The sequence below is a fragment of the Nonomuraea sp. NPDC050153 genome, from assembly GCF_044460125.1.
Lineage (GTDB): Bacteria > Actinomycetota > Actinomycetes > Streptosporangiales > Streptosporangiaceae > Nonomuraea.
On record NZ_JBITJQ010000015.1, the window covers coordinates 170,408 to 280,236 of the forward strand.

General features: G+C 70.4%; 96 protein-coding genes and 1 pseudogene. 47 read left to right on the forward strand and 50 right to left on the reverse strand.

What is annotated here, in order from left to right:
• The first annotated feature begins 455 nt into the window (after nt 1-455).
• From ACIBQ1_RS32705 to ACIBQ1_RS32720, 4 genes are all read left to right on the forward strand, one after another.
• Nucleotides 456-761 carry a hypothetical protein gene (locus ACIBQ1_RS32705; protein ID WP_397283146.1) on the forward strand — a complete coding sequence of 102 codons (306 nt, stop codon included), beginning with the start codon at nt 456-458 and terminating at the stop codon, nt 759-761.
• Nucleotides 762-868: 107 nt separating this feature from the next.
• A complete protein-coding gene (locus ACIBQ1_RS32710) occupies nt 869-1,240 on the forward strand; it encodes a LysM peptidoglycan-binding domain-containing protein (protein WP_397283147.1) in 372 nt (123 codons plus the stop codon).
• A 656-nt stretch (nt 1,241-1,896) separates the two neighbouring features.
• Complete coding sequence (nrdR, locus tag ACIBQ1_RS32715) at nt 1,897-2,352, forward strand: transcriptional regulator NrdR (protein ID WP_111183346.1); 456 nt, start codon at nt 1,897-1,899, stop codon at nt 2,350-2,352.
• Nucleotides 2,349-6,260 (forward strand): vitamin B12-dependent ribonucleotide reductase, encoded by a 3,912-nt coding sequence (locus tag ACIBQ1_RS32720; RefSeq protein WP_397283148.1) that lies wholly within the window; start codon nt 2,349-2,351, stop codon nt 6,258-6,260. Before nrdR ends, ACIBQ1_RS32720 begins: the two co-directional genes overlap by 4 nt.
• 154 nt (nt 6,261-6,414) lie before the next feature.
• Here ACIBQ1_RS32720 and ACIBQ1_RS32725 read toward each other — a convergent pair whose 3' ends face one another.
• Nucleotides 6,415-7,233 (reverse strand): glycerophosphodiester phosphodiesterase, encoded by an 819-nt coding sequence (locus ACIBQ1_RS32725; RefSeq protein WP_397283149.1) that lies wholly within the window; start codon nt 7,231-7,233, stop codon nt 6,415-6,417.
• 155 nt (nt 7,234-7,388) lie between these two features.
• Between ACIBQ1_RS32725 and ACIBQ1_RS32730 the strand changes: the two genes are divergently transcribed.
• Nucleotides 7,389-8,798: an MFS transporter gene (locus ACIBQ1_RS32730; RefSeq protein WP_397283150.1), complete on the forward strand. Its 1,410-nt coding sequence runs from the start codon at nt 7,389-7,391 to the stop codon at nt 8,796-8,798.
• On the opposite strand, the gene ACIBQ1_RS32735 is transcribed toward ACIBQ1_RS32730, so the two are convergent.
• Nucleotides 8,746-9,213 (reverse strand): TIGR03618 family F420-dependent PPOX class oxidoreductase, encoded by a 468-nt coding sequence (locus ACIBQ1_RS32735; RefSeq protein WP_397283151.1) that lies wholly within the window; start codon nt 9,211-9,213, stop codon nt 8,746-8,748. The two genes, ACIBQ1_RS32730 and ACIBQ1_RS32735, sit on opposite strands and share 53 nt — an antisense overlap.
• Nucleotides 9,214-9,318: 105 nt before the next feature.
• On the opposite strand from ACIBQ1_RS32735, the gene ACIBQ1_RS32740 reads away from it, so the two are divergent.
• Genes ACIBQ1_RS32740 through ACIBQ1_RS32750 form a run of 3 tightly spaced genes read left to right on the forward strand, consistent with a single transcriptional unit; the run spans nt 9,319 to nt 12,330 of the window.
• Nucleotides 9,319-10,530 carry an amidohydrolase gene (locus tag ACIBQ1_RS32740; RefSeq protein WP_397283152.1) on the forward strand — a complete coding sequence of 404 codons (1,212 nt, stop codon included), beginning with the start codon at nt 9,319-9,321 and terminating at the stop codon, nt 10,528-10,530.
• 57 nt (nt 10,531-10,587) lie between these two features.
• On the forward strand, nt 10,588-11,661 hold the full coding sequence (locus ACIBQ1_RS32745) for a PrsW family intramembrane metalloprotease (protein WP_397283153.1): 1,074 nt from the start codon (nt 10,588-10,590) through the stop codon (nt 11,659-11,661).
• Between the two features lie 48 nt (nt 11,662-11,709).
• Nucleotides 11,710-12,330: a pyridoxamine 5'-phosphate oxidase family protein gene (locus ACIBQ1_RS32750; RefSeq protein ID WP_397283154.1), complete on the forward strand. Its 621-nt coding sequence runs from the start codon at nt 11,710-11,712 to the stop codon at nt 12,328-12,330.
• Nucleotides 12,331-12,384: 54 nt separating this feature from the next.
• Here the strand turns inward: ACIBQ1_RS32750 and ACIBQ1_RS32755 are convergent, their stop codons facing one another.
• The 3 genes from ACIBQ1_RS32755 to ACIBQ1_RS32765 all read right to left on the reverse strand — a co-directional run bounded on the left by ACIBQ1_RS32755 (nt 12,385) and on the right by ACIBQ1_RS32765 (nt 13,368).
• Nucleotides 12,385-12,552 (reverse strand): hypothetical protein, encoded by a 168-nt coding sequence (locus tag ACIBQ1_RS32755; protein WP_397283155.1) that lies wholly within the window; start codon nt 12,550-12,552, stop codon nt 12,385-12,387.
• A 76-nt stretch (nt 12,553-12,628) separates the two neighbouring features.
• On the reverse strand, nt 12,629-12,778 hold the full coding sequence (locus ACIBQ1_RS32760) for a hypothetical protein (RefSeq protein ID WP_397283156.1): 150 nt from the start codon (nt 12,776-12,778) through the stop codon (nt 12,629-12,631).
• Between the two features lie 146 nt (nt 12,779-12,924).
• Entirely contained in the window at nt 12,925-13,368 is a 444-nt protein-coding gene (locus ACIBQ1_RS32765; protein ID WP_397283157.1) for a carboxymuconolactone decarboxylase family protein, read from the reverse strand.
• Between the two features lie 103 nt (nt 13,369-13,471).
• Here ACIBQ1_RS32765 and ACIBQ1_RS32770 point away from each other — a divergent pair, with 103 nt between their 5' ends.
• On the forward strand, nt 13,472-13,627 hold the full coding sequence (locus ACIBQ1_RS32770; RefSeq protein WP_397283158.1) for a hypothetical protein: 156 nt from the start codon (nt 13,472-13,474) through the stop codon (nt 13,625-13,627).
• On the forward strand, nt 13,624-13,890 hold the full coding sequence (locus ACIBQ1_RS32775; RefSeq protein WP_397283159.1) for a hypothetical protein: 267 nt from the start codon (nt 13,624-13,626) through the stop codon (nt 13,888-13,890). The genes ACIBQ1_RS32770 and ACIBQ1_RS32775 overlap by 4 nt, the downstream gene beginning before the upstream one ends.
• Before the next feature lie 21 nt (nt 13,891-13,911).
• On the opposite strand, the gene ACIBQ1_RS32780 is transcribed toward ACIBQ1_RS32775, so the two are convergent.
• On the reverse strand, nt 13,912-14,361 hold the full coding sequence (locus ACIBQ1_RS32780; protein ID WP_397283160.1) for a hypothetical protein: 450 nt from the start codon (nt 14,359-14,361) through the stop codon (nt 13,912-13,914).
• Nucleotides 14,362-14,478: 117 nt separating this feature from the next.
• On the opposite strand from ACIBQ1_RS32780, the gene ACIBQ1_RS32785 reads away from it, so the two are divergent.
• Both ACIBQ1_RS32785 and ACIBQ1_RS32790 read left to right on the forward strand, forming a co-directional pair.
• Nucleotides 14,479-14,751, forward strand: coding sequence for a hypothetical protein (locus tag ACIBQ1_RS32785; protein WP_397283161.1), 273 nt, complete (start codon nt 14,479-14,481; stop codon nt 14,749-14,751).
• A gap of 83 nt (nt 14,752-14,834) precedes the next feature.
• Nucleotides 14,835-15,083: a hypothetical protein gene (locus ACIBQ1_RS32790; RefSeq protein ID WP_397283162.1), complete on the forward strand. Its 249-nt coding sequence runs from the start codon at nt 14,835-14,837 to the stop codon at nt 15,081-15,083.
• On the opposite strand, the gene ACIBQ1_RS32795 is transcribed toward ACIBQ1_RS32790, so the two are convergent.
• From ACIBQ1_RS32795 to ACIBQ1_RS32830, 8 genes are all read right to left on the reverse strand, one after another.
• A complete protein-coding gene (locus tag ACIBQ1_RS32795) occupies nt 15,064-16,347 on the reverse strand; it encodes a DNA glycosylase AlkZ-like family protein (protein ID WP_397283163.1) in 1,284 nt (427 codons plus the stop codon). The two genes, ACIBQ1_RS32790 and ACIBQ1_RS32795, sit on opposite strands and share 20 nt — an antisense overlap.
• Before the next feature lie 118 nt (nt 16,348-16,465).
• Nucleotides 16,466-18,157 (reverse strand): ABC transporter family substrate-binding protein, encoded by a 1,692-nt coding sequence (locus ACIBQ1_RS32800; protein WP_397283164.1) that lies wholly within the window; start codon nt 18,155-18,157, stop codon nt 16,466-16,468.
• 28 nt (nt 18,158-18,185) lie between these two features.
• Nucleotides 18,186-20,198 carry a dipeptide ABC transporter ATP-binding protein gene (locus tag ACIBQ1_RS32805; RefSeq protein WP_397283165.1) on the reverse strand — a complete coding sequence of 671 codons (2,013 nt, stop codon included), beginning with the start codon at nt 20,196-20,198 and terminating at the stop codon, nt 18,186-18,188.
• Nucleotides 20,195-21,109, reverse strand: coding sequence for an ABC transporter permease (locus ACIBQ1_RS32810; protein ID WP_397283237.1), 915 nt, complete (start codon nt 21,107-21,109; stop codon nt 20,195-20,197). The genes ACIBQ1_RS32805 and ACIBQ1_RS32810 overlap by 4 nt, the downstream gene beginning before the upstream one ends.
• Nucleotides 21,109-22,092, reverse strand: a complete 984-nt coding sequence (locus ACIBQ1_RS32815) for an ABC transporter permease (RefSeq protein WP_397283166.1) — start codon at nt 22,090-22,092, stop codon at nt 21,109-21,111. Before ACIBQ1_RS32815 ends, ACIBQ1_RS32810 begins: the two co-directional genes overlap by 1 nt.
• Before the next feature lie 84 nt (nt 22,093-22,176).
• A complete protein-coding gene (locus ACIBQ1_RS32820; protein WP_397283167.1) occupies nt 22,177-24,534 on the reverse strand; it encodes an AAA family ATPase in 2,358 nt (785 codons plus the stop codon).
• Between the two features lie 64 nt (nt 24,535-24,598).
• Nucleotides 24,599-25,495: a haloalkane dehalogenase gene (locus ACIBQ1_RS32825; protein ID WP_397283168.1), complete on the reverse strand. Its 897-nt coding sequence runs from the start codon at nt 25,493-25,495 to the stop codon at nt 24,599-24,601.
• A gap of 15 nt (nt 25,496-25,510) precedes the next feature.
• A complete protein-coding gene (locus ACIBQ1_RS32830; RefSeq protein WP_397283169.1) occupies nt 25,511-27,319 on the reverse strand; it encodes a hypothetical protein in 1,809 nt (602 codons plus the stop codon).
• Nucleotides 27,320-27,552: 233 nt separating this feature from the next.
• On the opposite strand from ACIBQ1_RS32830, the gene ACIBQ1_RS32835 reads away from it, so the two are divergent.
• The 4 genes from ACIBQ1_RS32835 to ACIBQ1_RS32850 all read left to right on the forward strand — a co-directional run bounded on the left by ACIBQ1_RS32835 (nt 27,553) and on the right by ACIBQ1_RS32850 (nt 32,850).
• Complete coding sequence (locus ACIBQ1_RS32835; protein ID WP_397283170.1) at nt 27,553-29,082, forward strand: MFS transporter; 1,530 nt, start codon at nt 27,553-27,555, stop codon at nt 29,080-29,082.
• Nucleotides 29,083-29,090: 8 nt separating this feature from the next.
• Nucleotides 29,091-29,783 carry a DoxX family protein gene (locus ACIBQ1_RS32840; protein WP_397283171.1) on the forward strand — a complete coding sequence of 231 codons (693 nt, stop codon included), beginning with the start codon at nt 29,091-29,093 and terminating at the stop codon, nt 29,781-29,783.
• 76 nt (nt 29,784-29,859) lie between these two features.
• Nucleotides 29,860-30,882, forward strand: a complete 1,023-nt coding sequence (locus tag ACIBQ1_RS32845) for a LacI family DNA-binding transcriptional regulator (RefSeq protein ID WP_397283172.1) — start codon at nt 29,860-29,862, stop codon at nt 30,880-30,882.
• A 123-nt stretch (nt 30,883-31,005) separates the two neighbouring features.
• Nucleotides 31,006-32,850: a ricin-type beta-trefoil lectin domain protein gene (locus tag ACIBQ1_RS32850; protein ID WP_397283173.1), complete on the forward strand. Its 1,845-nt coding sequence runs from the start codon at nt 31,006-31,008 to the stop codon at nt 32,848-32,850.
• Here ACIBQ1_RS32850 and sthA read toward each other — a convergent pair whose 3' ends face one another.
• Complete coding sequence (gene sthA, locus ACIBQ1_RS32855) at nt 32,851-34,266, reverse strand: Si-specific NAD(P)(+) transhydrogenase (RefSeq protein ID WP_397283174.1); 1,416 nt, start codon at nt 34,264-34,266, stop codon at nt 32,851-32,853.
• Between the two features lie 60 nt (nt 34,267-34,326).
• On the opposite strand from sthA, the gene ACIBQ1_RS32860 reads away from it, so the two are divergent.
• Complete coding sequence (locus ACIBQ1_RS32860) at nt 34,327-35,157, forward strand: PhzF family phenazine biosynthesis protein (RefSeq protein WP_397283175.1); 831 nt, start codon at nt 34,327-34,329, stop codon at nt 35,155-35,157.
• Here ACIBQ1_RS32860 and ACIBQ1_RS32865 read toward each other — a convergent pair.
• The 6 genes from ACIBQ1_RS32865 to ACIBQ1_RS32890 all read right to left on the reverse strand — a co-directional run bounded on the left by ACIBQ1_RS32865 (nt 35,135) and on the right by ACIBQ1_RS32890 (nt 40,077).
• Nucleotides 35,135-35,971 carry a biotin-dependent carboxyltransferase family protein gene (locus ACIBQ1_RS32865; RefSeq protein ID WP_397283176.1) on the reverse strand — a complete coding sequence of 279 codons (837 nt, stop codon included), beginning with the start codon at nt 35,969-35,971 and terminating at the stop codon, nt 35,135-35,137. The two genes, ACIBQ1_RS32860 and ACIBQ1_RS32865, sit on opposite strands and share 23 nt — an antisense overlap.
• On the reverse strand, nt 35,968-36,582 hold the full coding sequence (locus ACIBQ1_RS32870) for an allophanate hydrolase subunit 1 (RefSeq protein ID WP_397283177.1): 615 nt from the start codon (nt 36,580-36,582) through the stop codon (nt 35,968-35,970). The genes ACIBQ1_RS32865 and ACIBQ1_RS32870 overlap by 4 nt, the downstream gene beginning before the upstream one ends.
• On the reverse strand, nt 36,579-37,334 hold the full coding sequence (locus ACIBQ1_RS32875; RefSeq protein WP_397283178.1) for a LamB/YcsF family protein: 756 nt from the start codon (nt 37,332-37,334) through the stop codon (nt 36,579-36,581). Before ACIBQ1_RS32875 ends, ACIBQ1_RS32870 begins: the two co-directional genes overlap by 4 nt.
• 23 nt (nt 37,335-37,357) lie before the next feature.
• Entirely contained in the window at nt 37,358-38,128 is a 771-nt protein-coding gene (locus tag ACIBQ1_RS32880; RefSeq protein ID WP_397283179.1) for a thioesterase family protein, read from the reverse strand.
• 58 nt (nt 38,129-38,186) lie between these two features.
• The gene (locus tag ACIBQ1_RS32885; RefSeq protein WP_397283238.1) at nt 38,187-39,677 is read right to left on the reverse strand and encodes a hypothetical protein; all 1,491 of its coding nucleotides are present in this window, start codon (nt 39,675-39,677) and stop codon (nt 38,187-38,189) included.
• Nucleotides 39,678-39,852: 175 nt separating this feature from the next.
• Nucleotides 39,853-40,077, reverse strand: coding sequence for a hypothetical protein (locus tag ACIBQ1_RS32890; RefSeq protein WP_185078019.1), 225 nt, complete (start codon nt 40,075-40,077; stop codon nt 39,853-39,855).
• Nucleotides 40,078-40,231: 154 nt separating this feature from the next.
• Here ACIBQ1_RS32890 and ACIBQ1_RS32895 point away from each other — a divergent pair, with 154 nt between their 5' ends.
• From ACIBQ1_RS32895 to ACIBQ1_RS32905, 3 genes are all read left to right on the forward strand, one after another.
• Nucleotides 40,232-40,795 carry an HhH-GPD-type base excision DNA repair protein gene (locus tag ACIBQ1_RS32895; protein WP_397283180.1) on the forward strand — a complete coding sequence of 188 codons (564 nt, stop codon included), beginning with the start codon at nt 40,232-40,234 and terminating at the stop codon, nt 40,793-40,795.
• Between the two features lie 246 nt (nt 40,796-41,041).
• On the forward strand, nt 41,042-43,138 hold the full coding sequence (locus ACIBQ1_RS32900) for a SpoIIE family protein phosphatase (RefSeq protein ID WP_397283181.1): 2,097 nt from the start codon (nt 41,042-41,044) through the stop codon (nt 43,136-43,138).
• A 242-nt stretch (nt 43,139-43,380) separates the two neighbouring features.
• On the forward strand, nt 43,381-45,039 hold the full coding sequence (locus ACIBQ1_RS32905; protein ID WP_397283182.1) for an RNA polymerase sigma factor: 1,659 nt from the start codon (nt 43,381-43,383) through the stop codon (nt 45,037-45,039).
• Nucleotides 45,040-45,567: 528 nt separating this feature from the next.
• Here ACIBQ1_RS32905 and ACIBQ1_RS32910 read toward each other — a convergent pair.
• Nucleotides 45,568-46,314, reverse strand: coding sequence for a YaaA family protein (locus ACIBQ1_RS32910; RefSeq protein ID WP_397283183.1), 747 nt, complete (start codon nt 46,312-46,314; stop codon nt 45,568-45,570).
• Nucleotides 46,315-46,606: 292 nt separating this feature from the next.
• Between ACIBQ1_RS32910 and ACIBQ1_RS32915 the strand changes: the two genes are divergently transcribed.
• The gene (locus tag ACIBQ1_RS32915; protein ID WP_397283184.1) at nt 46,607-47,332 is read left to right on the forward strand and encodes a GNAT family N-acetyltransferase; all 726 of its coding nucleotides are present in this window, start codon (nt 46,607-46,609) and stop codon (nt 47,330-47,332) included.
• 341 nt (nt 47,333-47,673) lie between these two features.
• Here ACIBQ1_RS32915 and ACIBQ1_RS32920 read toward each other — a convergent pair whose 3' ends face one another.
• Nucleotides 47,674-47,904: a hypothetical protein gene (locus ACIBQ1_RS32920; protein WP_397283185.1), complete on the reverse strand. Its 231-nt coding sequence runs from the start codon at nt 47,902-47,904 to the stop codon at nt 47,674-47,676.
• Nucleotides 47,905-48,151: 247 nt separating this feature from the next.
• On the opposite strand from ACIBQ1_RS32920, the gene ACIBQ1_RS32925 reads away from it, so the two are divergent.
• Nucleotides 48,152-50,218, forward strand: a complete 2,067-nt coding sequence (locus ACIBQ1_RS32925; RefSeq protein WP_397283186.1) for a type IIA DNA topoisomerase subunit B — start codon at nt 48,152-48,154, stop codon at nt 50,216-50,218.
• A gap of 581 nt (nt 50,219-50,799) precedes the next feature.
• On the opposite strand, the gene ACIBQ1_RS32930 is transcribed toward ACIBQ1_RS32925, so the two are convergent.
• Nucleotides 50,800-51,294 (reverse strand): carbonic anhydrase, encoded by a 495-nt coding sequence (locus ACIBQ1_RS32930; RefSeq protein WP_355374369.1) that lies wholly within the window; start codon nt 51,292-51,294, stop codon nt 50,800-50,802.
• Between the two features lie 139 nt (nt 51,295-51,433).
• On the opposite strand from ACIBQ1_RS32930, the gene ACIBQ1_RS32935 reads away from it, so the two are divergent.
• Together ACIBQ1_RS32935 and ACIBQ1_RS32940 are read left to right on the forward strand one after the other, a co-directional pair.
• The gene (locus tag ACIBQ1_RS32935; protein WP_397283187.1) at nt 51,434-51,751 is read left to right on the forward strand and encodes a hypothetical protein; all 318 of its coding nucleotides are present in this window, start codon (nt 51,434-51,436) and stop codon (nt 51,749-51,751) included.
• A 30-nt stretch (nt 51,752-51,781) separates the two neighbouring features.
• On the forward strand, nt 51,782-52,060 hold the full coding sequence (locus ACIBQ1_RS32940; RefSeq protein ID WP_397283188.1) for a hypothetical protein: 279 nt from the start codon (nt 51,782-51,784) through the stop codon (nt 52,058-52,060).
• 243 nt (nt 52,061-52,303) lie between these two features.
• On the opposite strand, the gene ACIBQ1_RS32945 is transcribed toward ACIBQ1_RS32940, so the two are convergent.
• A complete protein-coding gene (locus tag ACIBQ1_RS32945; RefSeq protein ID WP_397283189.1) occupies nt 52,304-52,867 on the reverse strand; it encodes a thioredoxin family protein in 564 nt (187 codons plus the stop codon).
• Between the two features lie 54 nt (nt 52,868-52,921).
• Between ACIBQ1_RS32945 and ACIBQ1_RS32950 the strand changes: the two genes are divergently transcribed.
• Nucleotides 52,922-53,293 carry a VOC family protein gene (locus tag ACIBQ1_RS32950; protein WP_397283190.1) on the forward strand — a complete coding sequence of 124 codons (372 nt, stop codon included), beginning with the start codon at nt 52,922-52,924 and terminating at the stop codon, nt 53,291-53,293.
• 41 nt (nt 53,294-53,334) lie between these two features.
• On the opposite strand, the gene ACIBQ1_RS32955 is transcribed toward ACIBQ1_RS32950, so the two are convergent.
• Together ACIBQ1_RS32955 and ACIBQ1_RS32960 are read right to left on the reverse strand one after the other, a co-directional pair.
• A complete protein-coding gene (locus ACIBQ1_RS32955; protein ID WP_397283191.1) occupies nt 53,335-56,379 on the reverse strand; it encodes a glycoside hydrolase family 3 N-terminal domain-containing protein in 3,045 nt (1,014 codons plus the stop codon).
• A gap of 100 nt (nt 56,380-56,479) precedes the next feature.
• Complete coding sequence (locus ACIBQ1_RS32960) at nt 56,480-58,990, reverse strand: DNA topoisomerase (ATP-hydrolyzing) subunit A (RefSeq protein ID WP_397283192.1); 2,511 nt, start codon at nt 58,988-58,990, stop codon at nt 56,480-56,482.
• Between the two features lie 169 nt (nt 58,991-59,159).
• Here ACIBQ1_RS32960 and ACIBQ1_RS32965 point away from each other — a divergent pair, with 169 nt between their 5' ends.
• Complete coding sequence (locus ACIBQ1_RS32965) at nt 59,160-59,981, forward strand: TauD/TfdA dioxygenase family protein (protein ID WP_397283193.1); 822 nt, start codon at nt 59,160-59,162, stop codon at nt 59,979-59,981.
• A gap of 56 nt (nt 59,982-60,037) precedes the next feature.
• Nucleotides 60,038-62,143, forward strand: coding sequence for a RecQ family ATP-dependent DNA helicase (locus ACIBQ1_RS32970; protein ID WP_397283194.1), 2,106 nt, complete (start codon nt 60,038-60,040; stop codon nt 62,141-62,143).
• Between the two features lie 33 nt (nt 62,144-62,176).
• Here the strand turns inward: ACIBQ1_RS32970 and ACIBQ1_RS32975 are convergent, their stop codons facing one another.
• Both ACIBQ1_RS32975 and ACIBQ1_RS32980 read right to left on the reverse strand, forming a co-directional pair.
• Nucleotides 62,177-64,948 carry an ABC transporter substrate-binding protein gene (locus ACIBQ1_RS32975; RefSeq protein WP_397283195.1) on the reverse strand — a complete coding sequence of 924 codons (2,772 nt, stop codon included), beginning with the start codon at nt 64,946-64,948 and terminating at the stop codon, nt 62,177-62,179.
• Between the two features lie 80 nt (nt 64,949-65,028).
• Nucleotides 65,029-65,922, reverse strand: coding sequence for a carbohydrate kinase family protein (locus ACIBQ1_RS32980; RefSeq protein ID WP_397283196.1), 894 nt, complete (start codon nt 65,920-65,922; stop codon nt 65,029-65,031).
• A 141-nt stretch (nt 65,923-66,063) separates the two neighbouring features.
• On the opposite strand from ACIBQ1_RS32980, the gene ACIBQ1_RS32985 reads away from it, so the two are divergent.
• From ACIBQ1_RS32985 to ACIBQ1_RS33000, 4 genes are all read left to right on the forward strand, one after another.
• Nucleotides 66,064-68,799: a GNAT family N-acetyltransferase gene (locus ACIBQ1_RS32985; RefSeq protein ID WP_397283197.1), complete on the forward strand. Its 2,736-nt coding sequence runs from the start codon at nt 66,064-66,066 to the stop codon at nt 68,797-68,799.
• A 135-nt stretch (nt 68,800-68,934) separates the two neighbouring features.
• Nucleotides 68,935-69,525: a DUF5998 family protein gene (locus ACIBQ1_RS32990; RefSeq protein ID WP_355374341.1), complete on the forward strand. Its 591-nt coding sequence runs from the start codon at nt 68,935-68,937 to the stop codon at nt 69,523-69,525.
• A gap of 61 nt (nt 69,526-69,586) precedes the next feature.
• Nucleotides 69,587-71,200 (forward strand): alkaline phosphatase family protein, encoded by a 1,614-nt coding sequence (locus ACIBQ1_RS32995; RefSeq protein WP_397283198.1) that lies wholly within the window; start codon nt 69,587-69,589, stop codon nt 71,198-71,200.
• A gap of 54 nt (nt 71,201-71,254) precedes the next feature.
• On the forward strand, nt 71,255-72,079 hold the full coding sequence (locus ACIBQ1_RS33000) for a sulfurtransferase (protein WP_397283199.1): 825 nt from the start codon (nt 71,255-71,257) through the stop codon (nt 72,077-72,079).
• Nucleotides 72,080-72,355: 276 nt separating this feature from the next.
• Here ACIBQ1_RS33000 and ACIBQ1_RS33005 read toward each other — a convergent pair whose 3' ends face one another.
• The 4 genes from ACIBQ1_RS33005 to ACIBQ1_RS33020 all read right to left on the reverse strand — a co-directional run bounded on the left by ACIBQ1_RS33005 (nt 72,356) and on the right by ACIBQ1_RS33020 (nt 77,068).
• The gene (locus ACIBQ1_RS33005; protein WP_397283200.1) at nt 72,356-74,902 is read right to left on the reverse strand and encodes a CHAT domain-containing protein; all 2,547 of its coding nucleotides are present in this window, start codon (nt 74,900-74,902) and stop codon (nt 72,356-72,358) included.
• Nucleotides 74,903-75,010: 108 nt separating this feature from the next.
• Nucleotides 75,011-75,457: a hypothetical protein gene (locus ACIBQ1_RS33010; protein ID WP_397283201.1), complete on the reverse strand. Its 447-nt coding sequence runs from the start codon at nt 75,455-75,457 to the stop codon at nt 75,011-75,013.
• Nucleotides 75,454-75,981 (reverse strand): RNA polymerase sigma factor, encoded by a 528-nt coding sequence (locus ACIBQ1_RS33015; RefSeq protein WP_397283202.1) that lies wholly within the window; start codon nt 75,979-75,981, stop codon nt 75,454-75,456. Before ACIBQ1_RS33015 ends, ACIBQ1_RS33010 begins: the two co-directional genes overlap by 4 nt.
• A 73-nt stretch (nt 75,982-76,054) precedes the next feature.
• Nucleotides 76,055-77,068, reverse strand: coding sequence for a S8 family peptidase (locus ACIBQ1_RS33020; protein ID WP_397283203.1), 1,014 nt, complete (start codon nt 77,066-77,068; stop codon nt 76,055-76,057).
• Nucleotides 77,069-77,243: 175 nt separating this feature from the next.
• Here ACIBQ1_RS33020 and ACIBQ1_RS33025 point away from each other — a divergent pair, with 175 nt between their 5' ends.
• Nucleotides 77,244-77,738: a DUF3145 domain-containing protein gene (locus tag ACIBQ1_RS33025; RefSeq protein WP_397283204.1), complete on the forward strand. Its 495-nt coding sequence runs from the start codon at nt 77,244-77,246 to the stop codon at nt 77,736-77,738.
• Nucleotides 77,739-77,997: 259 nt separating this feature from the next.
• Here the strand turns inward: ACIBQ1_RS33025 and ACIBQ1_RS33030 are convergent, their stop codons facing one another.
• The 9 genes from ACIBQ1_RS33030 to ACIBQ1_RS33070 all read right to left on the reverse strand — a co-directional run bounded on the left by ACIBQ1_RS33030 (nt 77,998) and on the right by ACIBQ1_RS33070 (nt 86,234).
• Nucleotides 77,998-79,422: an acyl-CoA carboxylase subunit beta gene (locus ACIBQ1_RS33030; RefSeq protein WP_397283205.1), complete on the reverse strand. Its 1,425-nt coding sequence runs from the start codon at nt 79,420-79,422 to the stop codon at nt 77,998-78,000.
• Nucleotides 79,423-80,655, reverse strand: a complete 1,233-nt coding sequence (fabF, locus tag ACIBQ1_RS33035) for a beta-ketoacyl-ACP synthase II (protein WP_397283206.1) — start codon at nt 80,653-80,655, stop codon at nt 79,423-79,425. It lies immediately after the preceding gene.
• Nucleotides 80,656-80,693: 38 nt separating this feature from the next.
• Nucleotides 80,694-80,930, reverse strand: coding sequence for an acyl carrier protein (locus ACIBQ1_RS33040; RefSeq protein ID WP_397283207.1), 237 nt, complete (start codon nt 80,928-80,930; stop codon nt 80,694-80,696).
• A 79-nt stretch (nt 80,931-81,009) separates the two neighbouring features.
• Nucleotides 81,010-81,966: a beta-ketoacyl-ACP synthase III gene (locus tag ACIBQ1_RS33045; RefSeq protein ID WP_397283208.1), complete on the reverse strand. Its 957-nt coding sequence runs from the start codon at nt 81,964-81,966 to the stop codon at nt 81,010-81,012.
• Nucleotides 81,963-82,859 (reverse strand): ACP S-malonyltransferase, encoded by an 897-nt coding sequence (locus tag ACIBQ1_RS33050; RefSeq protein WP_397283209.1) that lies wholly within the window; start codon nt 82,857-82,859, stop codon nt 81,963-81,965. The genes ACIBQ1_RS33045 and ACIBQ1_RS33050 overlap by 4 nt, the downstream gene beginning before the upstream one ends.
• A 103-nt stretch (nt 82,860-82,962) precedes the next feature.
• Nucleotides 82,963-84,087 carry a PucR family transcriptional regulator gene (locus ACIBQ1_RS33055; protein ID WP_397283239.1) on the reverse strand — a complete coding sequence of 375 codons (1,125 nt, stop codon included), beginning with the start codon at nt 84,085-84,087 and terminating at the stop codon, nt 82,963-82,965.
• 135 nt (nt 84,088-84,222) lie between these two features.
• Nucleotides 84,223-84,654 (reverse strand): DUF350 domain-containing protein, encoded by a 432-nt coding sequence (locus ACIBQ1_RS33060; protein ID WP_397283210.1) that lies wholly within the window; start codon nt 84,652-84,654, stop codon nt 84,223-84,225.
• Between the two features lie 32 nt (nt 84,655-84,686).
• Nucleotides 84,687-85,829, reverse strand: a complete 1,143-nt coding sequence (locus tag ACIBQ1_RS33065; RefSeq protein ID WP_397283211.1) for a glutathionylspermidine synthase family protein — start codon at nt 85,827-85,829, stop codon at nt 84,687-84,689.
• A gap of 3 nt (nt 85,830-85,832) precedes the next feature.
• Nucleotides 85,833-86,234: a hypothetical protein gene (locus ACIBQ1_RS33070; protein ID WP_397283212.1), complete on the reverse strand. Its 402-nt coding sequence runs from the start codon at nt 86,232-86,234 to the stop codon at nt 85,833-85,835.
• Nucleotides 86,235-86,325: 91 nt separating this feature from the next.
• On the opposite strand from ACIBQ1_RS33070, the gene ACIBQ1_RS33075 reads away from it, so the two are divergent.
• From ACIBQ1_RS33075 to ACIBQ1_RS33090, 4 genes and pseudogenes are all read left to right on the forward strand, one after another.
• Nucleotides 86,326-87,348 (forward strand): PHP domain-containing protein, encoded by a 1,023-nt coding sequence (locus tag ACIBQ1_RS33075; protein ID WP_397283213.1) that lies wholly within the window; start codon nt 86,326-86,328, stop codon nt 87,346-87,348.
• 18 nt (nt 87,349-87,366) lie between these two features.
• Nucleotides 87,367-87,477 (forward strand): annotated as a pseudogene (locus tag ACIBQ1_RS33080) (NAD(P)-dependent oxidoreductase); the annotation flags it as partial.
• A gap of 18 nt (nt 87,478-87,495) precedes the next feature.
• The gene (locus ACIBQ1_RS33085) at nt 87,496-87,627 is read left to right on the forward strand and encodes a hypothetical protein (protein WP_397283214.1); all 132 of its coding nucleotides are present in this window, start codon (nt 87,496-87,498) and stop codon (nt 87,625-87,627) included.
• Between the two features lie 75 nt (nt 87,628-87,702).
• Nucleotides 87,703-90,765 carry a hypothetical protein gene (locus ACIBQ1_RS33090; RefSeq protein ID WP_397283215.1) on the forward strand — a complete coding sequence of 1,021 codons (3,063 nt, stop codon included), beginning with the start codon at nt 87,703-87,705 and terminating at the stop codon, nt 90,763-90,765.
• A 71-nt stretch (nt 90,766-90,836) separates the two neighbouring features.
• Here ACIBQ1_RS33090 and ACIBQ1_RS33095 read toward each other — a convergent pair whose 3' ends face one another.
• Together ACIBQ1_RS33095 and ACIBQ1_RS33100 are read right to left on the reverse strand one after the other, a co-directional pair.
• A complete protein-coding gene (locus ACIBQ1_RS33095; protein ID WP_397283216.1) occupies nt 90,837-93,695 on the reverse strand; it encodes an AfsR/SARP family transcriptional regulator in 2,859 nt (952 codons plus the stop codon).
• A gap of 646 nt (nt 93,696-94,341) precedes the next feature.
• The gene (locus ACIBQ1_RS33100) at nt 94,342-94,713 is read right to left on the reverse strand and encodes a DUF5997 family protein (RefSeq protein WP_397283217.1); all 372 of its coding nucleotides are present in this window, start codon (nt 94,711-94,713) and stop codon (nt 94,342-94,344) included.
• A gap of 55 nt (nt 94,714-94,768) precedes the next feature.
• Here ACIBQ1_RS33100 and ACIBQ1_RS33105 point away from each other — a divergent pair, with 55 nt between their 5' ends.
• The gene (locus ACIBQ1_RS33105; RefSeq protein ID WP_397283218.1) at nt 94,769-95,497 is read left to right on the forward strand and encodes a LysR family substrate-binding domain-containing protein; all 729 of its coding nucleotides are present in this window, start codon (nt 94,769-94,771) and stop codon (nt 95,495-95,497) included.
• Between the two features lie 140 nt (nt 95,498-95,637).
• On the opposite strand, the gene ACIBQ1_RS33110 is transcribed toward ACIBQ1_RS33105, so the two are convergent.
• Together ACIBQ1_RS33110 and ACIBQ1_RS33115 are read right to left on the reverse strand one after the other, a co-directional pair.
• Entirely contained in the window at nt 95,638-96,213 is a 576-nt protein-coding gene (locus ACIBQ1_RS33110) for a hypothetical protein (RefSeq protein WP_397283219.1), read from the reverse strand.
• Nucleotides 96,168-96,617 carry a sigma factor-like helix-turn-helix DNA-binding protein gene (locus ACIBQ1_RS33115; protein WP_397283220.1) on the reverse strand — a complete coding sequence of 150 codons (450 nt, stop codon included), beginning with the start codon at nt 96,615-96,617 and terminating at the stop codon, nt 96,168-96,170. The genes ACIBQ1_RS33110 and ACIBQ1_RS33115 overlap by 46 nt, the downstream gene beginning before the upstream one ends.
• A 1,503-nt stretch (nt 96,618-98,120) precedes the next feature.
• On the opposite strand from ACIBQ1_RS33115, the gene ACIBQ1_RS33120 reads away from it, so the two are divergent.
• On the forward strand, nt 98,121-98,936 hold the full coding sequence (locus ACIBQ1_RS33120) for a hypothetical protein (protein WP_397283221.1): 816 nt from the start codon (nt 98,121-98,123) through the stop codon (nt 98,934-98,936).
• Between the two features lie 217 nt (nt 98,937-99,153).
• Nucleotides 99,154-99,405, forward strand: coding sequence for a hypothetical protein (locus ACIBQ1_RS33125; RefSeq protein WP_397283222.1), 252 nt, complete (start codon nt 99,154-99,156; stop codon nt 99,403-99,405).
• Between the two features lie 380 nt (nt 99,406-99,785).
• Here ACIBQ1_RS33125 and ACIBQ1_RS33130 read toward each other — a convergent pair whose 3' ends face one another.
• From ACIBQ1_RS33130 to ACIBQ1_RS33140, 3 genes are read right to left on the reverse strand one after another with little or no spacing between them, the layout of a single operon-like run.
• A complete protein-coding gene (locus ACIBQ1_RS33130; protein WP_397283223.1) occupies nt 99,786-99,944 on the reverse strand; it encodes a hypothetical protein in 159 nt (52 codons plus the stop codon).
• A 37-nt stretch (nt 99,945-99,981) separates the two neighbouring features.
• Nucleotides 99,982-100,542, reverse strand: coding sequence for a hypothetical protein (locus ACIBQ1_RS33135; RefSeq protein WP_397283224.1), 561 nt, complete (start codon nt 100,540-100,542; stop codon nt 99,982-99,984).
• A 25-nt stretch (nt 100,543-100,567) separates the two neighbouring features.
• Nucleotides 100,568-101,674, reverse strand: a complete 1,107-nt coding sequence (locus ACIBQ1_RS33140; RefSeq protein ID WP_397283225.1) for a M48 family metallopeptidase — start codon at nt 101,672-101,674, stop codon at nt 100,568-100,570.
• A 210-nt stretch (nt 101,675-101,884) separates the two neighbouring features.
• Between ACIBQ1_RS33140 and ACIBQ1_RS33145 the strand changes: the two genes are divergently transcribed.
• The 5 genes from ACIBQ1_RS33145 to ACIBQ1_RS33165 all read left to right on the forward strand — a co-directional run bounded on the left by ACIBQ1_RS33145 (nt 101,885) and on the right by ACIBQ1_RS33165 (nt 104,788).
• On the forward strand, nt 101,885-102,448 hold the full coding sequence (locus tag ACIBQ1_RS33145; RefSeq protein ID WP_397283226.1) for a DinB family protein: 564 nt from the start codon (nt 101,885-101,887) through the stop codon (nt 102,446-102,448).
• A gap of 496 nt (nt 102,449-102,944) precedes the next feature.
• Nucleotides 102,945-103,190, forward strand: a complete 246-nt coding sequence (locus ACIBQ1_RS33150) for a hypothetical protein (RefSeq protein WP_397283227.1) — start codon at nt 102,945-102,947, stop codon at nt 103,188-103,190.
• A 62-nt stretch (nt 103,191-103,252) separates the two neighbouring features.
• Complete coding sequence (locus tag ACIBQ1_RS33155; RefSeq protein ID WP_397283228.1) at nt 103,253-103,582, forward strand: hypothetical protein; 330 nt, start codon at nt 103,253-103,255, stop codon at nt 103,580-103,582.
• A gap of 72 nt (nt 103,583-103,654) precedes the next feature.
• Entirely contained in the window at nt 103,655-104,065 is a 411-nt protein-coding gene (locus ACIBQ1_RS33160) for a transposase family protein (protein ID WP_397283240.1), read from the forward strand.
• 156 nt (nt 104,066-104,221) lie between these two features.
• Entirely contained in the window at nt 104,222-104,788 is a 567-nt protein-coding gene (locus tag ACIBQ1_RS33165) for a dihydrofolate reductase family protein (RefSeq protein ID WP_397283229.1), read from the forward strand.
• A gap of 326 nt (nt 104,789-105,114) precedes the next feature.
• Here ACIBQ1_RS33165 and ACIBQ1_RS33170 read toward each other — a convergent pair whose 3' ends face one another.
• Entirely contained in the window at nt 105,115-106,122 is a 1,008-nt protein-coding gene (locus ACIBQ1_RS33170; protein WP_397283230.1) for an RNA polymerase subunit sigma-70, read from the reverse strand.
• Between the two features lie 363 nt (nt 106,123-106,485).
• Here ACIBQ1_RS33170 and ACIBQ1_RS33175 point away from each other — a divergent pair, with 363 nt between their 5' ends.
• From ACIBQ1_RS33175 to ACIBQ1_RS33185, 3 genes are all read left to right on the forward strand, one after another.
• Complete coding sequence (locus ACIBQ1_RS33175) at nt 106,486-107,091, forward strand: hypothetical protein (RefSeq protein ID WP_397283231.1); 606 nt, start codon at nt 106,486-106,488, stop codon at nt 107,089-107,091.
• Nucleotides 107,092-107,503: 412 nt separating this feature from the next.
• Nucleotides 107,504-108,574, forward strand: coding sequence for a protein kinase family protein (locus ACIBQ1_RS33180; RefSeq protein ID WP_397283232.1), 1,071 nt, complete (start codon nt 107,504-107,506; stop codon nt 108,572-108,574).
• Nucleotides 108,575-108,722: 148 nt separating this feature from the next.
• On the forward strand, nt 108,723-109,523 hold the full coding sequence (locus ACIBQ1_RS33185) for a tyrosine-type recombinase/integrase (protein WP_397283233.1): 801 nt from the start codon (nt 108,723-108,725) through the stop codon (nt 109,521-109,523).
• Nucleotides 109,524-109,829: the final 306 nt, after the last annotated feature.

Genomic DNA, 109,829 nt, shown 5'->3' on the forward strand with positions numbered 1-109,829 from the left:
TGAGGCCGGTTCCCGCGGGAATTCGGCGAAGAGGTTGGGGCCCCGCACGAGTCATGGGGGAAGGCCCCATTTGCGATTGGTGCCGCCGCCGCGTCCGGGCGGCGACGCGGACGCCACCGTACCGCCGGGCAGGGGAGGAGCCCGCGCGGACGAGGGCGACGACACGGTGGCCGGCCGGAGATCCGGCGCGGACGGTGGTCAACGGCGCTCGGGCGGGGGTGCCGACGCTGGGCGGGGGATGAGGATGAACGATCGGGGTGCCCGCGCCCCTGCCGGCGACGCGCGGTCGCGGGTGCGCGGACCAGGAGGTTCCGGGACGAAAGGGGGCACAGGCACCGGCCCTCGAAACGGCGGCGCGGAAGACGCGCGTGACGCTCGGAGCCCCATACAGGTTGCCGGGGAGGACGTCCGCGGCGCTCGGCGGGCTGGGGAGGCGGTGCTCGGTCCCGGGGGTGGTGTCCGGGGCTCCGGGGAAGGCGTTCGCGGCGTCCGGGGCCTGGCCCGAGGCGCTGGGGAAGGCGTTCGCGGTCCCCGGGGTCCCGCCCGGAGTGCCGGAGCAAAGGTCCTTGGCCCCCGGGCCGGTGAGGGAAGGGCCTCCGGTCGCGGGAGTGGTGCTCGGGGCGGTAGGGAAGGCGTTCGCGGTGCTCAAGGGGGTGCCCGGAACGCCGGGGGAGACGTTCGAGGCGCTGGGGGACGTGCCCGCGGTGCTCGGAACAGTGGTGTCCAGGGGATCGGGAGAGGTCTTCGGGGCGCTGCCGTAGGTGCGCGAGGGGGTGACCGGGCTGCGCGGGGAGGCGTCGTCCGGGCCGGCCGCTCTCGGCGTGGCGCAGGTGTCGGACGCTGGGCGAGTCGGCGGTGGAGCCGCCGGGTGGCGAGGTGGCGTGAGCGGCGGGCGGCGGCGCGCCTGCGTCGGCGGTCCGCTCCGCCGTTGCGGCTGACCCGGCGCGGACGGGTCGTGCTGGTGGCCGCGGTGGCGTTGCTGTCGCTCGGCGGGTTCTGGCTGGGCACGCGCGCGGTGGGGCAGGCGGCGGTGCAGGTCGTCGTTACCAGCCACGCGGGGTTGCCGTGGGTGGAGGTGCGCGAGGGCGACACGCTGTGGGCCATCGCCACTGCGCTCTCCCAGGGGGACGATCCCGGCCCTGTGGTGGAGGAGATCAAGCGTCTGAACGGGCTGCCCGACTCCCTCATCCGCCCCGGCACCCGCCTGTACGTCCCGAACGACATCGCAGCCTTACGCTGACCACCCGGCCCGCGAGGCTCCCCGAGACCTGAGGCCGCACGGTTCGCGAGCCTGTCCGGGCTGCAGCCCGCTTGGGTCGCGAAGTTGGCCGGGTGTGGGTCCCGTGGCGTTGTGGTGTTGCCCGGCGCTGGTCGAGTGGTGTTGTGTCGCTCGGCGGCGAGGGTGTCCGGGCGTGCGGTTGGGGGCGGGTCATCGAGTGGCGGGAAGTGGGCGCCTTGTATCGGGGTTCCGCGGCTTGGGGAGGTGCTGTGGGGAGTGTGCGTGAGGGGTGGTCGGCCGGTCGTGGGGGCGCGGTGATGGGGCTGGTGGGGGGAGGTTTGGGGTTCGGTATCGTTGTGAGGTTTGTTCACGAATGAGCGCGCGAGCAACTCACGTGACGCCTCCAGCAGCACAAAGATCACCTCGACGGGCGACACGCCCGAGCCTTGGCGGTGGCGGCGGGCTGATCAGCGACTTCGGTTCGATGGGGTTGCTCAACTTGCGTTCATGGTCGCGCGCTTCTACGGTTGGACCACAACATCTAGTAGTTACACCGATGTAGTTCACCACACCTTGTGTTTTATGTACCGCTCCATGGCTAGCTGTGGAGCGTGCGCGAGCGTCCCGCGACGGCGGTTCCGCGGCGTGTGGTGGCCGCAGGTCTAGGAGGCGAAAGCGTGCACTGTCCGTTCTGTCGCCACCCTGACACGAGGGTCATCGACAGCCGTTCCACGGATGACGGCGCGGCCATCAGACGCCGCCGCACGTGTCCCGAGTGCGGGCGCAGGTTCACCACGCAGGAGACCGTACTGCTGATGGTGAGCAAGCGCAGTGGAGTGACAGAGCCGTTCTCGAGGGACAAGGTCGTCGCGGGCGTGCGGCGGGCGTGTCAGGGCAGACCGGTGAGCGAGGATTCACTGGCGCAGCTCGGGCAGCGGGTGGAGGAGGCCATCAGGGCCAAGGGCGCGGCCGAGATCCCCTCCAACGAGGTGGGCCTGGCCATCCTGGGCCCGTTGCGGGACCTCGACGAGGTGGCCTACCTGCGGTTCGCATCGGTGTATCGCGGTTTCGAGAGCCTGGCGGACTTCGAGGCCGAGATCTCACAGTTGAAGGCGGAGAAGGGGGAGTCATGACGGAGACGGCCAGCGGTTCAGTCACGCGCGGGGGGAAGCGTCCGCGTAAGGGGCTGAAGATGAAGCGGATCTTCACCAAGCCGGGCGTGCACCCGTATGACGAGATCCAGTGGGAGCGCCGTGACGTCGTCATGACGAACTGGCGCGACGGCTCGGTCAATTTTGAGCAGCGGGGCGTCGAGTTTCCCGAGTTCTGGTCGGTCAACGCGGCCAACATCGTGACGACCAAGTACTTCCGCGGCGCCGTGGGCACCCCGCAGCGCGAATGGAGCCTGAAGGAGCTGATCGACCGGGTCGTCGGCGTCTACACCCGCACCGGGATCGAGCACGGCTACTTCGCCAGTGACGAGGACGCCGAGATCTTCGATCACGAGCTCAAGCACGCGCTGGCGCACCAGGTGTTCGCGTTCAACTCGCCGGTCTGGTTCAACGTGGGCACCAAGTCGCCCCAGCAGGTGAGCGCCTGTCAGCCCTATGACGCCTTGGTGAGCACCCCGGACGGGCTCGTCCCCATCGGAAAGCTGGTCGAGGACGACGCGGTGGGTGCAAAGGTCTACGATGCCCACGGTCTCACACGCATCCTCGCCACCAAGGCAAATGGTGTGAAGGACGTCCTGCGCATTCACACCAAGGCGGGCTACACGCTGGATGTCACGGGTGATCATCTCGTATGGAAGGCGACCGGTGACGGCACCGGGTCGTTCGTGGAGGCTGGCTCCCTGGAGCCGGGCGACCAACTCGAGTGGCACCGGCGGGATGCGTTCGGTGGCGGCGAGATCGACTTCGCCGAGTTGTCCGAGGCCGCTCTCGCTGGGTGGTTGCAGTCGGACGGCTTCGTCGGACAGTACAACGGCACGAACAAGTCGCTCACGATCGAGGCGATGACGGTAACCCCGGCCGAGTTGGCCTGGGTTACCAAGGCACTGGACAGCGTCTTCCCCGACGTCCACCGCAAGGAGCGCCGGGTCGAGACGCAGGACCACACGCTGGACTGCCGTCGCACCCGCGTGTACGGCAGCGTTCTCGAAACCTTTGTGGACAAGTGGGACCTGCGGGCACGGGGCACCGAGATGGATGTTCCGGCCCGGCTGTTTGCCGCGCCCCTCCCCGTGGTCGCCGCCTACCTCCGCAGTGTCTTCCAGGCCGAGGGCTTTGTGGGCGAGCGGGAGAAGTCGACGGTCGTCGAGGTCGACATGATCTCGGAGAAGCTGATTCGCGGGATGCAGCGCCTGCTTCTGCGGTTCGGCATCTACGCGCGGGTGGGGTTCAAGAAGGACAAGCGGGAAGATCGTAAGGGCTGCTGGACGCTGCGGATCCAGTCCGCGGGCGACCGACGGGTGTTCGCTGACGAGATCGGTTTCATTGACCCGGTCAAGGCGGGCAAGCTCGAGCGCAGCTTCGACAAGCCGGGCCAGCCGACTCGAGCCACCAAGCGGCTGGAGATCGACCGCATCGAGTCGCTCGGTGCGATGGAGGTCTACGACATCCAGACCGAGAGCGGCGAATACCTCTCCGGAAATCTCCGGGTGCACAACTGTTTCATCCTCTCGGTGGACGACCAGATGGAGTCGATCCTCGAGTGGTACAAGGAAGAGGGCGTGATCTTCAAGGGCGGCTCGGGCTCGGGTGTGAACCTGTCCCGCATCCGTTCCTCGAAGGAGCTGCTGTCGAGCGGCGGCACGGCCAGCGGCCCGGTGAGCTTCATGCGCGGCGCCGACGCGTCCGCGGGGACGATCAAGTCCGGCGGCGCCACTCGCCGGGCGGCGAAGATGGTCGTGCTCGACGTCGACCACCCGGACATCGAGGAGTTCATCGAGACCAAGGCGCGCGAGGAGGACAAGGTCCGCGCGCTGCGTGACGCCGGTTTTGACATGGACCTGGGCGGCAAGGACATCGTCTCCGTCCAGTACCAGAACGCCAACAACTCCGTGCGCGTCTCCGACGAGTTCATGCGCGCGGTGGAGAAGGGCGGGGAGTTCGGCCTGCGCGCCCGCCTGACCGGTGAGGTCATCGAGACGGTGGACGCTCGTGACCTGTTCCGCAAGATGGCCAAGGCCGCCTGGGAGTGCGCCGACCCGGGCGTGCAGTACGACGACACGATCAACGACTGGCACACCACCCCCGAGACGGGGCGGATCACGGCCAGCAACCCGTGCTCGGAGTACGTCCACCTGGACAACTCCTCCTGCAACCTGGCCAGCATCAACCTGCTGAAGTTCCTGAAGGACGACAACACCTTCGACGTCCCGAACTTCGTCAAGCTGACCGAGCTGATCATCACCGCGATGGACATCTCGATCACGTTCGCGGACTTCCCGACCGAGAAGATCGGTGAGACCTCGCGGGCGTACCGTCAGCTCGGCATCGGCTACGCCAACCTCGGCGCGCTGCTCATGGCGACGGGCCACGCCTACGACTCCGACGGCGGTCGCGCCGTGGCGGGGGCGATCACGTCGCTGATGACCGGCGTGTCCTACCGCCGCAGCGCCGAGCTGGCCGGGGTGGTCGGCCCGTACGACGGGTATGCCAGGAACGCCGAGCCGCACAAGCGCGTCATGCGCAAGCACGCGGCGGCCAACGACGACCTGCGCACCATCGGCTCCATGGACGCGAAGATCCACTCCGAGGCGTCGCGCCAGTGGTCGGAGTGCCTCAAGCTCGGCGAGAAGAACGGCTACCGCAACGCCCAGGCCAGCCTGCTGGCCCCCACGGGCACCATCGGCCTGATGATGGACTGCGACACCACCGGCATCGAGCCGGACCTGGCGCTGGTCAAGTTCAAGAAGCTCGTCGGCGGCGGGTCCATGCAGATCGTCAACCAGACGATCCCGCGGGCGCTCAAGCAGCTCGGCTACCAGCAGGAGCAGATCGAGGCCATCGTCGAGTACATCGGCGAGCACAGCCACGTCGTCGACGCGCCCGGCCTGCGCCAGGAGCACTACGAGGTGTTCGACTGCGCGATGGGCGAGCGGGCGATCGCGCCGATGGGCCACGTGCGCATGATGGCGGCCACCCAGCCGTTCCTGTCGGGGGCCATCTCCAAGACGGTCAACCTGCCCGAGTCGGCCACGATCGACGACATCGAGCAGGTCTACCAGGAGGGCTGGAAGCTGGGGCTCAAGGCCCTGGCCGTCTACCGCGACAACTGCAAGGTCGGCCAGCCGCTGTCGGCCGGCAACGGCGCCAAGAAGGACGAGGCCGCCAAGAAGGACGAGGTCGCCAAGGCGGAGCCCGAGGTCAAGGTCATCGAGGTCAACCGGCCGACCCGGCGGCGCATGCCCAACCAGCGGCCGAGCATGACCACCCGCTTCACGGTGGGCGGCGCCAAGGGCTACATGACCGCTTCGTCCTACCCTGACGACGGGCTCGGCGAGGTCTTCCTCAAGATGTCCAAGCAGGGCTCGACGCTGGCGGGCGTCATGGACGCCTTCTCCGTCGCGATCTCCATCGGCCTGCAGTACGGCGTGCCGCTCGAGACGTACATGAGCAAGTTCGTCAACATGCGGTTCGAGCCGGCCGGGATGACGGACGACCCGGACATCCGGATGGCGACGTCGGTGATGGACTACATCTTCCGCCGCCTGGCCCTCGACCACCTCCCCTACGAGGAGCGGGCGGCCCTGGGCATCTTCTCGGCGACCGAGCGCGCCGCGCAGCAGCGCGGCGAGGACCCGGCGGCGCTGCAGGAGACGGTGGACCGCGAGGCGCTGGCCCAGTCGGCGCCCATCGAGGAGAAGCCGAAGGCGGAGGCGGCTGCGCAGCTGCCGGTGGTCGAGGAGCTGACGCTGGAGAGCCACCAGCGCTTCACGGCCGACGCGCCGCTCTGCATGACCTGCGGCACCAAGATGCGGCCGGCCGGGAGCTGCTACGTCTGCGAGGGCTGCGGCTCTACCAGCGGCTGCAGCTGAGCAGTCATGCTGATCGGTCATGAGGGGAGGCGAGCGGATTCGGCTCACCTCCCCTCATGCCGCTCATGCCGCCTCGGCCCCTCATGCGCCTTGGCGTGGGCCCCGGTCCTGGGCGACTCCGGTCCCGGCCGGCCTGGATCTGGCCGTCCGGATCTCAGCTCTTCAGCAGTTCGTCCAGGACGTCCGGTCTGTTGGTGATGATGCCGTCCACGCGGTAGCTCAGCATCCGGCGCATGGTGTCCGGGTTGTCCACCGTCCAGGCGAGCACCTCCATACCGAGGTCGTGCACGCGCCGTACGTACGAGGCCGACAGCGAGGTGTACGGCGGGTTGATCTGGTCGGCGAACTTGGCCAGCCCCGGCAGGTCGGCGGTGGACGGCGTGCCGAGCAGCCCGATCGGCACGTCGGGCAGCAGTCGGTGGAAGGTGCGCATCGATGCCCAGCTGAACGACTGCACCACCAGCCGCCCCGGCGCGAGCCAGCCGGAGTGGCGGCGCAGCTCGGCGGCCACGCGGGCCTCGATGCCCGGGTAGAGCTCCGGCGCCTTGATCTCCAGCAGCAGGCCCAGGCCTGAGCCGCTCATCTCGCGCAGCGCCTCGCCGAGTGTGGGCACCCGCTCGTCCTCGAACTCTTCGGAGAACCACGAGCCGGCGTCGAGCTTGCGGATCTGGTCGAGCGTGAGATCGCCGACCCTCCACGGGGCCAGGTCGGGGAAGACCCGCTCCACGTCGGTCGTACGGGCCAGCGTGGTGTCGTGCATCAGGACCAGTTCGTGGTCCTTGGTCTCCTGGACGTCGAACTCGAACATGTCGGCCCGCTGGTCGTCCGCCAGTTCGAAGGCGGCGCCGGTGTTCTCGGGCGCGTACGCGGAGGCGCCCCGGTGGGCGACGTTGAGGACGGCGGTGGCCGCCTCGGCGGGAGTCGTCAGGAGGGTGGACGAGATCACGATCATGACGGCGAGTCGCCTGAACATGGGTCTCCTCGGGTGGGAGAGACAGTCGACTCGACGATGACCAGAGTGCGTGACTGCTAGTTGATGGCAGAGTAACCTGCCGGTGCCAGGCCGGTGAGCATTCGACACGCGACCCTGTCCAGGTGGCCGGATCGTGGGGCTCTAGCCTGAATGTCGTGAGACATGGTGGGATGCTGGCCGTACTGCTGGCGGCCTGGTTCATGGCCCAGTTCGACTTCTTTGTGGTCAACGTGGCCGCTCCCTCCATCGAACGCGACCTGCACGCGGGCCCGGCCGCCCTTGAGCTGATCGTGGGCGGATACGCCTTCACCTACGCGGCGGGCATGATCACCGGAGGCCGGCTCGGCGACCGCTACGGCTACCGGCGGCTGTTCGTCTGGGGTGTGGTCGCGTTCACGATCGCGTCCGTGCTGTGCGGGATCGCCCTGAACCCGATCCAGCTCGTGACCGCCCGCCTGCTCCAGGGCCTGGCGGGCGCGATGATGGTGCCGCAGGTGCTGGCCATGATCTCCGCGGTCTACTCGCCGTCCGAGCGGGCGCACGCCCTCGGCTGGTACGGCGTCGCGGGCGGCCTGGGCTCGATCGCCGGCCAGGTGCTCGGCGGCCTGCTGCTGACCGCCGACGCGCTGGGGCTCGGCTGGCGGGTGATCTTCCTCGTCAACCTGCCCGTCGGCCTGATCGTGGTGCCGCTGGCCGTCTGGCTGCTGCCCGAGGTCGAGACGGCCCGGCGGGCCAGGCTGGACCTGCCGGGCGCGGCGGGCCTGGCCGCCGGGCTCGCCCTGGTGCTGGTGCCGCTCGGCCTGGGCAACAGCCTGGGCTGGCCCACCTGGACCTTCGTCAGCATGGCGGCGGCGGTGCCCGTGTTCGTGCTGACCTGGCGGTGGCAGCTGGTGCTCGGGGCGCGCGGCGGGCAGCCGGTGCTCGACCTGGCGCTGCTCAAGGTCCACTCCTACCTGGCGGGCGTGGGCTCGATCGTCGCGTTCATGGCGTATTTCGCCTCGTTCATGTTCACGCTGACGCTGCTGCTGCAGGGCGGACTGGGGCTGACGGCCTTCCAGGCAGGGCTGGCGTTCGCGCCGATGGGGGTCCTGTTCTCGGTCACGTCACTCCTGGGGACGCGACTGGTCAGAAGGTACGGGCTGATCGTCGTCATGATCGGCGGCATGGTCATCGGGCTCGGGCTGACCCTGTTGGTGTTCGGGGCGGGGCTGGGCCTGCCGTACATCATTGCCGCGCTCATGCTCGTCGGCTCGGGCAACGGGCTGGTCCTGCCGCAGCTCATCGGCGCGGCCCTGGTGGAGGTCGCCCCGTACCAGGCCGGCATCGGGTCGGGCATCCTCAGCACGGCGCAGCAGTTCGCGGGCGCGGGCGGCGTGGCCGTGATCGGCGCGGTGTTCTTCGCGGTGGCGGAAGGGGGGCACCATGTCGATGCCATGCGCTGGTCGGCGGGCATCGACCTGGGGCTCGTCGTCGTCGTGATCGCGTCGGTGGCCTACAACCGGCACCGTGCCATCAGGATGAGACAGGCAGGGCGGTCCCGTACAAACGTGAGACGCGAATCCTGACCACCAGCCGCCGGTCCTCGACCATCTGCCGCAGGAAGGCGTACGGGTCGTCCATGTTCTGCTGCATGGCGAGGAGTTCCATGCCCACCTCGTCGCCCGGCTCGGTGCTCACCGGCGACAGCTCCGCCTGGCCCTCGGCGACCGCGTAGGACCAGAAGTCGTCGCTGGCCACGTAGAGGGCGCAGCGCGGGTCCTTGTGGAGCTGCCGGACCTTGAGCCGGTCGGCGATGGTCGAGATCCGCACCACGCGCTGGTCCGGGTCCCAGGTGTAGAGGACGGTGGACAGGTGGGAGTGACCGTTGCTCTTGTTCGTCGCCAGCGCGCCGAAGCGCTGCCCGGCCAGCAGGAGTGAGAGTTCCTCGTCGCTGAGGGACAGAGGGTCCGGGCCCGCGGCTGGCCCGTACGTTTCCGACATGCGTCCTCTCCATCTGCAAATGCGGATATGTCAGCCTATCCCTGCGCCACTCCGCCCATGAGGCTGCACGGGCTCGGCGGCCCGCCCACCGGTAGGTTACAAATCATGGATTTTGCTATCACCAGCGGATATGTCGTGCCGATCGATGGTGACCCCATCGACGGCGGCACCGTACTCGTCCAGAACGGGAAGATCGCCGCCGTCGGCCGGGACGTGGCCGTGCCCGAGGGGACCCCCGTCGTGGACGCCGCCGGCGGCTGGGTGCTGCCCGGCTTCGTCGAGGCCCACGGGCACCTCGGCGTGTACGAGGAGGCCGAGGGCTGGGCCGGCCAGGACACCAACGAGATGACCGACCCGAACGGCGCCCGCCTGCGCGCCCTCGACGCCATCAACCCCGCCGACCTGGCCTTCGCCGACGCGCTGTCCGGCGGTGTGACGACCGCGGTGATCAAGCCGGGCTCCGGCAACCCCATCGGCGGCCAGACGGTCGCGATCAAGTGCTGGGGCAGGTCCGTGGACGAGATGCTGGTCAAGGAGCCGACCAGCGTCAAGAGCGCGCTCGGTGAGAACCCCAAGCGCGTGTACGGCGACCAGAAGAAGCTGCCGTCCACCCGGCAGGGCGTGGCCGCGGTGATCCGGGACGCGTTCATGAAGGCGCAGGACTACAAGGCCAAGCGGGCGGCCGCCGCCGAGGAGGGCAAGCCGTTCGACCGGGACGGCACACTGGAGATCCTGGTCCGCGTGCTGGACCGCGAGCTGCCCTGGTGCCAGCACACCCACCGGGCCGACGACATTTCCACCGCCCTCAGGCTGGCGGACGAGTTCGGCTACGACCTGATCGTCAACCACGGCACGGAGGGCCACCTGCTGGCCGACACCCTGGCCGCCAGGGACGTTCCCGTCATCATCGGCCCGCTCTTCACCAGCCGGTCCAAGGTCGAGCTGCGTCAGCGCTCGCTGCGCAACCCGGGCATCCTGGCGCGGGCGGGGGTGCGGCTGGCCATCACCACCGACCACCCCGTCGTGCCGATCCACTTCCTCGTCCACCAGGCCACGCTGGCGGTCAAGGAGGGCCTGGACCCGGTCGAGGCGCTGCGCTCGATCACGCTGACCCCGGCCCGGATCATGGGCATCGACGACCGGGTGGGCGCGCTGCGCCCGGGACTCGACGCCGACGTCGTGATCTGGTCGGGGGATCCGCTGGACGTCATGAGCCGCGCGCTGCGGGTGTTCGTGTCCGGCCGGGAGGTGTATACGTACGCCGACGGCGAGGCCGTCGTGGCGGATCCGTACTACCGCGAATCAAGCGACCGTTAAGCATCTGTAGATGCGGGCCGAGCATAGTAGGCGGACCGGCGAAAAGGAGACACCACCATGCCAGTCCAGCGACCCAGCAAGGCACTTTTGATCGGCCTGGTCGTCTCCAGCGCGCTGGCGCTGATCGCGCTGGCCCTCATGCTGCTGTCCGGCGGGCCCGTGGGTTTCGGCCTGTCCGCGCTGCTCGGCGTGGCGCCGCTGCCCGTGCTGCTGGCGGCCGTGCTCTCGCTCGACCGGCTGGAGCCCGAGCCGAAGCTGAGCCTGGCGTTCGCGTTCGCGTGGGGCGGGGGAGTGGCGATCGTGCTGGGCATCGCGCTGTCGGCCCTGGGGGAGGCGCTGTTCACCAGGGCCGGGTTCGGCGAGGCGGTCGTCGACGACGTGGGCACCGTGCTGCTGGCCCCCGTGATCGAGGAGGCGCTCAAGGGCTCGGCGCTGTTGCTGCTCCTGCGCAGGCGGCAGGAGATCGACGGGCTGACCGACGGCATCGTGTACGCCTCCATGGCCGGCCTGGGCTTCGCGGCCGTGGAGAACATCGGCTACTACATGCTCGCCTACAGCGAGGACGGGGCCGGCGGGGCGCTGCAGCTGTTCGTGATCAGGGGCCTCATCGACCCGCTCGGCCACCCCATCTACACCTCCATGATCGGCCTCGGTGTCGCCTACGCCCTGACCAGGCGCAGCCCGCTCAGGTTCGCCGCGATCCCGTTCGGCTACCTGTTCGCGGTCTTCCTGCACGGCCTCTGGAACGGCGCCGCCAGCACGAACTCCCTGGCCTGGGTGGTCGTCGCGTACCTCGTGATCATGGCGGCGCTCGTCCTGCTGATCGTCGTGACCGTCGTCGAACGCCGCCAGCTCGTCGCCAGGATGGGCGTCTACCTGCCCGGCTACCGGCAGACCGGGCTGATCTCGGAGGCCGACGTCACGATGCTCGGCACGCTGTCCGGCCGTAAGGCGGCCCGCAAGTGGGCCAGAGGCGCGGGGCTCGGCCGGGCCATGAGCGACTACCAGCAGGCGGCGACCGAGCTGACCCTGCTGCACCTGCGGGCCGAGCGCCAGGGCATGGATCCGGTCCGCTTCGCCGTGGAACGCGACGCGCAGCTGGGCCTGATGGCGAACGCCCGCCGCTGGTGACTCACGCTCTCCCTGACAAAATGGTGACAACTTCCGAAGGGAGAGCACATGAGCTGGGCGGAGATCGGGTCCGAGGCGGAGCTACGCGAGTTGCTCGGCGAGGTCATGCCGAGGGCGGCGACCAAGGAGCGCGTACGGCTGCACGAGCGTGACCGGGAGTGGCTGGCGGCTTCCCCGTTCTGCCTGATCGCCACGTCGGACGACGAGGGCACCTGCGACGTCTCGCCCAAGGGCGACCCGGCCGGGTTCGTCCATGTCATCGACGACGCCACGATCGCCATCCCGGACCGTCCGGGCAACCGCAGGGCCGACGGATTCCGCAACATTCTCAAGAACCCGCACGTCGGGCTCATCTTCCTGATCCCCGGCCGCCACGAGACCCTGCGCGTCAACGGCCGGGCCAGGCTCCTCCGCGACGCCCCGTTCTTCGACGAGATGATCGTGAAGGGCCACCGCCCGCACCTCGCGCTCGTGGTGGAGATCGAGCAGATCTTCTTCCACTGCGCCAAGGCGTTCCTGCGCTCCTCGTTGTGGAAGCCGGACAGCTGGGAGCCCGAGGTCCTGCCCTCGCACGCGAGGCTCGTCAAGGACGTGCAGAAAGTGGAGGAGAGCCTCGAACAGCTTGAGAGCTACTACGGCGAGACCTACGCCGAGCGCCTCTACCGCTGACCTCGGAGCCCGCCGCTCGGCCCAGCCGAGCGGCGGCGTTCTCAGGCGGCGTTCTCAAGCTGCGGGGGTCGGACCGCCCGGGAACCGGATGACGTTGCGGCCGGTGTAGGCGCGCAGGTCGATCACCTTGGGGTCGGCGGGCTGCTTGCGGCGGTCGGCCGAACAAATCTCGCGGACCTTGTGCCTGGCGATGTGTGGCGGCACCACCACAAGCCTCTTCATCGTGAGCCCCCCGTGATGACTTTGTTACCTATGTTATCTACAGAAGGACCGATAAATCCGGCGTAAAGAGAGCAGGTCAGTAGGGGAGCATCCGGCCTGCCGGGGTCCGCAGGTCCAGCTCAGTGGCCTGGTCCGTGGCCTGGTCCGTGGCCTGGTCCGTGGTCGGCTCCGTGGCCGGCTTCGTGCGCCGCGTGGTCGTCGACTTCGTGACTCTGACGCGTTTCATGGCCTCCCCCTTCCGAAGCGTGTCCCGCTTGTCCGCTCCGACTGCGCGCCGCGCCTCCTGGCGGCGGCAGGGCGGGCTCCTGTCACCCGCCATGCGCGCCAACCTAACCGGCCACCACCGGCTCTCTCAATGCATTTCTACGAATGTCATGTGCCAGGCGTGAGCCGGGCCGTGACACCGATGCGGTTCCACGCGTTGATCATGGCCAGCGCCACGACGAGCAGTCCCAGCTGCTTCTCGCTGTAGTGCCGCGCGGCCTCCTCCCAGACCTCGTCCGGCACCGCGGCGCGGTCGGCCAGCCTGGTCGCCTCCTCCGCCAGCGCGAGCGCGGCCCGCTCGGCCGGCGTGTAGACGGTCGCCTCCCGCCAGGCGGCCACCGACCAGAGGCGCTCGTCGCTCTCACCGGCCTTCTTCATGTCCCGGCTGTGCATGTCCACGCAGTAGCCGCAGCCGTTGATCTGGCTGGCGCGCAGCTTGACGAGCTCGATGGTGGCGGCCGGCAACTCGCTCTCGTGCAGCAGCTTCTCCACGGCCAGGAAGTGGTGGTACGCCTGCGGGACCTGCTGCGCGACGTTGATCCGCTGGGTCATATGAGCCTCCTCAGTTCTCTTGCCAGAAGGACGGGACGAGCGGTCCAGTTGTGACAACTTCCGCGAAAAGATTGACATCTAACCCGCCATGGAGGCGCTGAGCATGGGGGATCCCCAGGGCCTCGGGGACTGCTGGCTGGCGGGGCGGCTGGGCTCGGGCGGGCAGGGGGTCGTGTACGACGCCTACGATGCCGACGGCAACCGGGTGGCGATCAAGGTACTGCACGCGAACGGCGACCGCGCGATCGGCGGTTGGTGATGAACGTCGTGTTCTCCACGAACCCGGTGACCAAGGAGGTGGTGGTGCTCGACGCCGCCGATGGCCGCCTGCTGAGCTCGATCGACACCAGGTATCAGGGCGGGCCGCTGCTGCCGGGCGTTACGGCGTACGCGTCGCAGCTCGGCGGCAGGTTCGCCGACCTGAAGCCCCGCCTGCGAACGCGATCGACTTCAGCCGGAGCGGGCTCATGGCCGTGGCCGAGTCGGCCACCGGGCGGCGTGCCGTACCAGAACGTCTGCTGAGGCCCACCCCCGGCGGGGGCCTCAGGCCCTGCAGTTGCCCCAGGTCTTGCGGCCGCCCCAGGCCTCGACGCGGTTGTCCGGGTCGCGGGTCCAGCCGGCGTACTTCACGCACTTCCACTTGCCGTCGATGTGGCCGGTCTCGGCGTAGAAGCGGTACTTCTGCACGTCTTCCGCCCTACCGCCGCCCCTGACCTCCAGGTAGGCGCCGGTGACCGTGCGGGTGCCCGTGTACGCGGTCTTGATGGCGGCGACGCAGTTCTTGCCGCTGCGCTTGTTGTACATCAGGTACACATGTCCGAACACCGCGCCGTCGCGGGTCTTCATCGCCCGGTGGCCGTCCTTGACGCGGTGGAAGCCGGGGCCGCAGATGCGCTCGGGGGTGTAGCGGGCCGTGGCGGCGGACGCGGCGGAGGGGATGGCGATGATCCCGGCCGCGACCAAGGCGGTCGCGATGACCGTTCGGGTGAGCACGAGCTTCCCTTCGGCAGGGGTAATAAGGACATCGTCGATCTTTACTGTCACTTGACCGAAATTCAAGGGGTTGTGGTAAATGCCGCTTATCGCGGTGTGTGCGGCTTGGGTGGCAGCATGCCCGCCTCGATGGTGGGCTTCGCGGTGGCCGGGCTGGCGCTGGGCCCGCTGGTGCCCGCCCTCCTCAGCCGCGCCGCTGCCGACGACCCGAGCGGGACGCTGGTGTGGGGGGTCTCGACGATCTCGTACGCGGGCTTCGTGATCAGCCCGCTGCTCGTGGCCGCCCTGAGCGGATGGCTCGGTCTGCCCGCCGCTCTGGCCCTTCTCGGTCTCCTGGGCCTGCCGCTGGTGGCCCGCTTCGCGGTCAGCCGTGGAGGTCTGACCGATTGAGGGGGAAATTGGCGGTTCTTTGAGGAAGAGTGGCCATAGAAGCGGGTATCCCCCCGGCGATTGGACTGAAGAGGGGGATCACCATGGCTGTTTGCGAGACCTGCGGTAACGACTACGACATGGCGTTCGAGGTGCATGCGCAGGGTGCGGTGCACACCTTCGACTGCTTCCAGTGCGCGATCGAGGGGATGGCGCCCATCTGCGAGCACTGCGGCACCAAGGTCATCGGACATGGGGTGCAGTCGGGCGAGCACTGGTACTGCTGCGCGCATTGCGCCCGCGAGGAGGGCACCAAGGGCATCGTCGATCGCATCATGGCCACCACCTCCTGACCCACCACCTGGGCCGCTGCCCCTTGGGAAGGGTTGCTCGCCCGGGGCCGGGGTGGCTCGTCCTCGGGTAGGGCGCCCTTGGCCGGGTGGACTTGCCTCCGGTGAGGGCTTCTCGTCCGTCGGCTCTTCCCCGGCTGGGGCGGGCGGGGTCAGGGAGCAGGGTGTGGATGCGGGTGATGGCCTCTTCGAGGGGACCCGGGGGGACCGGCGTGGCGAGATCGACGGTGATGTGGCCGTTCTTGGCCTCCCAGACGCCCGCGACCCGCCCCTCGTGGACGACCACGGGGGAGATCCACCCCGCCTGGCGGCTCACCTTGGGCTTGAGGGGCGGCGGGATCAGCGGGGCGAGGCCGCGTGGGGCGCCCAGGATGTACTGGTCGAACCCCGGCAGCAGGTGCACCTCGGCCGACGGGCCGGTGGCGGCGAGGTCGTCGAGGTGCTCGGTCAAGGTCAGCAGCGTCCGGCCGTCGTCGGTCTCGACCTCGGTCAGCTCGGGCGCCAGGTCGCGGAACCATCCCTTCAACACCGTCTTCTTCGCCACGCCGCCGAACAGCCACGTGTCGAACATCTCCGGCGTCGCCGGCCCGTGCGCGCCCAGGAACGCCCGGGCCACCCGTACCCCTGCCTCCTCGTACGGCGGCAGCGCGGCGGGCCACCCGGGGAGCCAGGTGCGCGGGGAGGTGAAGGTGACCCTGCCGTCGCGGGGCGGGCCGTAGCAGAGCTCGCCCAGGCGGCTCAGCGGCTTGAGCAGGGCGCCCCAACCGGACGTGAGCGCCTCCCGCAGATGATCGTCCCCGGTCACGGCCACGACGGCATCGACGAGCTCTTCCCTGGTCAGCGCCGCCCGTCCGCCTGGTTGCGTCCCGTCGGGCAGGGCGCGGGGGACGGCGTCGACGATCGCTGCGATCTCGTCGGCGGTGACGCCGTGGCCGCGCTGCCACGAGCCCTTCTCCCAGAAGCGCAACGTGCCCAGGGCCGCGCAGTGGTCGGCCAGCTCGCCGGAGGGGAGGAGGTGGAGGGTGCCGCGCATGATCCAGGTTTTGACCAGCGTGCGGTCGCTCCACAGGGCCCGGTCGATCGCGGCGGGGTCGGGCCTGCCGCTCCTGACCGCCACCGCGAGCTGGGCCGAGGAGGCGACCTGCGCCTGCACGCCGCACAGTCGCCGGGCCACCGCCACGGGATCGGGCGCGTCCGGCTCGCTCACGAACTGCCTGCGCAGGCGCCACGCGAGGATCTGCGGCCAGGTCAGCTTGGCGGTTGTCACGCGTCCCTTCTACACCCTGCCGCCGACACTTCCCACGCCGGCCAGGGCCCGAGCGGCGATCGGCCCGGCCGCCGGTGGGGCCGGCGGCCGGGCCGATCGGTTGAGGTCGCAGGATGGGTCAGCCGGTGAAGCCGATGTCCTCGTAGCGGAGGTCGTAGAAGCCGCGTGCCCCCACGTTCGCCAGCGTCTGGCGGACGGCGACGTTCTGCGGGCGCTGGTAGAGCGGCAGGACGTTGACCTCCTGCCAGATCAGCGCATCCGCCTCGTTGGCCGCCGCGCGGGCCCGGACCGGGTCGAGGCTCTGGGCGGCGCGGTTCATGGCCTGGTCGATGGCGGGCGAGCCGGTACGGCCGAAGTTGGCGTTCCAGGTCTTGCCGTCGGCGGAATTGGCATAAATCCCGAAACTGCTGGAAACCGGGAAAGGCGTCCCAATGTACGCGAACGGCGTGATGTCAAAGTTGCCAGGGATGACGTACTTGGTGAAGAAGTCGTCGCTCGGCACCGCCTGGATGGTCAGTTTCACGCCGATCTGGGCGAGCATCGTCTGTGCCAGCTCCCCCTCCGCCTTGCTGATCTGAACCCCCGACGGCACCACGAACCGCAGGTCGAGCACCTTCCCGTTCTTCTGCCTGAACGAGCCGCTCAGCTTCCACCCGGCCGCGTCCAGCAGCCGCTGCGCCTGACCGGGGTCGTGGGCCCCGAGCTTCCCGGCGTTGTCCTGGTAGCCCTCCTGCGTGTTCATGAAGAAGTGGTTGTTCAGCAGGGCGATCGGCCAGTCCAGGCCCTGGAGGTCCGACTGCGCGATGGCCTGGCGGCTGATGCCCAGCTGGACGGCCTGCCGGACGTTGCGGTCCTTGAGCGGCTCGCTGGACCCGTTAAAGGTGAAATGTCGGAAATCGGGACCTGCGGCCTGCCGCACGTGCGCCCCCGGCGTGCCCTTCGCGCGCGCGTAGTCGGGCGCCGACGGCCCCACGTCGATGAGGTCGAGCTCCCCGTTGCTGAACGCCGAGATCAGCGAATCCTGCTCCGACGACCGATAGATGATCTTGTCGAGCTTGGCCCGGTTCCCCCACCACGAGTCGTCCCGCACGATCGTGATCGTCTTGGCCGTCTGGTCGAACGCCCCGAACTTGAACGGCCCGGCCGTCACCGGGATCTTGTTCAGCCAGGCGTTGTCGAAGGACTCGGGCGTCCGGTTCGTGGCGGCGGGCAGCAGCGGCCCGAACAGCGCCTGCCAGTCCCCGAACGGCTTGTCGAACGTCACTACCACCTCGAAGTCGTCCTTCCCCCGAGCCACCTTCTCGATGTCCTGGTAACCGGTGGGCGAGGCGATGTGGAAGGCGGGGTTACGCCCGTTCAGCGCGTGCCACTGGGCCTCGAAGTCGGCCCAGGTGATCGGCTTCCCGTCGGACCACTTCGCCTTCGGGTTCAGCTTGTACGTGACCACCTGCTTGGGCCGCTGCTCGGTCACCTCGGCGTCGAGCACGTAGTCCTGGTCGACCGAGATGTCCGCCTTCTCGTCGGAATGGAACGGCGCGGGCAGCAGCGCGTTGCTGACCACGGCGGCCATGGCCAGGTTGCCGTCGACGTGGTTCCTGTTCCACTGGGCGGGGAACTCGTTGATGCCCCACCGCAGCGTCCCGCCGTCCTTGACCTTGTCGCGCGGCTGCGGGTTGATGTCGAAGGCCTTGATCGTACGCTCGTCCCCGCCGCTCTCCCGGCCCGGCCTGCTCCCGGTGCCGCTGCCGCAGCCCGCCAGGCACAGCGAGCCCGTCACGGCGACGGCCATGACAAGACGTGATGCTTTCATCGAGCGATTCCTCCTGGTTGAGCGAGGTCTAGACGACTTCGCGCCTCTCGGCGTAATGGCAGGCCGCTCCCTGGTCCTCGCCCAGCGGTCGTACCTCGGGCTCGACGTCCACGCAGAGCCTGCGCTCTTCGTCGGTGAGCTCGCCGCGGAACTTCGGGCACCTGGTGCGGAATCGGCAGCCCGTCGGAGGGTTGGCCGGGCTGGGCAGGTCGCCTTCGAGCAGGATCCGCTCCCGGGCGCGCTCGCGTACCGGATCGGGCAGCGGGATCGCCGACAGCAGAGCCTGCGTGTACGGATGCGCCGGGGCGTCGAACACGGTGTCCACCTGGCCGATCTCGGCGATCCTGCCGAGATACATCACCGCCACCCGGTCGGCGATGTGCCGCACGACCGCCAGGTCGTGCGCCACGAACAGGTAGGACAGACCCAGCCGGGCCTTCAGCGAGCCCAGCAGGTTGATCACCCCGGCCTGGATCGACACGTCCAGCGCGGAGACCGGCTCGTCCAGCACCAGCAGCCGGGGCTCCAGGGCCAGCGCCCTGGCGATGCCGATGCGCTGCCGCTGGCCGCCCGAGAAGTCCTGCGGGTAGCGGGCCGCATGGGAGGCGTCCAGCCCGACCAGGGCGAGCAACTCGGCGATGCGCCGTCCGGGGCGCCGCTGCCCGTGCGTACGCAGCGGCTCGGCCAGGATGTCGTGCACCGTCATGCGCGGGTCGAGCGAGGCCAGCGGATCCTGGAAGACGATCTGCATGTCGCGCCGGATCGCCTTGCGCTCGGGGCCGCTCAGCCGCGCGGTGTCGTGACCGAGCACCACGATGCGCCCGCTCTGGGGCGCCGCCAGCTCCAGGATCTGCGTCAGCGTGGTCGTCTTGCCGCTGCCCGACTCGCCGACCAGCCCCAGCGTCTCGCCCTGCCGGACGTCGAAGCCCACCCCGGCCACCGCGTGCACCGTGCCCACCCTGCGCTTGAAGATCGCGCCCTTGAGCAGCGGATATTCCTTGACCAGGCCGTGCACCTCCAGCACCGTGCGCTCGCCGCGCTCGCGCCGCCCCGGCTCGACGGGGACGAGGACGGGCTCGCGGGGCCGTACCTCCTGCCAGCGGATGCAGGCCGCCCGGTGCCCCGCCCCCACGTCGAGCAGCGGCGGCTCGCCCTCGTCGCAGGCGTCGATCTTCATCGGGCAGCGCGGCGCGAACGGGCACCCCGGCGGGAGCGCCTCGGGGGAGGGCGGGCTGCCCTCGATGGGCACCAGCGGCTGCCGCGCGCCCCGGTCCACGCGCGGGATCGAGCCGAGCAGCCCCACCGTGTACGGCATCCGCATCCCGTAGTAGATGTCGTCCACGTCGCCGATCTCGACGGGCCGCCCGGCGTACATGACCAGCACCCGGTCGGCGAACCCGGCCACGACGCCCAGATCATGCGTGATCATGATGATCGCGGCGCCGGTCTTCCGCTGAGCCGTCTTCAGCACCTCCAGCACCTGCGCCTGGATGGTGACGTCGAGCGCGGTGGTCGGCTCGTCGCAGATGATCACGTCGGGGTCGTTGGCGATGGCCATCGCGATCACCACGCGCTGCCGCATGCCGCCGGAGAACTCGTGCGGGAAGGCCAGCGCCCGCTCGCCCGGCCGCGGGATGCCCACGAGCTCCAGCAGCTCGACGGCCTTGACCAGGGCCGTCTCCTTGCTCACCCGCTGGTGCACGCGCACGGCCTCGGCGATCTGGTCGCCGACGCGGTAGACGGGGGTGAGCGCGGAGAGCGGGTCCTGGAACACCATCGAGATGGTCTTGCCGCGGAAGGCCGTCAGCTCCCGCTCGGGGGCCCCGATCAGCTCCTTGCCGTGCAGCCGCACCGACCCGGTGACGCGCGCCCCCGGCGGCAGCAGGCCCATGACGGCCGCCGAGGTGACCGACTTGCCCGACCCCGACTCGCCGACGATGCCCAGGACCTCGCCGGGCTCCACGTCGTAGCTCACCCCGCGCACGGCCGGCACGCCGCCGAAGGACACGTTGAGGTCGGTGACCTTGAGCACCGGGCTCATCGCCGCCCCCGCCGCGCGGAGGAGGGGTCGAACGCGTCACGCAGCGCGTCGCCGATGAGGTTGACCGCGAGCACGGTGACCACCAGCAGCCCCGCCACGAACCAGAACGTCCACGGCGCGTAGACCGCCGTCCTGGACCCGTCGGCGATGAGCGTCCCGAACGACACGTCGGGCGGCTGGATGCCGAACCCGAAGTACGACAGCGAGGTCTCGGTGAGGATCGCGCTGCTGACGTTGAGCGTGGCGTCGACGATCAGCAGCGACGACAGGTTGGGGATCACGTGCCGGAAGATGATCCGTACGGGGGAGACGCCCATGTAGCGGGCGGCCTGGATGAACTCCCGCTCCTTCAGCGAGATCGTCATCCCCCTGACGACCTTCGAGGTCACCATCCACAGGAACAGCGCCAGCATCACCACGAACAGCGGCCACTGCCCCGACTCGAACAGCGGCGACATGATCGCCAGGATCAGGAAGCCGGGCAGCACGAGCAGCAGGTCGGTCACCCAGCTCAGGGTCCGGTCCGTCCACCCCAGGAAGTAGCCCCCGAACGCGCCCACCACCGCCGACAGCGCCGTGGAGATCAGGGCCGCGAGCAGCCCCACGACCAGCGACTTCTGCATGCCGCGCAGCGTGACCGCGTAGACGTCCGCCCCGGTTTGGAGCGTTCCGAACCAGTGGTTGGCCGACGGCGGCTGCATGAACGCGGTGAAGTCCTTGTCGGTGTACGTCCACGGCGAGAAGATCGGCCCCGCGAACGCCAGCAGGAACATCACGGCCAGCACCGCGAACCCGATCCGCCCCTGCGGGGAGGCGAAGAACCGCCCGGCCACCACCCGCAGCCTGGACGGCGCCGTGGCCGGCGGGCCGTCGGTCAGCTCCTCGGCAAGCTCCTCGTCGGAAAGCGTCATCACGCCCGCACTCTCGGGTCGAGCGCCGCGTGCAGCAGGTCGGAGGCCAGCGAGGCGCACAGCACGGCGACGGCGGCCAAGAGGGAGATGGCGGCGACGGTGTTGACGTCGTTGCTGAAGATGGAGTTGATCAGCTGCTCGCCCAGCCCGTGCCAGCCGAAGATCTTCTCGGTGAACGTCGCCCCCGTCAGCAGCGCCCCGAACGTGAACGCGAAGTAGGTCACCACCGGGATGAGCGCGGTCCGCAGCGCGTGCTTGGTGAGCGCCTGGCGCCTGCTCAGCCCCTTGGCCAGCGCGGTGCGGACGAAGTCGGCGCCCCGCACGTCGAGCATCATGTTGCGCTGGTAGCGGCTGAAGACCGCGACCAGCCCCACCGACAGCGAGACCGTCGGCAGGACCAGGTGCTGCAGCCGGTCGACCACGTGCCCCCAGAACCCGGCCTCGAGCCCGGCGGTGTACTCACCGCTGACCAGGAACACCGAACTGCCGAAGATGCGCTCGTTGGCCCAGGCGGCGGCCAGGATCAACATGTTGGCCAGCACGACCACCGGCACGGCCAGCACCACGAAGGACAGGGCGGTCGAGAGCCGGTCGAACCAGCCGTACTGCCGGACCGCCGCGAAGGCGCCCACCAGCACCCCGAACAGGCTCCCGAACACCATCCCCAGCACGACCAGTCGGAACGTCACACCCATGCGCCGCTTGAGATCCTCGTTGACCGGAGCGCCCCCGACGGACTTGCCGAAGTCACCGCGCAGCACCCCGCCCGCCCAGGTGGCGTAGCGCTCCATGAGCGGCGTCTTGTCGTTGAGGTTGAGCGCCGTCAGCTGCGCGTCCACCACGGCGGGCGGAGGCTTCGGCGTGCGGTCCGCGTAGTTGGAACGAGGATCCAGAGCCGTGGCCGCCAGAAGGTAGGCGAGACTGGCAGCCACTACGACCAGCACGGCGTAGTTGAGCAGCCTGCGGGCCAGAAACCCCGCCATCGCGCTCCCCCTCCGACGCGCACCGCACGTAGTTATATTGCTACACCATGTGATGGCTCGCGCGCAGGGAACCGCCGAAGATGGTCAACGTCCGGAAAGTTCGTCCACGGCCGTGCGGACATCCTCGCTCGTGATCGTCGTCAGGTCGGCCGAACTGGCGGACCCGCCGCGCGAGGCGTGGGCGGCCAGCCGCACGTCACGGCGCATGGCGGCGCGCTCGAACAGCGACCTGGCGAACCGGCCGTTGCCGAGCCCGTCGATCAGCCGCTCCTCGCACACCCAGGCGAACACGTCGTCGAGGTCGCGCAGCGCCTCGTCGTCGAAGGTGTCGCCGGCCTTCTCCGCCAGCAACACCGCGATCTCGGACAGCTCCTGCGGCGCGTAGCTGGGGAAGGCCACGCGCTGGTTGAACCGGCTGGCCAGGCCGGGGTTGGTGGTCAGGAACGCGTCCATCTCGCGCTCGTAGCCGGCCAGCACGATGACGAGCCGGTCGCGGTCGTCCTCGGCCCGCTTGAGCAGCGTCTGCACGGCCTCGGCGCCGAACGCGTCGCCGCCCTGGTAGCCGGGGTTGACCAGGCTGTAGGCCTCGTCGATGAAGAGCACGCCGCCCAGGGCCCGGTCGACCAGCTCGTTGGTCTTGATCGCGGTGGCGCCGAGGTGCTGGCCGACCAGGTCGGCGCGGTGCGCCTCGACCACGTCGGGCCTGGCCAGCAGGCCGAGCGCGGCGAAGACGCGGCCGACGACCCGGGCGACCGTGGTCTTGCCGGTGCCGGGCGGGCCGACGAAGACGAAGTGCCGCATCTGCGGCGGCGTGGGCAGCCCGCGCTCCTGCCGCATGCGCGCCACCTGCAGCTGGGCCGCGATGGCGTGGACCTGCCGCTTGACCGGCGCCAGGCCGGCCATCCCGTCGAGGTCGGCCAGCGCCTCCTCCAGGGTGGGCGTGGCGACGTAGCCGCGGAAGCGGGCGGTCAGCTCGTCGAACGCCTTGGTCACGTCCGGCGTGGTGGTGGTCACCAGGTCCTCGGTGGTCGGGGTGCCGCCCGCGCCCACCACGCGCACGTCGCGGGCCTGCGCGGCGGCCTCGACCAGGCTGCGCGCGAACCTGGCGTTGCCCAGCTCGTCGACCAGACCGCGCCGGTGCACGTCCTCGAACAGGCCGAGCAGCACCGGCCTGCTCTCGGCGGCCATCGTGTCGCCCCGGCGCCGCTGGAGCAGCTCGGTGACCTCGACCAGCTCGGTGGGGGAGTAGCCGGGGAAGCGCACGCGGGTGGCGAACCGGCTGGCCAGCCCGGGATTGCTGGACAGGAACGAGCCCATCTCCTGCTCGTAGCCGGCCAGGATGATGATCAGCCGCTCGCGGTCGTCCTCGGCCCGTTTGAGCAGGGTCTGCACGGCCTCGGCGCCGAACCTGTCGGGCTGGCCGTCGGAGGAGTTGATCAGCCCGTACGCCTCGTCGATGAAGAGCACGCCGCCCAGGGCCCGGTCGACCAGCTCGTTGGTCTTGATCGCGGTCGCGCCCAGGAACTCGCCCACCAGGTCGGCCCGCTGCGCCTCGACCACGTAGGGGGTCTCCAGCAGGCCGAACGCGTAGAAGATCTTGGCGAGCGCGCGGGCCACGCTGGTCTTGCCGGTGCCGGGCGGGCCGACGAAGACGAAGTGCCTGGTGGGCCGCTCGGTGGTGTAGCCGGCCTCGGCGCGCAGCCGGGACGCCTCGATGGAGGCGGCGATCGAGCGCACCTGCTCCTTGACGGGGGCCAGGCCGACCATGCTCTCCAGCTCGCTGAGCGCGTCCTCGACGGAGATCTGCGGTGGGCCGCCCGACTTGTCCTGATGGGACTCGGGCCTGCCCTCCCGGGCCCTGACGCGCACCTGCTGCTCCTCGGCCGCGGCGCTCTCCGCCCTGACCTTGCGGGCCAGCAGGAACCGGTAGACCAGCACGGCGGCGGCCGCCGCGTACGCCACCCAGACCGCCGTGCTGGGCGAGATGAACGAGAGCGGCACGGCGAGCACGCCGGCTGAGGCGAGCGCCAGCATCGTGGTCACCCACGGCGCCACCCAGCGGATGAGGTGGGCGGCGGCGGCGACCGGCAGGGCCAGCGCGACCATCAGGTGCACCGCGCCGGAACCCGGCGGGAACAGAGCGAGCCCGGAGAAGACGGCCAGCGCCAGGGGGATCCAGCCCGCGACCACCAGCACGGTGGCGGCGGCGCGGGGGAAGCGCATGGTCAGCGCGACGAACGCGAGCCCCAGCAGGACGAGGGGGAAGGTCGTGAGCAGATTCCACCCGAGCGCCGCCCCCAGGCCCATGACGGCGACCAGCACCACCACGTAGAGGACCCGGCGCACGGCCGGGGGAATCTGGTAATAACCCAGCCGAACCTTCTCGAACAGATCCCGCGCCGTGGCCCGCCCCGCGGCCTGGGCCCTGCCGGACTCCCGCATCACGCCTCCCCGGTCCGCCCCCGGTTATACCGCACCGGACCGACGATTGGGCGCTCCTGACACGCTAGGTGGAGGTCACGAAAGCGGCGATCTGCCGCCCGAGTTCGGCCCCCGCGTCCTCTTGGAGGAAGTGCCCGGCGCCCTTGATGACGGGATGCCGCAGGCCGGACGTGCCTGAGATCGACTTGAGCAGGATCGGCGCCATGCCGCCGGTGATCGGATCTCCGTCGGAGAAGGCCACCAGGAAAGGCCGGTCGAGCGTCGTGAGAATCTGCCAGGCAGCGCGGTTGGCGGGCGCGGCGGGGTCGTCGGGCGTGATCGGGACGAGGCTCGGCATGATGCGGGGGCCCGCTTTGTACGACTCGTCGGGGAACGGCGCGTCGTAGGCCGCCCGGACCTCCGCCGGCAACTCCGTCCTGCAGCCGGCCTGGACGAGCCGGGCGATGTCCAGCACCGGGGCCTTGAGCACGGCGTTCCTGAACCGGTGCCACACGTCGGGCATGGGAATGTCACCCGTGGGCAAGCCCGTGTTGGCGGCCACGATCCTGGCGACGCTCTCGGGGTGCTCGGCGGCGATCCGCAGCCCGATCAGGCCGCCCCAGTCCTGGCCGACGACGGTGAGGCCGCTCAGCCCGAGGGCGTCGAGCAGCAGGGCGCGGGTCCACTCGACGTGCCTGGCGTAGGTGTGCTCGGCCTGGTCGGCGGGCTTGTCCGAGCGGCCGAACCCGACGAGGTCCACCGCGATCGCGCGCAGCCCGGCCGCGGCCAGCTCGGGCATGACGTGCCGGTAGAGGAACGACCAGCTCGGCTCGCCGTGCAGGAGCACGACGGGCTCGCCGTCGGCGGGACCCGCCTCGACGTAGGCCATCCGCAGGCCGTCGGTCACGTCGGCGTAGCGGGGCTCGTACGGGAAGTCGGGCAGGTCGGCGAAGGGTTCGTCCGGCGTGCGCAGGGTCCGCATAGAACAAGATTCTAGCTAGCTCCGCTGGTGCCGCCCAGGGAATTCGCCAACGAGCACTTGTTTGGGGGTGACGCGCAGGACGTCGGAGTCGGGCAGGGCGATCCCGCGCACCTCCACCCAGAACCGCCGCTGCAGCGGGTCCGCCGCGAACACCGCCACCCTGGGGTCGGTCTCGACGGCGTCCCACGCGTTCAGCTCCGTGATCACGCGGAGCTCGCCCGACGAGGTGACGGACGCCACCGCGCCGGCGACCCGGGGGCCGAGGGAGTCGGCGTAGGACAGGACGATGCTGCGGGCGTACGAGAAGGTCTGGCGCACCTCCGGGTTCAGCGCGATGGACGGCTCGGCGCCCATGGGCAGATCGCACATGATCAGGGAGGTCCGCCACGGGCCCGGCCCGCCCCGCCACCAGGCCCGTGCCGCCCGCGCCCCGAACACGGCCACCACCGCCGCGAGCGCGCCCAGCCCGACCCGCCACGCCCACGTCGCGGCCGGCTCGACCTGCCAGGCCCGCAGCAGCCCGCCCGCCGCGCAGGCGGCCGCGGCCAGGACGACGAGCGCGGTCGCGGCGGGCAGCCAGCGGTCGTCGCGGTGGCGGGCGCGCAGGTAGCCGCGCACCATCGGGTACGGCACCGCGAGGGCGGCGACGGCGGCCCTGGGCTCCACCGCGAGCGCCCCGCCCACCAGCGGGACCAGCACGGACCAGGTCCTGCCGAGCAGGATCCAGAGGATCACGCCGGTGTTCCTGCGGGCGGTGCGGCCGGCCTGCGCCGCGTGGGCGTGCTCGCGGGCCTCCCGGGCGCGCGCGGTCTCGGCCAGCGCGAGGAGCGGCCGGCCGCGCCACGCCTCTGCCGGCGCCCGTACGGCGGCCAGCGCGGGCCAGGCCAGCACCACGATGCCGGCCAGCCCCGCCCAGACAGGGTCGAGCGCGGACGGCGTGGACGGCATCGCCCCCAGCAGCAGCCAGACGGCGAACGACACCACCGACACGACCGCCGACACCACCGCGGCGCCGAGCCAGGGATCCCTGCGGAGCATCGCGGGCACGTACGGCCACAGGCCCACCCGCCGCGCCTGCCTGACCGTGAGCGGCGCCAGCAGCACCAGCACGGCGAGGCCGCCGAACTGGGCCTGGACGCCCCGGTCGAGGAGGAGCGCGGCCCCGGCGATCGCGAGCGTGGCGACCGCGACCAGGAGGCGGGCCTGGCGGGACCAGACCTCCAGCGCCCGCCTGGCCCTGCCCGTCTCGCGCGGGTCGACAGGCCAGGACGGATCGTGGTGCGGACGGGGCCGGTCCCAGCGCAGCAGGGACAGGCCGAGGTTCACGCGGGCCTGGGGGTGCCCGGGGTCGATGGCGAGCGCGGCCCGGTACGACCGCTCGGCGTCGGCGTGGTCGCCGCCCAGCAGGGCCAGGTCGCCCAGCAGGACCCCGGGGTCGGCCTGCTCCGGCGCGAACTTCCCGGCCAGCGTGGCGTGCTCCAGCGCCTCCTGCCGGCGGCCGGGGGAGCGGCGCAGGATCGCGGCCAGGCGCAGGCGGGCCGGCCAGGAGCCGCGGGCCAGCTCCACGGCCCGTTCGGCGGCGGGCAGCGCGTCGGCGTCGCGGCCCAGCCGTTCGTGGGCGAGGCTGATGAGCCGGTACGCCCATTCCGCGCCCGGATCCAGGTCGGCCGCGCGGCGGGCGGCGTCGAGCGCGGACTCGGGGCGGCCGGCGGTCAGCCTGTCGAGGGCCTCGTCACACCATTCACGTGAGGATCGGTCGGAAAAATCGCCTTTTCTATCACTCTGGTCGGCCCCCACGATCTCCATGATCGGGTCGAGGACCAAGATTGGATAGGTGCCGACATATGGCTGTATCTCTCTAGAGAGGTACCGGGGCATCTGTGGATCAGTCGATACTGCTATGACAAGTGCTGGACATGCCCTAAGCTGCGACGCAAGCCGGAGCGCTAGGAGTCAAGGCGGATGAGCTCGGAAGGAGCGAGCGTCGAGCCGGGCTCTCGCCACCGACCAAAGAGCATGTGCGGGCCCTGTCGACGGATCGGCCTGCAAGGAGGCCCATGACCGTCACACAGGCCGCACCCCTCGTACGGACTGCCGATCGGGAGCACGGGGACCGCCGCTGGTCCATTCTCGTGCTGCTCTGCGTGAGCCTGCTGCTGATCACCGTCGACGCGACCGTCCTGCACGTCGCGGTGCCCACGCTCACGGCCGCGCTGGAGCCGTCCGCGGTGCAACTGCTGTGGATCATCGACATCTATTCGCTGGTGGTCGCGCCGCTGCTGATCATGTTCGGCACGCTCGGCGACCGGTTCGGGCGCAAACGGCTGGTCCTGCTCGGCTACGTGCTGTTCGGCCTCGCCTCGACGGCGGCCGCGTTCGCACCGACACCGCTGACCCTGATCCTGGCCAGGGCGCTGCTCGGCATCGGCGGGGCCATGATCATGCCGGCCACGTTGTCCCTGATCCGCCAGATCTTCACCGACAGGCGTGAGCGCGCCATCGCGCTGGGCGTCTGGAGCGCGGTCGCGGCGGCCGGCGCGGCGGTCGGGCCGCTCGTCGGCGGCGTGCTCGTCGGCATCTGGTGGGGCGCCGTCTTCCTCATCAACGTGCCGATCCTGCTGGCCCTGATCCCCGCCGCCGTCCGCCTGCTGCCGGACTCGCGGGGACGCAAGGACCGGGCCTGGGACGGCATGAGCGCGGTGCTGTCGGTGCTCGGCATCCTGGCGCTGGCGTTCGGGCTGAAAGAGGCGGGCGCGGGCAGCCTGATGCCGCTGTGGGCGTCGGTGCTGGTGTTCCTGACCGGTCTGGGGCTCCTGGGCGTGTTCGTACGCCGCCAGACCCGCCTGCGACAGCCGCTGCTGGAGGTCGGGCTGTTCCGGAGCCGCGAGTTCGCGACCGGGGTGGCAGGCGTGCTGCTCGGCGTGTTCGCGCTGGTGGGCCTGCAGCTCATGCTCGCCCAATACCTGCAACTCGTGCTCGGCGACAGCCCGCTGCGCGCGGCGGTCAGGATGTTGCCGCTGGTGATCTCGGCCATCTCCGGCGGGCTCGCCGCCGCTCACATCCTGCCGAGAATCGGCATGCGAACCACTATGAGCGGCGGGCTCGGGCTCGTCGCGCTCTCTCTGACCCCCACGCTGTCCTGGGGCGTCGAGGGTCATCCCGTCATGCTGGCGATCTGTTTCGTGGGCATCGGGTTCGGGGTCCAGGTGGCGCTGCTGGCCGCCTCCGACACGATCATGTCCGCGGCGTCCGAGTCCCAGGCGGGCGGTGCCGCGGCCATCGAGGAGACCGCGTACGAGCTGGGCGCCGGGCTGGGCGTGGCCGTGCTCGGCACGATCACCGCCGTCGTGTACGCCCCCGGCCTGCATTCCGTACCCGGCGTGTCCGCGAGCGGCATGGACAAGGCCAGGCAGTCGCTCGCGGGCGCGGCGCACGTCGCGCACGAGGTGGGCGGCAGCGCAGGCGGCGCCCTGCTCGACGCCGCCCGATGGGCCTTCGTGAACGCCCTGCACACGACCGTGGTCGTCAGCGTCGTCCTGCTCAGCCTGACCGCCGTCGCGGTGGCCACGCTGCTCAGCCGTGATTGAGGTGTGCCATGTCCCGTTCAGGGCAGACAACTACCGTGAAACAGGCCCTCCGTGATCTTGCTGCTTTAGTCGCCCGCGTCGGCGTGGGCGGCATTTTCTTCGCGAACGGCTGGACCAAGCTGGAAGACGGGCTGAAGGCCACCGGAGCGAAGTTCCTCCAACAGGGTGCCCCCGCGCCCGGCGCCTGGGCCACCGTCACCATGCTCACCGAGCTCATCGGCGGCGCGCTGCTGATCGCCGGCCTGGCCGTCTCGGCCACCGGGCTGATCCTCTTCGCCGAGGCGCTGGGGGTCTTCGTGGTGGCCCCGCCGCTCAACCCCATCAGCCTGAACGAGCTCATCCTCCTCGGTGCCGCCTCCCTCCTGCTCGCCGTGGTGGGCGCGGGGCGGGTGTCGGTGGACCACATGGTGGTGATCAGGCGGAGGGAGTCGGAGGCGGCGAACGAGTTCGCGGCCGACACCGAGGCGGACCGCGTCATCGCCTCGCTCCGCGAACCCGACAAATCATCGGCTCCCGATCCTGAGCCGGACGACAAGGCGGCCGACGCCTCGGCCTCGGAGGACACGGCGCCCCATCCTCGGCCGCGCGCCAAGGGCGGGGAAGCGAGCCGCGCGGCGGACCCGGCCCCGGTGCCCGGCGACACGCTCGTGGCCGGCCGCAAGAAACCCCCGGCCCGCACCCGCCGCCCAACCTCCGACTGACCGGTCCCGCCGGGTGACCGCCCCGGCCGCGGCGCGGGCCCGGCTATTCTGGCCGCAGGGCGAGCGAGGGGCGTGGATGGCGGCCAGGTCCGGCAGGATGCGCGCGACGGTTCGTGACGTCGCGGCGGAGACGGGGCTGTCCATCGCCACCGTCTCCCGCGTGCTCAACGGCCAGGCCAACGTCGCCCCGCACACCCGCGAGCTGGTGCTGCGCGCCGTCGGCCGCCTCGGCGACCAGGCGCCGAGGCCGCGCGCGGTCCCCGACCCGTCGGCCGGCGCCGTCTACGTGCGCTGCCCGTACGTGCTGACCGACTATTTCGGGCTCATCGTCTCCTCGGTGGGGGAGACGATCGAGCTGCACGGCAGGCAGATGATCCTCGGCGCGGGCGAGGCCGCCCAGGACGCCCCGGTGCTCGCCGGGCTCCCCGGCAGGCAGGGCGTGGCGGGCGCGATCCTCATCCTGCCGCCGGAGCCGGGCGAGGAGCTGGCACGCCTGCGCGACAGCGGCTTCCCCTTCGTGGTGATCGACCCGAGGACCCCGCCCCCCAAGGACATCGCGGCGGTGTCGGCCGCTCACTTCGCGGGCGGGCGCAAGCTGATGGCGCACGTCGTCGGGCTGGGCCACCGCCGGGTCGGGATCATCGGCGGGCCGGTGGAGTGGCTGCCGAGCGAGGCCAGGCTGGCCGGTTACACGGCCTCGCTGGCGGACGCCGGGGTGCTGCCCGAGCCCGAGCTGCTACGCAGCGTGCCGGAGCCGAGCACCGAGTACGGCTACCTGGCGGCCTGCGAGCTGCTCGACCTGCCGCGGCGGCCGACGGCACTGGTGGCGTTCAACGACAAGATGGCCGTCGGGGCGCTGTGGGCGGCGGCCGAGCGCGGGCTGAGCGTCCCCGGAGACCTGTCGGTGGCCGGTTTCGACGACATCGACGTCAGCAGGGCCACCTCGCCCGCCCTCACCACGGTGCGTCAGCCCCTGCAGGAGATGGGCCGGATGGCGGTCACGTTGCTGATGCGGCTGCTGAGCCGCCACGCCGTGGAGGCGCTGCACGTCTCGCTCGAAACCGAGCTGATCGTCCGTGGTTCCACCGGACAGATCTGATCCTGTTTCATTTGTTTCATCGCTTGACTCTGCTTGTCACTCGTGCTGACGTTAAGAGAAAGTTTCTTTATTGTTTCATTTGTTACATGGCATCACCCCCCAGCCCGGAAGGGAAGCAGAGCCGTGTCCCGAATACTCACGCTCGCCTGCGCGATCGTCTTGGCGCTGGCCGTGCCCGTCCCGGCGTACGCCGCCAACGAGCCGGTGAACGTCTGGCTCACCACCACCTCGGACGCCGCAGGCCGGAACGTCACCCGCGGCCTCGCGCAGCAGACGCCCATCGCCTTCGGCCCCGCCGGCGGCAGCGCCGGCCACACGATCACCGTCAACGAGGGCACCACGTACCAGCAGTTCGAGGGCGCCGGCGCGTCGATCACCGACACGACCGCGTACCTGCTGCGCGGCGGCCCCGTCAGCGCGGCCACGCGGGACGCGGCCATGCGCAAGCTGTTCTCGCCCACGGACGGGATCGGCCTGTCGTTCGTCCGCAACCCGATCGGCGCCTCCGACCTGTCGCGCCCCGGCATGGTCTCGCTCGACGACACCTGCTGCGACCTGAACGACTTCGGCGCCAACGGCTACGACACCAACGTGCGCCTGCTGACCGTCCAGGCCAAGCAACTCAACCCGGAGCTGCGGGTCAAGGCCGTGCCGTGGAGCGCGCCCGGCTGGATGAAGGACAACGGCCGGATGGACCAGATGGGCTGGCTGAAGTCCGCGTACTACGGCATGTACGCCCAGTACTTCGTCAAGTACATCCAGAGCTACCAGGCCGCCGGGGTCCCGGTGAACTACATCTCCGTCCAGAACGAGCCCAACTGCTGCAAGGCGTCCAACCCGACCGAGATGAACTACCCCGGCATGAGCTGGAACGCCTCCGGTCTGACCGAGCTGACCAAGAACTTCGTGTACCCGGCCTTCCGGGCCGCCGGCATCAACACGAAGGTGCTCGTCCACGACTGGAACTACGGCGACTACGGCCAGATCGGCGGCCCCATCCTGGCCGACGCGACGCTGCGGAACGACCCGCTGTTCGGCGGCATCGCCTGGCACGGCTACTTCGGCGACCCGGCGGTCGGCTCGCAGGTGCACGACCAGTACCCGTCGGTGCCCCAGTTCAGCACCGAGCACTCCGGCGGCACCTGGATCGGCAACCAGCACAACGAGGACATGGCCGACATCGTCACTTACACCCGCAACTGGAGCCGCAGCGTGGTCAAGTGGAGCCTGGCGCTCAACCAGTTCATGGGCCCGCACAACGGCGGCTGCGACGTCTGCACCGGCCTGATCACGGTCCAGGAGGGCGGCTCGCGCGCCGGCCAGGTGGACTACACGATCGAGTACTACACGACCGGCCACCTCACCAAGTTCGTCAGACCAGGGGCGTACCGGATCGACTCGACCGCCAACTCCACCGTGCAGAACGTCGCCTGGCGAAACCCCGACGGCTCCAAGGCCCTGATCGCCCACAACGGCGGCACCTCGGCCCAGTCGATCAGGGTCAACTGGGGCAACCAGTCGTTCGTCTACACGCTGCCCGCCCGTACCACCGCGACCTTCACCTGGTCGGGCACGCCGGGCAGCAGCCCGGGCGGCACGATCACCGGCCTGGCCGGCAAGTGCGTCGACGTGGCCGGCGGCAGCGCCGCCGACGGCGCCGCCGTGCAGCTCTACACCTGCAACGGCACCGCCGCCCAGCAGTGGACCCGCCCGGGCGACGGCACGCTGCGCGCGCTCGGCAAGTGCCTCGACGTGGTCGACCACGGCACCGCCGACGGCAGCAAGCTCCAGCTCTGGTCGTGTACCGGCGCCGCCAACCAGCAGTGGACCCACACCTCGGGCCGGGACCTGGTCAACCCCGCCGCGGACAAGTGCGCCGACGCCACCGGCAACACCAGCGCCGACGGCACCCGGCTGCAGATCTGGACCTGCACGGGCGCCGCCAACCAGAAGTGGACGCTGTCGTGATCACATGCCGGCGGTGAGGCGGGCGACCACCCGCATCTTGTTCATCGCGTCCAGCGCGGCCACCTTGTACGACTCGGCCAGCGTCGGATAGTTGAACACGGCGTTGACCAGGTAGTCGATCGTCCCGCCGCACCCCATGACCGTCTGTCCGATGTGCACGAGCTCCGTCGCCCCCGTGCCGAACACGTGGACACCCAGCAGCCGCCGGTCCTCGGGGGAGACGAGGAGCTTGAGCATCCCGTACGAGTCGCCGATGATCTGGCCCCTGGCCAGCTCCCGGTACCGCGAGATGCCCACCTCGAACGGCACCTTGTCCCGGGTCAGCTCGTCCTCCGACCGGCCGACGAAGCTGATCTCGGGAATGGTGTAGATCCCGATGGGCGGCAGCTCGCGGGTGTCCTCGACCGGCTCCCCGCACGCGTGCTGCGCGGCCACCCGCCCCTGTTCCATGGAGGTGGCCGCCAGCGCCGGGAAGCCGATCACGTCTCCCACGGCGTAGATGTGCGGCACCTCGGTGGCGTAGTTGGAGTCCACCGAGATGCGGCCGCGGGCGTCGGCGGCCAGGCCGGCGGCCTCCAGGCACAGCTCGGAGGTCTTGCCCTGCCGCCCGGCCGAGTACATGACGCAGTCGGCCGGGATCTTCTTGCCGCTCTCCAGCAGGGTCAGGGCGCCGCCGGGGCGGCGCTCGACGGCGGCCACGTTCTCCCCGAAGCGGAACGTCACGGCCAGGTCGCGCAGGTGGTACTTCAGCGCTTCCACGATCTCCAGGTCGCAGAACTCCAGCATGCGCTCGCGCCGCTCCACCACCGTCACCTTGGTGCCGAGCGCGGCGAACATGGAGGCGTACTCGATGCCGATGACCCCGGCCCCCACCACGACGAGGGTCTCGGGGATGCGGTCGAGGTGCAGGATCGCGTCGGAGTCGATGATCGTCCTGTCGTCGAACTCGACGCTGTCGGGCCGGGCGGGCGACGTGCCGGTGGCGATCACGATCTTCTCGGCCGTGATCTTCGTCTCCTCGGACTTGCCCTCCTCGTGCGTGATCCCGATCGTGTGCCCGTCCAGGAACCGGCCGGTGCCCTGCAGCACCGTCACGTGGTTGCGGGCGAGCTGGCTGCGGATCACCTGGATCTCGCGGCCGATCACGTGCTGGGTGCGCATCCCCAGGTCGGTGACCGTGATCTCGTCCTTGACGCGGTAGCTCGCGCCGTACAGCTCCCGCTGGTTGAGCCCTGTGAGATAGAGGACGGCCTCCCGCAGGGTCTTGGAGGGGATCGTTCCCGTGTTGATGCACACGCCGCCGAGCATGTGTCGTTTCTCGATCACGGCGACACGCTTGCCGAGCTTCGCCGCCGCGATCGCGGCCTTCTGCCCACCTGGCCCGGAACCCAGGACCACAACATCAAAGTCCGCCACACCGTACAGTCTGCTGGTGGCGTGTTAACGGGAAAAGACCTGTCTGCGAGACTCCGAAGTATGTTGCGCCCTTTCACCGAGGTTGACGTCTTCACCACCACCCCGTACCACGGGAACGCGCTCGCTGTCGTGCTCGACGGCCAGGGGCTGACGACCGAGGAGATGCAGCGGTTCGCCACCTGGACGAACCTGGCCGAGACCACCTTCCTGCTGCCGCCGACCACGCCCGAGGCCGACTACCGGGTGCGGATCTTCACCGCGTCCAAGGAGCTGCCCTTCGCCGGGCACCCGACGCTGGGCACCTGCCACGCCTGGCTGGAGGCCGGGGGAGTGCCGCACCAGGAGGGCGAGATCGTCCAGGAGTGCGCCGCCGGTCTGGTACGGGTGCGCGGGACCGGCGACGGGCTGGCCTTCCACGCGCCGCCCCTCGTGAGGTCGGGCCCCGTGGAGGAGCCGCTGGTCGAGAGGATCGCCGAATCCCTCGGGATCGGGCGCGCCGACATCGTGGCCGTCGAGTGGGCCGACAACGGCCCCGGCTGGGTGGCGGTGCTGCTCGCGGACGCCGAGTCCGTGCTCGCCCTGCGTCCCGGCCTCGTCCCCGGCTTCGTGGGCGTGGCGGGCCCCTATCCCGAAGGGGCGCCGTACGACTTCGAGGTGCGGGCGTTCACGCACGCGCACGGCTCCACCATCGAGGACCCGGTGACGGGCAGCCTCAACGCGTCCATGGCCCAGTGGCTGCTGGGCTCGGGCCGGGCCAAGGCCCCGTACGTGGCCCGCCAGGGCACGGTGCTGGGCTTCTCCGGCCGGGTGCACATCTCCACCGACGCCGAGGGGGACGTGTGGGTGGGCGGCTCCGTGCTGACCTGCGTCACCGGCCAGGTCGAACTGTGAACCGCACCTCGTCGCCCGGCCTCAGCTGGGCGGCGACCGGCAGGTCCGCCTCGCGTACGACGCCGATCACCGGGTAGCCGCCCGTCGGCGGGTGGTCGGCGAGGAAGACGATCGGCTGCCCGCTCGGCGGCACCTGGATCGCCCCGGTGACCATCCCCTCGCTCGGCAGCTCGCCCTCCCTGGCCCTGACCAGCTCGGCACCGCTCAACCGCACGCCGACCCGGTTGCTGTCCTGGCTGACGGTGTACGGCCGCGCGCACAGCCCGGCCAGCGCGTCCGGCACGAACCAGTCGTCGCGCGGCCCCGGCGTCACCCGCAGCACGGCGGGCCGGGGACCGGGCGGCGGCGCCAGATCGACGGAGATCACGCCCTCGGGCCGCCCGACGGGCAGCAGCGTGCCCGCCCGCAGCGGCTTCGGGCCGAGCCCGGACAGCGAGTCGGTGGAGCGGCTGCCGAGCACGGGCTCCACCGCGATCCCGCCGCGCACGGCCACATAGGTGCGCAGCCCCCAGCCGGGCATGCCCAGCCGCAGCTCCGTGCCCTTGGCGACCCAGAACGGCGCCCCCATCCCGGCCGCGCTGTCCAGGGGCGCGCCCGCCAGCGCCACCCACGCCCCGTCGTGGAACAGCAGCCGCGCCATCCCGAACGTCAGCTCGACCCCCGCCAGCCCCTCCGGGTTGCCCACGAGCCTGTTGGCCAGCCGCAGGCTCGGCGCGTCGGCCGCTCCCGAGCGGGGCACCCCCAGGTGGGCGAGGCCGGGCCGCCCCAGATCCTGAACGGTCGCGTACGGCCCCGCCGCGATCACCTCGATCATGCGGGTTCGAACCGCACGCGCACGCCCGGCCTGAACAGCGAGGGCGGGTCGGCCGTCACGTCCCACACCCGCACGGACGTGCGCCCGATCAGGCGCCACCCACCAGGCGAGGCGCTCGGATAGACCGCCGAGTACGGCCCCGCCACCGCCACCGACCCGGCCGGCACCGACGTGCGCGGCGTGTCGAGCCTGGGCGTCTCCAGCACCGGATCCAGCCCCGTGAGGTAGGCGAACCCCGGGGCGAACCCCAGCCAGCCCACCACCAGCTCCCGCCCCGCGTGCCGGGAGACCACCTCGTCCGCCGAGATCCCGGCCAGTGCCGCCACGGAATCGAGATCCGCGCCGTCATAGACGACGGGAATCGTCACGACCTCCCCCTCGGCCGCCGGAGCACCGGTCCTGTCGCGCTCGCGGCCGACGAGGTCCGCCAGAAGCGTACGCAACCGCGCCTGATCCGCCCCAGGAGCCACCACGAGCACCGTCTCGGGCCCCGGCACGATCTCCACCACCCCGGCCGGCCGATCGGCCCGCAGCGCCGCGTCCAGCCGGTGCGACAGCTCCAGCGAGCCGGTCTCCACGAGCAGCCCGTGCTCCCCGGCCGCCCGGATCACGCGAACGCCTGCAGGACCACTCCGGCCGCCAGCAGCGTGTCCCGCACTCCCTGCGCCAGCCGGACGGCGTCGGGCGTGTCTCCGTGGACGCAGATGGAACGGGCGGAAATCGGGATGGAACTGCCGTCGACGGCCGTCACAGAGCCCTCCACGGCCATCTGGCACGCACGGGTGGCCACCGCCACGGGGTCGTGGATGACCGCGCCCGGCTCCCTGCGCGACACCAGCATCCCCTCGGGGGTGTACGCGCGGTCGGCGAACGCCTCGCTCACGGTCGGGACGCCCTCGGCGGCCGCCACCGCGTGCACCACCGAGCCGGGCAGCGTGAGCACCGGCAACGAGCGGTCGTAGTCGGCCACCGCGTCGATCACCGCCGCCGCCTGCGCCTCGTCGCGGCAGATGCGGTTGTAGAGCGCTCCATGCGGCTTGACGTAGGAGACCCGGCCGCCCATGGATCTGGCGATGCCGTCGAGGGCCGCGAGCTGGTAGAGCACCTCGGCGCACAGCTCCTCCGGCTCGGCGTCCATCTCCCTGCGCCCGAAGTGCGCCAGGTCGCGGTAGGACACCTGCGCGCCGATCGTCACCCCGCGGTCGACGGCCGCCGCGCACGTGCGTCTGATCGTCACGGGGTCGCCCGCGTGGAAGCCACAGGCCACGTTGGCGCTCGTGACGATGTCGAGCAGGGCGAGGTCGTCGCCGAGCCGCCACACCCCGAACCCTTCACCCAGGTCGGCGTTGAGGTCGATCACCATGGCAGTAGAGGCTATCTCGGCGCCTATCTCGGTGCGACGAACAACGTCTGGATCGCCGTGCCCACTTCACCCGTCCCGTCGTACAAGGTGGACCGGGTCAGGCCCCTGCCGGACGGGCCGAGGACCGTGGCGGCGTCCATCCGGATCCACTCGCCCTCGGGGGCGCGGAACAACGAGATGGTCAGGTCCACGTTCACGAATACGTGCGTGTCGAAGCCGAGGGCGGCGCTGACGCCGTTGCCGCTGTCGGCGAAGGCCGCCAGGCGCTCCATCGGGGTGATCTCCTCGCCCTCGACCAGCGGGACCGTGAACCGGCCCCAGACCTTGGCGGGGCCGGGCTCCGTGGGGCCGCCCTCGACGAAACGCCAGTCGACGGCCCGGCCGTACCCGAAGCCCGAGCCGAGCCACGAGCGGGTGACCTCCTCCGAGGGCGGCGGGATCGGTCCTGGCGGGGCGGGGACCGGTGAGGCGGGCGTGTCGGCCGTGCGGATGCGCCAGGCGCCGGCCCTGGCGTACTCGCGGCCACCGGACGAGACGCTCGCCGACAGGCACTGCACGCGCTTGCCGTCACGGATGACGTCGGTGGCGATCTCCAGCTCGGCCACGGGCACCGGCGCGAACACGTCCACCACGAGCCTGGACAGTTCCAGGCCGGGACGCGGCGCGGTCGCGGCCAGCTCGTGGACGATCAGGGCGGTGACCGGGCCCATGTGCTGGGCGCGCGGGTCCCACGGGCCCTGCGTGTGCTCGGAGGCCCGATAACGCCCTTCGGCCAAGCGGGTGTACATCGCCATAGAAGGAAATTCTAGTCACGCCGCGATGAGCGACCCTTCGCAGGCCGCCGGACCGTGCCTAGAACTCGTCGGGGATGTCGGCGATGTCGTCCAGCGCCGCGGCCAGCTCGTCCGGGTCGCCGCCGATCCGCTCGGCGATCTCGATCAGCACGTGGAGCACGTCGTGGCGGTCGTGGCCGAGGTCGAGCAGGCGCTGCGCGGCCTCCCACAGCTGCGGCGGGTCGCCGTCCCACATCCGGGTGGCGATCTCCTCGTGCCAGGCCAGGTGCTCCTGGTCGATCGTTCCACCGTGGTCGATCTCGAGCAGCGTGCGCCGGTCCGCCTCGTCGGCGGGGTTGAGCTTGTCGAGCTCGATCCCGTTGTGGACGCCCTGGAGGTAAGGGAACGCGAAGGCCCGCCTGGCCAGCGCCGACAGGTCGCCGTCCGGCAGCAGCCGCTCCAGCAGCGGCCGGTCGAGCCCGAACGACGTCGGGTCCCGGTACGCCTCGGGGAACTTGCCGATCGCCTCCCACACCGCGTCCAGCGTGGCCTTGAGCCCCTGCTCGGGCAGGCCCGTGCGGTGGGCGGCGAAGCGCACCCACGCCGACAGCACGTGCGGCATCGCCTCCTGCTCGGCCACGCTCAGCATCACCTTGCGCGGCAGCCAGTCGAGCAGGAACGTTTCACATTTGGTCGGGCTGACCCGCAGCGGGCGGTTGAAGTCCTGGTCGCAGCCGTAGTCGATGATGTGGTCGGCGCAGCGCGAGGCCGCCGACGGGTCGGACAGGTGCTCGGCCGCGTCGGACGCCAGGAACTCCGCCGCCAGCATGGCCCGCCGCTCCCTGCTGTACGGGGCCTCGGTGTGCCGCGGCGCCGGCCGCTTGCGCCCGGGCGGCAGCGCCTTGAGCCTGGCGCGGGCGAAGGCGTGGTAGGCGCTGTAGCTGTCGCTCACCGGCGGCGGCGTCTTCGGCTCCCTGGTGGCCTTCATGGCCGACTCGAGCAGCGCCCTGGCCTGTTCGGGCTCGATCTCCTCGAACAGCAGCAGCGGATTGCCCGCCGCCTCGGCCCTGGCCTGCTCCAGCAGCTTGTCGACCTGCGAGGACACCCAGGCGTCCCGGGCCATGCCGCTCATGTTGTAATCGACCACCATGACGAGCGCGTGCCGGTCGACGGGCAGCGAGTCCTCGTCCCAGCGGTAGGCGAAGGTGCAGATCACCGTGTCCTGGTCGCCGTACGCGTCGCGGGAGACGTAACAGCCCGCCGGTTTGACCGCGCCCACCCGGTCGGCCCAGCCCGGCCTGGCCACCCCCGACTCCATCATGGCCAGCGCCGCGCCCTCGGCCTTGGCGCCCTGGCGGGCGGTGCCGAGATAGGCCAGGCAGATGAGCAGCGTCAGCGAGGCCGGCGTGCCGGCCTTGGCGGCGTAGTCGACCAGCCCCTCCCCGAGCACCTGCTCCACGTCGCCGCCCCTGACCCGCTTGCCCCACCAGGCTCCGATCATGTCGGAGACCATCAGCTCCGCGTCGAGAGGGGTGCGAACGGCGAGCAGCTCGCGAGCCGCCTGCACCATCTCCTTGAACACGTCGTCTGGCGGGGTGCTCTCCCGGGGATCTCGTCGGTGTCGGCGCACACCCTCACTCTCTCGTATTCCAGGCGCAAACGGTGCGTAGAACTCGGCCTGGTGACCCCGATGTTATCGGGGACTTCTGGATGGGACTTAACTGGACTTCCGGGCTTTTCTTTGTCTACCGGGAACTTCGGGGCGGAGGCGCTGAGTTGACGATCGCGAGCAGGTGCTCGCGAGCGATGCGCTCCACGATCTCCGGCGTCGCCGAGACGCCAAGATGCTGCGCACACGCGCACACGTCGGCCACGCAGCGGTCGATCGTGTCCACGGGCACGGTCAGGAACTCTTCGGCCAGCCTGAGACTGACCGGTTCGCGCAGGAACCGTGTGGCCAGAGCGAGCATAGAAGTGAGATTCCTCTGGAGACCCGGGGGCAAACCCCCAGGAATGTCGGCAGGGCGACTTGCGCTCCCATTCCACCTTTTCTCGGGCAGCTGTCAAGGCTCCGTGGCGGTTGTGTTCACTTCACCCGGTGCCCATTCGTGCGAAGCTGTCTCCATGCGCATCCAGCTCGCCCAGCGGAGCGAGGCGGACGAACTCCTCGGCCGCAGTCCGCTCGCCCTGCTCGTCGGCATGCTGCTCGACCAGCAGATCCCCATGGAATGGGCGTTCACGGGTCCGTATACGATCTCCGAGCGACTGGGCCACGACCTGACCGCCGCGGAGATCGCCTCCTACGACCCGGACGCGTTCACGGCGCTGCTGGCCGAGAAACCGGCCGTGCACCGCTACCCCAAGTCCATGGCGGCCCGGGTCCAGCAGCTCGCCTCCTACCTCGTGGAGCACTACGACGGCCGGCCGGAGAGCCTGTGGGCCGACGCCGCCGACGGCAAAGAGCTGTTGAAACGACTGATGGACCTTCCGGGTTACGGCAAACAGAAGGCCCAGATTTTTCTGGCACTGCTGGGGAAGCAGTTGGAGGTCCAGCCGCCGGGCTGGCGGGAGGCGGCCGGACACTATGGCGAGGACGGGTCGCACCGGTCGGTCGCCGACGTGGTCGACGCCGACAGCCTGGCCCAAGTGCGAGCCTTCAAGCAGGAGGCGAAGCGCGCGGCGAAGTAGTTGGGGCCGGGGTCTCGGCCCCGGCGATCGAGCGCTGTAACCTGATCTTGCTGCGCAATGTGGAGCGACTTTGACAGGATGCGTAGACCCTAAAGGCGACCGGGCCGCGACGGGGGCTTCCGTCCACACATGCCCATCGCCGATGATGTACTGCAGAATCCGGTCGCCCGGAGCTGCGCTACGCCGATACACAGTTATGGAGATGTGCCGCGTGGGAGACCCTGGCACGCGACGGAGGTGCGGACCATGAGTGCCGAGACCTCCGTTCCCCGTCCCCGGGAGTCGGATGTGGACATCTCGGACTCCGCCCTGTTCAAGGGCATGCTGTCGGAGGCCGAGTTCGCGTTCGCGTTCTTCGACGGTGACGGCCGCATCCAGCGGGTCAACGACGTGTTCAGCGACGTCGTCAACGTGCCCGCCGAGCGCATGGCCGGCCGGCAGCCGGTCGAGGTGCTCGCCGCCGACCTCAGCCAGATCATCACCCATGCCGTGCAGGCCGTCATCGAGACCGACGCGCCCGTCACCGAGGGCCGCGTACGCGTGCGGTCGGCGGAGGGCGACACCAGGCACTGGTCGCTGTCGTTCTCGCCGGTCCACGACGAGGCGGCGGGCGAGCTGCGCGCGATCGCGCTCGTCGGGCTCGACGTGACCGAGAGCCGCCAGACCGAGGAGGCGCTGCGCCGCAGCGAGGAGCGCTACCGCTCGCTCGTCGAGGCCCAGTCGCAGCTCGTCTGGATCACCTCCCCCACCGGCGCGGTCGTCGAGGACGCGCCCCAGTGGCGCGCCATCACCGGCCAGGGCCTGGAGGAATACCTCGCCAACGGCTGGCTGGAGGTCGTCCACCCCGAGGAGCGCCAGCAGACCGAGGAGGCCTGGAGGGAGGCGCTGCGCGGGCGCACCATGTTCGAGTGGAACTACCGCGTGCGCACCCGGGCCAGCGGCTACCGCCACTTCGAGGTGCGGGCCGTCCCGATCATCAGGCACGGCCGGGTCGTGGAGTGGGTCGGCGCCAACACCGACGTCACCCCGCAGCGCGAGGCCGAGGAGATGCGCGGCCGGCTGACCGACCAGCTCGGCGCCGCAGCCCTGCGCACCGCCAGGCTCCAGGGCGCCACCGCGATGCTCGCCGAGGCCCTGACGGTCGAGCAGGTGGTGCAGGTCATCATCGACGTGGGCCGCACGGCCCTGGCCGCCGACCGCTCGGCGGTGGCACTGCTCGACCCCGACCGCGCGGCGCTCAAGCTGATCAACGGCGAGGGCATCCTGGAGGCCTCCGGGATCACCGGTGACGAGATCCCGCTGTCCCACTCCAACGTGATGACCATGGCCGTCAACAGCCGCCGGCCGGTGTTCGCCGAGTCGCCCGACTCGCTGAAGGCCCAGCTGCTCGAGGCGGGCGGCGACGAGGAGATCCTGGCCAACATCCTCACCCACGGTGACGAGCGGGCGTGGGTGGGTCTGCCGCTGCTGGCGGCAGGAAGGGCTCTGGGAGCGCTCCGATTCTCCTTCACCAGGCCGGTGAAGATCTCCCAGGAGGACGGCGTCTTCCTGGAGGCGCTGGCCGGCCAGTGCGCGCTGGCGGTCGAGCGGGCCACGCTGTTCGAGCGCGAGCACCGCACGGCCGAGACGCTCCAGCGCAGCCTGCTGCCCGACCGCCTGCCCGTGATCAAGGGCCTGGTGCTGGCCCAGCGCTTCCGCTCCGGCAGCCGTCACGTTCAGGTCGGCGGCGACTGGTACGACGCGTTCGTGCTGCAGGACGGGCGGGTCGCGGCGGTCGTCGGCGACGTCATGGGCAAGGGCGTCAAGGCCGCGGCGGGCATGGGCCGCATCCGCAACGCCATGCGGGCGCTGGCGCTGACCAACCCGCCGCCCGCGGCCGTGCTGACCGGTCTCGACCGGGTCTTCGAGGCCACGGAAGAGGAAGAACAGGTCACGACTTTGGCGTACATGGTCGTGGAGCCGGTCACCGGCGAGGGCACCCTGGCCCTGGCCGGACACCCGCCACCCGTCCTGGTTTCGCCACAGGGCACGGCGATCCTCTGCGACGCCGAGCCCGGCACTCCGCTAGGCTGGCCGACCAGTCGCAGGCAGTTCCGGTTCGTGGTGCCGCCCGGCCATACCGCCGTGCTCTACTCCGACGGCCTCGTCGAGAACAGGAAGCGCGGACTGGATGGCGGTTTGGCAGAGCTTTGCAGTGTTGTGACCGAAGCGCCGCCTGAAGTTGTGAGTAGTCCGCACATGCTGCTGGACTTCCTGGTTGACCGGATGTTGTCTGGATATGAACAGGATGATGACGTTACCGCGCTAGCAATTCACGTCCCGCCAGCCACGAAGAGTGACTGAATGAAACAGTCATAACGGTTGCTTTCGGGTATCAGTGCCCCGCTTACGTACGCACTACTGTCTCGGTCGGCCTAGGGTGGAGGACAACCGCCGGGAGGCGGCCGTATGGAGCGCGGGGTCGTGCCAGAATGCTGTGCAGGTCCGTCGCGGTCCGCACGGCCTCACCGATCTCCGAGAGAGGCAACAGCCCCCCAGCGGGCATCTGGGTCCATTGTCGCCACGCGTTCGTTCGAGAGGTGTTCGTGTCGCCTGCAAGTTCGACTCGCTCGAAGCCACAAGAGCTGAACGAGCCCGTCATTCAGCGACTGCTCGAGCGTGGGCGCTCGCAGGGTTTCCTCGAGTCTGAGGATGTTCGTCAGGCCTTCGAGGAGGCGGACATCCCCATGTCGCACGCCGCCGCGTTCTTGCGGAACCTCAGCAAAGAGGGCGTGACCGTGGTGGTGACCGCCGCGGATTCGGCTGCGCCGAAGAAGTCTCGTGGTCCAGCAAAGCGCCGCACCGCTGCCCCCGTCAAGACCAAGACGGCGGCAGCCGCCAAAGAGCAGCAGCCCGAGACCGTGACCGCGGTCGTGGGCGCCGCAGAAGCCGAGCCGGCCGCCAAGAAGGCGGCCCCTGCAAAGAAGGCCGCTCCGGCGGCGAAGAAGGCCGCGGCTCCCGCCGCCGCCAAGAAGGCCGAGCCGAAGAGTGCTGGGCCTGCCGAGACCAAGCCGAAGCCCGAGTCCCGGGCTGACTCCGACGACGACGAGGACATCGAGCTCGAGGGAGACGTTGAGCTCGAGGACCTCGAGGACATCGACGTCGACGACGACGAGATCGTGGCCGAGGAGTCCGACTCCGAGGGCGACTCCGAGGAGGAGTCGGACGACGACTCCGAGGCCGAGCCCAAGCCCGCCGAGGTCGCCGCGGCCGCGAAGACCGAGGACGAGGTCCTCATCCTCTCCGACGACGACGATGACGCCCCGGTCGCCCAGGTGGCCGCCGCCGGCGCCACCGCCGACCCGGTCAAGGACTACCTCAAGCAGATCGGCAAGGTCCCCCTGCTCAACGCCGAGCAGGAGGTCGAGCTCGCCAAGCGCATCGAGGCGGGCCTGTTCGCCGAGGAGCAGCTCGGCGGCGGGGAGACCGAGGGGCTGCCGGTCGACGTCAAGGCCGAGCTGGAGTGGATCGCCGAGGACGGCCGCCGGGCCAAGAACCACCTGCTGGAGGCCAACCTCCGGCTCGTGGTCTCGCTGGCCAAGCGCTACACCGGCCGCGGCATGCTCTTCCTCGACCTGATCCAGGAAGGCAACCTGGGCCTGATCAGGGCCGTCGAGAAGTTCGACTACACCAAGGGCTACAAGTTCTCCACCTACGCCACGTGGTGGATCCGGCAGGCGATCACGCGTGCCATGGCCGACCAGGCGCGGACCATCCGCATCCCGGTCCACATGGTCGAAGTGATCAACAAGCTGGCCCGCGTCCAGCGGCAGATGCTGCAGGACCTCGGCCGCGAGCCCACGCCGGAAGAGCTGGCCCGCGAGCTGGACATGACGCCCGAGAAGGTCGTCGAGGTCCAGAAGTACGGGCGCGAGCCCATCTCCCTCCACACCCCGCTGGGTGAGGAGGGCGACAGCGAGTTCGGCGACCTCATCGAGGACTCCGAGGCCATCGTCCCAGCCGACGCCGTCAGCTTCACGCTGCTCCAGGAGCAGCTGCACTCCGTTCTCGACACGTTGTCGGAGCGGGAGGCGGGCGTCGTCTCGATGCGCTTCGGTCTCACCGACGGGCAGCCGAAGACGCTGGACGAGATCGGCAAGGTTTACGGGGTCACCCGTGAGCGCATCCGCCAGATCGAGTCCAAGACCATGTCCAAGCTGCGCCACCCCTCGCGCTCCCAGGTCCTCCGGGACTACTTGGACTGACCTCGTTCGAATCCCCCGCCCCGCCCGGTCCTTCCGCGCGGGGCGGCGGCATTCCCACCCCACCCTCCCCTCGCCACCCCTCTGTCACCCGCCCCCGGCCCCATCAGGGTGACCATCGGCCCCCTCGGCCCCACCGTTCTCCCAGCGGCATCTCCGCTGCGTCGCCGCCCTGTACCGGCACCTACGCTGTGCAGTCGGCATGTGCGCTGCTGGTCGTCTGGCACCTGCGCCCCGTCCCATTGCAGGCGCGTCCGCTGCAGCAGTGGAGACCACCGTGCCGCTGAGGGGCGCTCGACATGCAGAAACTGGGCGCTTCCGCCGCGCTGTTGGCGCCCACGCACAGCCGGCGCACGGTCGAACGACACGCCCGGGCGACGCGCGGCGGTCATTTCTGCGACAGTCAGCGTCCCGGCACTCCCGGCGCGCGCCCGTCTCGCCCTGCCCGCCCAACCCCGCCCGCCCCGTCGTTGTGAGCGGCCGCGAGACGGCGGCACCGGCGTCGCCATCCGCAGACGGGCGGCATCACCCTTACGCCGGGTCGGTGACGTGCACGTCGAGGGTCCAGGGGCGTTTCGCGCGGGCGGGTTCGGCCAGGTCGATGGTGTAGCCCAGGGCGTCGAGGGTCTTGGCCAGCTCATCAGGGGTGGCCGGGGCGGTGTCGTGCCGCAGAAGGGCTCGGGCGATCTCGCCCCGGGTCGCCTTGGCCATGTGGCTGACGACCTTGCCGTCCCGGAACACCCGTACCGTCACCGAGCGCTCGCCAGGCTGCCAAGCGCTGGCGTACGTGGCCGAACGGAGATCCACCACCAGCCCGGAGTCGCGGTCCAGTTCCTTGGCGATCAACGGCCGCCAGAACGCGGCCAGCCCGCCGAGAGACGGGAGATTGACGCCCATCGAGAGCCGGTACGGCGGGATGAGATCTGTGATTCTCACCACACCCCACAGGCCGGAGAAGATCAGCACCGACTCCTCCGCCCGCCGCCGCGCCTCGTCGTCGAGGGTGCCCAGCCCGAGGTTGTCGTAGAGGACGCCGGTGTAGAGGTCGGCGGCCGGGAGGGTGGGGGCGGTCTTGAGCGCGGTGTTCTTGGCCAGCTCGCCCGCCAGTCCGGGAGTGAGGCCGAGCACGTCGAGGGCGTCGCGGCGCTTGGAGGCCCGTACGAGCGCGTTCAGCACGCGTTTGCGGGCCTTGTCGAGGGCGGGGAAGGACAGCTCGCCGACGGGCGGCCCGCTGCCTTCGGGCGCCTTCCCTTCGGACGGCGGCAACAGGATCAGCACAACCCCCTACTTTATTGCCCCTGGTCGGGGCCTCTCCCGCCGTCCCCGTCACGATCTTTTACGGTGGCCCGAGCAGGCACCACCCGCCGACCCTGGCCGGGCCCTGTCCAGGGTGACGCTCACCGGGTGGACGTGGCCGGCCACCGCGACGCCGCCCACTGGGCCGTGTTCTTCGCCGAATCGTCGGCCTCGGGCGCGAACTCCCCGTGCAGCGGCGAGCCCGGCCTTGTCGGAGGGCCGAGGATCGCAGCCGGGAGGACGGGCGCATTCGGGGGTTGGCTAGGCTGCGCGGGTGAATTTCGACCTTCTTGTCCATGAGGCCTGGCCCGCCTACGAGCAGCGCATTCATGACGGATGGGTGCTTCGTTACGCCGGAGGCGTGACCAAACGGGCCAACTCGGTGCTCCCGCTGAACGCACCCGCCGACCTGAACGGCGCCATCGAGGCGGCGGAGGCCTTCTACGGGGAACGCGGGCAGCGTTGCGTCTTCTCCCTGGGCCCGGGCTCCACGCCCGGGTTGGACGAGGAACTGGAGCGGAGAGGCTACGAGCTGGTCGACCCGACCGTCATCATGGCCGGCTCGCCCGCCGCCCCTCCACCCGCTCACAAGGTGAGGATCGAGGACCGGCCGTGGCAGGGCTGGCTGGAGACGTGGTGGGCCGTGGACGGTCGCTACGGCACCGGTTTCGAGGACGCGGAGCGCATTTGCACCGGGGTGCCAGCCTGGTACGCGGCGCTGGAAGAGGACGGCGTGGCACTGGCCGTGGGCCGGGCCGTGCCCCAGGCCGACACGTCCGGCGGGTCTTCGCAGAGCGACACACTTGGGATCTACTGCATGGCCACCCTGCCCGAGGCCCGCCGCCGAGGGCTGGCCCGTGCGGTCATTCGGGCGCTCGTGCGGCATGCGGGTGCGAAATCCGCCTATCTGGTCACCACAGCCCCGAACCTGGCCGCGCAGGCGCTCTATCGCGGTGAAGGTTTCGAGATCGCGGGCCGCTACCACTACCGAGTCCGCTGACTCCCCACCCGCTGCACAGCGCACTCGGGTGCCCGAGCTCGTGTCAGGACGGACTGGCCGGCTACGTGCACACCCGCATGAGTGGTCACAAAGCCGCGTGTCCGCACCCACAGTTACGTATCTGCACCCACGGTCACGTGTCTGTGCGCACCATCACGTGTCCGGACGCACGGTCGCGTGTCTGGCCGTGAAGCCGTGTGCGCACCCGCCCTTCGTCGTGCATCCCGGCGTGTTTGTGGGCATGTCCAAGGCTCGGGACGCAGAACGGCGGCCCCGGGCGGTGCCGGGGTCGCCGTTCTGGGTTTGCTATATGTGATTATCTCGGCACGACAGGCGCTGCGTCAGCGCTCGCCGTTAGGGGCAATTGAAGGGGTTTCGCTGAGTCGAGCCGACTCGTCCAGGATGTCGGCACCCTTTTCGCGCAGCACTGCGATGTGCTGACGCCCATGGTGGGCGCAGAACAGCAACTCCCCACCCACAGGCAGGGTCGCGCGAATGTAGGCCTGGGCGCCGCAGCGGTCGCAGCGGTCGAGGGCCGTCAGCGGCTTAACGGGGGCGAGAGCTCCAGTCACGTATCGCCTTTCGGGTCACCCCCGCCGAAGCGAGGATCTGGCGTCAGTCACTTGGAACAACATCTAACCGGACGTGGACGTTCCCAACCGCCCCCTCTCTACGCCCAGAGCGGAATGTGTCCCAAAGTAATGACGATCAGCCGGTTGGTAACGGCAAACGTGTCGGCGTGGCAAGCTTGTACGCGCGCGTGCGGGAAGAACGGTAAGCTGCGCACACGTGTTCGATGCCTAGACCAGGGGAGCTGGAGTGACGCTAGTGGAGGCGGGTTACACGGCTCGTCACCTGTCGGTGCTTGAGGGCCTGGAAGCGGTCAGAAAGCGCCCCGGCATGTACATCGGGTCCACCGACAGCCGCGGGCTCATGCACTGCCTCTGGGAGATCGTGGACAACGGCGTCGATGAGGCGCTGGCGGGTCATTGCGACCGCATCGAGGTCGAGCTCTACGCCGACGGCTCCATCGAGGTGCGCGACAACGGCCGGGGCATCCCGGTCGACATCGAGCCCAAGAGCGGTCTGGCCGGAGTCGAGCTCGTTTACACCAAGCTGCACGCGGGCGGTAAGTTCGGCGGCGGCTCCTACGGCGCGTCCGGCGGTCTGCACGGTGTCGGCGCCTCCGTGGTCAACGCCCTGTCCTCGCGCGTGGACGTCGAGGTCGACCGCGACGGCCAGGTGCACGAGATCAGCTTCCGCCGTGGCGTCCCCGGGATCTTCGACGGCCCCGGGCCCACCGCGAAGTTCAAGAAGAAGTCCGGCCTGCGCATCGGCGACAAGCTCCCCACCGCCGTCACCGGCACCCGCGTGCGCTTCTGGGCCGACAAGCAGATCTTCCTGCCCGACGCCGAGGTCTCGCTCGACGAGATCCACGTGCGCCTGCGGCAGACCGCGTTCCTGGTGCCCGGCCTGACCCTGGCCGTCTTCGACAGCAGGCACGAGGAGCGCACCGAGGAGGAGTTCCGCTTCGACGGCGGCATCTCGGAGTTCACCGAGTTCCTGGCCAGGGACGAGGCCGTGTGCGAGGTGCTGCGGCTGCAGGGCATGGGCCACTTCCACGAGACCGTGCCGGTCCTCGACGACCAGGGCCACATGACGCCCACCGAGGTGCAGCGCGAGCTCACCGTCGACGTGGCGATCCGCTGGGGCAAGGGCTACGAGTCGACCGTCCGCTCGTTCGTCAACGTGATCTCCACCCCCAAGGGCGGCACCCACCTGACCGGGTTCGAGCGCGGTCTGGTGCGCACGGTCAACGAGCTGCTGCGCGAGACGCGCCTGCTGAAGAACGGCGACGACCCCGTCACCAAGGACGACATCTCCGAGGGCCTGACGGGCGTGGTCACGGTCCGGGTGCCGGAGCCGCAGTTCGAGGGCCAGACCAAGGAGGTGCTCGGCACCTCGGCGGCCACCCGCATCGTCTCCCACGTGGTCTCGCGCGAGCTGAGGGAGCTGTTCACCAACCCGCCGCGCGGCTACAAGCAGCCGCTGCGCGCCGTGCTGGAGAAGATCGTCGCCGCCGCCAAGGCCCGCATCGCGGCCCGCGAGCACCGCGACAACCAGCGGCGCAAGAGCGTGCTGGAAAACTCCGCGCTCCCGGCGAAGCTGGTCGACTGTCGCAGCGACGGCATCGACCGCAGCGAGCTGTTCATCGTCGAGGGTGACTCGGCGCTCGGCACGGCCAAGCTGGCCCGCGACTCGGAGTTCCAGGCGCTGCTGCCGATCCGGGGCAAGATCCTCAACGTCCAGAAGGCGTCCGTGAGCGACATGCTCAAGAACGCCGAGTGCGCCGCTATCATCCAGGTCGTCGGCGCCGGGTCGGGGCGCTCGTTCGACATCGAGGCCGCCCGCTACGGCAAGGTCATCCTCATGGCCGACGCCGATGTGGACGGCGCCCACATCCGCTGCCTGCTGCTGACCCTCTTCCACCGCTACATGCGGCCGATGGTCGAGGCGGGGCGCGTGTTCGCCGCAGTGCCGCCGCTGCACCGCATCGAGCTGACCAACCCCGGGCGGGGCAAGGAGAAGTACATCTACTGCTACTCGGACGCCGAGCTGCAGAAGGTGCTGCGGGATCTCGAACGCCGGGGCAAGCGCTGGAAGGACCCCGTGCAGCGATACAAGGGTCTGGGCGAGATGGACGCCGACCAGCTGGCCGAGACGACCATGGACCCGCGGCACCGCATCCTGCGCCGGGTCCGCATCGAGGACGTCGAGGAGGCCGAGGCCATCTTCAACCTGCTCATGGGGAGCGAGGTGGCGCCCCGGCGGGAGTTCATCGTCAACAGCGCGGCCGAGGTCGACCGGGACCACATCGACGCCTGATCCTGAGGTGGTCGGTGAGCTCGCTGTGGCCAAGGACGTTCCCTGAGACATCCAGGCGCGTCTCTGAGGCGCGTGTGGGGCCGTTTGGCGATCGGCTGGGGTCATGGGCCGGTGGGGCCACGTTGTGGCTCAGCGTGGCCTCTCGGGGGCTCTGACGTCCGGAGCAGGGCTTCGGACCCCTGGGCGCGCATCGCTCGCTGCTGGGTAACGGTCCTCAGGCCCCTCGGTGGCCCTCGAAGCGGGACCTGCCCGGTTGCGGCGGTCCTGGGTTCTCGACGTGTGATCTGCTCGGTTGCGGAGTTCTTGGGGTCGAGGTGTGCGGGATGACGGCGGCCTCGGTCCCCGAGACCGCCTTGGTTGCGCCGAGCCCGGACAGACGCCGCATCGACGGTGAGCCTGCCCGCAACCGCGACCGCCGCAGTGCCCCGACGAAGTCGTCCGCGCTCGTGCCGTCGGGAACGGCGGGAGGGCTCAGATCGCCCGGAGCGCGTCCTCCCGTACGTGCCCAGGCGGGGTCCGGGGGCGCCCGGTCATGCTGTAGGTCGGCACGACCGGGCACCACTCAGGTCAGGTGAATTCCTTCAGAACGCGGCAGGCGTCAGGAGGCCCGTGCGGACGTCGTAGATGGCTCCGGCCACCGGCATGCCCTCCGGCAGGAACGGGCTGGTCCTGATGCGGGTGAGGTCGTGGCGAAGAGCCTCGGTCTGGTCGGGCACCGTGTGGAACTCCAGGCTGCGGGTGTCGACACCGCGTTCCTGGGTGAGGGCGTGGACGTCCGGGTCGGAGACCTTGGCCATGCCGCAGTCCGTGTGGGGCATGACGAGGACGCGTTCGACGCCGAGCAGGTAGACGGCCAGCACCAGGGTGCGCAGGACGTCGTCCGTCACTCGTGCGCCCGCGTTACGCAGGATCTTGGCGTCCCCGGGCTTCAGGCCCAGCAGGCCGAGCGGATCGATGCGGGAGTCCATACAGGTCACGACCGCCAGACCGCGGCGAGCGCGGCCGGTCAGGCCGGAGTTTCCGAACTTCTTGGCAAACTTCGCGTTGGCGGCATACAGGTCGTCGAACGCATTCATGCAACAAATCATGCACTGTGCCCCAAAGTCGGTGATGAACGGGGTGGCGACTGGCTGGAGTTGGCAAACGTCCCACGAAAAAGCGTCACCTTGCGTGATGATGTCGTAGCCGTATGTACGTGATCGAAGAAGGTCAGTCGTGAGTAGGTCCGAATCGCTCGCCGCGTATCTCCGTACCCAGGCCCGGCGCCGCCTCGACCGCGTCGAGGTCAAGGACGGTGGTCGCAACGCCAGGCTGGCCCTGGCTCTCCTTGACACCGCCGTCTACGCGGCCAGCCTGCCCGAGGACGACCCGCTGATCCTCATGCTGGACCAGGCGGGCTGCTACGGCCCGCTGGGGTGTGAGAGCTTCGACCCCGGCGAGGCGGGCAACCAGCTGATCCGCCACTGGGACGGCGGCGAGCCCCACGAACTGCTGCTGGCCCTCCCGCCCGCCGTCACCGGCGCCAGCGCCTGAGCGGTCGGGGTCGGCGGCTGCGGTGGCTCAGTGGCGGGCCGGCGTTCTGGCCGCCACCCGCACCTCCGGGCGGGCGTCGTCGGTGAGGTGCGGGGCTTCCAGGTGGCCGGGGCCAGATCTCGGGCATCCCTGGCGATCAGGGGCTCGTGGACGTCGGCCTGCACGCTGGTGGTGTTCGCGTCGGTGCCGGCCAGGAGCTGCGCGTGGACGATCATCACGGCTCCCGCCGCACAGGCCGGCCGACGCCGGCGGAGCGGATCGCCGGACCGCTGCCACGCCGCCGTCGGCCCGTACGACGACGACGGCTGAGGCTGGGACCTGGGCGCAGAAGCCGGAGCCGGCGCCGCCCATAGCCAGGTTGACGCAGGCGCCAGCGAGCTGGGCCGCCCGTTGCCGGGTCGGCATAGGCGGCGGTGAGCGAGGTCGCCCGCTGCCGGGTTGGCGTGGGCGGCGGTCAGCGAGGTCGCCCGTGGTCAGGCTGAACGTAGGCGGTGGGCAGGGCTGCCCGTGGTCGGATTGAGCGCAGGCGGAGACGAGCGGGGCCGCCGGGGATCAGGTGGGAGCGTTGCCCGGCTTCCACTTGATGCCGCAGCCGAGCGACGGGTTCTGCTCCTCGGGCACCGGCTCGCCCTCAAGCAGGGCGTCGATGGCCGCGCGAAGCGACTCGCCCGTCACCGCCACCGAGTTGCCCGGCCTGGCGCCGTCGAACTCGCCCCGGTAGACGAGCTGCAGGTGCGCGTCGTACAGGAAGAAGTCCGGCGTGCACGCCGCCCGGTAGGCCTTGGCGACCTCCTGGGTGTCGTCCAGCAGGTACGGGAACGTGAAGCCGGCCCGCGCGGCCTGCTCCGCCAGGTGTACCGGATCGTCGTCCGGGTAGTTCACGCTGTCGTTGCTGCAGATCGCGACGACCGAAAGCCTGGCGCCGTAGTCGGCGGCCAGGGCGCCGAGCCCCTTCTCGATGTGCCGCACGTACGGGCAATGGTTGGACAGGAAGACCACCAGGGTGGCGGGTGAGCCCTTGAGATCGCCGAGCGATACGCTGCCGCCGTCGATGGCGGTCAGGTCGAAGGCGGGTGCTGGGGTGCCGAGCGGCACCATGAATGAGTTGGCAGCCATGGCATTCATTCTTGTCTTCGTACGTGCGTGCAAAACGACTGAGAGGTGAATCGAGTGAGTGGCATCGCGGAGTTCCGCACCGTCGTGCTCGACTGCCCCGACCCCAGGGGGCTGGCCGAGTTCTACTCCCGGCTGCTGGGGTGGCCTGTCACCTACGCGGACGACGAGTGGGTGGTGGTGAGCGACGGCGGGGCCCCCAAGCGAGTGGCCTTCCAGCTCGCGCCCGACTTCCGGCCGCCCACCTGGCCGGATCCCGAACGGCCCCAGCAGCTCCACCTCGACCTCACGGTCACCGACCTGGACAAGGCGGAGAAGCAGGTGATCGAGATCGGCGCGACCAAGCACGAGCACCAGCCGAGCGAGGACGGCAGCTTCCGGGTCTACCTGGATCCGGCCGGGCACCCGTTCTGCCTCTGCCGCGACTGACATGAGGGACCGCCCCCGGTCGGGGGCGGTCCCTCATGGGCTCAGCGGGCGGCCTGGGCCAGCAGGTCCACCGCCTTCCTCAGGTTGCCCGCCGCCAGCTCGTGGTCGGCCGCCGCCTGCAGGTCGGGCCGCCTGCCCGTGCTCTGCGCGACGTCCCTGGCCACCGACACGACGGTGTCGTCCACGGTGTACGCGTCGCTCTTCGACCGTTCGAGCAGCGTCGCGGCCGTGCCCAGGGCGCCCAGGACGGCCCGCGCGTCACGTACGGACCCGTCGGCGTTCCAGGCGCGCGCGGGCAGCGCGAGGACCAGCGACGCGGCCTTGGAGTAGCCGTCACCGGAGGCGAGCCGGTCGCGCGCGGCCTTGAGCCGGTCGCGGGCGCGGTCGGTACGCAGCCCCCACCCGTACGGCCAGAGCGGGTCATAAGCCGCGTCACCCACGTTGATCGGCACCTGCGCCACCGAGCGGAACCAGGTGAACGGCAGCCGCCCCGTGTACGGGACCGCCCCGAACAGCGGGTCGGCCACCCCCGCGCCCTCGGTGCCCGGCAGCCAGGAGGCCACGACGGCCTCGACGCCCGACAGGTCGCCGAGTTGCAGCGGACGCCCGGAGACGACCAGGACCGCGCACTTCATCGCCCCGCACACCTTGTCGATCGCGGCCCGATCGGCGGCCGACAGGTCCAGCGTGCGCCCGGCGCGGCCCACGTCGCCCTGGCCCTCGGCGTAAGGGGTCTCGCCCACCACCACGACGCCCACGTCGTGCCCGGCCAGGTCGGCGGAGGCGTCGCGCGAGTACGTCACGGAGGAGGCGCGGGAGCGGATGGCCGACAGGATGGTGGTGCCGGTGGTGATCGGCCCGGACGAGCCCTGCCAGGTGATCGTCCAGCCGCCCGTCTGGTTGCCGAGGTCGTCGGCGTTCGAGCCGGCCACGTAGATCCTGGCGTCGCGGCGCAGGGGGAGCAGGCCGCCGTCGTTCTTCAGCAGCACCTGCGACTTGGCCGCCGCCGTCCGCGCGACCGCCCGGTGCGCCGCCGAGCCGACGTCGCCGATCCGCGACCGGTCGGCGTACGGATGGTCGAACAGCCCCAGCCGGAACTTCTGGGTCAGGATCCTGGCGACCGCGTCGTCCACCCGGCTGAGCGGCACGCGCCCGGCCTCGACCTCGGCCTTCAGCGTGCTCTCGAAGGCCGGGAAGGCGTACGGCACCATGATCATGTCGAGCCCGGCGTTGATCGAGGTGCGCACGTCGCTCGGGTAGTCGCCGGGGATCTGGTCGATGGCCTGCCAGTCGCTGATCACGAACCCCTTGAAACCGAGCCGGCCCTTGAGCGTGTCCGTGATCAGTTCCTTGTGGGCGTGCATCTTGAGCGGGCCGTCGCCGAAGTCGACGCTGGAGAACGACGGCATGACGGTGGCCACGCCGCGCCTGACCGCCTCCTCGAACGGCGCCAGGTGGATCGCCTCCATCTCCTGGCGGCCGACCTTGGTGACGCCCTGGTCGATCGTGTAGTCGCCGCTCGTCGACGAGCCGTACGCGGTGCCGCCGTCGCCGACGTAGTGCTTGGCCGTGGCCAGCACCCCGTTGTCCTGCAGGCCGTCGATGATCGTGGCCATCCGCGACACGAGCGCCGGGTCCTCGCCGAACGACTCGTACGCCCGCCCCCACCGGTCGTCGCGCGACACGCACAGGCACGGCGCGAAGTCCCAGGGGATGCCGGTGGCCTTGACCTCACGGGCGGTGATCTCCCCCTCCTGCTCGACGAGGCCGGGGTCGCGGGTGGCGCCCATGCCCACGTTGTGGGGGAAGATCGTCGCGCCGACCACGTTGTTGTGGCCGTGCACGGCGTCCACGCCGTAGATCAGCGGCACCTGGAGGCGGGTCCGCCGCGCCTGGAGCTGGAACCCGTCGATCATGTCGGCCCAGGCCTGCGGCGTGTTGGACGCGGGGGTGGAGCCGCCGCCCGACAGGAGGGAGCCGAGCACGTACGTGGCGATGTCGCTCTGCTTGGCCAGCGCGCCGCGCTCGGCCTGCGTCATCTGCCCGATCTTCTCCTCCAGCGTCATCCGCCTGAGCAGGTCGGCGACGCGTTCCCTGACCGGTTTGCGGGAGTTCACGTACGGCAGGCCGTGCGCGTTGACCACGACCACCGGCGCCTCGGCCGGGGGCCTGGTGCCGGTGCCGGACAGCTCGATCGGGATGGTCTCGGCGACCTCGTCCTGCCCGTCCTTCAGCGTTCTGACCGTGAACGCCTTGGCCGTTCCGGACGCCGTGCCGGCGGGGAACGCCAGCGTGCCTTCGACGGGCGTGTAGTCGCCGCCGGGGGTCGCGGTGCCCGTACCGGTCCTGTAGGCCACGGCCAGGTCGGCGGGCAGGGGCCGGCCGTCGGCGGTGGTGACGGTGACGCCGACCCTGGCCTCGCCCTTCTCGCCCACCGGGTAGACGGGCCGGTCGGTGGAGAGCCTGACCGGGCGCGGGGGAGCGGTCCCGTTGAGCTCGACCTGGTCCCATTCCAGCGTGCCCTGCGCGGCCGGGAGCCGCATCGAGTAGCCCCACATGGCGACCAGGTCCAGCTCGCCGTCGGACGGCGCGCCGCCGGGCTGGTAGTCGGTGCGCCTGGTGAAGCTCCCGAACGGCACCTTCACCTGCCGCCAGCCCGCCGAGTCGTCGACGAACGACGACTCGAACAGCTCGGCGCTGCCCGCTCCTGCGCCGCCGTCCTTGACCTCGAAGAAGATCTTCTGGCCCGAGGCGGCGCCGTTCACCCAGAAGGAGAAGCCCTCGTACGGGGACCAGTCCTGGGTGGCGGCCAGATCGTGCGACCAGCCACCCCACTGGCTGACGTTGTAGACCGATTTGAGCACCCGGTTCGTCGCCGGGGCTCCCGGCCTGCCGGGGTCCGGCTCGATCGTGAGCGCGGGCGTCGAGGCCGCGTCGTTGCCCCAGGCGTACACGCCGGAGGGAACGCTGTCCGACTCGAAGTCGGTGATCGTGCCGGGGTCGGCGGCCGCAGCGACCCCGGGCGCGACGATGAGGGCGGTGACCAGGGAAAGGGCCACCCATAACGGGGGTCTGGATCGGAACACGGTACCTCCAGTGGGAGAGAGCGCTCTCTCACATGAGATCGGTGCCGATCCGTGATTCATAACAGGGTCAGGCGCCCGCATGTGCGGGCGCCTGACGGCGTCAGAGGGACGTCTGCTCGTCGGCGGGTGTCTCCGGGGCCTCCCCGGAGGTCAGGGCCTCGGGCCAGGAGGCGAGGGCGCCGCCGATCGCGCCGATCGTGTTGGTCAGCCGCACGCCCGAGCCGTCGCGGCGCCCGATCTCGTCCGGCAGCGGCACCGGCTTGCCCACGGACGAGACCGCCTTGGCCGGAGCCGGGCCGACCCAGGCCAGCAGCAGCTCGTCCTCGCCCTTCAGGAACCGCTGCGCCCGGACCCCGCCCGTCGCCCGCCCCTTGGCGGGGAACTCGGCGTAGTCGGACACCTTGCCGCCGCCCACCTGCGTGCCGGGCAGCGCCGTCGAGGAGCCCGCGATCGTGACCACGTGGGCCGGGCGGTCGGGATCCACCACGCCGAACCAGATCACCCGCGCGCCGCCGTCCAGCCGGATGCCCGCCATGCCGCCCGCCGGGCGGCCCTGCGGGCGCACCAGCGAGGCCGAGAAGCGCAGGAGCTGGGCGTCGGAGGAGACGAACACCAGGTCGTGCGACTCGGAGACCAGCTCGACCGCGCCGATCACGGTGTCGCCGTCCTTCAACGTGATCACTTCGAAGTCGTCGCGGTTGGCCGGATATTCGGGCACCACCCGCTTGACCACGCCCTGCGCCGTGCCGAGGGCCAGGCCGGGGCCGTCGGGGTCGAGGGAGCCCAGGCCGACGACCTTCTCGTCGGGCTGCAGCGAGACGTATTCGGACACCGGGTGCCCGCCCGACAGGGACGGCGGGTTGGCCGTGGTCGGCAGGGTCGGCAGGTCGACGACCTGGATCCGGATCAGCCGGCCCAGCGAGGTCACCACGCCCACCTCGCCGCGTACGGACGTCTTCACCACCGACACCAGCACGTCGTGCGCCGACCGATCGCCCTCGCCGGACAGCGGCGTGGCGTCGGAGGTGCGGGCCAGCAGGCCGGTCGAGGACAGCATCGCCAGGCACGGGTCGTCGGCCACCTGCAGGTCCACGACCGGGGTGCGGGTGACGCCGGGCGCCTCCAGCAGGACGGTGCGGCGCGGCATGCCGTACTTCTTGGCCACGTCGGCGAGCTCGCCCGAGACCACCTGGCGGAGCTTGGCGTCGGAGGAGAGGATCTCCGTCAGCTTGGCGATCTCGTCGCTCAGCGTCTCCTTCTCCCGGTCCAGCTCCAGTTTGTCGAACCTGGTGAGCCGGCGCAGCGGCGTGTCGAGGATGTAGGCGGCCTGGATCTCGCTCAGGTCGAACACGTCCATCAGCCGCGCGCGCGCCTGGGCCGAGTCGTCGGAGGAACGGATGACCTGGATGACCTCGTCGATGTTCAGCAGGGCGATGATGAGGCCGTCGACCAGGTGGAGGCGCTCCTCGCGCTTGCGCCGCCTGAACTCCGACCTGCGGCGCACCACCTCGAGCCGGTGCTCGACGTAGACCTGGAGCATCTCGCGCAGGCCGAGCGTGCGCGGCTCGCCGTCGACGAGGGCGACGTTGTTGATGCCGAACGTCTCCTCCATCGGCGTCAGCCGGTAGAGCTCCTCGAGGACGGCCTCGGGGATGAAGCCGTTCTTGATCTCGATGACCAGCTGGAGGCCCTTGTGGCGGTCGGTGAGGTCCTTGAGGTCGGCGATGCCCTGGAGCTTCTTGGACGTCACCAGCTCCTTGATCTTGGTGACGACGCGCTCGGGGCCCACGTTGTAGGGGAGCTCGGTGACGACGATGCCCTTGCGGCGGGGCGTGATCTGCTCGACCGTGCACCTGGCCCGCATGCGGAACGTGCCACGCCCGCTCTCGTAGGCGTCGCGCACGCCCTGCAGCCCGATGATCGAGCCGCCCGTCGGCAGGTCGGGACCCGGCACGAACGTCATCAGGTCGTCGAGCGTCGCGTCCGGCTTCTTGATCAGGTGACGGGCGGCGGCGATGACCTCGTTGAGGTTGTGCGGCGCCATGTTGGTGGCCATGCCGACCGCGATGCCGCTGGTGCCGTTGACCAGCAGGTTGGGGAACGCCGACGGCATGACGACCGGCTCGGTCTCCTGGCCGTCGTAGTTGGGCTTGAAGTCGACGGTGTCCTCGTCGAGGGCGTCGACCATGAGCATCGCCGCCGGGGCCAGCCTGGCCTCGGTGTAACGCATGGCGGCGGGCAGGTCGTCGGGCGAGCCGAAGTTGCCGTGGCCGTCGACGAGCGGCAGGCGCATGGAGAACGGCTGCGCCAGGCGCACGAGGGCGTCGTAGATGGCGCTGTCGCCGTGCGGGTGCAGCTTGCCCATGACGTCGCCGACGACGCGCGACGACTTGACGTGCCCGCGGTCGGGGCGCAGGCCCATCTCGCTCATCGAGTAGAGGATGCGACGCTGCACGGGCTTGAGACCGTCGCGCGCGTCGGGCAGGGCGCGCTGGTAGATCACCGAGTAGGCGTACTCGAGATAGCTGGTGCGCATCTCGGAGGTGACGTCGATGTCGACGATCCGCTCCTCGAAGTCCTCGGGCGGGGGTGCAGTCGTGCGTCGGGCCATGTCGAACATTGTGCCGAAGGTATTCGGGTGCCCGCGACTCGTTGGCGTCACAAGTCGCGCCCGGGTCGGTGTGGAAGGCGTACGGAAGGCTGCCCTGAACAACTCTTGACCAAGCAATTGCTTGGGTCGTACGTTCGGGCCGAGGGTTCCCACCTTTTTCGGAGGCGTCATGATCGAGTTCCATCCCGTGACCAAGCACATCGGCGCCGAGGTCACCGGGGTCGATCTGCGCAAACCGCTGTCGCAGGAAGAGGTCGCCACCCTGCGGGCCGGCTGGCTCAGGCACCTCGTGCTGTTCTTCCGCGACCAGCACATCGAGGACGAGCAGCACCTGCAGTTCGCCCTGAACTTCGGCTCGCTCAACCACCCCGCCTTCAAGAAGGACTCCACCAGCCCCATCCACGTCCTCGACCAGACCTCGCCGAAGGGCGAGGGCGGTGACGAGTGGCACAGCGACAACACCTTCGAGCCCACCCCGCCGATGGGCTCCCTGCTGCGCTGCGTCCAGCTGCCCAGCGTGGGCGGGGACACGTGCTGGGCGAACACGTACATGGCGTACGAGACGCTCTCGCCGTCGCTGCAGCGACTGTGCGACGAGCTGACCGCCGAGCACGACATCACGATGTCGATGAAGAAGGCGATCGCGAAGGGCCACCCGTTCGACCTGGCCGAGATCCAGGCCAAGTGGCCGCCGATAAGGCGGCCGGTGGTGCGCGTGCACGCGGAGACCGGCCGCAAGGCCCTCTTCGTCAACCGCGCCTCCACGACCCGCCTGGTGGGGCTGACGGACCGGGAGAACGAGGCGCTGCTGCCGTTCCTGATCGACCACATCCGGTCGCCGGAGTACCAGCTCCGGCTGCGGTGGCGGCCCGGCACGCTGGCGTTCTGGGACAACCGGCCCACCCAGCACTACGCCGTGGCCGACTACACCGAACGCCGCCGCATGCACCGCGTCACCATCAACGCCTTCCCCGAGCACGCCGACAAGTAGGCGGGTATGGCGGCTGTCGGCGCATTCCGTCGGAGAAAGCTGGTAACAAGGGGGGCATGAGTGAAGCCCCCGATGTCGCGATGCTGCGTGAAGAGGCCGAGGAGAGGTTGCGGGCCCTGGCCGGGGAGCACGCCGTGCTGCGTGAGGACCAGTGGGCCGCGATCGAGGCGCTGGTGCTGGATCGGCGGCGGGTGCTCGTCGTGCAGCGCACCGGCTGGGGCAAGTCGGCCGTCTACTTCGTGGCCACCGGGCTCCTGCGCGAGCTCGGCGAGGGCCCCACGGTCATCGTCTCGCCGCTGCTCGCGCTCATGCGCAACCAGATCGCCGCCGCGGAGCGGGCCGGCATCCGGGCCGTCACGATCAACTCCGCCAACCCCGAGGCGTGGGAGGAGATCTACGGCGAGGTCGCCGAGGGCATGATCGACGTGCTGCTGGTCAGTCCCGAGCGGCTCAACAACCCCGACTTCCGCGACAACGTCCTGCCCGAGCTGGCCGAGAGCGCCGGGCTGGTGGTGGTGGACGAGGCCCACTGCATCTCCGACTGGGGGCACGACTTCCGGCCCGACTACCGCAGGCTGGCCACGCTGTTCGAGGAGCTGCCGCCGGGCATCCCCGTCCTGGCCACCACCGCCACCGCCAACGCCCGCGTCACCCGTGACGTGGCCGAGCAGATGCGCCTGCCCGGCGACGACGGCGACGGCACGCTGGTGCTGCGCGGGCCGCTGGAGCGGGAGAGCCTGCACCTGAGCGTCGTGCGCCTGCCCACCGCCGAGCAGCGGCTGGCCTGGTTGGCGCAGACGCTGCGCGAGCTGCCCGGCTCCGGCATCGTCTACACCCTCACCGTGGCCGCCGCCCACGAGATCGCCGGATACCTGCGCGACCAGGGGTTCGAGGTGGCCGCCTACTCCGGGCAGACCGACCCGGCCGAGCGGCTGGCGGCCGAGGAGGCGCTGCTGACCAACAAGCTCAAGGCGCTGGTGGCGACGAGCGCGCTGGGGATGGGGTTCGACAAGCCGGATCTGGGGTTCGTGGTGCACGTGGGGGCGCCGCAGTCGCCCGTCGCCTACTACCAGCAGGTCGGCCGGGCCGGGCGCGGGGTCGAGCGGGCCGAGGTGATCCTGCTGCCGGGCACCGAGGATCGGGATATCTGGTCATATTTCGCCTCGCTGGCGTTCCCGCCCGAGCCCGTCGTGCGGACCACGCTCCAGGCGCTCGGAGAGCGCGACGTCATGTCCACCCAGGCGCTGGAGACGGCGGTCGACCTGAGCCGGAGCCGGCTGGAGATGATGCTCAAGGTCCTCGACGTGGACGGCGCCGTGCGCCGGGTCAAGGGCGGCTGGGAGGCCACCGGCGAGCCGTGGGCGTACGACGCCGAGCGCTACACCCGCATCGCCGCCGAGCGCAAGGCCGAGCAGGAGGCCATGCTGGCCTATCTGACGACGTCCGAGTGCCGGGAGCAGTTCCTGCGCAGGCACCTCGACGACGAGGCCGCCACCCCGTGCGGGCGCTGCGACAACTGCACCGGGCGGCACCGCTCGCCGGAGATCGGCGCGCAGGCCGTCGAGGGCGCCCGCCGGCGGCTGAGCAGGCCGGGCGTCGAGATCGAGGCCCGCAGGCAGTGGCCCACCGGGCTGGCCGACCTGTCCGGGCGGATCAAGCCGGAGCTGGGCGCCGCGCCCGGCCGGGCGCTCGGGCGGCTGACCGACATCGGCTGGGGCAACCGGCTGCGGGAGCTGTTCCAGGGGGCCGACGGGCCGGTGTCCGACGACGTGTTCAAGGCCGTGGTGCAGGTGCTGGCGGCCTGGGACTGGGGCGATCGGCCCGTCGCCGTGGTGAACGTCCCGTCCGCCACGCGCCCCATGCTCGTGCGGAGCTTCGCCGAGCGGCTGGCGTCCGTGGGCCGGCTGTCCTACCTGGGCGAGCTGGGTTACCGGGCGGGAGCGCCCGGGCAGCAGTTCAACAGCGCAAAGCGGGTGCGGGCGGTCAGGGGGACGCTGGCCATGCCCAAGGAGCTGGGCGCCTCGATCGCCCAGTGCGGCGGGCCGGTGCTGCTGGTGGACGATCGCGTCGACACCGGATGGACGATGACGCTGGCGGCGGCCCTGGTGCGGCACGCGGGCGCTCCCGCGGTCCTCCCGCTCGTCCTGGCGGTCACCTCGTGAGGTCGCCTGCCTGACGCCCCTGCCTGACGCCCCCTACCTGACGCCCATGGTGAGCAGGTCGTAGTTGCCGAAGACGGGGCTGACGTGGACGTTGACGGCGTTCTGGCCGCGCAGCAGCAGCGGGCTCATCCAGACCAGCGGCACGAGCACGGCTTCGTCGGCGAGCTTCTGCTCCACCTCGGTCCACAGGTCGGCCCGCTTGCCCGCGTCGAGCTCCACCCTGGCCCGGTCGATGAGGTCGTCGATCGCCTTGACGCGGACGCTCACGTTGAACGAATACGTGTCGGTGATCTGCCTGCTGTCCGCGATCAACGACAGGAACGACTCGGGGTCGGGCCAGTCGGGTGCCCAGGACTTGGCGATCAGGCCGATGCCCTGCTTCTTGAGGTTGCCGGGGTTGCCGCCGTAGGTCTTGTGGAAGTCCAGGGTGGGGACCTGCTGCAGCTTGACGTCGATGCCGATCTGGCCGAGGCCGTGCTGCACGACCTCGGCGACCTGCTTCTCGGTGGAGAGGTCCCGGTATACGTAGGTGGCCGCGAACCCGGTCGGTTTTCCGCACGCGGCCAGCGACTGCTTGGCGGCCTGCTGGTCGCCGTCGGCCTTGAGGTCCGGATCGCGCCAGCGACCGCCGGCGACCGTGGGCGGCACGAGCGACGTGGGCAGCTGGGACTGCGCGGATCCGGCGCCGTACGCGAGGGCGAGGTTCTTGAGGTTGAGCGCGCGGACCACCGCCCTGCGGCAGTCGACCTTGTCGAACGGCGGCACCTGCGGGTTGATCGCCAGCATGCGCACGGACGTGGTCACCGGGACGTCGGCCCGCTTCTTGAGCGCCGAGTCGGCGAGCACCCCGGCCGCGTCGCTCGCCGAGCTGATCGTGGGGCCGAACTCGGCGGTGCCGGCCCGCAGCCGCTGCTCGGCGTCGGTGACCCCGTATTCGATCTCGTACTGGTCCGGGAGCGGGTCGCGGTTGGGGTCGGTGGCGGCGTCCCACTGGTCGTTGCGGGTGAGGACGACCTTCTTCTTGTCGGCGGACACGCTCTGGATCTCGTACGGGCCCGAGGCCAGGACGGTGTCCTGCGTGTCCTTGGCCTTCGGCACCGGGACGGTCTCGGGGAGCTGCACGACGTCGTCGAACGTCGCGAACGGCCGCTTGAGCCGGAAGACGATCGTCCGGTCGTCGGGGGTCTGGATGGCCGAGTCGGTGTTCGCGCTCGACGACTTGGCGGGGCCCTGGTAGCCGGCGGGGAGGTCGAGCATGAGGTCGAAGTGGCTCGATCCCAGGCTCCGGGAGGGATCCATGCTGCGCAGGACCGCGTATTTGACGTCCTCGGAGGTGACCGGCGTTCCGTCCTGATATTTCACGCCTTGCCGGAGTTTGTACGTCCAGGTTTTGCCGCCGTTGCTCGGCACGCCGAGCGATTCGGCCAGATCCGGCACGATCTGCGTCCCGGCGGCTCCCGGCACCGGCTTGAACATCGTCAGCGAGCGCCCGTAGAGCCGGACCAGGTTCAGGGAATCCGACATGTACATGTTCCCCGGATCGACGGACTCCAGCTCGGACGGCGAGACGACGCGCAGGGTCCCGCCCTTCTTGGCCGAGGGGTCCGCCACGGAGGTCACGGCCGTCCCGAAGGCCGCCACCTGCGGGGACGTGGGAGTGGGGTTCGGCTGGACGCCCTCGGGATGGGTCCGGGCCACGAGCCACACCGCGATCCCGGTCACGAGAGCGGTGCTCGCCGCCCCGATCGAGACCAGCGCCCTGCGCCGGCCGCGCCGCCGCGAAGGCTCGGTCGTGGCCCCCGGCGGGAACGGCCGCACGGGGCCGCTCACGGGATACGGCAGCGGGCCGTGGCCCTGAGGCGTTCCGCCGTTGAAGGGCCGCACCTGGACGCCGCTCTCCGCCTGCGGGACCTGCACCGGGAGGGGCTGCACGGGGAGGGGCTGTACCGGGAGGGGCTGGGCGCCCTGAGGGGCGGGCGGAGGGGCGGGTGGCGGCGCGGTGCCGGCGCGGATGAGGTCGCGCATCAACTGCTCGGCGGTGGGGCGCTGCCGGGGGTCCTTGGCCATGCAGGCCCACAGCAGCGGCGCGATCTCCGGCGGCACGCCGTTCAGGTCGGCGTCGAGGTTGAGGATGCGGTGCATGACCACGGGCAGCGGCCCGAAGCCGAAGGCCCCGCGCCCGGTGGCGGCGAAGATCATGGTGCCCGCCCAGGCGAACACGTCGCTCGCCGGGGAGGCCTCGCCGAGGAACTGCTCGGGGGCCATGAAGGCGGGCGTGCCCACGATGCTGGTGGTCAGGCTCTGGCTGATGTCGAGCGCTCGGGCGATGCCGAAGTCGATCACTCGGGGCCCGTCGGGCCCGAGCAGCACGTTGCTGGGTTTGAAGTCCCGGTGGACGACTCCGGATCCGTGGATGGCCACCAGGGCCGTGGCGGTGGTGATCGCCAGCCGCATGAGCGCCGGGCCCTGGACGGGGCCCTCCTTGGTGACCTGGTGCTGCAGGGAGGGCCCGTCGACGTACTCGCCGACGATGTAGGGCTGGTCGTTGACCGCGCCGACCTCGAGCACGCGCGCGGTGCAGAACTCGGCCACCCGCCGTGCCGCCTCGGCCTCGCGGCGGAAGCGGCGTACCGCCTGCTCGTCGTCGGCGAACCTGGCGTGCAGCAGCTTGATCGCCACCTGCTCGCCGGAAGGGGAGACGCCGAGGTAGACGCTGCCCTGACCGCCTTCGCCGAGAAAGCCGGTGACCTTGTACGAGTCCACCGACGTGGGGTCGCCCGGCCGTAACGGACGCACGCCGCGCATCCGGCTCCCTTATATCGCACTCATCCCGATTTGTCTCCACCATAGCGGTGCAAGACCGCTCACAAAGGAGACCTGCGGGACTAGAACGGCGGGCGGGCGCCCAGGTGCATGATGGCCTTCGCCGCCAGGTGGCAGCCCGACGCCAGCGACTCGGTCGGCGGCTTGCCCGCCAGCCAGGCGGGCAGGAACCCGGCGCTGAACGCGTCTCCGGCCCCCGTGCCGTCCACGATCTTGTCGACCGGCTCGGCGGCCACGCGGACCGGGTCGGGGCGGCCGTTGGCGTACCACAGCGCGCCTTCGGCGTTCATCTTGATGACGACCTGCGGGAACCACGCGGTCAGCACCTTGGCGGCGGCCTCGGCGTCGTCGCGGCCGGTCAGCACCTTGGCCTGCTCGATGTTGGCGAACAGCAGCTTGACCCCGTTGGTCCACTCCAGGAACGACTCGGCGCCCGTGCGCTCCAGCGGCGCGGACGAGGCGCAGTCGACCGAGATCGACATCCCGCCGCGCCTGGCCATGTCGAGCGCGGCGAGACCCGCCTCGCGCGAGCCCTCGTTGATCAGCGTGTAGCCGGACAGGTGGAGGTGCGCGCCGCCCGCGAACAGGTCGCGCGGCAGGTCCTCCGGCGACAGCGCGGCGTTGGCGCCGGGGTCGGAGAGCATGGTGCGCTCGCCCTTGTGCGTCACGAGCACCACACAGGTGCCGGTGGGACGCTCGGGGTCCATGACGAGCCGGGCGTCGACGCCGTAGCCCATCAGCTCCATGTCACGGTTACGCCCCGTGATGTCGGCGCCCCTGCGGCCGATGAAGGCCACCTCGGCACCCTCGACGGCCAGCCACGAGGCGATGTTCGCCCCAGAGCCGCCGCCGTGCATGGTTACGATCGCCGGGGTGTCACTCGCCCTGGCAAGCGCATAACGGGCGCGCGCGACCGCGTCGGTCATGAGATCGCCCACCACGACGACCCGCGTCATGATGTCACCACCTTGCTGCCTTCAGAACGGGCCTGGCCACGGCAAAACTAACAGCTTCCGGGCTGCCCGTGGGGCGGACCAAGGACACCGGGCTGCAGTCGATGCACAAGCGTTGCCCAATAGGGGCTCCGGTCTTGGCATATGAAATGCGGGTTTACGCTCGACACTGTGGAGGCACACTATCCGGCCCACTGGGAGGCCGACGTTGTTCTGGCCGACGGAGGCACCGCGCACGTCCGGCCGATCAAGCCCGCAGACGCCGACCGCCTCCGCTCCTTTTACTCGCGGCTGTCAGACGAATCCATCTATTTCCGGTTCTTCGGGCCGCGGCCCCGGCTTTCCGATCGGGAAGTCGAGCGGTTCACGAATGTCGACTACGTCAACCGGGTCGCGCTGATCGCCACCATCGGCGCCGAGATGGTCGCCGTCATCCGCTACGACCGCACCGGCCCCGGCGAGGCCGAGATCGCCTTCCTCGTCGAGGACGCGCACCAGGGCAGGGGAGTGGCCTCCGTGCTCCTGGAGCACCTGGCGGCCACGGCCCGCGAGAACGGCATCGAGCGCTTCGTGGCCGACGTCCTGCCCGCCAACATGCGCATGACGGGCCTGCTGCGCCAGGCCGGTTACACGGCCCAGAGCCAGTTCGAGGACGGCGTCGTACGCATGACGCTCGACCTCACCCCCACCGAGACCTCGACGGAGGTGACGCTCGCCCGCGAGCACCGCGCCGAGTCCCGGTCCATCGCCAGGCTGCTCGCCCCCGGCTCGGTCGCCGTCGTCGGCGCCTCGCGCGAGTCCGGCGGGGTCGGCCAGACCGTCCTGCGCAACCTGCTGGCCGCCGACTTCACCGGCCCCGTCTACCCGGTGCACCGGGAGGTGCGGGCCGTGGCGGGCGTGCGGGCATATCCGAGCGTGGGGGCCATCGACGGCGACGTCGACCTGGCCGTGGTGGCCGTGCCCGCCTCCGGGGTGATCGACGTGGTCAAGGAGTGCGCGGAGAAGGGCGTGCACGGGCTGGTGGTGGTCTCCTCGGGGTTCGGGGAGACGGGCCCGGAGGGCAAGGCCAGGCAGGACGAGCTGGCCCGGCTCGCGCGCTCGTACGGGCTGCGCGTCGTGGGCCCCAACTGTCTCGGCATCGCCAACACCGACCCCGCCGTCCAGCTCAACGCGACCCTCGCCGCCACCCTGCCGTGCCGGGGCGAGGTGGGGTTCTTCAGCCAGTCGGGCGCGCTCGGCACGGCGCTGCTCCAGCGGGTGGCGCAGCGCGGCATGGGCATCTCGTCGTTCGTCTCCGCGGGCAACCGGGCCGACGTCTCCGGCAACGACCTGTTGCAGTACTGGGAGGAAGACGACTCGACCAAGGTGATCCTGCTCTACCTGGAGTCGCTCGGCAATCCGCGCAAGTTCACCCGGCTGGCCAGGCGCACCGCCCGGAGCAAGCCGGTCGTGGTGGTCAAGAGCGGCGGCACCCCCGCCGGGCACTCGGCCGAGGAGCTGCGGCTGCCGGACTCGGCGATCAGCTCGCTGTTCGAGCAGGCGGGGCTGATCAGGGTCGACGATCTCATCCAGCTGTTCGACGTGGGGCAGCTGCTGGCCTATCAGCCGCTGCCCGCCGGGCCCCGGGTCGCGCTCGTGACCAACTCCGACGCCCTCGGCCTCCTGGCCGCCGACGCCTGCCTCGCCGCCGGGCTCGACCCCCGTACGCCGGTCAACCTGGGTCCAGCCGCCGGGGCCGCGGAGTTCGGCGCGGCCCTCGCCGGCGAGCTGGCCTCCCCTGACGTGGACGCGGCCGTCGTGATCTACATGCCGCCCATTCCCGGCGACACGGACGCGGTGGCGGCGGAGCTGCTGCGGGTCTCGAAGGACTCAGGAAAGCCGGTGCTCACGACGTTCCAGGGGCATCTGGGCATGCACCCGGCCCTGCGCGTCGAAACCGGCCCGCCGGGGTGCGGGTCGACGCCCTCGCGCGGCTCGATCCCCTCGTACGCGGCGCCCGAGGAGGCGGTGCGGGCGCTGGCCCACGTGGTCCGCTACGCGAAGTGGCGCGCTCACCCGGCGGTGCCGCCGCCGGAGCTCGACGACATCGACACGGCCCGCGCCAAGGCCCTCGTCCAGGCGGCCCTCGCCACGGCCGCCCCGCCGGGGACCGGCGAGGACGGTGCCACGCCCTTGAGCCGATCGCAGTCGGGCGCGTTCGCGCAGCCGGGCCCGCCGGTCGAGGTGGACGCCACCGAGCTCCTGTCCTGCTACGGCCTCACCGTCTGGCCCGCCGAAGTGGTGCGGTCGCCGGACGAGGCGGTGCGGGCGGCCGAACGGCTCGGCTGGCCCGTGGTGCTCAAGGTGGCCGACCCCGGCGCCTCGCGGCGCGCGGGCACCGTACGCCTGGGCCTAACCGGCCCCGAGATGGTCCGCCACGCCTACGCCGAGTTCGCCGACCAGCTGGGCGAACGGGTGGAGCTGGCCGTCCAGCGGATGGCGCCGCAGCCGGCCGTCCCGACCGTCGTGGGCGTCATCGAGGACCCCGCGTTCGGCCCCTTCGTGTCGTTCGGGCTGGGCGAGGTGACCGCGCGCCTCCTTCTCGACCAGGGCTACCGCCTGGCCCCGCTGACCCGCGAGGACGCCGCCGCGCTCGTGCGCTCCGTCCGCGCGGCCCCGCTGCTCTTCGGCGAGTACGGCTACCCGCCCGTGGCCGTGGACGCCCTCGAAGACCTCCTCGTACGCGTCGGCCGCCTGGCCCACGACCTGCCGGAGGTGGCCAGGCTGGACCTGGACCAGGTGCTCGTCGGCGAGTCGGGCGTCATCGTCCTCGGCGCCCGCGCCACCTTCCGCACTCCGGCGGGCCCACGCCTCGACGGCGGGCCCCGGCGGCTGTCGTGATCAGCTCTCAGCGAAGGGCGGCGGACGGCAGCGAATGGAGTCAACCGAAGTGCCCGCTGATGCCTGGATAAAAGACGTTATAGAGCGTTATATCCGGCGGGTGAGCGCACAGCCTCGCCCTGGCAGGATGGACCCATGAGGGAAACCCGAGTCTCAGCCGCGGGCCTGCGTGAAGCGATCGAGCGCAGCGGCTATTATCCCGACCTCGTCACCGATGCGGTCGAATCCGCGCTGGGCAAGGAGGCAGTGACCGCCTTCGTGGTCCATCACGAGGCCACTTTCGATCCCGCGATGGAGGTGCGCAGGCACGTCACGGTCCTGGTGCTGTCGGCCACGCGGCTGCTGGTCTGCCACACCGACGAGCATCCCGCGGTCGAGGGTGTCTCGACGTCCCACGCCTCCACGACCACGGAGGCCGTACGCCTGAGCCGCGTCCAGTCGGTCGCCGTCACGCGCGTGGTGCCCGACCCCGCCTCCTACGTCCCAGGCGTCCCGCCGACAGAGGTGACGCTCACGATCGGCTGGGGGGCCATCTCACACGTGGACCTGGAGCCGGCCACCTGCGGCGACGAAAACTGCGAGGCCGACCACGGCTACACGGGCGCGATCACCGCCGACGACCTGTCCCTCAGGGTCAGCGAGGCGGCCGACGGCCCGGAGGCGGTCACCCACGTCCTCGCCTTCGCCAAGGCCCTCTCCGAAGCCACCGCCCGCGCCTCCTCCTGACCGCAGGCCCAGGAGATCCACGAGAAGAGGGAGAGATCCGCGAAGGCATAGGATGAAGGACATGCTGGTGCCGGGGTACGACGGCGGGTCACTGGCTGATCTGCCTCATGCGTTGCTGACGGCCCTGGGCGTGCGCGAGCCCGACACGCCTCCCACGCCGGATGCCCTGGATACGGCGCCCGCGACGGCGGACGCCCTCGATACGGCGCATGCGTCCACGACGGCGGACGCTCCCGACCCGGCGATCACGCCCGGGGCAGCGGACGACCTTGACCCGGCGACCACGCCCCCGACGGCGGACGCCCCCGATACGGCGAGCACGCCTGCGCCTGAGGCCGCGCGCGACGTGGCGAACGTCCCCGATCCGCCGGCCGCGCCCTCGACGGCCGCCGCCCACGACGCGACGAGCCTGGCCGACGCTTCTCGCCCGGAGGGCGGCACCGGGGCAGTCGGCCCGGAGCGCGGGCCCGGGGCAACCGGGACGGCGAGTTCGCCCGGCGCGATGGGCCCGCCCAGCACAACCCGCACACCTGGCACGCCGGTCACGGCGCCCATGCCCGATTCGGCGAACACCCCCGGCCCGACCACATGGGCCAGTGCGGCGACTGGGGCTGGCGTGGCCGCTGCGTCTGGCGGGGTGGGCGGGGTGCCGCTTGTCCTGGAGCCGGCCGATCGCGTGTGCCTGTTCCTGGTCGACGGGCTGGGCGCCGAGCTGCTGCGGGCCCACGCCGAGGCCGCCCCGTTCCTGTCCAGCCTGGCGGGCAGGACGCTCACCGCCGGCTTCCCGGCCACGACCGTCACCAGCCTCTGCTCCCTGGGCACCGGCCTGACCCCGGGCGAGCACGGCATGCTCGGCCTGACGCTGGCCGTCCCCGGCACCGGCCACCTGTTCAACTGCCTGCGGTGGACCCTCCCCGACGGTCTCACCATGGATCCCGAGCAGTGGCAGCCCGCCCCGACCGTCTACCAGCGCGCCACCCGGGCCGGGCTCGACGCGGTCTACGTCGCCCCCGCCGAGTTCGAGGGCAGCGGGCTGACGACGGCCGTCTATCGGGGCGTGCGTTACGTGGCCGCCGACACCGTCGACGACCGGGTGGCCCGCGTCCACGAGTCGATGCGCCAGGGGGCGGCGTACGTCACCGTCTATTACGGCGATCTGGACGCCGCCGGGCACATGACGGGGTGGGGCAGCGAGGAGTGGCTGCGGCAGCTCGCCATCGTCGACGACATGGCCCGGCGGCTCGCCGAAGGGCTGCCCCCGGGGTCGGCCCTCTACGTGACCGCCGACCACGGCATGATCAACGCCACCGAGAAGATCGACGCCGAGAGCGTCCCCGGGCTGACGGCGGGCGTGGCGCTGCTCGGCGGGGAGGCCAGGGCCAGGCACGTCTACGCCGAGCCGGGAGCCGCGCGGGACGTGCTGGAGGCGTGGCGCGAGACCCTTCGCGGGAAGGCCTGGGTGGTGTCCAGGCGGGAGGCGGTCGAGTCGGGCTGGTTCGGTCCTCGGGTGCGTGAGCAGTGGCTGGCCCGCATCGGTGACGTCGTGGCCGTCCCGTACACCGACCTGGCGATCATCGCGCCCACCCGTCACAGGATCGAGGCCCTGTTCACCGGCTACCACGGCTCGATGACGGCGGCCGAGCAGTACGTGCCGCTGCTGGAGGCACGCACGTGACCTGCCCGGAGATACTGTGACGAGTTCCGGCGACGAATTCTCTGGGGGTACGCCTTGACCAGCCCGCTCATCACACCGGCCGAGCTCGCCGCACTCGACGAGGTGACCGTGCTCGACGTCCGCTGGCGGCTCGGCGGGCCGCCCGGGGTGGAGTTCTACCGCGAGGGGCACATTCCGGGCGCCGTCTTCTGCGACCTTGACCAGGATCTCGCGGCCACTCCCGGCGCGGGCGGGCGGCACCCGCTGCCCGAGGCGGACGCGTTCCAGAGCGCGATGCGACGCCTGGGGGTGTCGAACGGGCGCTCCGTGGCGGTCTACGACGACGCCGGATCCACGGCCGCGGCCAGGGCGTGGTGGACGCTGCGCTACTTCGGCCACCAGGACGTACGCGTGCTCGACGGCGGGCTGCCCGCGTGGACGGAGGCCGGGCTGCCCGTCACGAAGGACTCACCCGACCTCCCGGCCTCCGGCGAGGGCGACTTCACCGCGCGGCCCGGCGGGATGCCGGCGTTGACGGCCGACGAGGCGGCGGCGCTGGCCACCCAGGGCGTGCTGCTCGACGCCAGGGCCGCCGAACGCTACCGGGGCGAGGTGGAGCCCATCGATCCGGTGGCCGGGCACGTTCCCGGGGCGGTCAGCGCGCCCACGACGGAGAACGTCGGCCCCGACGGCCGGTTCCTCGCGCCCGCCGCCCTCCGGGACCGCTTCGCCGGGCTCGGGGTTCTTGAGGGGGTTCAGGCGGGGGCTTACTGCGGCTCCGGCGTGACGGCCGCGCACGAGGTGCTGGCCTTGGAGGTGGCCGGCCTGCCCGCCGCGCTGTACGTGGGCTCCTGGTCCAACTGGGTGGCCGACCCCTCAAGGCCGGTCGCCACCGGCTGACCTCCGGCCCGCAGGAAGGCCGGTCGCCTTCGGCCGCCGCTGTTCGGCCGAACCGGTCCGCCGCGCCCCTCAACCGGCCCCCGCCTCACCACCAACGGCCGACCGCCGCCCCGGGGCGACGCCCGGCCGTAGGGCGGCCCGGTCACACGGTCCGGGGCGACACTCGGCCGTGGGGCGGTTCGGCTGCGCGCCCCCGCCGCCTCCTCCTTCCGGGTGGCGAGGTGATCTGCTCGCCACCTCGATGGGCCGGTGTTCCCGGCCCCGTACCACGAGCCCCTAATACAGGGGCTGGTCGCCGGAGCCGAAGCAGGCGAAGCCGGTTTCGCCGGTCTTGGCGGCGGCCGAGGCCAGGGCCGCGTCCGGGGGCTGGCCCGCCACCAGCAGTTCGTGGAACATGCTCATGAGCGCCCGAGCCCCCTCGTCCCGCACCGGCACCAGCCCGGCCACCACGCACGCAGACCCCTTGGAAAGGAACGTTCCGGGCAAACCCAGCGGCGCCCCCTCCACCGGCGTGCGCGACATGCCGGAGTTGCAGGCCGACAGCACCACCAGCCCCGGCGACCGGGGAACGTCCAGCAGGTCGTAGGCCATCAGGGAGCCGTCATCCAGCGTGATCCCCGACACCAGCGGGCTGCGCGCGTGGAAGACCCCGTGCGCGGCCAGGTGCAGCACGTCGGCCGACGCCAGCGCCTCCAGCACCGGCCCGGTGCGCGCCGGGACCTCGCGCCCGTGCGGGTGGCAGGCCAGTACGTTCTGCACCTCGGCGTGCGCGTGCGCCAGGGCGGGTCCGGCCGCCGCCACCACCGCCGGCGGGCCGCTCCGGCGGGCGCGGGCGAGCTCCCGGGACTGGACCCAGGCGGCGGCGCTGGCGGCCACGTTCACCGGACGTTCGCGCAGGCACGGCAGCGCGCCCCACGGCAGCGTGTGCAGGGCGCCCACGGGCACCACCACCAGGGGCCCGTCGCCCAGTTCGGCGAGGAGCGGGCGCAGCAGCAGCCGTTCGACCTCCAGGGCCGCAGCCTCGACGTGTCCCGAGTCGCAGCCAGGGGGAAGATCGTTCCCGGGATGCGGCCGGGTGACCGAGCACTGGCGGCGCAGCGCGTAACGGAGCCGGACGATCGCCTCCTTGACCGGCCGCACGTCGCCCACCCGCCGCAGCGCCACGCGTTCCCTGGCGATGAGTACGGCCAGCAGCGCCTCCTCGTCCGCCACGAACTCCACCAGCGCCCCGAACCCCAGCTCGCCCCGCACCCGCTCGGGATCCACCAGCGAGCACGCGTGCGAGGGCGCGGCCACCGCCCGCCACCGCTCCGCGAACTCGAACACCTCGCCCGCGGATCCGCCCCGCACCGCCAGCCCCAGCCCGAACCCCGCCAGCCGCTCCCCGGCCCGGGCCGCGTGCGCGCGCAGCGAGGGGTCGTCGAACGTCTCCACCCGCTCGCTCACCTCCGACAGCCCGACCCGGACCGCGCGGAAGGCCCCCGTGGCGTCCTCCTGCAGCGACGCCTCCAGGGCGAGCGCGTGCTGCCGCACCGGCACCGGGATCTCCGCCTCCCGCGTGGGCTCCGACTCCGGCGGGGTGAGCCGGGTGCCGATCGGGGGCGGCTGCTCGTCCCGTTCGGCGTGTTCGGTGAGGAGGGCCAGCTGCGCCGAGGCCGTCGGGTGGTCGTCCACGGTCAGCGCCGCCTCGGCCGCCACCAGCCGCAGCGCCGCCGCGCCCGCCAGGTGCGTCAGGCCGTCCTCCAGCTCGTCCGCGCACGCGACCAGCTCGGCGACCAGGGCGGGCGTGACGGGTTCGAGGGTCAGCCGGGCGCGCAGGATGACCTCCCTGGCCAGCGGCAGCCACGACGTCCGGTCCTGTTCGGCCAGCTCGCGGGCCGCCTGCTCGGCCACCTCCCGCGCCTGGTGCGGGTCGCCGGTCAGCAACTCCACCTGGGCCAGTTTCAGCCGCGCCTCGGCCAGCGCCACGTGCGCCCCCGACGCTTCGAGGTCGGGTACGGCCAGGCTCAGCATGGCCCTGGCCTCGCCCGGCAGGTGGGCGGCCAGCAGGGCGCCGGCGAAGTCCGCCCGCATCGTGGCCAGCCGTTCGGGGAAGCCGAACAGGGTGTCCTCGGCCTCGCGGTAGTGCTTGAACGCCCCCGCGATGTCGCCCCGCCGTACTGCGAGGAAAGGCAGGTTCGCGGCGGACAGGCGGGTCAGGTGCCGCAGCCCCGCCTGCCGGGAGATCTCCAGGCAGGCGGTCAGGTCGCGCATGGCGGCGTCCCAGTCGCCGCGGTAGGAGTGGACGAGGCCGCGGTTGAGCAGCCCGCCCGCCAGGAACCTGCGGTCGTCGATGGTGCCGGGCGCGGTCACGAGGGCCCGCAGCGCGCGGTCGCAGGAGGCGATGGCCTCCTGGTGGCGGCCGAGGCGGGCCAGGGCGACCGCGCGCTGCGTGTCGAGTTTGGCGCGGTCCAGCGGCGAGAGGTGGGCCCAGGCCAGGGCGGCCACGCGCAGGGCCTGGAGCGGGTGGCCGCGTTCGGTGCGGACGGTGACGAGAGAGAGCCGGGCCTGGGCGACCCGCTCAGGCGGGGCGCCCGGGGTGGCGATGGCCTCGCGGAGGTGGTGCTCGGCGCCGCGCAGATCGCCCAGCTCGCGGGAGGCCAGCGCGATGGCCCTGAGGGCGACGGCCTCGGCCTCGGGGTTGCCGGCGCGGCGGGCGGACGAGAGCACGGTACGGCCGGCGTGGAGTGCGTGGTCGGGATCGACCAGGGAGCGCATGACAGCGGCCTCGGCCGCCACGACGAGCGGATCTCGGTCGTCGGGTCGATCTGGTGCTGCGCTCATATAGATGCCTTGGAACGGAAACTCGGTGCCTTGAAACGGCCTGGAACGGAAACGGCCGAGAGAGGCGACGCGGCTCTCTCGGCTGGTCGGCAGGGGATCAGGGTCGCGTCAGGGCCGGATGCGCACCCATCGCGTCTGGATGGGTTTGTGGCCCGGGCGATGGCAGACCACGCTGAGCCAGCCCGGCGGCAGCCCGGTGGCCGCGAACTCGCCGGAGCCGGCGATCCGCCGGGTGAGCGTCAGATGGGGAGTGCGCACATCGACGAGCGCGCCCTCTCCCGGGTACGGGAAGACGTGTCCCGCCACGTCGATGAGACCGTCACCGATCGTCACCTCCAGGTCGAAGGTGAGGCCCGCCACGACGAAGCGCACCAGATGGGAGCCCTCGTCATCGCGTACGCCGCGGGTCGCGCCGCAGTCGGCGGGAGCGGCGGTCACCGCCCCGGGAACCCGGAGTCCGTAGGCGTCACGCGCGCCGGCGGACACGTGGCCGGGGATCGGGTCGTTCCCGGTGGCCAGCCGGAGGGCCGCCAGGAAGTACTCGTCGTTGATCATTGCGCTGTCTCCTGTGTCGAGATCAGAGTGCGCAGTTTCTCCAGGCACCGGGCCTTGGTCGGGCCGATGCTGCCCACGGGCAGGCCGAGCCGTGACGCCATCTGCTGGTTGCCGAGGTCGACGGCGACCAGTTGGAGGAGTGAGCGACAGGGCTCATGCAGGTCGGAGACCGTCTTCCAGAGCAGGCGCCGGCCGTCGGCCTCCAGGACGGCGGACTCCGGGTCAGGGTCTTCGACGACCTCGAAGGAGGAGACCCCGGGACGATCCTTCCGCAGCAGCAGGAGGGCTTCGCGGCGCGCGGTCGTCACCAGCCAGCCCCCCACTCCCGCCGGATCCCTGATGCTCTGGAGGTGCTGCAGCAGGCGCAACCAGGAGCCCTGGACCGCGTCCGCCGCGTCGGAGGGGCTCAGGCCGCACGCGCGGGCCACGGCCCACATACGCGGCCCGAACCTGGACTCCAGCTCGTCCCAGGCCGACCGGTCGCCTTCGGCCGCAGCTGCGAGCAGCTCCGCTGAATCGCGCATCGCGGCCTCCTTCCGTCCGGCACGAGCAGGCGATCATGCCTCCCCGTGATTGGCTGAGGACTGAGCGTAAACTCTACAGACTCGCTGGGATCAGAACTCCCAGATCCTGAATTTGCCGGGCCCCCTCCGATTCGAAGAGCCGTCTGGCCACGTCCTTGGCCGGCTCGCTCTTGGCCGCGTCCGCGACGGCCCCCGCCACCAGGGCGGTGGCGAACGACGTGCCGCTCCATGTCGCGTATCCCGCGAAGTCGTCTCCGTCCAGGAAACTGCTGGTCAGCCAGTCGCCGCGGGCGCAGGCGTCCACCCAGATGCCGTAGCCGGAGTAGGGGGCCCGTTGCCTCTCCGAGGCGTCCACGGCGGCGACGCCCACCACGGAGGGCAGCGCCGCGGGCCAGAACGGCCGGTCGGACCCCGTGTTGCCGGCGCAGGCCACGGTCACCGTGCCCGTCAGCGCGGCGATGGCGTCGCTCAGCAGCGGCGGCGGGCGATCGTCGTAGGTGTGGCCGCCGAAGGAGAGGTTGAGCACGTGCGGGGGGCGTTCGCGCATGCGGTGGAGGGCGCGTACGACGGTCGCCTCGTCGCCGATGCCGTCGCCGTCGAGCACGCGGTGCACGTTCAGCTCCGCGCCGGGCGCCCGCCGGGCCAGCAGGCCCGCGATGAACGTGCCGTGGCCCGCCTGCGCGCCCTCCGTCGCGTCGGCGCTCTCGGGGGTGGTCCGGCCGTACCAGTCGCTGCCGGACCACCACGGGTGCTTGGCGACGCCGGTGTCGAGCAGCCCCACGACCACGCCCGAGCGGGACCGGCCGGGCTTGTGGGCGATGGGCGGGGTGGGGAAAGGTCTGGACGCGGGACCGCCGAAGAACAGGGGCTGGCCGCGGAACACGTGGTTCGGCGATGCTCTGAGGCCCCGCTCGCGAAGCTCGGCGGTGATCTCGCAGGGGTCGGCGCCGGGCGAAAGATGGATCACGCAGACGCCGTCCGCCTCCGAGACCGCCTGGGTCCACCGGGAGACGGCGGACAGCGCCGTGCGGTCGGTCAGTAGCTGACCAGGCCGGATGAGCGACGCGCCGACAGATTGAATTTCCATGACGCGGTATGTTTCCCCGCTGGTGGAACTGTCACATGCCACTCCCGCACCAAGTTGGTATGGCCCCCCTCTGGTGTCGGATAGCGACCGACGGTAGTCTCTCCCTAGTCACTTGTGATCATCCCGGGGCGAGGCCGTTGGGGAAGGCGCACCTCGTACCGAAACGGGAGGTCCGGTGTCTGCTCGTGGCGTCCTTTACGTCCACTCGGCTCAGCCCGCGCTGTGCCCTCATATCGAATGGGCAGTCGCGGGTGTCCTTGGTGTGCCCGTTGATCTGACGTGGACACCGCAACCCGCCGCGCCCAACGTCGTACGGGCACAGGCGGAGTGGGATGGTCGCGCCGGCATCGCCGCGGCCATCGCCTCCTCGCTCATGGGCTGGCAGCGCCTCAGGTTCGAGATCACCGAGGACGCGTCGCCGGGAGTGGACGGGTCCCGCCACGCCTACACGCCGACGCTCGGTGCCTTCACCGCGGTCATCGGCGTGGCGGGCGACATCATGATCCCCGAGGACCGGCTCAGGGCGGCGATGATGATGGCCGCGCAGGGGCGGTGCGTGCTGGAGGACGAGCTGGACAAGATGCTCGGGCGGCCGTGGGACGAGGAACTGGAGCCGTTCCGGTACGCGGGCGACGGCGCGCCCGTCCGCTGGCTGCACGCCGCCGTCTGACCCCTGCCCACGCCACGGGCGAACGCTTCGCCCGAGAGGCCCCGCACCCACGCCGGTGCGGGGCCTCTCGGGAAGCCCCCTCCCGGGCCCGCACCACCCCACGTCGGTGCACTCCTCCCGGGCCCAGCGCCGTCCCACGGTGGAGCGCCTCTCCCGGACCCGCGCCGAGCACATGGACCTGCGCCGAGCACGTCGACCCGCGCCGAGCACGCGAGCGGCCCCGCACCGATGGTCGGTGCGGGGCCGAGCGTCAAAAGACCTACAGCGGGATGTTGCCGTGGGCACCACGGGCGGGCGTGGCCTGGGCGAGGATCTTGGCGATGGCGCCGCGGGTCTCCCCGGGCCTGATCACCTCGTCGATGACCCCCAGCTCCCGCGCCCGATCGAGCCCACCGGCCAGCTTCTCGTGCTCGGCGGCCAGCCGCTGCTCCAGCTCGGCCCGCTCCTCCTCCGGCGCGGCGGCCAGCTCGCGCCGCTTGAGGATGCGTACGGCCGCCACCGGCCCCATGACCGCCACCTCGGTGGTCGGCCAGGCGAACACCTTGGTGGCCCCCAGCGCCCGGGAGTTCATCGCGATGTACGCGCCCCCGTACGCCTTCCGCGTCACCAGCGTGATCCGCGGCACCGAGGCCTCGGCGAAGGCGTGCAGCAGCTTGGCCCCCCGCCGCACGACCCCGTCGTGCTCCTGGCCGACCCCGGGCAGGTAGCCGGGAACGTCCACGAGGACAACCAATGGCACTCCGAAAGCGTCACACATACGTACGAAGCGGGCAGCTTTCTCGGCGGACGTGGCGTCGAGGCAGCCGCCCAGCCGCATCGGGTTGTTGGCGATCACACCGACCGTCCGGCCACCGAGGCGGCCGAGCGATGTGACGATGTTCGGCGCCCACTTGGGGTGCAGCTCGATGCCAGGCTCGTCGAGCAGGCCGTTGACCAGCGGCTTGACGTCGTAGGCGCGCCTGGCCGAGTCGGGCAGCAGCGTGGAGAAGTCCACTTCCTCGATTTCTCCCGTGCGCACCCGGCCCTGGTGGCCGAGGAGCGTGGCGAGCTGGCGCGCCCTGACGTACGCGTCGGTCTCGGTCTTGGTGACGACGTGCACGACGCCGCTGCGCTTGCTGTGCGGCTCCGGGCCGCCCAGGGCCGCGGCGTCGACGCTCTCACCGGTGACGCTGCGGACCACGTCGGGGCCCGTGACGAAGATGCGGCCGGAGTCGGCCAGGATGACGAGGTCGGTCAGGGCGGGGCCGTACGCGGCGCCGCCGGCGGCGGGGCCGACGACCACGGAGATCTGCGGCACCACGCCGGACGCCTTGGTCATGGCGGCGAAGACCCGCCCGACGGCGTGCAGCGACTCGACGCCTTCGGCGAGTCGCGCACCGCCGGAGTGCCAGATCCCGATGACCGGCACCCGTTCACGGACGGCCACGTCGTAGGCGTGCACGATGTGCTCGCAGCCCTCGCTGCCCATCGCGCCGCCCTGGAAGCGGGCGTCACTGCAGAAGGCGACGACGGGGACACCCTCGACGCGGCCCATGGCGGCCAGCACGCCGCTCTTGTCTTCGGAGGTGATCAGCCGCAGCGAGCCCTCGTCGAGCAGCGCGGTCAGACGGACGACTGGATCGCGGGGATCGGCAGGCTCCTGTTCGGTGCCGTCGGTCGCCACCCCGTTGTCCAGCACGGTCATTTATGCCCCCTTAAACACGACGGCCACGTTGTGACCGCCGAATCCGAACGAGTTGTTGACCGCGGCGACGTCGCCTTCGGGCAGCGGGCGGTTCTTCCCGTAGACCAGGTCGACCTCGATGCCGTCGTCGAGGTCGTCGAGGTTGATGGTCGCGGGGACGATCCGCTCCTGCAGTGCCTTGATCGTGAAGACGGACTCGATGCCGCCGGCCCCGCCGAGCAGGTGACCGGTCATCGACTTGGTCGAGGTCACGAGCGGGTGGGTGCCGATGGCCTTGGCCACGGCCTGCACCTCGCCGACGTCGCCGGCGGGGGTGGAGGTGGCATGTGCGTTGACGTGCTTGATGTCGAGGCCGGTCAGGCCCGCGTCGTTGAGCGCCTGGGTCATCGCCATGATGATGCCCCGGCCCTCGGGCTCCGGCTGCGTGATGTGGTGGGCGTCGGCGGAGTAGCCGACCCCGGCGCAGTAGGCGTAGATGCGCGCGCCACGCGCCTTCGCGTGCTCCTCGGACTCCAGCACCACGATGCCGGCGCCCTCACCGAGCACGAACCCGTCGCGGTCGCGGTCCCACGGCCTGGACGCGCCCTGCGGGTCGTCGTTGCGGGTGGACATGGCCCGCGCGGCGGCGAAGGCCGCCATGTTGAGCCCGTGGATGGCGGCCTCGGTGCCGCCGGCCACGACCACGTCGGCGCGGCCGACCCTGATCATGTCCATCGCGTAGCCGATCGCCTCGGCGCCGGACGCGCACGCCGACACGGTGGCGTGCACCCCCGCCTGCGCGCCCAGGTCGAGACCGATCCAGGCGGCCGGGCCGTTGGGCATGAGCATCGGCACGGTGAACGGCGACAGCCGGTTCCAGCCGCGCTCGCGCCAGGTGTCGTACGCGCTCAGCGTGGTGCTGATGCCGCCGATGCCACTGGAGACCACGACGCCCAGCCGCTCCGGCGCGACCTCGGGGGTGCCGGCGTCCTGCCAGGCCTCCCGGGCGGCGACCATCGCGAACTGCTCGCTGCGGTCGAGCCGGCGGGCCTCCGGCCGCGGCAGCACCTCGGTGGGGTCCACCGCGGCCGTCCCCGCGAACCTCACGGGGACGGTGTCGATCCAGTCCGTGGTGAGGGTCTCGACACCCGACTGACCGGCGAGGAGCGCCGTCCAGGTCGAGGTGACGTCTCCACCGACGGGCGTCGTCGCGCCAAGCCCGGTGACGACGACACGTACCCGGTTCGCACTCACGTTTCGCGCTCCTTGCTAGTCAGTATGTGGTCTCGGTCTCAGCCCTGGATGAAGTTGAGGACGTCCTTGACCGTCTTCAGGTTCTTGAGCTGGTCGTCGGGGATCTCGACGCCGAACTCGTCCTGGGCGGCCACGGCGATCTCGACCATCGACAGGGAGTCGATGTCGAGGTCGTCCACGAAGTTCTTCTCGGGGGTCACGTCCGAGGCCGGGATGCCGGTGATCTCGTTGATGATCTTGCCGAGGCCGTCAAGAATGTCCTGCTCGGTGGCCATGTTGCTGGTTCTCCTTTTTGATTTCTGGGTTCTGTACGGGCGATACCGTACAAGCTCTGGATGAGGTACTGGGGGGAGGCTAAGGGATCTCGACCACTTGCCCCGCGTACGTCAGCCCCGCGCCGAAGCCGAGCAGCAGCGCGAGACCGCCGGAGCGGACCTCGCCGCGCTCCAGCATGCGCGACAGCGCCAGCGGGATCGAGGCGGCAGAGGTGTTGCCGGCGGTGACGATGTCGCGGGCGATCACGGCCTTCTCTGCGCCCAGCTTGCGGGCGATGGCCTCGATGATGCGCAGGTTTGCCTGGTGGGGCACGAACGCCGTCAGCTCCGCGGGGTCCACGCCCGCACGCTCGCACGCCTCCAGGGCCACCGGGTGGAGCGCGGTGGTCGCCCAGCGGAACACCGTCTGGCCCTCCTGGTGGAGGAAGTTCTGGCGGTCCTTGACGATGATCGCCTCGGACTTGTCGCCGGCGCTGCCCCACACCACGGGGCCGATGCCGGGAGTCTCGGAGGGACCCACCACCGCAGCGCCCGCGCCGTCGGCGAAGATCACGGCGGTGGACCTGTCGGTCCAGTCGACCCACTGCGACAGCTTCTCCGCGCCGATGACCAGCACGTTGCGGGCCGAGCCCGCGCGCACGGCGGCGCTCGCGGTGCCGAGGGCGTAGCAGAACCCGGCGCAGGCGGCGTTCACGTCGAACGCGCCCGGAGACTGGATGCCGAGGCGGTGGGCCACGACGGCGGAGGCGTTGGGGATCTGGGACTCGAGCGTGCAGGTGGCGACGATGACCAGGTCGATCTCTTCGGGCGACAGGCCGCTCGCGGCCAGTGCCTTGCCGCCGGCGATGGTGGCCATGTCTTCGAGGGACTCGCTGTCGGGAGCGACGCGGCGCTCCTTGATGCCGACCCTGGACTGGATCCACTCGTCGTTGGTGTCCATGGTCTTGGTCAGGTCGTCGTTGGTGACGACCTGCGCCGGCTGGTAGTGGCCGAGGGCCAGGATCCTGCCGCCAGGGGCGACGTCGGGAATCTTCACTTGATCAGCTCCCTGGCCGCTTCGAGGTCGTCGGGGGTCTTCAGCGCCACGGCCCGCACACCGGGCAGGGCGCGCTTGGCGAGGCCGGTGAGCGTGCCGCCGGGCAGCAGCTCGATCATCTTCGTGACGCCGAGCCCGGCCATGGTCTCCATGCAGGCGCCCCACCTGACGGGGCTGCTGATCTGCTTGACCAGCCGGTCCACGAACTCGGCGCCGGTGGCGACCGCCTGGCCGTCGGCGTTGGACAGGAGCGTGACGGCGGGGTCGGCGGGGACCACGTGGCTCGCGGCCTCGCGCAGGCTCTCCACGGCGGGGGCCATGTGGTGGGTGTGGAAGGCGCCCGCCACCTTCAGCGCGATGAGGCGGGCGCGGGCCGGCGGGTCGTCCTTCAGCGCGGCCAGCTGCTCCAGCGTGCCGCCCGCCACGATTTGTCCGGCGCCGTTGATGTTGGCGGGGGTCAGGCCGTGCCTCTCGATGGCGGCGAGCACGTCGTCCTCGACGCCGCCGAGCACGGCGCTCATGCCGGTCTCGGTGATCGCGGCGGCCTTGGCCATGGCCTGGGCGCGCTCGCGGATCAGGGTCAGCGCCTGCTCGGGGGTGAGCACCTTGGCCAGCGCGGCCGCGGCGAACTCGCCCACGCTGTGGCCCGCGAGCACGTCCGGCGTCGCGCCGAGCACCTCGGCGGAGGCCAGCGCGGCGGCCACGAGAAGGGGCTGGGCTACGGCGGTGTCACGGATCTCGTCGGCGTCGGCGGTCGTCCCGTAGGCGATCAGATCGAGCCCGACGACCTCCGACCAGGCGCCGAGTCGGTCGGCCACACCGGGGAGCTCGAGCCAGGGAGAAAGGAAGCCTGGCGTTTGGGCACCTTGGCCCGGAGCGACGAGTACAAGCACAAAACCCACCTTGCCCTGTAGAACTCCGACACGCGGATAATGATCCGCACGAACTTCGTCCGGGGGGTTTTGTAGGAAGCCTACAGTGGGGATTTCGGCGACATTACGTTAGGGCGCGCCACATTTCGGCGCTCTCCGCCAACCGGCCGAGGATCAGGCCGACCTGGAGCGTGAAGGCGGACCTGCCCTCCGTGGGCTGGTAGCCGGTCAGCTCCGTGATCTTCTTCAGGCGGTAGCGGACGGTGTTGGGGTGGACGAACAGCAGCCGCGCCGTCGCCTCCAGCGAGGTGCCCTGCTCCAGGTACGTGGCGAGGGTGTCGAGCAGGGGCGTCCCGGCCAGCGGCAGGTAGACGTTCTCGATGAGCTGCTGCCTGGCGTCGTCGTCGCCGTCGAGCGCCCGCTCGGCCAGCAGGTCTTCCGCGTGCACCGGCCGGGGCGCGTCGGGCCAGCCGGACGACGCCTTCAGCCCGGCCAGCGCCGCTCTGGCGGACCTGGCCGCGGCGTGCAGGTCGGGGACCTCGGGGCCGATGACGATGGGGCCCATCCCGAAGCGGTGCACGACCTGCTTGGCCGCGTCGTTGACGCTGTCGGCGCCGCCCACGATGACGATCAGCCGGTCGGCCTGCACGCCGGCCAGCAGGTCCATGCCGATGCGCCGGCCCTTCTCCCGCAGCCCGTCGATGACCGCGCGGGGGTCGTCGTCGGGGGCGTGACCGGCGATGACGACCACGGGGGAGGAGGTCCAGCCGAGCGCGGCCGCCCAGGAGTGCAGGCCGTCGTCGACCTCGCCGCGGACGAGGGCGTCCACGATCAGGGCCTCCAGCCGGGCGTCCCACGAGCCCCTGGCCTCGGCCTCGCGGGCGTAGACGTGGGCGGCGGCGAAGGCGACGTCGCGGGTGTAGCGGAGCATGGCCTGCTGGAGCTGGTCCTCGCCGCCGGGCGCGGCCAGCTCGTGGGCCTGCGCCTCGACCACCTCGACCACGATCCTGACGATGTCGACGGTCTGCTGCAGCGAGATGGACCGCTTGAGCTCGCGCGGGGCCGTGCCGAAGAACTCGATGCTGGGGGTGGGGGGATCCTCGCCGGCGATCGAGAACCACTCGACGAACGCGGCGATGCCGGCCTGGGCCACGAGCCCCACCCACGACCGGTCCTCGGCGCTGAGCGCGCGGAACCACGGCAGCTGGTCCTCCATGCGCGCCATCGCCGCCGTGCCGAGCGAGCCCATGGCCCGCTCGAGCCTGCGTGTGGTGTCCTCCCGGGTCCGGTCTGTCACGTCTCCTAGAGTGCCAGGTCCGTCCGTATGACCGCGACGGTCGTTCTCCCGCGGTGGGCCGGATCTCCCTCAGCGGTCAGGGGTGCGTCAGATGACCGCGACGGCCGTGATGAGGCCGATCGCGACGTGCGTGACCGCGAGCAGCCGCGCGCCCGGCTGCAGCTCGGGCTCCTTCACGAGGTCGCGTACGGAGATGCCGACGATCCGGTCGAACAGCAGCATCGCCACGGTCTGCACCACGATGCCCACCAGGCCGAACACCGCCGTGCCCGCCAGCCCCTCGGCCAGCCGACCGCCGGAGGACCAGATGGAGGCGGCCACGATCAGGCCGACGGCGGCCAGCGCGGAGGTGGCGAGCAGGGTGGCGTTCGGGTTGCGCTGGGTGCGGATGATCTCGCTCAGCTTGCCGGGGGTGGCCCAGTCGATCACGTAGAAGCCGACGATCATCAGGATCACGCCGACGGCGGCGTACGAGGCGATGGCGCCCGCGCCACGGGCGAGGGTCTCGAGAAGAGTCACGTTGATTCCTATCGGGGGATGCGGTGGAGGAGTCAGGCGATGCGGTGGGGGACGAACGAGGAGGTGTCATCGGTGATCAGGCCGGTCGTCTCCCTGATACCCAGCCCGGCGGCCGCGTCGGCGACCACCCAGGCGCCGAGCACCGGCCGCTGGCCCTCGAACTCGGGCAGCGCCTCGAAGCCCTGGAAGACGTACCCCTCCTGGCCGTAGACGCCCGGCGTCTCCTGGGTGCCCTCGGGAGTGACGATGCGCATGGAGGCGCCCTCCCTGCCCAGCAGCGGCTTGGCGATGTAGGAGGTCAGGTCGCGGGGGCCGTCGAGGTAGGCGGGCAGCAGGCTGGGGTGGCCGGGGTTGAGCTCCCACAGGATCGCCAGCAGCGCCTTGTTGGACAGCAGCGTCTTCCACAGCGGCTCGATCCAGGTGGAGTGCCGCACGGCGTGCCGCCCGAAGTCGTCGGCCAGCATCCACTCCCACGGGTAGAGCTTGAACGCCGAGCGGATCACGCGCTCCTCGACGTCCACGAATCGGCGGTTGAGCGAGTCCCAGCCGATGTCCTCCATGGCGACGGCGACGGTCTGCAGGCCCGCCTGCTCGGCGGTCTCCTGCAGGTACGCCACGGTCATGGCCTCCTCGCCCGTCTCGTCCATGTTCGTGAACGCGAAGTGGGTGGGCCCGGGCGGCAGCCGCAGCTCACGCCAGCGGTCGATGAGCCGCTCGTGCACGGAGTTCCACTGGTCGGCGCCCGGGTGGACGTCCTGCAGCCAGAACCACTGCACGACCGACGACTCCACGAGCGAGGTCGGCGTGTCCGCGTTGTACTCCAGCAGCCTGGCCGGGCCGGTGCCGTCGTAGCGCAGGTCGAAGCGGGCGTACAGGTGGGGGTCGCGGCGCTCCCATGAGCGCGCCACGTCGTCCCACGCCCACTCGGGGATCGCGAAGTCGGCGAAGCGCCGGGCCGAGACCACGTGCTCGACGGCGCGCAGGCACATCTCGTGGAGCTCCTCGACCTGCTCCTCCAGCGCCTCGACCTCGTCCATGGAGAAGACGTAATGGATGGACTCGTCCCAGTACGGTCTGCTCAACCCCGACGGGTGCGCCAGCCGGTGGTAGGCCAGGCCCTGGCCCTCGATCGTCTTCTCCCAGCCGTCCCTGGGAATGCCATGCTCACGGCGCACCTGTCAGCTCCCGCCGCCCCAGTGGTTGCCGAAGCCACCCCGCTGGATCTCTTTCCCCTTGCGGGTGTTGATGTTGACGTCGGACGGCCGGTACGTGGTGCCGTCGTGCACCTTGTTACCGGACCTGGTGCCCCCGTAGTACCACATGTACGCCCCGCGCGAGCCGCCGTAGACGTGGTAAGAGCCGTTGTCGTCATCGTCGCAGTAGTCGTCGTCGACGACCTCGTACGTGCCGTCCTCCAGTTGGATGACGCAGTCCGCGGTGACGTCGTCGTCGTCCTGGGTGGCCGCGCAGTATCCGACCAGCATGATGGACAGGACGCCGAGAATGGTCAACGGGATGGCCTTCGACGCCTTGCGGGCGGGCGGCGGTGGTGTGGGGTGGGTTTGCGGCGGTTGTGCCATCAAGATCCTGCTTTCATGGGCCGCTCAGCCTATCGGCGGCCCTCGTCCCCGTTCAATCCTTGTGGTCGTGGCCCCGGGTATGTTCGCTGACATGGAACCGGTTGAGGCCCTGCGCGAGATCGCCTTCCTGCTGGAGCGCGCCGGAGAGCCCACGTACCGCGTACGTGCCTTCCGCCGCGCCGCCCAGGTCGTCGCCGACCTGCCCGGGGACGAGCTCGTGCGGCTGGCCCGCACCGGTGGGCTCGGCGACCTGCCCGGCATCGGGAAGGTCACCGCCCTTGTGATCAACGAAAGCCTCGATGGACAGGTTCCTACGTATTTGCGGCGGATGCGGGCCACCGACGGCGTCCAGCTCGACGAGGAGACGGAGGCGCTGCGCAGCGCGTTGAAGGGCGACCTGCACAGCCACTCGGACTGGTCGGACGGCGGCTCGCCGATCGAGGAGATGGCCGGGACGGCCCGCGGGCTCGGCCACGACTACCTGGCGCTGACCGACCACTCGCCCCGCCTGACCGTCGCCAAGGGCCTCTCGGCCGAGCGCCTGGAACACCAGCTCGACGTGGTGGCCGAGCTGAACGAGCGGCTGGCCCCGTTCAGGATCCTGACCGGCATCGAGGTGGACATCAACCTGGACGGCTCCCTCGACCAGTCACCCGAGCTCCTGGAGCGGCTGGACGTGGTGGTGGCCAGCGTGCACTCCAAGCTGCGCATGGGCGGCGACGACATGACCCGCCGCATGGTCACCGCCATCGCCAACCCCCTGGTGGACGTGCTCGGCCACTGCACGGGGCGGGTGGTGCAGGCCGGCGGGAAGAGGGGCGTCAAGCGGCCGGAGTCGGAGTTCGACGCCGAGCTGGTCTTCGAGGCCTGCCGGCGGTTCGGGGTCGCGGTGGAGATCAACTCCCGGCCGGACCGGCTGGATCCGCCCAAGCGGCTGATGCGGCTGGCGTACGAGATGGGGTGCGTGTTCGCGATCGACTCGGACGCCCACGCGCCCGGGCAGCTCGACTGGCAACGCAACGGCTGCGAGCGGGCCGCGCGCTGCGGCATCGAGGCCGACCGCGTCGTCAACACCTGGCCGCTGGACCGCTTGCTCGACTGGACCTCCGCCTGATCAGGCGACGCGCGATCGCTCACCAAGGAACTGGTCTCGGGCCGGATCGACGCCGTCCTCGACGTCACCGAGCCCGAGATCCTCCCGGCGAACTCGCCGCTCTACGACCTGCCGAACGTCCTCCTCACCCCGCACATCGCCGGCTCGGTGGGCGGCGAGCTACGCCACCGGACCCGCTCGGCCCTCGACGAGCTGGAACGGTACGGCCGGGGGCTGCCGTTCGCGCACCCCGTCCGCGCCGACACGATCGGGCGCTCGGCGCGACACGAGAGTCACTGAAAGTCAAGGCTTGGCAAGCGCTTTCCGGGAGGCTAAAAACGTTCTCATCAAAGATCACTCCGCAGGAGTACGCCCGTGAGGCTTGCACTCATCGCCGCCGCGGTCACGCTGACCGTCTCGGCGACCCCCGCCGTGGCGGCCCCCCTCGACCCGGCCCCCGGACTCAAGTTCGACTTCGGCTCCACCTCCAGCCCGCTGGCCGACGGCTACACGCGCGTCGCGCACACCTCCCTCTACACCGCCGACCTCGGCTACGGCCTGGACCGGACGGTGGGCTTCCGCGACCGCGGCACCGCCGACCCGGTGACGCGTGACTTCACCGTCTCAGCCTCGTACGGCTTCGCCGTGGACGTCCCCAACGGCGAGTACGAGCTCACCGTGATCTCCGGGGACGCCATCGCCCCCAACGTCACCACACTCGCCGTGGAAGGCGAGGACCGCGGCACCATCACCGCGAGCACCGGCGCGTACGGCGACTACACCGGCACGGCCCTGGTCGCCGACGGCCGCCTCGACCTGGGCTTCGGCCGCGACGGCCGGGTGAACGCGGTCCTGATCAAGCCGGCCGGCGCGCCCACGGGGCTGGCCGCCACCGCGATCAGGGCGAGCGCCACCCCCAGCGTCACGCTGGCCTGGAACGCCACCGGCACCGCCGGCTACGAGGTCTACCGGGCGGCCGGCACCGCCGGCCCGTGGGCCAAGCTGGGCGCCACCTCCGCGCCGGCCTTCACCGACAGCACCCCTGAACTGGGCCTGACCTACGTCTACGCGGTCGCCGTGCCCGGCGGGACGCTGGGAGCGCCCCTCACCGTGACCGTCAAGGACGCCACGCGGCCCGCCCCGGCCGCGCCGGGCGGCCTGGAGCTGGTCACCGCCTCCGGCAAGAAGATCACGCTGCGCTGGCGGCCGGTCGAGGGCGCCATCCGCTACCACCTCTACCGGGACGACAAGCGCGTCGGCGTCGTGGCCGAGCCCCGATACACCGACGAGATCGTGCCCGGCGACCGGCACCGCTACCGGGTGGTCGCCGCCGGGACGGGCGGGTTGTCGGCCTCCTCGGACACGGTGACCTCGCCCGTCACCGCCTATCCGCTGCGCCGGATGACCAGGCTCGACCGGGGCCTGGTCGCCGTGCCGACCGGGCAGGGCACGCTGGTGAGCTGGCGGATGCTCGGCACCGACCCCGCCGAGGTGCGCTTCGAGCTCTACCGGGACGGGAAGCTCCTCACCACCACCGACAAGACGAACTACCTGGACAGCGGCACCGGCTCCTACACCGTCGCAGCGGTGCTGGACGGCCGGGCGGGACGCCGCTCGGCGGCGGTGCGACCCTGGGCGGCGCCGTACCTGAGCATCCCGCTGGACAAACCGGCCGGGGGAGTGACCCCGGCCGGCGGCGACTACGACTACCGCGCGAACGACGCGGCCGCCGCCGACCTGGACGGAGACGGCCAGTACGAGATCGTGCTCAAGTGGGACCCGTCCAACTCCAAGGACAACTCCCAGGGCGGCTACACCGGTGAGACCGTCTTCGACGCGTACGAGCTGGACGGGACCAGGCTCTGGCGGATCAACCTGGGCCGCAACGTCCGGGCCGGCGCGCACTACAGCCCGTTCCTGGTCGACGACTTCGACGGGGACGGGCGGGCCGAGTTCGTGGTCAAGACGGCGGACGGGACCGTCGACGGCGCCGGGACCGTGATCGGGGACGCCGCCGCCGACCACCGCACCACCGGCGGCCGGATCCTGAGCGGGCCCGAGTACCTGACCGTCTTCGACGGGCGCAGCGGCGCGGCGCTGGCCACCGTGGACTACGAGCCGGCCCGCGGCAACGTGGCCGACTGGGGCGACAGCGGCGGCAACCGTTCCGACCGCTTCCTGGCCGCCTCCGCCCACCTGGACGGCGTGCTGCCCAGCGTCGTCATGACCCGCGGCTACTACGCCAAGACCATGCTGGTGGCCTACGACTGGCGGGGCGGCAAGCTGACCAGGCGCTGGACCTTCTCCAGCTCCGACAACCCCGGGTACGGCGGCCAGGGCAACCACAACCTGTCCGTGGCCGACGTGGACGGCGACGGCCGGGACGAGATCGCCTACGGCGCGATGACCCTGGACGACGACGGCACCGGGCTCTACACCACCGGACTGGAGCACGGCGACGCCATGCACCTGGGCGACCTCGACCCGGCGCACCCCGGCCTGGAGATCGTCGGCGTGCACGAGCACACCGACATGCCGTGCGGGCTGGAGATGCACGACGCCGACAGCGGCGAGATCCTCTGGTGCGTCAAGACCGGCCAGGACACCGGGCGCGGCCTGACCGGCGACATCGACCCCGCGCATCCGGGCGAGGAGGTCTGGGCCTCCACCGGGGCCGGCCTCCGCACCGCCACCGGCGAGCTCCTCTCGCAGCAGACCCCGGCGATCAGCAACTCCATCTGGTGGGACGGCGACCTGTCCAGGGAGATCCTGGACCACGACTACTCCGCCGACAGGGCGGCGGGCGTGCCGACCATCGGCAAGTGGGACCCGGCCACGCGGACCACCGCCAATCTGCTCACCGCGACCGGCGCCTACTCCGACAACACCACCAAGGGCAACCCCTCGCTGCAGGCCGACCTCCTGGGCGACTGGCGTGAGGAGCTGATCGTCCGGACCGAGGACTCCACCGCGCTGCGGCTCTACGCCACGCCGTACCCGACGGATCACCGCTTCCGGACGCTCATGCACGACGCGGTCTACGAGGCCGGGGTCGTGTGGCAGAACGTCGGCTACAACCAGCCCCCGCACACCGGCTTCTTCCTGGGCAGCGGGATGTCCCAGCCGCCGGCGCCGTACCTGACCACGGGCTCCCCGCTCCAGGCCCGGCTCGAACTCCGGAAGGACAGGCTCGACGTGCAACTGCCCCGGCACGCCGCAGGTGGTCGCGCCGGGATCCTGGCGGGGACGGTCCGCGCGGTCGCCGACGGGAAGATCGTCGAGCTCGGCGCCAGGGCGCTCCCGCACGGCGGACTTCGCGTGGACGGCGCCGCCGTCGTGAAGGCCCTGACCGGCTACACCGGCACCGTCACCGTGACCGTCACCGGTCACCTGACGGACGGCCGTACCTTCACCGGCGAGGTGAAGATCCGCCCGTGACGCGCGGGACGGCTGGTGGGCGCCCGGTGGGCGCCCGGTGGGTGCCCGGTGAGTACCTGGTGGGTGCCTGGTCAAGGGCCGCCGCGGCAGGAGCGTCTGACCCGTCTCCCGGCGCCCACCAGCTCGGGCATGTCCTCGGGCATGTCTTCGGACACGTCGAGGTAGCGGAGCTTGTCGCGGATCTCGGCCGCCGTCGCCGGATCGACGACCTCGTGGACCAGGTCCAGGGCGAGTTGCCAGGACGCCCTGGCCGCGTCCCGGTCACCGGCCGCGCGGTGGCTGTCGCCGAGGTGGCGCAGGGTGCCGATCTCGTTGTAACGGTCGCCGACCTCCCGGTAGAGGGTCAGGGCGTGCTGGTAGTACACGACGGCCCGCTCGTACTCGCCCATCCGGTGCAGGGCGTAGCCGAGCCCGTCCAGGACACCCGCGTCGCCGTAGCGGTTGCTCAGGCCGTTCAGCTTGATCAGCGCCTGCTCGAGGTACGTGGCGGCCCGGCAGCCCTGGTCCAGCCTGATGTGGGTCCAGGCGAGCGCGTGCAGCATGCTGGCCTCGCCGGCCGGGTTGCCGGTGGCCGCGTACAGGTCGAGTGCCCGCTCGGCCGCCGCGATCGACTCCTCGTACCGTCCGACCTGGTCGAGCAGCCACGCGTGGGAGCGGTGGGCGGTGGCCAGCCCGCTCAGGTCGCCCAGTTCCTCGTGCAGCTCCAGCGAGCGCCGGATGCCGGACCAGGCCACGTCATAGTCGCCCAGCCGCGCGGAGGCGCGGGCCAGCGCCCGTTGGAGGTGCGCCTGCGCGGTCCTGTGCCCCAGCCGCTGGGCGGCGGCGAGCCCGAGGCGCTGTACGGTCGCGCAGTCGCTCCAGTGGCCCTGCTGGTCGAGGAAGCGCTCCAGCGCCCAGGCCAGTTGCCAGCTGTGCGCGTCGAACCCGCCCTGGGCCGCCAGCTCCACCACGGACATCAGCACGGGGTGCTCGGCCGTGAACCACGCCAGCGCCTGCCGGTCGTCGTCGAACTCCGGCACGGGCCCGGACAGCTCCGGCCGTACCCAGAACGGGGCGAACTTCCTGGCGGCCCCGTGCGCCTGCTGCGTGTAGTGGTCGAGCAGCCGCCGTACGGCCGCGTCCCGATCGTCGTCCGACTCCGCCACGAGCTCGGTGGCGTACGCGCGCAGCAGGTCGTGCGCGACGTAGCGGCCGGGAGCGTGCTCGGTGAGCAGGCTGGCCCTGGTCAGCTCGTTCAGCGGACGGCGTACGGGCTCACCCGCGAGAGCGGCGGCCGCCCCGGCGCTGACGTCCGGCCCCGGATGCAGCGCCAGCAGCCGGAACAGGCGGGCCGCCCCCGCGCCGAGCGACCGGTACGACCACGAGAACACCGCCCGCACGTCGACGGCCGGGTCGCCGTCCGCGAAGGCGTCCAGCGTCCCGGGCGTCTCGCGCAGCTCGGCGGCGATCGCGGAGAGCGGGAAGGCCGGGTTGGCGGCGGCGCGGGCGGCCACCACGGACAAGGCCAGCGGCAGGCCGCCGCACCGGTCGACGATCTCGTCCACCGCCTGCGGCTCCCGCTCGACCCGCTCCTCGCCGAGCCGCCGGGCCAGCGACTCCCGGGCGTCCTCGACCGGGAACAGGTCCAGCGTCATCGGCAGCGCTCCCTCCGTCGCCACCAGGCCCGGCAACCGGTCCCTGCTGGTGATCAGCACCAGGGAGCCCGGGCTGCCGGGCAGCAGCGGGCGTACCTGGTCGGCGTCGCGGGCGTTGTCCAGCAGGATCAGCACCCGGCGCCGGGCCAGCAGGCTCCGGTACAGCCCGACCTGCGCGTCCATCGCGACCGGGATCCGGTGCGGCGGCACGCCGAGCGCTTCCAGGAAGCTGCGCAGGGCCTCGGCGGGGTTCATGGCGGAGCCGAGGCGGTCGAAGCCGCGCAGGTTCACGTACAGCTGGCCGTCCGGGAAGCGGTGGGCCACCCGGTGCGCCCAGTGAACCGCCAGCGTCGTCTTGCCGACGCCCGCCATGCCGCCGATGGCGCTGATCACGACCGTCCTCAGCGCGTCGCCGTCGAGCAGAGCGAGGGCCCTGGCCAGGTCGGCCCGCCTGCCGGCGAAGACGGCGAGATCGGCAGGCAGCTGCGCGGGCCGCACCACGGCGACCCCTTCGGTTGTCGGCACGTCCGCCTCGTTCGGCACATGCTGTTGATCGGCCAGTACGTGCTGCTGCGCGGCGCGCAACTCGGGCCCCGGTTCGATGCCCAACTCCTCGGCGAGCTCGTCGCGGACCGCCTGCCAGGTGTCCAGCGCCTCAGCCTGGCGGCCGGTGGCGGCCAGGCCCAGCACCAATCTGGCCTGGAGCCGCTCGTCCAGCGGGTGCCGGGTGGCCGCCGCCCTCAACGCGGGCAGCAATCCGACCATCCCACCGTGTTCCAGCGCGAGGTCGGCCGCCGCCAGCGCGATCGTGATCCGCTCCTGCTCCAGAGCGGCGAACACCGGCCGGGACCGCAACTCGGCCGGAATGCCCGCCGCGGCCTCCCCCTGCCACTCGGCCAGCGCGTCCGCGTACAGCTTGACCGCTTCCTCGGGGGCGGCCGAACGGGCCCGCTCGGCCAGCAGGCGGAAGCGCAGCAGGTCGAGCGTGCCGGCGTCGGCCTTCAGCCGGTACCCGCCCGCGCTCCGGAGCAGCCAGTCGCCCTCCGCCCTGGGCGGCAGCCCCGGCTCCAGCAACCGGCGGAGGTTGCCCACGTACCTGTGGACGACGTTGACCGAGCTGGACGGCGGGTCCTGTCCCCAGAGGACGTCGACCACCTCGTCCAGGCTCACCGGCCGTCCGGCGAACGCCAGCAGGAGGGCGAGGAGGGCCCGTTGCTGCGGAGGACCGGAGTTCAGCTCGACGTCCCCTCGCCAGAGGCGCACAGGCCCCAGCACCGCGAACCGCATCGGCTGCATCCCCCTCCGTCGGGCATTGACCTTCGGGAGTATTTTTGACCGGCCATGCAATCGGATTGCAGCGGACTGAATATCCGGCAGCCCGAACTCGGAGAGAGCCGGTCTTCCGCGGGCGCTACACCAGGGTCTGGGGCCCGGTTCGTCACCTGGAGATGGAAGGTGGCAGCCCGGGGCAGCTCGCGCGGCCGACGCCGACGGAACTCTTCGCTCGGCACCATGACGATCATCCGGCAGGGTGAGTCGACGATGGGAGTGACCAGCTCCGGACGCAGTCCCAGCTTTCGGCGACGATGGGCCGCCCCGACACCAGGCCTCGCAGGTCGTCCAAAACCCACTCGAACCTCGCGGGCAAGCCGGCCAGGGTCTCGTCGGGGGTGGTGTTCACCCACACGGTGTCCGGGTAAGCATCCGCGACGGGCTCGCCAAGCCGCACTCGGCGGGCGATCCGACGGTCATGGTGCGCACACACGTAGTGGTAGGCGGTCAGGCCGTACCGGATCGCCAGCAGCCTGGCGAAGGCGCGGACCAAAGAAACAATCTTGTTCTGCCTTTGGAGACGACGAGAGCCACGTTCAAGGCGCCGATCGGCACCTCGGCTCATCCGACGGGCTCGTCCCGTGCCGGAGACGTGCGGGATCTCAGCTGTCTAGCGCTGCTTGAGGCGGAGTGCTTCTTTGCGGGTCTCGGCCTGGACGGACTGCTCGTGCTCCAGCCACGCCGGGTTCTCCGCTTTCAGCGCATCGATCTCAGCGGTGGTGAGCGGCCGGGTGATCCCGCCTCTGGCCAGGCCGGAAATGGAGACCCTGAGCTTCGCGGCGACGACCTGCTTGGGGTGCGGGCCGTTGCGGCGCAGGTCGACGAGCCAGGCGGGTGGCGTCGACTGCAACGCGTTCAGCTCGTCCCTGGAGACGACACCCGCCTGGAACTCGGCGGGAGTGGCCGAGAGGAGGACACCCAGCTTCTTGGCCGCGGTCTCGGGCTTCATCGTCTGGGTGGTCTTCGGTTTGGACGAGGTCATGGCACCAAGAGTAGTCAGTCGGAACGGGTTCCCCTGACATCGATACCCTGAGGTGGTGACTGATGGGAAGACCGGCATGGAGTTCCGGCTGGCGTACGTGCCCGGGGTGACGCCCGCGAAATGGGTCAACATCTGGACCGAGAGGATGCCCGATGTGCCGATCACCCTGGTCACGGTTCCCGCCGCCGAGGTGGTGGGGCTCCTGCGGGACGGCGGCGCCGACGCCGGATTCGTCAGGCTGCCGGTCGACCGGGACGGGCTCAGCGTGATCCCTCTCTACGTGGAGACCACGGTGGTCGTGGTGCCCAAGGACCACGCGGCGGCCGCCGTCGACGAGGTGCCCGTCGCCGACCTGACCGATGAAGAGGTGCTCCATCCTCTGGACGACACCATCGAGTGGACGGTCCGGCCCGGACTGCCCGCGTTCACCCGCCCGGCCACGACGGCGGACGCGGTCGAGCTGGTAGCGGCCGGCACCGGGCTGCTCCTGGTCCCGCAGTCGCTGGCACGCCTCCACCACCGCAGGGATCTCACCTACCGGCCGGTGCCGGACGCGCCGCAGTCTCAGGTCGCGCTGGCCTGGCCCACGGACGCGACCACAGACCTGGTGGAGGATTTCATCGGCATCGTCCGCGGCCGGACCGTGAACAGCTCGCGGGGCCGTACCCCCGCCTCCTCCGCGGAGAAACCGGCACAGCGGCAGGCACGGAAACCCGCGCAGAAGGGCTCCGGCAAGCGGGCCGTGCCGGCCGGCCGTAGAAAGAAGGGCAACCGGCCTCGATGACCTCAGTGCCGGTTGCGAACCGGAAACGGCCGACCCGGCCTCAGCCTCAGCTGACCTCGTAGCCGCGCTGGATCAGGGGGCGCTAGGGGGAACGTTCCGAAGTTTCAGATCCCTGGTGCACTCCCGCCGCCCGGCGAGGGTCAGCTACCGGGCGGTGGATATGCCTCGGGGTTCGTCTTGGGGTCGGGCCTCTTGCCCCACGACGGGTCGTCGATGACCTTGCAGGGCTTGTCCGGACCGGTGGTCAGGCGGCCGCCGAACGACCACAGCGCTCTGGGCTTTTCCGGGCCCGAGGTCTGGTCTGCGTTCTCGGTGAACTCCATGACGGCGGTCTGCCCCGTCTTGATGTGCTGCGGATCGATCCGCACCTCGCCGCGGCCCAGCCTGAACGCCTTGCCGTTCGGTGAGTTCTCGATCGCTTCCTCGATCCTCTTCCTGACCTCGGGGTCCTTGCTCTGGAGCTCTTCCTTGGAGAACGAGGGACCGGAGCCGGCATTCCCGCGGCCGGGGGCGCATCGGGTGCCGGGCTTGACGGAGGAGACGTCGGCGGTCAGCCCGAGTGCCGCCAGGTCCTTCTCCACCCCTGCGGGGTCCCTGAACTCGTTGATCTTCAGCGTGATCGTGCCGTCGGTGTTCTCGGTGATCGCGTAGGCCGGGGCCGACGATCCGTTCAGAAACGGGATCGCGACGGCCGCCGCCGCCGCGATCCCGGCCACCGCCGCTCCGGCGAGCAGCCGCCGCCGGCTCTGGCACGTTTCTGAGCGCGGCGGGCGCGGCGCAGCCTGGCCCTGGCGGCTCCCTGCCGGATGCCCAGAGCGATGGCCGTCTCGCTGATCGTGAGCTGGTCTATGACGACCAGTTCGAGCATCGCGCGATCACCGTCCGGTAGTCCGGCCATGGCCTGGAAGGCCGATCTGGCCAGGCTCTCCGCGTCGATCCGATCTTCGAGCTCGGCGACATCGTGGGAGTCGAGCGGCCTTCGTCCGCCTACGCGATCGGTCAGCTCGCCTCCGGTGTGCGCGGAGTCGAGCACCGCGAGGAACACCTCCGCCGCCAGGTCGGCGACGGTGTTCGGATTCAGCGACCCGGCGGGCGAGGAACGACGTGATCGCGTCGACATGGCGCCGGTAGAAGGCTTCGAAAGCGTCCGGGTCTGTAGCGATGTCCGCCCGTCTGCGACGCACCTGCCATGCTCCCTTCGTCTTGTTCACCCCTTCTTGGTCAGCAACCGGAAAACGTCATGAGAGTGAACAGGCGGGCCGAACGCGTCCACTGGAGGCACCCGGCTGACCTCCGGGATCGAGTCACAGGCCATATCGGCCCGGCAAGCGCGGTGGGGCCGCACGGATGCCGCGGCTGGGGGAGTGTCAAGCCCGGCTTCGCGTGTACGTTCGCCGTTCCCCGGTCATGCGTTGTCCCGCGGTCAGAGCCGGGCCGCTGGGTTTGCCTGAGTCGATGGTGTGTGAGGTGATCACCTCGGTGCCGGAGCGCTCCCGCCGCAGGCATGTGGCTTGAAGAGTCGCCCGTCTCCTGTGAGCGGAGCTGCCGGCGCCCACGCCACGCGGCGGAGCGGCGGCCGACCGCGGAGGGCCGCTGTGTGATGGTGAGGCCCGAGCCGCTGCCGCCTCCAAATCTGTATGCCCGGGATGGCAAGTCCCGCCGGTCGCTGAAGCTGCCTCGGCGCTGCGGGAAGCGTTTCGCCTGCTCAAGGAGGCCCGAGAGATCACTTGGATGAAGGCGGGAGACCGGTGGAAGGGCACGGACCTCGTGTTCCGCGCACGAACGGGACGCCTGTCACGACGCGAGTTCCGGAAGACAGTGGAGGCTGCGGGGCTCACCCGGGCAGGAGCGATCGCCTCGCGAGTCGCGGCATGGCTTCGTGCCTGTGCTGTCAGACTTCGGCGTCTCCATTGAGGGGCCTGCGGCTCCTCGCTTGCGAGAGTGGCCATTCGATCACTGGAGCCGGCGGTTTCGCTGCTCAGACCCAAACTCGGTGTGCACTCATGTGCATGAGCGTCGCGGATGTCACTCGATCTCTCTGCCGTCGTTCCGCCGGAAGGGGTAGCGGCACAGTCGTGTGGCACCCCCGGTCCCCGGTGCCAGGACCGTAAGGGGGCGGAGCGGCCCTCGCCGCCGACCTGGAGCTGTGACCTTCCGCTCTTGACCAGGCTCCCGCGACAGGGCTCGAAGCAGACTCTTGCCGTTTGATCGGGCCGCAGGGGGCTCCGCGGCGACGTCAGCCGGTCAAACGCGTTCGGACTCTTCCTCCCGTCTGGCTCCCATCGGACGCTTGGCCGATCACGCCTCTCGGGTTGTGAGCCAAGACAAATGGCTGCCGGCCATCGCCACGGCTCCACGATGATCCACACCGCAAGGCGCCGGTCGGCTCTTTATCGTCATGGTCGACCGAATGCGAATTGGTCGGAATGAACGTCGCGATATGTCTCGCAACATGCAAACAACGGCAAAATTGTTGTTTAATAATGCCTCTTTGGAGCTCGCCGGATTTGACTAATTGTTTTGGCTTATTGAGGTAAATGGGATAATCCTTGCGGGTATGTCTGCTTCTGTCCGAATGCCTGCGGAGGTGTGGGCGCCGGATTTCGCGTCGACTTACGCATGAATGGAACAGAAGCGCGTGAATACTGAAATTCGACAGTCGCGGGCGCCGCGCCATGGGCGTATCGCAACGCTAGCTCTGGCCGCTGCGGCCACCGGTATCATGTTCGTTCCGCTCGGCCAGGCAGTGGCGAGCGCGAGCGTCGACCTCACCGCCCTCCGGGCGGGTGCCGGGTACGTCTCAACGGAGAGGCCCGTGGAGTGCCCGCACCTCGTCTGGGGCGCGTGCGGTCCCTTCTCGTGGACCGTCGTCCACAACAAGTTCGTCCACAACAAGTTCGACGACAGCAAGTTCGACGACGCCAAGTTCGAACGCAGCAAGTTCAACGAGAACAAGTTTGACGAGAACAAGTTCGACCGGAACAAGTTCAACGAGAACAAGTTCGATGAGAACAAGTTCGACCGGAACAAGTTCAACGACAACAAGTTCGATGAGAACAAGTTCAACGAGAACAAGTTTGACGAGAACAAGTTCGACCGGAACAAGTTCGACGACAACAAGTTCAATGAGAACAAGTTCGACGACAGCAAGTTCGACCGCAGCAAGTTCGATCGGAACAAGTTCGACGACAGCAAGTTCGACCGCAGCAAGTTCGACCGGAACAAGTTCGACGACAGCAAGTTCGACCGGAACAAGTTCGACCGCAGCAAGTTCAATGAGAGCAAGTTCGACCGCAGCAAGTTCGACGACAGCAAGTTCGATCGGAACAAGTTCGACCGCAACAAGTTCAATCACAACAAGTTCAATGACAACAAGTTCGACCACCACAAGTTCGACCACCACAAGTTCGATCACGACATGAGTGACGGGATCTACTAAAGCAATATCGGCGATTGAGCCGAAGTTGTTCTCCCTCGCGTGAAAAGGCAGACGACAGATGCCGTGACGAATTAATTCGTCGCGGCATCTGTCGTCGTAGCGTCATTCGAGTCAGAGAGTGTGAGCAGATCGCGCGGCATGGCCGGAAGCGAGCCGGTGGGACCGTGGTTCCGGTCGCGTATCCCACCCTCGCAGGCTTGGGCTCAGGTCTCCGTCAGTGAAGCCTGGTGAAGCCGTGATTGGCGGTGCTCCGTCGGAGCGCCTGCACCACCACGACGGCTACAACACCATCACCCAAAACTCTTGTGGCGACATTCTATTCGAGACGGAGGTCAACAAGCTGCACGCCTGCGTCGGCGATAATGCCTACAGCGTCAATTCCCCAGATGGCGAGGGTCGTGACCACAGCGATGGCCTTTGCTGTATCGGCAGCTCCCGGGTGTCACAGGCGCTGACCGCCCTTCTGTGACGGACGCTCCAGAAGGGTGGCTGCGCATGACAAATACACCAGTCAGCTACCCAGGTCGACCTCGATGCTCCAATGGGTGTCAATCGGCCGAATCAAGATCGTTTGGGGCGCTGCCACATGGCACGAGGATGCGGTAGACCTCTCGGACGGCATAACGCTTGAGGCACCGGACGACCTCCTTTTTCGACCGGCCGTTCTTGGTACGGCGCTCAACGTAGTCACGGGTGCGCGGCCCCATCGCATCCGGCACAGCACGATGCGATACAACGCGGCAAGGGCATGGTACGCGGGCTGCTCGCCGCCACCGCCTTCCGCGTCAGAGCCCATTTTCTCTGACACACCTCGCCGCAGTGTGTCCGGATGCGTACCCGGTGGGCACGTCACGCGGAGAGGGCCGGTACGGCCGGAGGCGTGTCGAGGTCGTGGGCAGAACGGGCCGGCCAGACCACGGCCAGGACGCCGGCGACCGCCACGTCGTCGTCGACCTCCCACGGCACTCCGCTCAACCCGCCCGCCATCGTGAGCACGACGGGCAGCACGAGAGCGAGAATTCCGTACTTGGCGGCCGTCGTCCCACTACGCCCTCAGGACCAGCACGGTCCAGATCAGGGACGCGAAGCCGGTGACCAACGCGAGAGCTCCGGCTTCGTGCCCGGACAACGCCAACCCCGGGCCGACGGCAGTGCCCCCGTATCCCAGGAGGCCGCAGATCTGCAGGATGAGGACACGCCTTCGGGTACGTCCCACGACCGGAGAGAGCAGGAGCACGACCCCGAACATCGGCATGAGCGTTTCCACCGCTCCCCACAAGGACCAGGTCACCAGGAACGGATTGACCAGGGTTGACACTGCCGCGACGTACAGTGCCACGCGCAAGTGCCGTGTGTCCCGGTCCTGCTCCGCCGGCGGCCCGGTCAACGGCCCGCGCAGACACTCCCACAACGCCCAGGCCACCACCAGTCCCGCCAGGGTCAGCAGGAGCATATTCGGCCACGTCACCTGGATGCTCGCTTCCGGTGCCGCGAACAACGTCATCCACCACAACGCGCCGAGGTCGCCGGCGGCCGGTGCGACCACGACGGCGACGGCCAGTGCGCGGAGGTAGACGCCTGTGACTATGAGGGCGGGAACGCCCAAACGGTGACGATGGGATCTGACCGGGTCAGTGGTAGAGGGCTGCTCGGGCGGCACCTCTGATGGTCTCGGCCACGCGGTAGGCGGCTTGCTCCAACTCGGGCTGTATCTTCTCCACCTCCGCCGCCCCTACCTCCCCCTCCACGTACGGCAGTTGCCGCACCCGTTCCACCCGCAGGTACGTCGGCGGATGCGTGTCATCCACGCGGGTCTTCTCCTCGCGGGCGGCCTGGCGACGACGTTCGAGCGCCTCGTCCGGGATCGCGGCCACACTTGCCTGCAGTTTGTCCCAGAGATCCGATGCCCCCAAGACGACCGCGCTCGGTTCCAGGAAGTTCTCGGCCGAGGGCACGCGGGTGGTCAGCACATCGAGCATCGAGGCCATGGCCCGGGAGCCCGCCACGCGCGCGCCCAGTTCGTCCGCCCGGTATTCGGCACGCTGCGACGAGCGGTGCAGCAGTAGCTCCAATGCAAAGATGAGTACCCGTACGGGAAGACCGGCCAGCGCCAGCAGAGCCTGTGCGAAGAGATTGGCCAGACCATCCTCCTCGTGCCAGCCGAACCTCGTCACCTCGTGCAATTCCCTGAGGGAGTGCAGCGCGCTGCCCACGAAGAGCCCGTGCCTGGCGTCGCCGTTGCTGGAATGGGCCATCTCATGCGCGAGAACCGCGATGCGCTCCTGTGGTGTGAGGATCAGCCAGAGTGGATAGCCGATCATGACCAGGCGCCGGCGCCGCCATCCGTAGGTGCCGAACGCCGCGTTCACCATGCCGCCGAGGGCCACGGCGTCGGTTCTCGGCGCTCCCACCCCGGTGCCGATCCGGTCGACGAGAGCGTACAGATTCGGGGCTTCCTCTCGCGTCAGGGGCTGAATGTCGGCGGGGAAGCGGGGGATACGGGGGCGGACCAGCCACGCCAGGCCGAGGGCCACGGCACCGAGGCAGTAGGCGAAGATCGTCATGCGGAACAGCAGGTACACGCCGACGACGAGGAAGGTCGGGCCGATGAGGTGAACCAGGCAGGCCAAGGCATAGGAGGCGAAGCGTGCCAGGCCTACAGATAAGCCGGACGCTGAGACGGATTCAGAGGACATGACACAGCAACGTGCCAGAGCGCGGATGCGCTTGTCACTCACACCCCGTTTCCGTGATCGGAGATGGGGCTCTTGTCGCAGGTGGGCGGTGCTGGGTTCGAACCAGTGACCCCTCGCTTGCAAGCGGCACGGCCCGAAGGGCACATCAGCCCCCAGCGTCATCTCCCGGTGCGGTACGCTCTCGCGGCCCACGGCCGGCGACGGCGTCCGCGAGGGTCGCAGCCAGGTCTCCGTTCTCTGTAGTGTGCGGAAATGACAAGAAGCGAGCGGCTCGCGGAGCAGCTGGACCGGCACTGGCGCAAGAACCTGCGGCCACGGCTGGACGGTCTTGCCGATGAGGAGTACCTCTGGGAGCCGGTGCGCGACTGCTGGAGCATCCGCCCACGTGACACGTCGGCCGCACCGACGTCGGCAGGTTCGGGGGAGTGGACGATGGACTTCGCGTCCCCTGACCCGGTGCCGGCGCCGGTGACCACGATTGCCTGGCGGCTGGCGCACATCATCGTCTCGTGCCTGGGCTATCGGGTCGGATGGCACTTCGGCGGCCAGGACGTCGACTCCCAGACATTCGCCTACGCGGGGACCGCTGACGAGGCGCTGAAACAGCTCGACGAGATGTATGAGAGATGGAACGCGGGGGTCCGCGAGCTCTCGGACGCTGACCTGGAGAATCCGCCCACGGTGGGTCCCGAGCGGTTTCCCATGGAAGGCATCGTCCTGCACGTCAACAGGGAGCTGATCCATCACGGCGCCGAGATTTCCCTGCTGCGCGACCTCTACCGCTGGCAGGACGGAGTCGTACCGCGCCGAATATGACTTTTCGGTAACCGGCGATCGAGCTTCGGGAACTTACGGGGACTTCGTGACGCTCCGTGGCTGCTTGAGGCCTCACGATCTTTAACCGCCGTTCTGCGCAGGTAGAAGGCCCTGGCATGAGCATCCCGGGTGAGCGCCATGCCAGGGCCTTCTACCTGCATGTTCGAAGGGCCTTCGCCATCTTCGAACGTGCAGGTCGGAGGCTCTGGCATGGCTGTTCGTCAGGATGCTCGTGCTGGTCGCGGGCGACAGCCTGAGGTGCAGATCGTCTGGCAGGGCCGTTTTGCGGATTCCCGCCTGCGGCCGGGGCGGGCGTCCCTACGCTCCGGGCCATGACGAACCCCGAGATGCAGGAGCGGATCACGGTGCGCCGCGCGGAGCTGGACGGACTCGAAGAGGAGCTGGTCAAGCAGCTGTCCGAGGTACGGGCCGAGCGGGACGAACTCGCCGTGGCCGAGCGGCCGGCGGGCCGGTCGTGCAGGTGGCGGTGCGGGCGGTGCGGCTGGTCCCAGACAGCGCGCCGGGCGTGGAGGATGCGGCGCTGCCGCCGGAGCATCAGCGCATCATGGCCGCCGTGCGGCAGGCCGCGGGTCCGGTCGCCACCCGGGCCATCGGCGAGATGCTGGGGCTGGACACCGTGGTGCGCGGCAAGCTGGAGCCGCTGCGCGGGAAGCTGACGAAGCCGGCCGATCGCGGCTGGCTGCACAAACGGCCCGACGGGACGTTCACCGTCCGCCCATAACCAGGGCTTGAGCCGCGAGGGGTGAACGTAACTGCGGCGCCCCCGACGGTCGTTGGATTTGTGTGACGAAAACCAAAGAGCCCGCCGAGGGCGTCTCCCTTGCCTACCAGTGCCGTCTGAACCTGTCCACGAGCACCGTGGTCTACCTCGCCGACCTGCTGCGATCCCGCCTGAAAGCGATCCGTTCGCCGTTCAGGTCGCTGCGACCGGGCAGGATCGCAGTGCTCGTGCTGGCGATGCTGCGGCACGACCAGCGCCTGCTCGACCAGCACCTGCTCGACCTGACCGGCGGCAACCAGGTGCCCGAATCCACGCTGCGCCGCCGGCGCGACGAGATGATCGACCTACTCCCCGCCCGGCCCCGCGCCTGGACCGGGCCCTGCGCAAGATAGCCCGGCGAGGCGGCGAGGTCGTGCTCATCGACGGCACCCTGATCCCCGCCCAGCGACGCACCGGCACGGACAATCGGCCCAACTAACTCCGGCAAGCACCACCGCCACGGCCTGCACTTCCTCGCCCTGACTGACGAGAAGGGCAAGCTGATCGGGATCTCCGCCGCCCGGCCCGGACGCGCCCACGACGCCACCGCCGCCCGCCGCGACCACATCGTCGAGCACCTGAAGGCGGCCGGCCTCGCCGCCCTGGCCGACCTCGGCTTCCTCGGTGTCGACAAGCCCGACGACCCCGACGACCTGGTCATCGTCACCGGCTACAAGGCCGCGCGGCCAAACTCACCCCGGCCCACAAACAGGCCAACCGCATCCTCGCCGCCGCAGGTCGCAGGTGGCCGTGGACGGCATTCCCCGTCCGGACAGACGCCAGCAGCGGCCGGGAAGAGCCGGCCATGGGGTGTGCCGCTGCCCATCCGAGGGTGAAGCCGAGATCCGGTGGGGTGGTGCTCGAGCCCAGCGGAGTGCGCCGTGCTGAGTACGGCACGCGAGGACTACTTGCGGACGCAGATCGAGCACCGATTAGGTTTCCGCGCCGCGCCCGTCTGTACGTGTGAGATCGACTCACAGGAGGCTGGCACGATGCGGAAACTGATCTTCGGCATGAACGTGACCCTGGACGGCTACATCGCCGCGCCCGGCGACGACATCGGCTGGAGCGGGGTGCCGAGCGACGAGCTGTTCCAGTGGTGGCTCGACCAGGAGCGGGCGAGCGAGATGTCGCTGTACGGGCGCAAGCTGTGGGAGGCGATGAGCTCCTACTGGCCGACCGGCGACCAGCAGCCCGACGCCACCCCGGCGAAGATCGGGTTCGCGCGGAACTGGCGGGACACGCCGAAGGTGGTGTTCTCCTCGACGATCGACAAGGTCGACTGGAACACCCGCCTGGTCACCGGCGACGCGGTCGCCGAGATCACCCGGCTCAAGGCCGAGGACGGCGGCCCGATGAGTATCGGCGGCGCGACGCTCGCCGGGGCTGCCATGCGGGCCGGGCTGATCGACGAGTACGCCCTGGTCACCTACCCGGTCCTGGTGGGCGGCGGCACGCCGTTCTTCACGGCGCTGGACAGCTGGGCGAACCTGAACCTGGTGGAGACGCGGACGTTTCCCGGCGGTGTGGTGCTGACCCGATACGAGACGAGGCGATGAGCACGGGCCAGATGCTCGGCTCGTGAGGCCAGGTCGAAACCCTTCCTGACGTGCTCACCGTGATCCTCGGCGATCCTCGGCTTCGAGGCAACCTTCCCCCGGCCCCTTCGTCGCGTTCCGAGTGAGGTGTTGACCGACTCGCTGGAGATGAGGACGACGGCGTCGTCGACCGTGACGAATTCTTCGGGGCGTGAAGACGCCCCGTCGGCAACGCCGGGGGCGATGGTGTTCTCGTTGTCGCGTTGGGTTGCGCAGGTCGGGTCATTCCACGTGATTTCGGTGACCCGGCCCGTGCGCTGGACTCGTCGACGAGCGGGACTTTGTGATCACAGTGTCGGGGGCAGGCCCAGCCATGGTTTGTCGGTGGCGTCGAATCCGGTGAGCTCGGCGATCTTCCCGTCGGCGATGTGCAGGACCGCGATGTTCAACAGCCGGTACTCCGGGTCGTCGGGGGTGCGGAGGTACAGCGCGGCGCCAGGCATGCGATTGACCGTCGTGGTGATACAGCGCCAGTCGTCGTAGCCGCGCTGGAAGAGCCCACCGGAGACCCAGCCGTCCACCGAGTCCTTGGCCCCCATGATCACGGTGCCCGGATCGGGCAGCATCGCGAAGCGCAGGTCGTCGCGCAGCAGGGCCATCAACCCGTCGAGGTCGTTGCGCTCATGGGCGTCGATGTAGGACTTAACCACGCCGCGCTCGTCATCCGTCAGCTCGTGCGTGGCAGGGCTCCGCCAGTCGAGGCGGCGGTCGGGTAGTTGCTCGCGCATCGTCACGCGCGCCCGCTGCAGTGCGCTGGTCACCGATGCGACGGTCAGCTCGAGGGCGTCGGCGGCCTTCGACGCCGGCCAGCCGAGGACGTCGCGCAGGATGAGCACTGCCCGCTGCCGCGGCGGCAGGTGCTGGACGGCGACGATGAACGCCAGCTCGATCGTCTCCCGCGCCACCACCGATTCCTGCGGGTCCTCGGGCAGCATCCGGTCGGGGTACGGCTGCAGGTACGGCACCTCGGAGCCGGGGTCCGGCAGCCCGGACGGTACGGGTGTCCGGTCGTTGCGCTTCTCCAGGAAGTCGAGGCAGGCGTTCGTCGCGATCCGGTACAGCCAGGTCCGCAGCGCGGCGTGGCCCTTGAACGACTTCCGCTTTTCCCACGCTCGCAGGAACGTCTCCTGCGTCACGTCCTGGGCGTCCTCGTAGTTCGCGAGCATCCGGTAGCAGTGCACCTGCAGCTCACGCCGGTGGCGCTCCGTGATGAGTGCGAACCGCGTCGTGTCGCCTGAGCGGGCCGCCGCGATGAACGTGGCCTCATCGGCGCCCAGCGGTCTGGCGTCGGTCATGGTCATCAATCCTTTCACCTGTGCGAGGGCTACCAGAACTGACGACATGGCGGAGGATTTCTGATCGGTGAAGCCGTGGGCAGGTCAGCGATGAAGGCCCGGTTGGTCTGCTCGATCGTGGGGATAGAGACATAAGCCGCTGACTGGACACGTACCCACGCCCTCCGTGCCCCGTGCGGCCGGCAACGGCACCTGCGTCAGGACGACGTCGTCGCCGACGCGGCGAGGAGCAAGAGTCAAGACCTGCGGACGAAGATCTTTTAGGCGGCTTCGGGTTGGGGGTGTTCGTCGGGTCGTTCGACGAGCTACGCCGACACGCATGTGATCCCCGCCCTCGGTGCCCGCAAGCTGCGGGATCTGTCCGTGGAAGACCTCGACAAGTGGCTGGCCGGTAAGGCGGGCGAACTGGGCACCCGGTCACTCAAGCTGATCCACGGCATCCTCAACCGGGCGGTCAAGAGTGCGATGCGTCGCGACAAGGTCAAGCGGAACGTCGTGGACCTCTGCGACATCCCGGAGGGACGCGCCGGTCGTCCTTCCAAGGCGCTGACGCTGGCTCAAGCTCTCGCCGTCCTCACGCAGGCAGAGAAGAGCGGCGAGCGCATGCGGGCCTACATCGTCCTCTCACTCCTGATCGGCGCTCGTACGGAGGAGCTGAGGGCGCTGCTCTGGTCGCACGTCGTGGCCTACGACGAGGCTCGGGCCGCGTGGCTGCCGGTGGGGGAGACGGGCTGGGAGCACGAGGAGTTCGCGATCTACGTCTGGCGGTCCGTCCGGCAGAAGGGCGGCACCAAGACGGTGAAGTCCCGCCGGTCGCTCAAGCTGCCCCGGCGCTGTGTGGATGCGCCGCGCCTGCTCAGGGAAGCTCAAGAGATCGCTCAGGAGAAGGCGGGGGACCGGTGGAAGGGCACGGATCTAGTGTTCTGCACGCGGACCGGCACGCCCGTGACGGCTCACAACGTACGGTGAATGGGCGGTGGCGGCGGCTTTGAGACGACTGGCAAGTCGCTCGACCAGGAGGCTTGTGACGTCGGCGGCGCCGGATGGGGAGCGCCTCGGCATCACGTCGATCGGGAACCGTCAGGGCGAGATGCTCGCACCGTCGGCTCCGGGGACCGGCCTCTCGGTGGCGACGCGTCTGGAGATGCCGAATCGGAACAGAAGGCGCGCAGCACCGCGACATCACAGGCCAATGCACGGGTGAAGTGGCGGTATTGAGAGCATGCGGTATGTCGTCTCCCGAGGCGGTCGATGCAGCCGGAAACCGGCGGAGGCGAGTTCCCGCCGGCCTTTTGCGTTCGTTGATCTTGGCGTCGGCGTACACGTACAGTGCGGAGAAGCTTCCGCGACGAGAAACGAGGTAGGCATCCGAATGCAGGCGATGGCCGACGGCGCTGGGATGCTGTCCGATGAGCGGCTGACTGCGTACAGCGCCGTTTCCACGTCCCTGGCCCTGCGCAGTGATCGAGGATTGGGCGAGCTTGTGGACACCGCTGCACCGCTCGGTTCCGGTATCGGTGGGAGGTCGGCGCTACTGGAGGTTGCAGGTACGCCGGTCTTCGTGAAGCGGGTCCCCCTGACAGAGGTGGAGCTTCGCCCTGACCATGTTCGGTCTACGGCGAACGTGTTCGGGCTGCCTGTCTTCTGTCAGTACAACATCGGCGGGCCAGGTGGCGGGGCGTGGCGGGAGGCTGCCGTCCACACAATGACCACCAACTGGGTGCTCTCAGGGCAGTATCAGGGGTTTCCGCTGATGTATCACTGGCGGGTACTGCCGGACGCGGCACCGGCTCTTCCGAAGGAGCTTGCCGACGTGGATAGGGTCGTGTCCTATTGGGGAGGCGGGCCGGAGGTACGTCGCCGTATCGAGGCCCTCGCGGAGTCTCCGGCGAGCCTCGTGCTGTTCCTGGAGTACATCCCACAGACGCTGCACGAGTGGCTCACCGAGCAGGTGCGAGTCGGCGACGAGGCGGTCGGCCGGGCCTGTGCTCTGGTCGAGAGGGAACTGGAGGCCGGCACCTCCTTCATGAACGACCGCGGTCTCCTGCACCTTGATGCCCACTTCCAGAACATCCTGACTGACGGCCGGCGCCTCTATTTCGCCGACTATGGCCTGGCTCTGTCGTCCCGCTTCGACTTGAGCCCCGCCGAGGCCGACTTCTTCGAGAGGCACCGAACGTACGATCGCGCGTACACACTCAGTTACTTGGTGAACTGGCTGATCATGGGCCTGCATGGGTACGGGCGGGAGGAACGGGAGGCGCTGATTCGCGCGTGTGCCGAAGGGGCGCCGGCTCCTGCGGGTCCGCCAGAGGTTATGGCGACCCTTGGCCGTCACGCACCGCTTGCGGCAGTCGTGACGGACTTCATTGGGAGGTTGGAACGCGAGAGTCGAGAGACTGCGTACCCGCTGGCGGCAATCCACCAGATCTTCGAGTCGCGTTACAGCTGAGCCTGCCCGAATGCCGCCTGACGTGCCCGCCAGTCAATGCGCGTTGGCAGTTGGTCGGCAAGCAGATCGATAGCGCGGCTTGGCTCTGTGCGGCAGTGCGGCGCCTGGTCGGTGGGTTTGGGGTGTACGGCGGGGCCGCCGTACGGCGATGCCCCGCGCGGCGCTCGCGCGCGCACGGCCCCCAGGCCGCACGCGCAGCGCGAGGACGGTGGCGCGGGGCGTACGGCGGCGCGCCGCGCCGCCGCTTGACCTCGCGGCCGGGACCGTCAGCGTTCGGCAACAGCATGTCGAACTCGACACGGGCGAACTCCTCGTCGGCCCGCCCAAGTCCCGTGCGGGAGTCCGTACGGTCGCAATCCCGGAAGCGATCATCTCGGCACTGCGAGACCACCTCGACCAGTTCACCGCCCCAGAGGTCGACGCGCTGATCTTCACTGGCTCGCGGGGTGGCATCCTCCGCCGGAGCAACTTTCGGTGGGCATCCAAGTGGGACGAGAGCACGAGAAAGATCGGCTTTCCGGGCCTGCACTTCCATGATCTCCGACACGCCGGCGACACGATCGCCGCGAGCTCCGGCGCGAGCCTCAAAGATCTCATGCAGCGCATGGGCCATGACTCGGTTCGGGCGGCGCTGATCTACCAGCACAGCATGGGGAGGCTGACCGCAAGATCGCGGACAACTCCAATGGATCTTCAAACGGGCTCTCTCGCACCAGCTATTGGCACGTTAATGGCACGAAGCCCCGTTTCCATGATCGGAAACGGGGCTGTTCTACGAGGTGGGCGGTACTGGGTTCGAACCAGTGACCCCTCGCTTGTAAGTCAATCCGGGTGGGGGCGGGATCACCAGCCATACCCGCTCCCACCTGGGCGAACAATCCACGGAAGTCCACCGGCGTCAGCCGCTGTCCGGGGCGGTTGTCACTCAGTTGGTCACCCAGGCACATGACCTCAGGAAGACCGTCGCCGCTCCCGGGAAAGGCGCGGACCCACTGGACGGCCGCCATCATGACACCAACTGACCAAGGGAGTCATGATGAGAGGCTCGCACGGGGGTTCGACCGGCTTGCGCAACACGGCTCGATCTACGACGTCTCCTGTGTCACCTTCGCCCGGCCCCTGCCATCGATGCCTGGTCAGCGCTACTTATCAGGTGTGTCCTCCTGTGTGTCCAGTAGTGATTGGTGGTTGATCGAAATGAGTGATTGACGATCGGTTGCGGAAGCTCGTCGTCGCTTGCCGGTGGAAGTCCGGT

What these genes read in the sequence shown, in the direction of transcription:
- ACIBQ1_RS32720 (WP_397283148.1), top strand. Translation starts at nt 2,349, where the DNA reads ATGACGGAGACGGCCAGCGGTTCAGTCACGCGCGGGGGGAAGCGTCCG.
- ACIBQ1_RS32725 (WP_397283149.1), bottom strand. Translation starts at nt 7,233, where the DNA reads ATGTTCAGGCGACTCGCCGTCATGATCGTGATCTCGTCCACCCTCCTG.
- ACIBQ1_RS32735 (WP_397283151.1), bottom strand. Translation starts at nt 9,213, where the DNA reads ATGTCGGAAACGTACGGGCCAGCCGCGGGCCCGGACCCTCTGTCCCTC.
- ACIBQ1_RS32740 (WP_397283152.1), top strand. Translation starts at nt 9,319, where the DNA reads ATGGATTTTGCTATCACCAGCGGATATGTCGTGCCGATCGATGGTGAC.
- ACIBQ1_RS32745 (WP_397283153.1), top strand. Translation starts at nt 10,588, where the DNA reads ATGCCAGTCCAGCGACCCAGCAAGGCACTTTTGATCGGCCTGGTCGTC.
- ACIBQ1_RS32750 (WP_397283154.1), top strand. Translation starts at nt 11,710, where the DNA reads ATGAGCTGGGCGGAGATCGGGTCCGAGGCGGAGCTACGCGAGTTGCTC.
- ACIBQ1_RS32755 (WP_397283155.1), bottom strand. Translation starts at nt 12,552, where the DNA reads ATGAAGAGGCTTGTGGTGGTGCCGCCACACATCGCCAGGCACAAGGTC.
- ACIBQ1_RS32760 (WP_397283156.1), bottom strand. Translation starts at nt 12,778, where the DNA reads ATGAAACGCGTCAGAGTCACGAAGTCGACGACCACGCGGCGCACGAAG.
- ACIBQ1_RS32765 (WP_397283157.1), bottom strand. Translation starts at nt 13,368, where the DNA reads ATGACCCAGCGGATCAACGTCGCGCAGCAGGTCCCGCAGGCGTACCAC.
- ACIBQ1_RS32770 (WP_397283158.1), top strand. Translation starts at nt 13,472, where the DNA reads ATGGGGGATCCCCAGGGCCTCGGGGACTGCTGGCTGGCGGGGCGGCTG.
- ACIBQ1_RS32785 (WP_397283161.1), top strand. Translation starts at nt 14,479, where the DNA reads ATGCCCGCCTCGATGGTGGGCTTCGCGGTGGCCGGGCTGGCGCTGGGC.
- ACIBQ1_RS32790 (WP_397283162.1), top strand. Translation starts at nt 14,835, where the DNA reads ATGGCTGTTTGCGAGACCTGCGGTAACGACTACGACATGGCGTTCGAG.
- ACIBQ1_RS32800 (WP_397283164.1), bottom strand. Translation starts at nt 18,157, where the DNA reads ATGAAAGCATCACGTCTTGTCATGGCCGTCGCCGTGACGGGCTCGCTG.
- ACIBQ1_RS32805 (WP_397283165.1), bottom strand. Translation starts at nt 20,198, where the DNA reads ATGAGCCCGGTGCTCAAGGTCACCGACCTCAACGTGTCCTTCGGCGGC.
- ACIBQ1_RS32810 (WP_397283237.1), bottom strand. Translation starts at nt 21,109, where the DNA reads ATGACGCTTTCCGACGAGGAGCTTGCCGAGGAGCTGACCGACGGCCCG.
- ACIBQ1_RS32815 (WP_397283166.1), bottom strand. Translation starts at nt 22,092, where the DNA reads ATGGCGGGGTTTCTGGCCCGCAGGCTGCTCAACTACGCCGTGCTGGTC.
- ACIBQ1_RS32820 (WP_397283167.1), bottom strand. Translation starts at nt 24,534, where the DNA reads ATGCGGGAGTCCGGCAGGGCCCAGGCCGCGGGGCGGGCCACGGCGCGG.
- ACIBQ1_RS32825 (WP_397283168.1), bottom strand. Translation starts at nt 25,495, where the DNA reads ATGCGGACCCTGCGCACGCCGGACGAACCCTTCGCCGACCTGCCCGAC.
- ACIBQ1_RS32835 (WP_397283170.1), top strand. Translation starts at nt 27,553, where the DNA reads ATGACCGTCACACAGGCCGCACCCCTCGTACGGACTGCCGATCGGGAG.
- ACIBQ1_RS32840 (WP_397283171.1), top strand. Translation starts at nt 29,091, where the DNA reads ATGTCCCGTTCAGGGCAGACAACTACCGTGAAACAGGCCCTCCGTGAT.
- ACIBQ1_RS32845 (WP_397283172.1), top strand. Translation starts at nt 29,860, where the DNA reads ATGGCGGCCAGGTCCGGCAGGATGCGCGCGACGGTTCGTGACGTCGCG.
- ACIBQ1_RS32860 (WP_397283175.1), top strand. Translation starts at nt 34,327, where the DNA reads ATGTTGCGCCCTTTCACCGAGGTTGACGTCTTCACCACCACCCCGTAC.
- ACIBQ1_RS32865 (WP_397283176.1), bottom strand. Translation starts at nt 35,971, where the DNA reads ATGATCGAGGTGATCGCGGCGGGGCCGTACGCGACCGTTCAGGATCTG.
- ACIBQ1_RS32875 (WP_397283178.1), bottom strand. Translation starts at nt 37,334, where the DNA reads ATGGTGATCGACCTCAACGCCGACCTGGGTGAAGGGTTCGGGGTGTGG.
- ACIBQ1_RS32880 (WP_397283179.1), bottom strand. Translation starts at nt 38,128, where the DNA reads ATGGCGATGTACACCCGCTTGGCCGAAGGGCGTTATCGGGCCTCCGAG.
- ACIBQ1_RS32885 (WP_397283238.1), bottom strand. Translation starts at nt 39,677, where the DNA reads ATGGTGCAGGCGGCTCGCGAGCTGCTCGCCGTTCGCACCCCTCTCGAC.
- ACIBQ1_RS32890 (WP_185078019.1), bottom strand. Translation starts at nt 40,077, where the DNA reads ATGCTCGCTCTGGCCACACGGTTCCTGCGCGAACCGGTCAGTCTCAGG.
- ACIBQ1_RS32895 (WP_397283180.1), top strand. Translation starts at nt 40,232, where the DNA reads ATGCGCATCCAGCTCGCCCAGCGGAGCGAGGCGGACGAACTCCTCGGC.
- ACIBQ1_RS32900 (WP_397283181.1), top strand. Translation starts at nt 41,042, where the DNA reads ATGAGTGCCGAGACCTCCGTTCCCCGTCCCCGGGAGTCGGATGTGGAC.
- ACIBQ1_RS32930 (WP_355374369.1), bottom strand. Translation starts at nt 51,294, where the DNA reads ATGAATGCGTTCGACGACCTGTATGCCGCCAACGCGAAGTTTGCCAAG.
- ACIBQ1_RS32945 (WP_397283189.1), bottom strand. Translation starts at nt 52,867, where the DNA reads ATGGCTGCCAACTCATTCATGGTGCCGCTCGGCACCCCAGCACCCGCC.
- ACIBQ1_RS32960 (WP_397283192.1), bottom strand. Translation starts at nt 58,990, where the DNA reads ATGGCCCGACGCACGACTGCACCCCCGCCCGAGGACTTCGAGGAGCGG.
- ACIBQ1_RS32965 (WP_397283193.1), top strand. Translation starts at nt 59,160, where the DNA reads ATGATCGAGTTCCATCCCGTGACCAAGCACATCGGCGCCGAGGTCACC.
- ACIBQ1_RS32970 (WP_397283194.1), top strand. Translation starts at nt 60,038, where the DNA reads ATGAGTGAAGCCCCCGATGTCGCGATGCTGCGTGAAGAGGCCGAGGAG.
- ACIBQ1_RS32975 (WP_397283195.1), bottom strand. Translation starts at nt 64,948, where the DNA reads ATGCGCGGCGTGCGTCCGTTACGGCCGGGCGACCCCACGTCGGTGGAC.
- ACIBQ1_RS32980 (WP_397283196.1), bottom strand. Translation starts at nt 65,922, where the DNA reads ATGACGCGGGTCGTCGTGGTGGGCGATCTCATGACCGACGCGGTCGCG.
- ACIBQ1_RS32985 (WP_397283197.1), top strand. Translation starts at nt 66,064, where the DNA reads ATGAAATGCGGGTTTACGCTCGACACTGTGGAGGCACACTATCCGGCC.
- ACIBQ1_RS32990 (WP_355374341.1), top strand. Translation starts at nt 68,935, where the DNA reads ATGAGGGAAACCCGAGTCTCAGCCGCGGGCCTGCGTGAAGCGATCGAG.
- ACIBQ1_RS32995 (WP_397283198.1), top strand. Translation starts at nt 69,587, where the DNA reads ATGCTGGTGCCGGGGTACGACGGCGGGTCACTGGCTGATCTGCCTCAT.
- ACIBQ1_RS33005 (WP_397283200.1), bottom strand. Translation starts at nt 74,902, where the DNA reads ATGAGCGCAGCACCAGATCGACCCGACGACCGAGATCCGCTCGTCGTG.
- ACIBQ1_RS33010 (WP_397283201.1), bottom strand. Translation starts at nt 75,457, where the DNA reads ATGATCAACGACGAGTACTTCCTGGCGGCCCTCCGGCTGGCCACCGGG.
- ACIBQ1_RS33015 (WP_397283202.1), bottom strand. Translation starts at nt 75,981, where the DNA reads ATGCGCGATTCAGCGGAGCTGCTCGCAGCTGCGGCCGAAGGCGACCGG.
- ACIBQ1_RS33020 (WP_397283203.1), bottom strand. Translation starts at nt 77,068, where the DNA reads ATGGAAATTCAATCTGTCGGCGCGTCGCTCATCCGGCCTGGTCAGCTA.
- ACIBQ1_RS33030 (WP_397283205.1), bottom strand. Translation starts at nt 79,422, where the DNA reads ATGACCGTGCTGGACAACGGGGTGGCGACCGACGGCACCGAACAGGAG.
- ACIBQ1_RS33040 (WP_397283207.1), bottom strand. Translation starts at nt 80,930, where the DNA reads ATGGCCACCGAGCAGGACATTCTTGACGGCCTCGGCAAGATCATCAAC.
- ACIBQ1_RS33055 (WP_397283239.1), bottom strand. Translation starts at nt 84,087, where the DNA reads ATGGGCTCGCTCGGCACGGCGGCGATGGCGCGCATGGAGGACCAGCTG.
- ACIBQ1_RS33070 (WP_397283212.1), bottom strand. Translation starts at nt 86,234, where the DNA reads ATGGCACAACCGCCGCAAACCCACCCCACACCACCGCCGCCCGCCCGC.
- ACIBQ1_RS33075 (WP_397283213.1), top strand. Translation starts at nt 86,326, where the DNA reads ATGGAACCGGTTGAGGCCCTGCGCGAGATCGCCTTCCTGCTGGAGCGC.
- ACIBQ1_RS33095 (WP_397283216.1), bottom strand. Translation starts at nt 93,695, where the DNA reads ATGCAGCCGATGCGGTTCGCGGTGCTGGGGCCTGTGCGCCTCTGGCGA.
- ACIBQ1_RS33100 (WP_397283217.1), bottom strand. Translation starts at nt 94,713, where the DNA reads ATGACCTCGTCCAAACCGAAGACCACCCAGACGATGAAGCCCGAGACC.
- ACIBQ1_RS33115 (WP_397283220.1), bottom strand. Translation starts at nt 96,617, where the DNA reads ATGTCGACGCGATCACGTCGTTCCTCGCCCGCCGGGTCGCTGAATCCG.
- ACIBQ1_RS33120 (WP_397283221.1), top strand. Translation starts at nt 98,121, where the DNA reads ATGGAACAGAAGCGCGTGAATACTGAAATTCGACAGTCGCGGGCGCCG.
- ACIBQ1_RS33145 (WP_397283226.1), top strand. Translation starts at nt 101,885, where the DNA reads ATGACAAGAAGCGAGCGGCTCGCGGAGCAGCTGGACCGGCACTGGCGC.
- ACIBQ1_RS33165 (WP_397283229.1), top strand. Translation starts at nt 104,222, where the DNA reads ATGCGGAAACTGATCTTCGGCATGAACGTGACCCTGGACGGCTACATC.
- ACIBQ1_RS33170 (WP_397283230.1), bottom strand. Translation starts at nt 106,122, where the DNA reads ATGACCGACGCCAGACCGCTGGGCGCCGATGAGGCCACGTTCATCGCG.
- ACIBQ1_RS33180 (WP_397283232.1), top strand. Translation starts at nt 107,504, where the DNA reads ATGGCCGACGGCGCTGGGATGCTGTCCGATGAGCGGCTGACTGCGTAC.
- ACIBQ1_RS33185 (WP_397283233.1), top strand. Translation starts at nt 108,723, where the DNA reads ATGCCCCGCGCGGCGCTCGCGCGCGCACGGCCCCCAGGCCGCACGCGC.